The sequence below is a fragment of the Trichocoleus sp. FACHB-262 genome, assembly GCF_014696035.1.
GTDB lineage: Bacteria > Cyanobacteriota > Cyanobacteriia > FACHB-46 > FACHB-46 > Trichocoleus.
Map to the genome: position 1 here is coordinate 115,019 of NZ_JACJPK010000017.1, position 115,343 is coordinate 230,361.

General features: G+C 49.3%; 101 protein-coding genes and 1 other RNA gene (1 of these 102 cut by a window edge). 50 read left to right on the plus strand and 52 right to left on the minus strand.

Annotated features, from left to right (window positions below):
- Positions 1-423: 423 nt before the first annotated feature.
- The gene (locus tag H6F68_RS01680; protein WP_190556013.1) at positions 424-2,481 is read left to right on the plus strand and encodes a GAF domain-containing protein; all 2,058 of its coding nucleotides are present in this window, start codon (positions 424-426) and stop codon (positions 2,479-2,481) included.
- 17 nt (positions 2,482-2,498) lie between these two features.
- On the opposite strand, the gene H6F68_RS01685 is transcribed toward H6F68_RS01680, so the two are convergent.
- A complete protein-coding gene (locus H6F68_RS01685) occupies positions 2,499-3,050 on the minus strand; it encodes a hypothetical protein (protein WP_190556015.1) in 552 nt (183 codons plus the stop codon).
- Positions 3,051-3,691: 641 nt separating this feature from the next.
- Here H6F68_RS01685 and H6F68_RS01690 point away from each other — a divergent pair.
- Positions 3,692-4,723, plus strand: a complete 1,032-nt coding sequence (locus H6F68_RS01690) for a permease (protein WP_190556017.1) — start codon at positions 3,692-3,694, stop codon at positions 4,721-4,723.
- A complete protein-coding gene (locus H6F68_RS01695; protein WP_190556019.1) occupies positions 4,713-5,519 on the plus strand; it encodes a TIGR03943 family putative permease subunit in 807 nt (268 codons plus the stop codon). Before H6F68_RS01690 ends, H6F68_RS01695 begins: the two co-directional genes overlap by 11 nt.
- A gap of 34 nt (positions 5,520-5,553) precedes the next feature.
- Here H6F68_RS01695 and H6F68_RS01700 read toward each other — a convergent pair whose 3' ends face one another.
- Entirely contained in the window at positions 5,554-6,138 is a 585-nt protein-coding gene (locus H6F68_RS01700; RefSeq protein WP_190556021.1) for a 2OG-Fe(II) oxygenase, read from the minus strand.
- Positions 6,139-6,190: 52 nt separating this feature from the next.
- Between H6F68_RS01700 and H6F68_RS01705 the strand changes: the two genes are divergently transcribed.
- From H6F68_RS01705 to H6F68_RS01715, 3 genes are all read left to right on the plus strand, one after another.
- Complete coding sequence (locus H6F68_RS01705) at positions 6,191-7,702, plus strand: Ig-like domain-containing protein (protein WP_190556023.1); 1,512 nt, start codon at positions 6,191-6,193, stop codon at positions 7,700-7,702.
- 71 nt (positions 7,703-7,773) lie between these two features.
- Positions 7,774-9,510 carry a pentapeptide repeat-containing protein gene (locus H6F68_RS01710; RefSeq protein ID WP_190556025.1) on the plus strand — a complete coding sequence of 579 codons (1,737 nt, stop codon included), beginning with the start codon at positions 7,774-7,776 and terminating at the stop codon, positions 9,508-9,510.
- Positions 9,511-9,966: 456 nt separating this feature from the next.
- Positions 9,967-11,841: an iron uptake porin gene (locus tag H6F68_RS01715; RefSeq protein WP_190556027.1), complete on the plus strand. Its 1,875-nt coding sequence runs from the start codon at positions 9,967-9,969 to the stop codon at positions 11,839-11,841.
- A gap of 108 nt (positions 11,842-11,949) precedes the next feature.
- Here H6F68_RS01715 and H6F68_RS01720 read toward each other — a convergent pair whose 3' ends face one another.
- From H6F68_RS01720 to H6F68_RS01755, 8 genes are all read right to left on the minus strand, one after another.
- Positions 11,950-12,495, minus strand: coding sequence for a tetratricopeptide repeat protein (locus H6F68_RS01720; RefSeq protein ID WP_190431671.1), 546 nt, complete (start codon positions 12,493-12,495; stop codon positions 11,950-11,952).
- Positions 12,496-12,549: 54 nt separating this feature from the next.
- Positions 12,550-13,389: a transporter substrate-binding domain-containing protein gene (locus H6F68_RS01725; RefSeq protein WP_313929996.1), complete on the minus strand. Its 840-nt coding sequence runs from the start codon at positions 13,387-13,389 to the stop codon at positions 12,550-12,552.
- 29 nt (positions 13,390-13,418) lie between these two features.
- Complete coding sequence (gene rplT / locus H6F68_RS01730; RefSeq protein WP_190556029.1) at positions 13,419-13,778, minus strand: 50S ribosomal protein L20; 360 nt, start codon at positions 13,776-13,778, stop codon at positions 13,419-13,421.
- A 22-nt stretch (positions 13,779-13,800) separates the two neighbouring features.
- Positions 13,801-13,998, minus strand: a complete 198-nt coding sequence (rpmI, locus tag H6F68_RS01735) for a 50S ribosomal protein L35 (protein WP_190431667.1) — start codon at positions 13,996-13,998, stop codon at positions 13,801-13,803.
- An 86-nt stretch (positions 13,999-14,084) separates the two neighbouring features.
- Complete coding sequence (gene pgsA, locus H6F68_RS01740; RefSeq protein ID WP_190556031.1) at positions 14,085-14,615, minus strand: CDP-diacylglycerol--glycerol-3-phosphate 3-phosphatidyltransferase; 531 nt, start codon at positions 14,613-14,615, stop codon at positions 14,085-14,087.
- Positions 14,616-14,762: 147 nt separating this feature from the next.
- Positions 14,763-15,446, minus strand: coding sequence for a sugar transferase (locus H6F68_RS01745; RefSeq protein WP_190556033.1), 684 nt, complete (start codon positions 15,444-15,446; stop codon positions 14,763-14,765).
- A gap of 437 nt (positions 15,447-15,883) precedes the next feature.
- Positions 15,884-18,004 carry a hypothetical protein gene (locus tag H6F68_RS01750; RefSeq protein WP_190556035.1) on the minus strand — a complete coding sequence of 707 codons (2,121 nt, stop codon included), beginning with the start codon at positions 18,002-18,004 and terminating at the stop codon, positions 15,884-15,886.
- Positions 18,005-18,057: 53 nt separating this feature from the next.
- A complete protein-coding gene (locus tag H6F68_RS01755; protein ID WP_190556037.1) occupies positions 18,058-21,114 on the minus strand; it encodes a hypothetical protein in 3,057 nt (1,018 codons plus the stop codon).
- Between the two features lie 337 nt (positions 21,115-21,451).
- Between H6F68_RS01755 and H6F68_RS01760 the strand changes: the two genes are divergently transcribed.
- The 4 genes from H6F68_RS01760 to cobT all read left to right on the plus strand — a co-directional run bounded on the left by H6F68_RS01760 (position 21,452) and on the right by cobT (position 24,771).
- Positions 21,452-21,613 carry a hypothetical protein gene (locus H6F68_RS01760; RefSeq protein WP_190556040.1) on the plus strand — a complete coding sequence of 54 codons (162 nt, stop codon included), beginning with the start codon at positions 21,452-21,454 and terminating at the stop codon, positions 21,611-21,613.
- 429 nt (positions 21,614-22,042) lie between these two features.
- Positions 22,043-22,747: a Crp/Fnr family transcriptional regulator gene (locus tag H6F68_RS01765; protein WP_190431657.1), complete on the plus strand. Its 705-nt coding sequence runs from the start codon at positions 22,043-22,045 to the stop codon at positions 22,745-22,747.
- Positions 22,748-22,858: 111 nt separating this feature from the next.
- Positions 22,859-23,626, plus strand: coding sequence for a DUF2232 domain-containing protein (locus H6F68_RS01770; RefSeq protein ID WP_190556042.1), 768 nt, complete (start codon positions 22,859-22,861; stop codon positions 23,624-23,626).
- Positions 23,626-24,771 (plus strand): nicotinate mononucleotide-dependent phosphoribosyltransferase CobT, encoded by a 1,146-nt coding sequence (cobT, locus tag H6F68_RS01775; RefSeq protein WP_399312494.1) that lies wholly within the window; start codon positions 23,626-23,628, stop codon positions 24,769-24,771. Before H6F68_RS01770 ends, cobT begins: the two co-directional genes overlap by 1 nt.
- 45 nt (positions 24,772-24,816) lie before the next feature.
- Here cobT and H6F68_RS01780 read toward each other — a convergent pair whose 3' ends face one another.
- Entirely contained in the window at positions 24,817-25,194 is a 378-nt protein-coding gene (locus H6F68_RS01780; protein ID WP_190556044.1) for a hypothetical protein, read from the minus strand.
- Between the two features lie 626 nt (positions 25,195-25,820).
- On the opposite strand from H6F68_RS01780, the gene H6F68_RS29715 reads away from it, so the two are divergent.
- The 3 genes from H6F68_RS29715 to H6F68_RS01790 are packed head-to-tail and all read left to right on the plus strand — an operon-like array spanning position 25,821 to position 27,702.
- A complete protein-coding gene (locus H6F68_RS29715) occupies positions 25,821-26,207 on the plus strand; it encodes a phycobiliprotein lyase (RefSeq protein ID WP_399312496.1) in 387 nt (128 codons plus the stop codon).
- Between the two features lie 15 nt (positions 26,208-26,222).
- Complete coding sequence (locus H6F68_RS29720; protein WP_399312817.1) at positions 26,223-26,480, plus strand: phycobiliprotein lyase; 258 nt, start codon at positions 26,223-26,225, stop codon at positions 26,478-26,480.
- A gap of 16 nt (positions 26,481-26,496) precedes the next feature.
- Positions 26,497-27,702: an extracellular solute-binding protein gene (locus H6F68_RS01790; protein WP_190556046.1), complete on the plus strand. Its 1,206-nt coding sequence runs from the start codon at positions 26,497-26,499 to the stop codon at positions 27,700-27,702.
- Here the strand turns inward: H6F68_RS01790 and H6F68_RS01795 are convergent.
- The 3 genes from H6F68_RS01795 to H6F68_RS01805 form a co-directional block, all read right to left on the minus strand.
- Positions 27,691-28,383, minus strand: coding sequence for a hypothetical protein (locus H6F68_RS01795; RefSeq protein WP_199299853.1), 693 nt, complete (start codon positions 28,381-28,383; stop codon positions 27,691-27,693). The genes H6F68_RS01790 and H6F68_RS01795 overlap by 12 nt on opposite strands.
- A gap of 90 nt (positions 28,384-28,473) precedes the next feature.
- A complete protein-coding gene (locus tag H6F68_RS01800; RefSeq protein ID WP_190556048.1) occupies positions 28,474-29,601 on the minus strand; it encodes an aldo/keto reductase in 1,128 nt (375 codons plus the stop codon).
- A 16-nt stretch (positions 29,602-29,617) separates the two neighbouring features.
- Positions 29,618-30,118 (minus strand): bifunctional nuclease family protein, encoded by a 501-nt coding sequence (locus H6F68_RS01805; protein WP_190431645.1) that lies wholly within the window; start codon positions 30,116-30,118, stop codon positions 29,618-29,620.
- Positions 30,119-30,525: 407 nt separating this feature from the next.
- Between H6F68_RS01805 and ribE the strand changes: the two genes are divergently transcribed.
- On the plus strand, positions 30,526-31,254 hold the full coding sequence (gene ribE, locus H6F68_RS01810) for a riboflavin synthase (protein ID WP_190556753.1): 729 nt from the start codon (positions 30,526-30,528) through the stop codon (positions 31,252-31,254).
- A gap of 101 nt (positions 31,255-31,355) precedes the next feature.
- Here the strand turns inward: ribE and H6F68_RS29260 are convergent, their stop codons facing one another.
- Both H6F68_RS29260 and H6F68_RS01820 read right to left on the minus strand, forming a co-directional pair.
- A complete protein-coding gene (locus H6F68_RS29260) occupies positions 31,356-32,654 on the minus strand; it encodes a peptidoglycan DD-metalloendopeptidase family protein (protein ID WP_277875993.1) in 1,299 nt (432 codons plus the stop codon).
- Positions 32,655-32,791: 137 nt separating this feature from the next.
- Positions 32,792-33,619: a biotin--[acetyl-CoA-carboxylase] ligase gene (locus tag H6F68_RS01820; RefSeq protein WP_190556050.1), complete on the minus strand. Its 828-nt coding sequence runs from the start codon at positions 33,617-33,619 to the stop codon at positions 32,792-32,794.
- Between the two features lie 89 nt (positions 33,620-33,708).
- Between H6F68_RS01820 and pgeF the strand changes: the two genes are divergently transcribed.
- Positions 33,709-34,515, plus strand: a complete 807-nt coding sequence (gene pgeF, locus H6F68_RS01825; RefSeq protein ID WP_190556052.1) for a peptidoglycan editing factor PgeF — start codon at positions 33,709-33,711, stop codon at positions 34,513-34,515.
- 170 nt (positions 34,516-34,685) lie between these two features.
- On the opposite strand, the gene H6F68_RS01830 is transcribed toward pgeF, so the two are convergent.
- From H6F68_RS01830 to H6F68_RS01840, 3 genes are all read right to left on the minus strand, one after another.
- On the minus strand, positions 34,686-36,842 hold the full coding sequence (locus H6F68_RS01830) for a hypothetical protein (RefSeq protein WP_190556054.1): 2,157 nt from the start codon (positions 36,840-36,842) through the stop codon (positions 34,686-34,688).
- A 1,047-nt stretch (positions 36,843-37,889) separates the two neighbouring features.
- Positions 37,890-39,170, minus strand: coding sequence for an MFS transporter (locus H6F68_RS01835; protein ID WP_190556056.1), 1,281 nt, complete (start codon positions 39,168-39,170; stop codon positions 37,890-37,892).
- Between the two features lie 261 nt (positions 39,171-39,431).
- Positions 39,432-39,899: a MarR family winged helix-turn-helix transcriptional regulator gene (locus H6F68_RS01840; RefSeq protein ID WP_190556058.1), complete on the minus strand. Its 468-nt coding sequence runs from the start codon at positions 39,897-39,899 to the stop codon at positions 39,432-39,434.
- A 541-nt stretch (positions 39,900-40,440) separates the two neighbouring features.
- Between H6F68_RS01840 and H6F68_RS01845 the strand changes: the two genes are divergently transcribed.
- From H6F68_RS01845 to H6F68_RS01860, 4 genes are all read left to right on the plus strand, one after another.
- Positions 40,441-41,997, plus strand: a complete 1,557-nt coding sequence (locus H6F68_RS01845; protein ID WP_190556060.1) for an ammonium transporter — start codon at positions 40,441-40,443, stop codon at positions 41,995-41,997.
- A 312-nt stretch (positions 41,998-42,309) separates the two neighbouring features.
- Positions 42,310-43,713 (plus strand): ammonium transporter, encoded by a 1,404-nt coding sequence (locus H6F68_RS01850; protein ID WP_313929997.1) that lies wholly within the window; start codon positions 42,310-42,312, stop codon positions 43,711-43,713.
- Positions 43,714-43,782: 69 nt separating this feature from the next.
- Positions 43,783-44,625: a GDSL-type esterase/lipase family protein gene (locus H6F68_RS29565; RefSeq protein WP_190556064.1), complete on the plus strand. Its 843-nt coding sequence runs from the start codon at positions 43,783-43,785 to the stop codon at positions 44,623-44,625.
- Between the two features lie 146 nt (positions 44,626-44,771).
- Positions 44,772-45,980: a 4-hydroxy-3-methylbut-2-enyl diphosphate reductase gene (locus H6F68_RS01860; RefSeq protein WP_190556066.1), complete on the plus strand. Its 1,209-nt coding sequence runs from the start codon at positions 44,772-44,774 to the stop codon at positions 45,978-45,980.
- A 223-nt stretch (positions 45,981-46,203) separates the two neighbouring features.
- On the opposite strand, the gene H6F68_RS01865 is transcribed toward H6F68_RS01860, so the two are convergent.
- Both H6F68_RS01865 and H6F68_RS29265 read right to left on the minus strand, forming a co-directional pair.
- Positions 46,204-46,962: an amino acid ABC transporter ATP-binding protein gene (locus H6F68_RS01865; protein WP_190556068.1), complete on the minus strand. Its 759-nt coding sequence runs from the start codon at positions 46,960-46,962 to the stop codon at positions 46,204-46,206.
- A 21-nt stretch (positions 46,963-46,983) separates the two neighbouring features.
- Positions 46,984-47,118 (minus strand): hypothetical protein, encoded by a 135-nt coding sequence (locus H6F68_RS29265; protein ID WP_255524962.1) that lies wholly within the window; start codon positions 47,116-47,118, stop codon positions 46,984-46,986.
- Between H6F68_RS29265 and H6F68_RS01870 the strand changes: the two genes are divergently transcribed.
- A complete protein-coding gene (locus tag H6F68_RS01870) occupies positions 47,119-48,648 on the plus strand; it encodes an ABC transporter permease subunit (RefSeq protein ID WP_190556070.1) in 1,530 nt (509 codons plus the stop codon).
- A gap of 12 nt (positions 48,649-48,660) precedes the next feature.
- Here H6F68_RS01870 and H6F68_RS01875 read toward each other — a convergent pair whose 3' ends face one another.
- Complete coding sequence (locus tag H6F68_RS01875; RefSeq protein ID WP_190556072.1) at positions 48,661-49,578, minus strand: mechanosensitive ion channel family protein; 918 nt, start codon at positions 49,576-49,578, stop codon at positions 48,661-48,663.
- A gap of 163 nt (positions 49,579-49,741) precedes the next feature.
- Between H6F68_RS01875 and H6F68_RS01880 the strand changes: the two genes are divergently transcribed.
- Complete coding sequence (locus H6F68_RS01880; RefSeq protein WP_190556074.1) at positions 49,742-51,934, plus strand: NACHT domain-containing NTPase; 2,193 nt, start codon at positions 49,742-49,744, stop codon at positions 51,932-51,934.
- Positions 51,935-51,940: 6 nt separating this feature from the next.
- On the opposite strand, the gene H6F68_RS01885 is transcribed toward H6F68_RS01880, so the two are convergent.
- Positions 51,941-53,386, minus strand: coding sequence for a glycosyltransferase family 39 protein (locus H6F68_RS01885; RefSeq protein WP_190556076.1), 1,446 nt, complete (start codon positions 53,384-53,386; stop codon positions 51,941-51,943).
- 635 nt (positions 53,387-54,021) lie between these two features.
- Here H6F68_RS01885 and miaB point away from each other — a divergent pair.
- From miaB to H6F68_RS01900, 3 genes are all read left to right on the plus strand, one after another.
- Positions 54,022-55,380: a tRNA (N6-isopentenyl adenosine(37)-C2)-methylthiotransferase MiaB gene (gene miaB, locus H6F68_RS01890; RefSeq protein WP_190556078.1), complete on the plus strand. Its 1,359-nt coding sequence runs from the start codon at positions 54,022-54,024 to the stop codon at positions 55,378-55,380.
- A 164-nt stretch (positions 55,381-55,544) separates the two neighbouring features.
- The gene (locus H6F68_RS01895) at positions 55,545-56,612 is read left to right on the plus strand and encodes a D-alanine--D-alanine ligase family protein (protein WP_190556080.1); all 1,068 of its coding nucleotides are present in this window, start codon (positions 55,545-55,547) and stop codon (positions 56,610-56,612) included.
- Positions 56,613-56,735: 123 nt separating this feature from the next.
- Positions 56,736-57,407, plus strand: a complete 672-nt coding sequence (locus H6F68_RS01900) for a hypothetical protein (protein WP_190556082.1) — start codon at positions 56,736-56,738, stop codon at positions 57,405-57,407.
- A gap of 55 nt (positions 57,408-57,462) precedes the next feature.
- Here the strand turns inward: H6F68_RS01900 and H6F68_RS01905 are convergent, their stop codons facing one another.
- Positions 57,463-60,552: a CHAT domain-containing protein gene (locus H6F68_RS01905; protein WP_206755492.1), complete on the minus strand. Its 3,090-nt coding sequence runs from the start codon at positions 60,550-60,552 to the stop codon at positions 57,463-57,465.
- A gap of 485 nt (positions 60,553-61,037) precedes the next feature.
- On the opposite strand from H6F68_RS01905, the gene H6F68_RS01910 reads away from it, so the two are divergent.
- Together H6F68_RS01910 and H6F68_RS01915 are read left to right on the plus strand one after the other, a co-directional pair.
- Positions 61,038-61,742, plus strand: coding sequence for a hypothetical protein (locus H6F68_RS01910; RefSeq protein WP_190554212.1), 705 nt, complete (start codon positions 61,038-61,040; stop codon positions 61,740-61,742).
- Positions 61,743-61,840: 98 nt separating this feature from the next.
- On the plus strand, positions 61,841-62,167 hold the full coding sequence (locus H6F68_RS01915; RefSeq protein ID WP_190556086.1) for a thioredoxin family protein: 327 nt from the start codon (positions 61,841-61,843) through the stop codon (positions 62,165-62,167).
- Here the strand turns inward: H6F68_RS01915 and H6F68_RS01920 are convergent.
- Both H6F68_RS01920 and H6F68_RS01925 read right to left on the minus strand, forming a co-directional pair.
- Complete coding sequence (locus H6F68_RS01920; protein WP_190556088.1) at positions 62,164-62,388, minus strand: hypothetical protein; 225 nt, start codon at positions 62,386-62,388, stop codon at positions 62,164-62,166. The two genes, H6F68_RS01915 and H6F68_RS01920, sit on opposite strands and share 4 nt — an antisense overlap.
- On the minus strand, positions 62,385-64,166 hold the full coding sequence (locus tag H6F68_RS01925) for a S8 family peptidase (RefSeq protein ID WP_190556090.1): 1,782 nt from the start codon (positions 64,164-64,166) through the stop codon (positions 62,385-62,387). The genes H6F68_RS01920 and H6F68_RS01925 overlap by 4 nt, the downstream gene beginning before the upstream one ends.
- A 118-nt stretch (positions 64,167-64,284) precedes the next feature.
- On the opposite strand from H6F68_RS01925, the gene H6F68_RS01930 reads away from it, so the two are divergent.
- The 4 genes from H6F68_RS01930 (at position 64,285) to thiD (ending at position 68,313) form a co-directional block, all read left to right on the plus strand.
- Positions 64,285-64,704 carry a hypothetical protein gene (locus H6F68_RS01930; RefSeq protein WP_190556092.1) on the plus strand — a complete coding sequence of 140 codons (420 nt, stop codon included), beginning with the start codon at positions 64,285-64,287 and terminating at the stop codon, positions 64,702-64,704.
- A gap of 367 nt (positions 64,705-65,071) precedes the next feature.
- Positions 65,072-65,941: a cell division protein FtsQ/DivIB gene (locus tag H6F68_RS01935; protein WP_190556094.1), complete on the plus strand. Its 870-nt coding sequence runs from the start codon at positions 65,072-65,074 to the stop codon at positions 65,939-65,941.
- Positions 65,942-66,307: 366 nt separating this feature from the next.
- Positions 66,308-67,426: a cell division protein FtsZ gene (gene ftsZ / locus H6F68_RS01940; protein ID WP_199296090.1), complete on the plus strand. Its 1,119-nt coding sequence runs from the start codon at positions 66,308-66,310 to the stop codon at positions 67,424-67,426.
- A gap of 68 nt (positions 67,427-67,494) precedes the next feature.
- Positions 67,495-68,313: a bifunctional hydroxymethylpyrimidine kinase/phosphomethylpyrimidine kinase gene (gene thiD / locus H6F68_RS01945; RefSeq protein WP_190556096.1), complete on the plus strand. Its 819-nt coding sequence runs from the start codon at positions 67,495-67,497 to the stop codon at positions 68,311-68,313.
- Between the two features lie 28 nt (positions 68,314-68,341).
- Here the strand turns inward: thiD and H6F68_RS01950 are convergent, their stop codons facing one another.
- The 7 genes from H6F68_RS01950 to H6F68_RS01980 form a co-directional block, all read right to left on the minus strand.
- The gene (locus tag H6F68_RS01950; RefSeq protein ID WP_190554205.1) at positions 68,342-68,749 is read right to left on the minus strand and encodes a hypothetical protein; all 408 of its coding nucleotides are present in this window, start codon (positions 68,747-68,749) and stop codon (positions 68,342-68,344) included.
- 180 nt (positions 68,750-68,929) lie between these two features.
- A complete protein-coding gene (locus tag H6F68_RS01955) occupies positions 68,930-69,298 on the minus strand; it encodes a phasin family protein (RefSeq protein ID WP_190556098.1) in 369 nt (122 codons plus the stop codon).
- Positions 69,299-69,552: 254 nt separating this feature from the next.
- An RNA gene (gene ffs, locus H6F68_RS01960) (signal recognition particle sRNA small type) lies at positions 69,553-69,649 on the minus strand.
- A 54-nt stretch (positions 69,650-69,703) separates the two neighbouring features.
- Positions 69,704-71,029: a ribulose bisphosphate carboxylase small subunit gene (locus H6F68_RS01965; RefSeq protein WP_190556100.1), complete on the minus strand. Its 1,326-nt coding sequence runs from the start codon at positions 71,027-71,029 to the stop codon at positions 69,704-69,706.
- A gap of 215 nt (positions 71,030-71,244) precedes the next feature.
- Positions 71,245-71,580: a ribulose bisphosphate carboxylase small subunit gene (locus H6F68_RS01970; RefSeq protein WP_190431591.1), complete on the minus strand. Its 336-nt coding sequence runs from the start codon at positions 71,578-71,580 to the stop codon at positions 71,245-71,247.
- Between the two features lie 46 nt (positions 71,581-71,626).
- Positions 71,627-72,037, minus strand: coding sequence for a RuBisCO chaperone RbcX (gene rcbX, locus H6F68_RS01975; RefSeq protein WP_190431590.1), 411 nt, complete (start codon positions 72,035-72,037; stop codon positions 71,627-71,629).
- Between the two features lie 84 nt (positions 72,038-72,121).
- Entirely contained in the window at positions 72,122-73,552 is a 1,431-nt protein-coding gene (locus tag H6F68_RS01980; RefSeq protein ID WP_190431588.1) for a form I ribulose bisphosphate carboxylase large subunit, read from the minus strand.
- 852 nt (positions 73,553-74,404) lie between these two features.
- Here H6F68_RS01980 and H6F68_RS01985 point away from each other — a divergent pair.
- Entirely contained in the window at positions 74,405-75,523 is a 1,119-nt protein-coding gene (locus H6F68_RS01985; RefSeq protein WP_190556102.1) for a two-component regulator propeller domain-containing protein, read from the plus strand.
- A 129-nt stretch (positions 75,524-75,652) separates the two neighbouring features.
- The gene (locus H6F68_RS01990; RefSeq protein WP_190556104.1) at positions 75,653-77,629 is read left to right on the plus strand and encodes an alpha/beta hydrolase; all 1,977 of its coding nucleotides are present in this window, start codon (positions 75,653-75,655) and stop codon (positions 77,627-77,629) included.
- A gap of 197 nt (positions 77,630-77,826) precedes the next feature.
- On the opposite strand, the gene H6F68_RS01995 is transcribed toward H6F68_RS01990, so the two are convergent.
- The gene (locus H6F68_RS01995; protein WP_190556106.1) at positions 77,827-78,573 is read right to left on the minus strand and encodes an SDR family NAD(P)-dependent oxidoreductase; all 747 of its coding nucleotides are present in this window, start codon (positions 78,571-78,573) and stop codon (positions 77,827-77,829) included.
- Positions 78,574-78,646: 73 nt separating this feature from the next.
- Positions 78,647-79,348 carry a 2-C-methyl-D-erythritol 4-phosphate cytidylyltransferase gene (ispD, locus tag H6F68_RS02000; protein WP_190556108.1) on the minus strand — a complete coding sequence of 234 codons (702 nt, stop codon included), beginning with the start codon at positions 79,346-79,348 and terminating at the stop codon, positions 78,647-78,649.
- 86 nt (positions 79,349-79,434) lie between these two features.
- On the opposite strand from ispD, the gene H6F68_RS02005 reads away from it, so the two are divergent.
- The gene (locus H6F68_RS02005) at positions 79,435-80,409 is read left to right on the plus strand and encodes a glycosyltransferase family 9 protein (RefSeq protein ID WP_190556110.1); all 975 of its coding nucleotides are present in this window, start codon (positions 79,435-79,437) and stop codon (positions 80,407-80,409) included.
- A 7-nt stretch (positions 80,410-80,416) separates the two neighbouring features.
- Entirely contained in the window at positions 80,417-81,058 is a 642-nt protein-coding gene (locus H6F68_RS02010; protein WP_190556112.1) for an HAD-IIIA family hydrolase, read from the plus strand.
- Here the strand turns inward: H6F68_RS02010 and H6F68_RS02015 are convergent.
- A complete protein-coding gene (locus H6F68_RS02015) occupies positions 81,039-81,518 on the minus strand; it encodes a CRR6 family NdhI maturation factor (RefSeq protein ID WP_190556114.1) in 480 nt (159 codons plus the stop codon). The genes H6F68_RS02010 and H6F68_RS02015 overlap by 20 nt on opposite strands.
- 176 nt (positions 81,519-81,694) lie before the next feature.
- Here H6F68_RS02015 and thyX point away from each other — a divergent pair, with 176 nt between their 5' ends.
- Positions 81,695-82,417, plus strand: a complete 723-nt coding sequence (gene thyX / locus H6F68_RS02020; RefSeq protein ID WP_190556116.1) for an FAD-dependent thymidylate synthase — start codon at positions 81,695-81,697, stop codon at positions 82,415-82,417.
- Positions 82,418-82,595: 178 nt separating this feature from the next.
- Positions 82,596-83,642: a hypothetical protein gene (locus H6F68_RS02025; protein ID WP_190556118.1), complete on the plus strand. Its 1,047-nt coding sequence runs from the start codon at positions 82,596-82,598 to the stop codon at positions 83,640-83,642.
- Positions 83,643-83,739: 97 nt separating this feature from the next.
- Here H6F68_RS02025 and H6F68_RS02030 read toward each other — a convergent pair whose 3' ends face one another.
- Positions 83,740-84,264, minus strand: a complete 525-nt coding sequence (locus tag H6F68_RS02030; RefSeq protein ID WP_199299855.1) for a hypothetical protein — start codon at positions 84,262-84,264, stop codon at positions 83,740-83,742.
- A gap of 728 nt (positions 84,265-84,992) precedes the next feature.
- On the opposite strand from H6F68_RS02030, the gene H6F68_RS02035 reads away from it, so the two are divergent.
- The 4 genes from H6F68_RS02035 to rpoD all read left to right on the plus strand — a co-directional run bounded on the left by H6F68_RS02035 (position 84,993) and on the right by rpoD (position 88,861).
- Complete coding sequence (locus H6F68_RS02035) at positions 84,993-85,388, plus strand: two-component system response regulator (protein WP_190556120.1); 396 nt, start codon at positions 84,993-84,995, stop codon at positions 85,386-85,388.
- A gap of 49 nt (positions 85,389-85,437) precedes the next feature.
- Positions 85,438-86,136: a polysaccharide deacetylase family protein gene (locus H6F68_RS02040; RefSeq protein ID WP_190554191.1), complete on the plus strand. Its 699-nt coding sequence runs from the start codon at positions 85,438-85,440 to the stop codon at positions 86,134-86,136.
- A gap of 258 nt (positions 86,137-86,394) precedes the next feature.
- Positions 86,395-86,742, plus strand: coding sequence for a hypothetical protein (locus H6F68_RS02045; protein WP_190431564.1), 348 nt, complete (start codon positions 86,395-86,397; stop codon positions 86,740-86,742).
- A 976-nt stretch (positions 86,743-87,718) separates the two neighbouring features.
- Complete coding sequence (gene rpoD, locus H6F68_RS02050; RefSeq protein ID WP_190431563.1) at positions 87,719-88,861, plus strand: RNA polymerase sigma factor RpoD; 1,143 nt, start codon at positions 87,719-87,721, stop codon at positions 88,859-88,861.
- Positions 88,862-89,022: 161 nt separating this feature from the next.
- Here the strand turns inward: rpoD and H6F68_RS02055 are convergent, their stop codons facing one another.
- The 4 genes from H6F68_RS02055 to gyrA all read right to left on the minus strand — a co-directional run bounded on the left by H6F68_RS02055 (position 89,023) and on the right by gyrA (position 93,741).
- Positions 89,023-89,205 (minus strand): chlorophyll a/b-binding protein, encoded by a 183-nt coding sequence (locus H6F68_RS02055; RefSeq protein WP_370527427.1) that lies wholly within the window; start codon positions 89,203-89,205, stop codon positions 89,023-89,025.
- A 192-nt stretch (positions 89,206-89,397) separates the two neighbouring features.
- Complete coding sequence (locus H6F68_RS02060) at positions 89,398-89,577, minus strand: chlorophyll a/b-binding protein (RefSeq protein WP_190431562.1); 180 nt, start codon at positions 89,575-89,577, stop codon at positions 89,398-89,400.
- 181 nt (positions 89,578-89,758) lie between these two features.
- Positions 89,759-90,901: an ATP-binding cassette domain-containing protein gene (locus tag H6F68_RS02065; protein ID WP_199299882.1), complete on the minus strand. Its 1,143-nt coding sequence runs from the start codon at positions 90,899-90,901 to the stop codon at positions 89,759-89,761.
- 317 nt (positions 90,902-91,218) lie between these two features.
- Positions 91,219-93,741 carry a DNA gyrase subunit A gene (gene gyrA, locus H6F68_RS02070; RefSeq protein WP_190556125.1) on the minus strand — a complete coding sequence of 841 codons (2,523 nt, stop codon included), beginning with the start codon at positions 93,739-93,741 and terminating at the stop codon, positions 91,219-91,221.
- Between the two features lie 186 nt (positions 93,742-93,927).
- Between gyrA and H6F68_RS02075 the strand changes: the two genes are divergently transcribed.
- Positions 93,928-94,326 carry a response regulator gene (locus H6F68_RS02075; RefSeq protein WP_190431559.1) on the plus strand — a complete coding sequence of 133 codons (399 nt, stop codon included), beginning with the start codon at positions 93,928-93,930 and terminating at the stop codon, positions 94,324-94,326.
- 299 nt (positions 94,327-94,625) lie between these two features.
- Here H6F68_RS02075 and H6F68_RS02080 read toward each other — a convergent pair whose 3' ends face one another.
- Positions 94,626-95,507, minus strand: a complete 882-nt coding sequence (locus tag H6F68_RS02080; protein WP_190431558.1) for a tetratricopeptide repeat protein — start codon at positions 95,505-95,507, stop codon at positions 94,626-94,628.
- 246 nt (positions 95,508-95,753) lie between these two features.
- Here H6F68_RS02080 and tgt point away from each other — a divergent pair, with 246 nt between their 5' ends.
- Together tgt and H6F68_RS02090 are read left to right on the plus strand one after the other, a co-directional pair.
- Positions 95,754-96,884 carry a tRNA guanosine(34) transglycosylase Tgt gene (tgt, locus tag H6F68_RS02085; protein ID WP_190556127.1) on the plus strand — a complete coding sequence of 377 codons (1,131 nt, stop codon included), beginning with the start codon at positions 95,754-95,756 and terminating at the stop codon, positions 96,882-96,884.
- 99 nt (positions 96,885-96,983) lie between these two features.
- A complete protein-coding gene (locus H6F68_RS02090; protein ID WP_015172773.1) occupies positions 96,984-97,121 on the plus strand; it encodes a photosystem II reaction center protein K in 138 nt (45 codons plus the stop codon).
- A gap of 140 nt (positions 97,122-97,261) precedes the next feature.
- Here the strand turns inward: H6F68_RS02090 and H6F68_RS02095 are convergent, their stop codons facing one another.
- Together H6F68_RS02095 and H6F68_RS02100 are read right to left on the minus strand one after the other, a co-directional pair.
- Entirely contained in the window at positions 97,262-97,822 is a 561-nt protein-coding gene (locus H6F68_RS02095) for a glutathione S-transferase family protein (protein WP_190556129.1), read from the minus strand.
- Positions 97,823-97,846: 24 nt separating this feature from the next.
- Positions 97,847-99,454, minus strand: coding sequence for a serine/threonine-protein kinase (locus H6F68_RS02100; RefSeq protein ID WP_190554184.1), 1,608 nt, complete (start codon positions 99,452-99,454; stop codon positions 97,847-97,849).
- Positions 99,455-99,957: 503 nt separating this feature from the next.
- On the opposite strand from H6F68_RS02100, the gene pheT reads away from it, so the two are divergent.
- A complete protein-coding gene (pheT, locus tag H6F68_RS02105; RefSeq protein ID WP_190556131.1) occupies positions 99,958-102,390 on the plus strand; it encodes a phenylalanine--tRNA ligase subunit beta in 2,433 nt (810 codons plus the stop codon).
- Between the two features lie 6 nt (positions 102,391-102,396).
- The gene (locus H6F68_RS02110; RefSeq protein WP_190556133.1) at positions 102,397-102,666 is read left to right on the plus strand and encodes a YciI family protein; all 270 of its coding nucleotides are present in this window, start codon (positions 102,397-102,399) and stop codon (positions 102,664-102,666) included.
- Between the two features lie 147 nt (positions 102,667-102,813).
- Here H6F68_RS02110 and H6F68_RS02115 read toward each other — a convergent pair whose 3' ends face one another.
- The 3 genes from H6F68_RS02115 to H6F68_RS02125 are packed head-to-tail and all read right to left on the minus strand — an operon-like array spanning position 102,814 to position 104,691.
- Positions 102,814-103,674, minus strand: a complete 861-nt coding sequence (locus tag H6F68_RS02115) for a cobalt-precorrin-6A reductase (protein WP_190556135.1) — start codon at positions 103,672-103,674, stop codon at positions 102,814-102,816.
- A 36-nt stretch (positions 103,675-103,710) separates the two neighbouring features.
- Positions 103,711-104,460, minus strand: a complete 750-nt coding sequence (locus H6F68_RS02120) for a class I SAM-dependent methyltransferase (RefSeq protein WP_190556137.1) — start codon at positions 104,458-104,460, stop codon at positions 103,711-103,713.
- Positions 104,461-104,511: 51 nt separating this feature from the next.
- Positions 104,512-104,691, minus strand: a complete 180-nt coding sequence (locus tag H6F68_RS02125) for a hypothetical protein (RefSeq protein ID WP_190431540.1) — start codon at positions 104,689-104,691, stop codon at positions 104,512-104,514.
- A 504-nt stretch (positions 104,692-105,195) separates the two neighbouring features.
- On the opposite strand from H6F68_RS02125, the gene H6F68_RS02130 reads away from it, so the two are divergent.
- Together H6F68_RS02130 and H6F68_RS02135 are read left to right on the plus strand one after the other, a co-directional pair.
- Positions 105,196-107,733, plus strand: coding sequence for a sugar phosphate nucleotidyltransferase (locus H6F68_RS02130; protein ID WP_399312822.1), 2,538 nt, complete (start codon positions 105,196-105,198; stop codon positions 107,731-107,733).
- 320 nt (positions 107,734-108,053) lie between these two features.
- Positions 108,054-108,563, plus strand: coding sequence for a single-stranded DNA-binding protein (locus H6F68_RS02135; RefSeq protein ID WP_190556141.1), 510 nt, complete (start codon positions 108,054-108,056; stop codon positions 108,561-108,563).
- Between the two features lie 87 nt (positions 108,564-108,650).
- Here H6F68_RS02135 and H6F68_RS02140 read toward each other — a convergent pair whose 3' ends face one another.
- The 3 genes from H6F68_RS02140 to lipB all read right to left on the minus strand — a co-directional run bounded on the left by H6F68_RS02140 (position 108,651) and on the right by lipB (position 111,220).
- Positions 108,651-109,088, minus strand: coding sequence for a hypothetical protein (locus H6F68_RS02140; protein ID WP_190556827.1), 438 nt, complete (start codon positions 109,086-109,088; stop codon positions 108,651-108,653).
- Positions 109,089-109,531: 443 nt separating this feature from the next.
- Complete coding sequence (locus tag H6F68_RS02145; protein WP_242065300.1) at positions 109,532-110,437, minus strand: lysophospholipid acyltransferase family protein; 906 nt, start codon at positions 110,435-110,437, stop codon at positions 109,532-109,534.
- Positions 110,438-110,479: 42 nt separating this feature from the next.
- Positions 110,480-111,220 (minus strand): lipoyl(octanoyl) transferase LipB, encoded by a 741-nt coding sequence (gene lipB, locus H6F68_RS02150; RefSeq protein WP_190556143.1) that lies wholly within the window; start codon positions 111,218-111,220, stop codon positions 110,480-110,482.
- A gap of 159 nt (positions 111,221-111,379) precedes the next feature.
- On the opposite strand from lipB, the gene hpf reads away from it, so the two are divergent.
- Positions 111,380-112,039, plus strand: a complete 660-nt coding sequence (hpf, locus tag H6F68_RS02155; protein ID WP_190431530.1) for a ribosome hibernation-promoting factor, HPF/YfiA family — start codon at positions 111,380-111,382, stop codon at positions 112,037-112,039.
- A gap of 204 nt (positions 112,040-112,243) precedes the next feature.
- On the opposite strand, the gene H6F68_RS02160 is transcribed toward hpf, so the two are convergent.
- On the minus strand, positions 112,244-113,140 hold the full coding sequence (locus tag H6F68_RS02160; protein WP_190556145.1) for a metal ABC transporter permease: 897 nt from the start codon (positions 113,138-113,140) through the stop codon (positions 112,244-112,246).
- The gene (locus tag H6F68_RS02165; protein ID WP_399312535.1) at positions 113,140-113,949 is read right to left on the minus strand and encodes a metal ABC transporter ATP-binding protein; all 810 of its coding nucleotides are present in this window, start codon (positions 113,947-113,949) and stop codon (positions 113,140-113,142) included. Before H6F68_RS02165 ends, H6F68_RS02160 begins: the two co-directional genes overlap by 1 nt.
- 100 nt (positions 113,950-114,049) lie before the next feature.
- Here H6F68_RS02165 and H6F68_RS02170 point away from each other — a divergent pair, with 100 nt between their 5' ends.
- Positions 114,050-115,093, plus strand: coding sequence for a metal ABC transporter substrate-binding protein (locus tag H6F68_RS02170; protein ID WP_190556148.1), 1,044 nt, complete (start codon positions 114,050-114,052; stop codon positions 115,091-115,093).
- A gap of 116 nt (positions 115,094-115,209) precedes the next feature.
- Positions 115,210-115,343, plus strand: the start of a protein-coding gene (gene deoC / locus H6F68_RS02175; protein ID WP_190554174.1) for a deoxyribose-phosphate aldolase. Its footprint extends 571 nt past the window's final position; the window shows 134 of its 705 coding nt (coding positions 1-134); its start codon is at positions 115,210-115,212; its stop codon lies off the right edge, out of view.

Sequence of the window (115,343 nt, forward strand, 5' to 3'; positions counted from 1 at the left end):
CCATTTAGCGATTGGTTTTAGATCTCGGGTGCGTCTAATTTGCCGATGAACTAGCTAGACTGGATAAAGGCAAGCTCTTTGTAAGAGTGAATCTGTTCTTTATGCATCTCCACCAGCATCTCCACTAGACATCGCTTCAATTTACTTAAGTAAAAATACAGAGATCTAGCACAAGCAGCGATCGCCTCTTGTGATTTTGAACACCACAGACCTCTTCTGTCCTAAGACAGATGTAGGACGAAAATTTATTTTGATTAGATTGATCTAATTTTAATAATTTGAGCAACCAATACGCTATTTCAGCGTCTATTGCTTTGTTTAGAAAAACTAGTAAAACATTTAATTCCTTAAAAGCCTGCTTTTAGTCAAATTTATTCATTCGTTATTTACAAGACCTAAAGCCGCAAAAGCAGTTGAGAATTTATGTCCTCTGAAGTCAATAGCTCTCCTCTTCATTCACATTGTCAAGCATTTTCTCTGGAGAATAATGGGACACATCCGGCTGAAGGTGAGCTATTGGAGCTAGAACTATATAAACGTCAGCGCCATCAAAACTTAACGCAACAACTACAGCAGCAAGTTCAACTCTCTAAGCTGATTAATCAAATTAGTAATGAAATTCGCAGCACTTTAGATTTAGAAGAAATCTTAAATTCTGCTTGTCGTTTACTAGGCCAAGCCCTGAAATGTAGCAGAGCTAGTATTTTAGTCGTGGAGCCAGATGAGGAAGATAGTCTGACAACGATGGGGGAGTATAACCAAGGCGACTATCCCTCTCAACTCGGCAGCAAAATCCCCTTCAGAGATAATCCTCACTTACAAGCCTTGATTGCTCAGCCTAGAGCTTTAGCAGTCACTCGCTTTTTAGAGTTTCCGGGCTTAACCGAGCAAATTAGGGAAGTGGCTCAGGGCTTACAAATTCGCTCCATGATGGCTTTGGCAACTCGTTACCAAGGCAAGGTCAATGGCATTATTGGGCTGCATCAGTGCGATCGCGAACGGGAATGGACGCCTTGGGAAATGGAACTGCTAGAGGGCGTTGGCAGTCAGTTGGCGATCGCCATCAATCAAGCTTGGCTATATAGTGAAACCCGGCGACAGGTGGAGCAGGAATCTCTCCTGCGCTTAGTCACGAATCAAATTCGCAGCACTTTGGACTTACAGACCATCTTGCAGACAGTAGTGCGAGAAGTGCGGCACTTACTCGACACCGATCGGGTGGTAATCTACCAGTTTTTGGATGCCAACTGGCAAGGCGAAGTCGTTGTAGAGGAAGTCATTAGCCCTTGGATATCGGCATTGGGCCAACTGAGCCAAGACAACTGCTTCTCGGCCAAGTATGCCCAGCAATATCAGGGAGGCCGCGTTCGTGCTATCCACAACATTTTTCAAGCTGGTTTAGACCCTTGCCATGTCAGATTTTTGGAGCGATTACAGGTCAAGGCCAATTTGATTGTTCCCATTGTTATTCGCTCAAAGTTATGGGGGCTCTTAATCGCGCAGGAATGTGGCGCACCTAGGGTTTGGCAAGCCTGGGAAACCGAATTATTACAGAAATTAGCTGACCAAGTCGCGATCGCGATTCAGCAAGCTCAACTGTATACTCAAGTACAAACAGCCGCAGCTCAGTCGCAAGCTCAGGCCGAAACGCTCAAAGCGACGCTAGAAGAACTGCAAACCACACAAATGCAGTTGCTTCAGAGTGAAAAGCTATCTAGCTTAGGACAAATGGTGGCGGGAGTTGCTCATGAAATTAACAACGCTATCACCTTTATTCATGCCAATCTGCCCTATGCCCAACGGTATACCACTGCCTTAAATCAAGCGATCGCCCTTTACGAAGACTGTTGCCCCAATCCTCCAGAGGCGATCGCAGAGTTAATTGCTGAGCAAGAGCTTGGCTATGTGCGGGAGGACTTCCCCAAGCTCATTAGTTCTATGGAGGAAGGTACCAAGCGCATTCGAGAGATTGTTTTAACTCTGCGTAATTTTTCCAGATTAGATGAAGCAGAGCGTAAGTCTGTTGACCTGCATGAAGGCATTGAAAGCACTCTCCTAATCTTGCAGCATCGGGTTAAAACAGGCGTCAAAATTGACAAGCTCTATGGCGAGCTTCCCTCGGTAGAGTGCCATGCAGGACAAATTAATCAGGTCTTTCTCAATCTCTTGGCCAATGCTTTAGATGCGGCTGGGGAAAAAGCAAATATCACCATTCAGACTTGGCATGAAGGCGAGCGCGTGGTTGTCTCAATTCGAGATGACGGACCAGGAATTCCTCTAGAGTTACAGGAGCGCATCTTTGACCCCTTCTTCACGACTAAAGAAGTGGGTAAAGGAACAGGATTAGGACTATCAATTTGCTATCAAATTGTGGTTAAAGGGCACAAGGGCCGTCTGCAATGTTGCAGTCAACCTGGAGCGGGTGCCGAATTTCGAATAGTATTACCTGTTTCTGCTTGCCAGCCTACGGCTACTGACTAGCCTTAACTACCTTGGAGTTAAAGCTGGCTAAAGAAAAAATTGTCCAACGTGAAAGGGGCATCAGATTCAAACAGGATGCTCGCAATTCCTGGGGTTTGTAATTGCAGCGGCTGTTGGGGGAGGGGCGCTAGTTCCGCTTGGCCATCAGCCCACAAGTATCGGTAAGAGCCAATACTCACACGCTCCAAGACGACACCGTTACTATCTAGAGCCGTAAGGGTAACTGGCCGAGTGCCGCTGACCAAAGCTTGCACGATTGCGACAGGTCGGCAAAACTGAGCCTGAATGCCAGCTTGAAACGTGGAAGGCATCAAAACTAAGCAGCCTGAACTGGGTACAAAAATCGGATTAGAGGGCCGAATCGCGATCGCCCCCCAGAACTGAACTCCTAAAGTAGAGTACTGATTTTCTACGCGCTCAAACTCCACTAAATCTTCAAAATCAAGTTGCGTTGGTCCTAATCTTAAAGGGGTAACTTCAGCAGCGGTAGCCCGAACTAAATGATGTCTGCTTGTAGGTGGTGCAAGGGGCTGAGACAGCTCGGTGTGTGACTTCAGGAAGGAGAACATAAGTATTTTAAATTTTTGATGCACTACCTGGGCTCTACAGTTAACTTACGGAGAATTCCGTAAGCAGGCTAGGCAAGCTGTGTCAGTTCCTTGATTGGTCTGACAAAGACAGGCTCTCCGTGACGGCTCAACGGTAGCAAGGTAGTTTTGGAATTAGTTAGATCGCTACTGGAATCGCTTGATTCAATAAATATTTAACTCAACTAAGTTAAATTCGTTACTCTAATACACCCTGAAAATAAGTATTATCTCTGATCAAAATTCAAGTAGCTATTTCTCTGACTTATTACTACCACATGCTTCTTACTAGCTTTTCTTTTTTCATAAACTTTGACAATCTTTCACAAGTGGTAAAGTAGCTACTTCGGTCTTACTTAGGACATAGCTTTTGGCAATCGTTAGCGATACCGGATCTAAGCAAGACATTTTTGTGCTTACTTCTCTTACTATTCCCAGCCTGCTGCCTTTTCTAGTGTGACAATTGACAGATTGTCTAAATGGCTGCTTTAAAGCTCGTTTCTTCCCGATCCTCTTTTAGCACCTGTGCATTTACTGATCGTGAGATACTCAACTCAATTCCTAAACGATTCCGATAAAATGACTGGGATCACGCTCTTCAATCTGAGGAGTGAACGAGGCGCATGGATCTAAACCAATTGAACAGTGCTTTTACGCTGTTCTTAAGCTTGTTAGTCGAGGCGATTCCCTTCTTGATATTGGGAGTACTATTCTCTGGCTTGCTGTTGTTCTTTGTAGATGAGCGCAAACTGATCAAGGTTTTGCCTAAAAATCCTCTATTGGGAGCTTTTGCAGGCAGTTGTGTAGGTTTCTTGTTTCCAGTTTGCGAGTGCGGCAACGTCCCAGTCGCTCGGCGCTTACTCATGCAGGGCGCTCCTGCTCCCGTGGCAATCGGTTTTTTGCTCGCAGCTCCGACCATTAACCCCATCGTGTTTTGGTCAACTTGGATTGCTTTTCGCGATCAACCAGAGATTGTGTTTTTGCGAGTAGGTTTATCCTTGGCGATCGCGACCATCATTGGCTGGGTTTTTAGCGCTCAAGCCGATCTGCGACCTTTATTACAGCCTGCGGTAGCTAGGGCTATGCCAGTGCCGCGCGAGCCCAAAGAAAGCCAGGCGGAGAGTGGGGTTTCGCCTTTGTTACAATCCGGGACTTTTCTGTTGGGTCAAATCGGTCAACCGATTCGCATGGACACCACCGAGTTGCAGGCATCAATGGTCGCAGCAGCCACCATGCGTAAGCCTTTACCAGATCGCTTGTATTTGTTGTTGGAAAATACGGTGCAAGAACTGCGAGAGTTAGGCGGAGTCTTAATTCTAGGCAGTGCGATCGCAGCTCTTATCCAAGTGTTTGTGCCCCGAGAGGTGGTCTTGGGATTAGGCCAAGGTCCAGTTACCTCGATTATTGCCATGATGCTGATGGCGGGTTTGGTCTCCATTTGCTCTACAGTGGATTCGTTCTTCGCTCTGTCCTTTGCTTCTGCCTTTACTAGTGGCTCTTTGCTAGCCTTTCTGGTTTTTGGACCCATGATTGACCTGAAAGGTTTGGGTCTGATGCTGTCTATTTTTCAGGCTAGAGCTGTCATCTATCTATTTGCTTTAGCCGCGCAGTTAACCTTTTTGTTTACCCTCTTCATTAACTTGCATGTCAGTTGAGTCTGCTTCTGGCCGCCGTCCCCGCAGTGGTGAGCAACGTCGCCGCTTATTTTTACCCTGGCTCGACGTAGTGGCGATTAGTGCTTGGGGCATTTTGCTGCTCAAGTACTGGCTCACCGAAAAACTCAGTCTGCTAATTCATCCCAACTACACTTGGCTAGCGATCGCTGGTGGCATTGGTTTGCTGTTGATTGGCGGCGGCAAAGCCCTGACGCTCTTACCCCAATCATTTCAGCGGCGCAATGCAGCGATTCCAGTCCAAACCACTCAGCACCTGTCGCTCTTTCCACCGGGTTGGAGTAGTACCTTGTTGTTGTTCACCGCTATCTTGGGTTTTGTGGTCACGCCCCGCGCTTTTGCTAGCCAGACGGCTATCCAACGCGGAGTTGGGGATGCAATTACTTTAACCAGGGCTCAACCTCAAGCTTTTCGAGCCTCTAGTAACTCCGAATCGCGATCGCTGATCGAGTGGGTGCGCACACTCAATGTGTATCCAGAACCAGATGCTTACACGGGCCAAAAGGTGAAAGTCCAAGGCTTTGTCATCCATGCACCGGAACTGCCAGAGCAGTATTTTCTGCTATCTCGCTTTGTCATTACCTGCTGTGCCGCTGATGCGTATCCAGTCAGTTTGCCAGTGAAGCTAAAAGAAAGCCGCAAAGATTACCCAGTGGACACCTGGCTAGAGATCGAAGGACAGATGATCACAGAAGATCTCGCTGGAAAACGCCAACTGACGATTCAGCCTAAATCGATTAAGAAAATCCCAGAACCTAAGAATCCGTACGACTATTAAACAAAAATCCGTACAAGCTGGATTCCAGCCTGAGCTAGTGGAAAAGCCAAGTCGTAAAGGAATATTTTTCTCCATGTGTGACTGGCAATGACTGATGGGGATGCGTGTAGTAAGACGGAAATACCAAAACGTTGCCAGTTTCGGGCTTTACTTTTAAGTTTTGGCGATCGAAAAACGTTTCTCCGCCTTCAAAGTCCTCATTGAGATAGCCCACAATACTGATATCGCGAGTTGGCACGCCTTGAGCCACTTCCTCAAAGCGATCGCTCAACAATAAGTTATCGACATGGCGCTTGTAGTACTGACCCGGTTGATAGCGCAAAATTGAGCAAGCTTCCGCGTGAGGGAAGGCAACATCATAATGTTGCAGTAATAGTTGTTGAACTACAGCGATTCGAGCCAGCAAAAGTTGATGAGTAGAGTGCAACAACGAATCAGGGCTATCTAGGGACAGCAGGTCATTGCTGCGAATTTGGGCATTCACTGTTGCCACTTCAATACCTGCCGCTTGAAACTGATGGCAGTTCACCACCTCTAAAATGTGTTTGCAGATGCTGGCATCCAGCAAGCCCCGGACCACAAAGATGTCGGCTCCTAAGGGTGTTAAAGTGTAATCCACGAATCACTATCCCCCAATCGACGCGATCGCTACATTTTAGCAACGAGCTTTTATGCAGAAGGCGAACTCCACCGCACCTCTCAAGCCATTTACCCAACCCCTCGATCGCGTGGCCATCGCGCTGATGCTCGTGCTGGCGGTCCTGATCGGCTTACTCCTGTGGAGTGGCGATCGCTCCGCCCCCAAAATTCGGGAGTTTAACTGGCAAAACAAGCAAATTGGGGCAGAGGATACAGCTTTTATTCTCACCTTCAGCCGCCCCATGGAGCAGGCTAGCGTAGAAAAGAATTTGAAACTAGAGCCACCCCTCCCTGGCAAAATTAGTTGGGCAGGTCGCCGCATGGCCTACACCTTAACCATGCCCGCCCCTTACGGCACCAAGTACCAAGTTCAGTTGCAGGATGCTCAAGACCGTTTTACCGCAGAAGGTACAAATCGAGCGTCAATTCAACCATTTTTAGGCCAGTTTCGGACTCGCGATCGCGCCTTTGCTTACATCGGCGTGGAAGGAGAAGAGGAAGGACGGTTGATTCTCTACAACCTATCGCAACAGCAAAAGCGAGTCCTGACCTCAAAAAATCTGGTAGTGATGGACTTCAAAGCTTATCCAGAAGGCGATCGGATTTTATTTGCAGCGACTGAGCGGCAGGCAAATCGTCAAGGAACCCTCGATCAAAAACTGTATACCGTCACGACGGGGATGCATTTCGCCTCTCCTGGTAAACCGATCCGAGAACCCGCCAAGGCAGGTCAGCTCCAGCTCGTCCTCGATAGCAAGGAGTACCAGAACCTTAAGTTTGACCTCTCCCCAGACGGCCAAACCATCGTGATTCAGCGAGTCAACCAACGCAATCCTGGTGACTTTGGGCTCTGGCTTCTCAAGGAAGGAGCAGCCCCTCAACCGCTCAAAACTCAGCCCGGCGGCGATTTCTTAATCACACCGGATAGTAGTGCTTTAGCTTTTGCGCAAGGACAAGGATTAGCAATTCTGCCGTTACAACCTCAAGCCGATCCTTTAGATTTTCTACCCAAATTCGGCATGGTCCTGAGCTTTACTCAGGACGGTTCGGCGGCGGCAATGGTGAAATTCAACACTAACTACACCAAATCACTCTTTTTAGTCACTAACCAAGGCATTCAAAAAGAGGTGCTAAAAACTGAAGGGTCTATTTTGAGCGCTCAGTTTGATCCCACCAAGCAAGTCCTCTACAGCCTGATTACGGAACTAATCCCAGGTAACGAATACCGAGAACGGCCTTTTTTGGTGGCGATAAACCTAAAAACTGCTGAGGCAAAACCCTTGTTGCGATTGCCCGATGACCAACGAGACATCCAAATGAACTTATCTCCTGATGGCTTGGGCTTCCTATTCGACCAAACCATTGCAGCCGCTAAGGAAACCAACGCTGAAACCAATTCTCTCCGCACTGACGACGGCAAAGCGATCGCGACGAGTCGGCTCTGGCTACTGCCTGTCACCCCTCCTAGTCCAACTGAAGCTCCAGCGCAAATGCAACCGGAACAACTCCCCCTGGCTGGACTTCACCCCCGTTGGCTGCCATAACTAAACATGCCAAAGTTACTTTGGCTCCGCTTCCCAATCTGTAATGATGGAGTGAAAGTCAGCGCAGGTACATGCAAGTACAGGAGCTCATCAGTCGATATCAACAAGGAGAGCGTGACTTCGCCCACGTTGACCTTAGTGGTGCCACGCTGAGTGGTATTAACCTCCAAGACGTAGATTTAACTGGAGCCAATCTTGCAGGCGCAAACCTGAGTTGGGCCTTGTTAAGCCGAGCAAATCTGACTGGAGCCTGTTTACGACGCGCAGACCTTAGGAGTGCAGCCCTAAGCAGCAGTACTTTAGCTGAGGCAGTTTTGAGCGGAGCTAACCTAAGCAAGGTTGACTTACGGCTGGCCCAGCTTCAAGCCGCTGATTTGAATTGGGCAAGTTTGCAAGAAGGTGATTTGAGCGGGGCTGATCTGAGTCGGGCCAAGCTCGATCAAATTAATCTTGAAAAAGCTAAATTAAATGGCACTCAGTTTGTGGCAGCCGAATTAATGGAAGCCAACCTGCGGCGGGCTAGCTTAATTAGTGCCAACCTCAGCCAAGCCAATCTCCGAGAAGCCCATTTAGAGGAAGCCAATCTGCGGGAGGCCAAATTAGTTGGCACCAACTTAATTGAAGCTAACCTGAGTGGTGCTTGTTTGCGGCAGGCAGATTTGAGTCAGGCAGATATGCACCGCGTTACCCTCGTTGGCGCTGACTTGAGCGAAGCGGTACTGAACAGTGCGGATCTCAGCCGAGCTAACCTCAGCGGTGCTTATCTCCTCAAAACCAGTTGCAAGAAAACCTATTTGCTGCGGGCTAGCTTACAAGATGTCTATCTTTTACAAGCTGATTTAACCGAGGCAAACTTACGAGGTGCTGACCTGCGTCGTGCTGATCTCAGTGGAGCCTACTTGAATGAGGCGACTCTGAGTGAAGCAGACTTAAGCGATGCCTACTTACTAGAAAGCCATCTAATTCGAGCTAACTTGGACGGAGCTCAACTCACAGGGTGCTGCATCTATAACTGGCACATTGCAGAGTCAGATCTAGCCAAGGTGGAGTGCCGCTACATTTTTACCCAGTTTAACTACACCACCAAAAGCCCAACCGAGCGTTATCCTACTAACCGCGACTTTGAACCCGGAGAATTAGCTCGTCAGTATCAAGGAGGCGACGCCATTGTCGAAGTGGTTTGGCAGGAACTACCGCATTGGGAAGCCTTAATTTTCACCCTGGCTCAGGTAGAACTAGAGTGCCTTGATTTGCGCTTAACGATTAAGTCCTACGACTTAACAGACAACGGCTATTTACTGAAGCTCACAACCGATCGCTCGGTAAACGGCAAAATCTTAGCTCAACGAATTTTGCAACTTTATCCTGAGCTTTTGCCACGTGTACTGTCTCGGCGCTCGGAAATTTTAGGGTTGTTGGGTATAACTGCTCGACCTAGCAATTTAGAGGCTGCCGTCATCACCCCTCAGCCTCAAGCACAGCCACCCACAGTTGCCGCAACGGACAAAGACAAACGCTTGCGGCTCTACCAAGAGGTGGTGCGCCAGATTCAACATATTTTAGTTTCACAGGCTCCCAGTCAGTTCGTGAGCAGTGTCGAGCACCTGTTGGATTACCTCAGGCATCAAGGCATTTCTACAGAAGAAATTCAAAAGAAACTGATTAGTCAGGTCATCGTCAAGCGGGCTCAGCAAGATAAAGCTTTTCTAGAGCACTTAAAGCGCTGGGAACAAACAGCTAACGAATCAACCCGATTGTCATCTGTAGGAGAAGCGGTACGGTTGGCGATCGCCTTGCTTTGGACCTAACGCCATGCAATTATTGCTTGCATAAATAAAATTTGTCTTAAATTTGACTCAGTTTAAGCATCCTTTTTTGTCAAGATTGCCTGACTGTCAACATCATGACTGATAATTACTAAGAGATAGAAAAGACTTAGGGTGCTAAAAGCAACAGAGGGTTGCAGATTGTTCAATCTATATCAACCCAAACTGAGCTTATGCCGTTTTGGCTCAGTTTTTTCAAAGAAGTGTTTGCGGATTATCTCATCTCTGTTTAATGTTTGATTCTTTTTGCGAGATGGGAATGCTCCAAATGGTTAGTGATCAACTTCCTGAAAAACTGAGTCGTCACTGAGTGCAGCCTTTTAATTATTGGCTCTAGCGGCAAAAAATTTATGCAGAGGTGTGTCTAAGTCTCTACCGGCAATAACGATGAAGTATAGAGCTTGGTCACTTATGGTGTTCGAAGGAGTGAATAAAACAATGAAATCCCCAGTGGGCTTAGAAAAGAACGTCTCTTTAGCCCTGTTGTGTACAGTTTTAGGCTTGTTTACAGCAAATGTCTCTCCAGCTGTAGCCGCCACTAACGATAGTACAGATGCGGCTGCGGCCAACCGCTTATCGGCTCTTGAGGTCTTGGCTCCTGAGGCGTCTGTCAAGGAGAGTGAGCCTAGCGATCGCACCACTCAAATAACTGCTTTAGCAGCTGATGCAGCCACTACGACCTCCGCTACCCCAGCGATCGCAGACGCGACCCTGCAAGCTCAAGCTTTGAGCCCGTCTGACGACAGCCCAGGCATGATTGATGTTGCCACTTTAGACCCGGAAAACCCAGAAGCTGCCAGTGATGGCATGGCTCAAGTCACCTCGGTTTCCCAACTCTCTGATGTGCAACCAACCGATTGGGCTTTTCAATCGCTACAGTCTTTAGTAGAACGGTATGGCTGTATCGCGGGTTATCCAGATGGCACCTACCGAGGCAACAGAGCGTTAACTCGCTATGAATTCGCGGCTGGGGTTAATTCGTGCCTAGACCGGATCAATGAGTTGATTCAGGCAGGCACCGATGAGCTGGTGCAGAAAGAAGACTTAGCAACATTACAACGGTTGCAGGAAGAATTCTCTGCTGAACTCGCTACCATCAGAGGCCGAGTCGATTCGCTAGAAGCTCGCACGGCTGAACTGGAAGCAAATCAGTTTTCCACCACAACCAAATTGTTTGGCCAAGCTATCTTTGGCATCCAAGGCCGTACTGACAATACTGCTGACTTTTTCCCAGTCGATGGCGTTAAAGATACAGAAGACCCAGCAACAAACATTAACTTCATCAACAACGTGCAGCTGAGCTTGTTCACACAACTGAGCAATCGCAGCATCTTGCTAACTGGGCTAGCCGCTGGCAATGGCAGCACAGCTCCCCGCCTCAGTAACGATACTAGGCTGGGCTATGAGCTAGACAGCGATAACCAATTCCTCATCAGTGACTTGAGTTTTCGGCATTTAATTGGCAATAACCTTGCCGTGGTTGCGGGTCCTGTTGGCGTTAACGCAGTCAACGTTTTCCGCGGAGCTAACCGAGTTGAAAGTTCTGGTCAAGGCCCAATTTCGGCTTTTGCCCAGCGGAACCCCATCATTAGTATTGGTAATGGCACCGGTGGTGCTGGCTTCGACTGGCAAGTCAGCCCCCGCATTAGCTTGCAGGGTGTTTATTCGGCTAGTGACCCTGCTGACCCCAATGATGCTGGCTTATTTGGCAGCCGCCGCAGCGCCACTACTGCTGGAGCTCAATTGACGGTTTCTCCCACTGACACGATTGACCTAGCGCTCCATTACCTCAACTCCTATAACCCTTCTGGGTCTAACTTTGCTGGCAGTCTAGGTTTAGGGATTGGTGATGACCAAGTCACCATTGGTTCTGGCCTCAAAACGGATGCCTTTGGTGCCACTGTAGCTTGGCGCGCTACCCCAGGGATTACGGTAGGCGGTTGGGGTGGCTTTACTAATTCGCGGATTCCTAATCGCGATGGCAATGTAGAAACCACCAACTGGATGGCGTTCCTCAACTTCCCCGACTTGTTCGGTGAAGGCAATTTGGGCGGAATTTATGTAGGCCAGCCACCTAAAATTACCGAAAGCGACTTACCAGCAGGTCAGAATATTCCTAACTTGCTAGCAGGCGGAGCAGGAACTGAAGGAGATCAACCCGGTACAACAACTCACTTAGAAGTGTTCTACCGTTATCGCGTCTCTGACAACATCACGATTACACCTGGTGTGATTGTGCTCTTCAACCCAGGTAATGCACCTGAAAGCGACACCGTAGGAATTGGTGCCCTGCGAACCACATTTACTTTCTAACCCCTAGCTTGTTCAATAAGCCTAGGCAAAAAGCGATCGCCCCAGCTAATCTTTCAAGCCAGGGCGATCGCTTTGATATTGCATGTCAGAGCAAGCTCTTGTCAATCTTTATTTTTCAGCACTTGCTGTGGTTGAAACCAAGCGCTTCTTCAAAGACTCAGCTCGACGCTTAGCCGTTAAGCTTTGGGGGTCCAGCTTAAGGGCTTCTTCATAGGATTCTAGAGCTTGAGACATGAGCTGCTTGCGCTCATAAGCGTGCCCAATATTATTGAGAGCCGTCACATAATTAGGGCTTAGTTTTAGAGCTTCTTTGTAATGACGAATGGACAAATCATACTGCTCTTGAGCAAAGTAGGCATAACCAAGCGCGTTGTAGATTAGCGCTGTGTTCTCCTCTCCTTCTAAATCAGGTGATTTAAGGGCTTTTTGCAGTTGTATGACTGCCTGAGAAAACAAATTTTTCTCTAAGTAGATACTGCCAAGTTCATAGTATTCTTCGGCTGTACCTTTTTCTTTATTCAGCTTATTCTGCAAGCGCGAAATCGAAGTTTCAATCTTGCGAGTTTTCAACACTTGGCGAAGAATCGCCCAGCCTGCGCTTGCCAACAAAGTTAGCAAGATTGACAAATAGACGATGGGAAGCAAGCTATCCATATTTGTTATGCGTGAGCACCGCTAAGCAATCTGGTTTAAATAGAATTTACCTGATTAGGGACGCAACATCTCTGTAGGTTTCGTATCCCTATCCTTCAATAAGTTAGCCCACGGTAGACCCCAATAGACAGCTCGTTGTTGCAGCCAACCATCCGAATGCCAACGAGCGATCGCACTATTAACTTGACGTCGCAAGTCGTCGTACTGCACGCCCTTAGGCAGCACTACACACAAAGGCTCCGCAGATAACAAAGTCGGCAGCACATGATATTGAGGATATTCCTGCACCCACCCGCTCAAAACACTGACATCCGCCGCAAAAGCAACGACTTTACCTGACTCTAGGAGGGAGTATGCCGCTGCGTAGGAGTCTACCCCTACCAATTTAGCGCCAGGAACCAGATAACGCACTGTAGCGATCGTACTAGAACCATTCAGCGCGGCCACTGGACGCTGGTTTAAATCAGCTAGTCGCTTGACTGTTGCCGCTTTAGTTACTAAGGCAGTGCCATCTAGATAATAGGGAAGGCTAAAGCTCACTAAACGAGAGCGAGGCTCAGTTGCAGTCACTCTTGCGATCGCGAAGTCTGCTCGACCTGCCAAAACAGATGGAAGGCGATCTTGGTTAGCAACAGGCTGAAGTTGGATGGCATCTGCCTGACCTAGCAGCTCTTGAGCTAAGCGACGAGCCACATCAATTTCAAATCCTTGTAACTGCTGCGCTGAATTTTTGAACGCTAGCGGATATAGGTTTTCTTTAACAGCAACAACCAGGTAGCCCCGTTGTTGAATCGACTTCAACGTTTCAGCACTACCTGATTGACCTGCTAAACTCAGCCCAATTACCAAACAAAGACTAGATACTTTGCTGAAGAAATTCAGCGGCTCAAACACCTTTGATGCTGCCTTACCTAGTTTTTCACTTAGGCTGACTTTGCTTGACTCACCAATTCTAGAACTCTACCGAAGGCCGCTGGATCTAGAACCGCCAGTTGCGCCAACATTTTACGGTTGAGTTGAATGTCAGCTTTCTTGAGGTTGCCAATTAACTGACTGTAGCTCATGCCATGCTGACGAGATGCTGCGTTAATGCGAGCAATCCACAGGCGACGAAAGTCTCTCTTCCGTTTACGGCGATCGCGGTAGGCGTTCCGCAATGCCTTCATCACTTGTTGGTTAGCAGTACGGAAGAGGCGAGAGTGAGACCCCCGGAAACCCTTCGCCAGCTTTAGAATCTTTTTGCGGCGCTTACGAGCGACATTGCCGCGTTTTACTCGTGTCATTGATTTATTGTCCTAGTAACTTTTATAGATAAGGAAGCATCAACCGCACGTTTTCTTCGTCTCTTTCGTGCACAACCGCTACATGAGAGAGCTGGTTTCTGCGCTTAGCGCTTTTGTGCTCTAGCAAGTGGTTCTTGAAAGCTTTACGGCGCAGGATTTTACCGCTGCCGCTGGCTCTAAAACGCTTAGCAGCAGCCTTACGAGTCTTCAGTTTTGGCATGGACTGGCTTTAATTCGACACGGTCTCCAATTTTATCGCTAGTTGTGTCTTGATAGCAAGCGATGGTGAAGAATTGCTGCCTGTCATCAAGAAACAGATTGAGACTGCTGGGGCCACAAATAGATTGCACCCGAGACCCAAGTGAGGCCGACCGCAACCCAAAATGCTATCAGACTAGGCGTGCTCCAGATAGCAGGCAAAGGTGCAATTAAAAGGGCGATCGCTAAAATTTGACTCACTGTTTTGAGCTTGCCCCAGATATTAGCTCCTGTAATGGTGCCGCCTGTCATGGATGGGTTTACCCGCCAGCCTGCGATCGCCAACTCCCGTCCCAGAATCAAAAACACTCCCCAAGCAGGCACTTGACCTAGCTCAATTAAAGACAGCAACGGCGCTAGCACTAGCAGTTTATCAACTAGGGGGTCTAGAAACTTGCCTAAATCTGTGACTTGATTGAGCTTACGGGCTAAATAACCATCTAACCAATCTGTTCCTGCGGCAATGAGGAAGATGGCCACACAAAACCAGCGAGCTTCTGGAGTAGGCTCGTGCAGACCGTAAAGCAGCAAAGGCACGCCTAGTAAACGAGATAGGGTAATCCAGGTAGGAACAGTCATAAAGTATAAAGTCGGTAATATGAGCCAAGCTAGCTATCTGCCATCGTACCGACTGATGTTCCTTGCTGGAGTGAATAAACAGGTTTAAGGTGAAGACGCCGCACAGCAGATCTTCACCTTAGGTTATGGAAATGTTGAGGAATTAATCTAGCAAGCTCCGTCCTTATTAAGAACAACTCCAATCGTTTTAATGATCAGGTAGAGGTCGTAAGCAATAGACCAGCGGCGTTGGTAGCGGAGGTCTAAGCTAATAATCTGTTCAAAATCTTTTACAGTGGACCGACCATGTACTTGCCACTCACCCGTCATACCAGGCTTCACATTGAGTCGTTGCCAGTGACGCTTGTTGTAGCGTTTGACTTCGTCTATGGTAGGCGGACGAGTTCCAACCAGGCTCATGTCTCCTATTAAGACATTCCAAAACTGGGGTAATTCATCTAAACTGGTTCGCCGCAGAAAGCGACCCACGCGAGTCACGCGAGGATCGGCTTGGTTTTTGAAGATATGACCTTTAGCTTCATTGGTGACCAAATGCTTCAGTTGCTCCGCATTTGCCACCATCGAACGAAACTTCCAAATGCGAAAGGGATGACCTTGGCAGCCGCAGCGCATCTGGCTGTAGAGAATAGGGCCTGGATTATCTAGCTGGATTGCGATCGCAACTGGAATAGCGATCACGGCAGTCATGACCAATCCTACTAATGCACCGAGAATATCTAGGAAGCGCTTGATTTTATGATTGACTGATGGGTGTACATCAGCAGCACAACCAAATTTGGTGAAACCACTGGTGGTGAAGTTAGTAGAAGAGAAATCAGAAGTTGTAATCACAGCTGATAGGTGAGTTGCTCTAAGGGTCCTCACTTGCAACTATACGAAGGCACCTTTACAAACCGAAAGGAAAACAAGGGAGGTTCGTCCAATCTTTGAACTTATGACTGGTTATATAAAATTCCGATGTGGTTGTTGCAGTAAAAAACTCAGTTAAAGTGCGACTCTGAAGAGTTCCAAGAACTTCACCTCGTGCTACCGCTGTGGTAATGCGGTAGCACGAGTATGAAAGCCCCTGCTCCAGAGTAAGCGGCTTCAGCAAAAGCCCTGAAACAACATAGCTTGTATAGGAATACTGAAGGCCCTTATGCAAATCAACGGTTAAGCTCAACTGCACATAACAGCAAACACTGATACTAAACAGGTCAGTAGCAGCCTAAAGGAACCGGAAAGAGGCAGAGCATCTAGGCAGAGACCCGGTAGAAGCGATCGCCTGCCTATTCAACAGCCAAGCTCAAATTAACTGCAAATGGCTCTTCCAAAGTTTGTTTGGTATTGGCCATCACTTGAGACAGGTACTCTTGTAAACGCCGACATTGCTCTAGATTCGGGCGATAGACTTGATTACCCTCCTTCAAAAAGAGGGGAGCGGCAGTTAGAGCATGTCCGTCCAGATATTGTTTCGACGATTCTGTGAGACAATTTCTATCTTGCTCTAAGGGCACTAGACCTGGTGGTAAATGACCCTCTAGCAGCGCCAGAATATGTAACTGACAAGCATGAGTGTTAATGCCTCGGCGCTCCAAAAGCTGCATAATTCCAGCAATCGAAACAGGCTGAGAGGGAAAAGCTCGCAATAACTCTAAAAGCAAAAAATAATCGCCATACTGCTGGCGAGGCAAGTCTAGCACTTGAGGATACAACGGCAGCGCTGCTAATCCGTAAGCAACACGGCTACAAGAAACCAAGCGATCGCCCAGAATGGCGGTTTTAGGTTCGGTGGCTTTAGAAGTTGTGACATCGTCAATGTCTTCTGAATGGGCAGTTTTATCGCCTATATTCAAGCTGCGATCGCCTTGATAGGTATCTTGAATAATCGTGGCATTAGGCAACTTCTGGCGTAGCCAACGCGCGATCGCAGGCAAAGAAGCAGTGCCTCCAGTACAAATTGCCTGATTAATTGCTTGCATCGGCAGACCTGTCTGGCTTAGCAAAACATTTAATTCTCGGTTCAGCCGCTGGATAAAGGGGAGAAATACTTGGCTTTCTAATTGCCGTCGCATAATCATCCAACGCTGATCACCCAACTCAAACGTGAATTGCTCTTCGTGTTGCAAGATCAGCTTCAGATGCCTAGCGGCTTCCAACAACCCTTGGCCTAAGGGTGAGCTTTCTAAGCGTTGTTGTAGGCGATGACGAGTTTCCAGGTCGGGTTCGCCGGGAATGGGCAGTGGTATAGTATCTAACCCTAAGCTATCCCAAGATAGACCATCCAACGCTGAGTTTTCTGCCTGCCAGTGCCATTGAGTTTCTACAACATTGCTCCGGGTGGCTGTGCGAGATTGCCGAAACCACTGGGGATGCAGTAGTTGGCAAATAATATCTTGATCAATCACATTGCCTGCATAGGGTAGGCTACGCAGACTGAAGTCACTATAGGTCAAGTCAGGGAGATGGTCGGGTAGATTCACTAGGACCATTTCACTGGTGGTTGCTCCTGCATTGATCACTAGGGTGCCACCTTTCCACTGGGAGCGGTTAGGATTACGCAGCTCCGACAAGACAGCGGCGATCGCATCTTCGACAAAGAAAATTTGCTCGGGGCGAGAGACTAATTTGGCTTCTAGAACTGCTTCTCGCAAATTAAAGTTATAGGTATCTGGCCAATTAGCTGGGTAGCCAAGAATTACCCCTTCTAACTGAGCCAAAGCGGACTTGAGAGCGGGGGCATCTAGACCATTGGCAGCACAGATGACATCGGAGTTGCTAGTAACTGGATTCAGGGTTTGCAACAATGATTGCAAGGCCTGCTGTAACCAACTGAGAGGAATTTGGCGGTAGTCAGACCATTGAATTACAGGTTCCCAGCTATCGGTGGCTGTAGCGTAATGGGGAATACCAACTTTCAGATACGGTTTAATGTTCTGGATGAATAACTCTGGTGTGAGTTCAGTTGCTCCTGGCAAGGCTAGGGTATCAACGGCTATGGCGTCGCGATCGCGTAAAGCCAGCGCTATTGCTTGCGAACCCACCGCAACCCTAGTCTCCGACAATCCATTAGACGTCAATGGCTGAGCTGGCAAATAGACAGCGGTTGGCAGACGATAAGATTTAGTTTCGGCTTCAAGGGCTGCTCGCTCTCGCCAGTAAATCGGATGCAGCTTTTGACTAACGCGATCGAGCAAGACAGCCGAGAAACCAGTGGTACCGCAATCAATCCCCAAATACCAACTCTGCTTCACCCCTCCTATCGCTTCTGAGACTGAAGGCTGGGCTGGCAAAGTTTTATCGTCAGATCCGGTAGGCGGCTCAGCGACGGGTGGCGTAGCAGATTGGACGGTTTCAGGGACAACTTCTGCTGCGGTATTAAAACCCGCAGGTTGAGATACTTGGTTCAACAGCTCATCTGAATAGTTGTGATCCTCCAGCACCCTATCAGATGCGGGTGTCTCTACTGGATCTTTTTTTTTTCGTCGGACTGGAGATTCGACGTTTCAGGAGGCGTTAGAGTGCGATCGCTACTTTCTGCTGTGGGAGAATTCGTAGCTTCCAGAAAATCCATAAACGCATCATCTATGGTTAAGTTCTGCGTATCCAGTTCTGTAAGTGGGTGGTCGATAGGCTGGGCAGAAGCCATTGGCTTAACTGAGACATCTGACGAGCTAGGAGGAGCGATCGCAGGAGAGTCTGCTAACAAATCAAACCCATCCAAGGTTAAATCAGTCGTTGGATCAGTAGGTAGTTCTAAATCTGCGTCCTCCCAAAGAGCTAAGAGGTCATTCGACAGAGCTTCCGTCTCTTCCGTCTCTACAGATGCTTCAGGCTCCACGGGAGGCAATGTTTCCGGTAGGGTTTCTGCAAAGTCTTCCAAGGTGAGACGATCCCAATCCTGAGGCTCAGGAAACTGAGCAGTATCCCACGTAGGCGACTGGTTTGGGTTCTTTGCTGTCAATGAGTCGCTGGATGGCAGGGGTTGATCACTCACGTTGCTAGTCTCTATCTCCATAGCCTCCGTCCCTGAATAGTCAGGAAAAAGGTTGGAATCCTCTAAGCTAAACAAGTCTTCATTCAACTGCTGAACCACATTCTCATCCAGCCACAAGCCATCAGCTGTTTCATCGCCTAAGTCATCATCAATTGCGATGAGCGATTCTTCCGGCGCTGCTGGTATGTAGGTATCATCCAGAGCATAAGCATCAGGTCCACTCAGCGATGGGACATCCTGTAGCGATCGCTCTGACAGCAGTAGCTCATCTTCAGCCTCAAATGTTACTGAGCTAGGCGGAGCCATAGGGGTAGTAGAACCCATAGGAGGCGTAGGAGTCGGTTGCTCGTCCACGACCTCAGCCCCACCTAGCAACTCCGCCAATTCAGCTAACGGATCAGCGTCATCCAACTCGTCTGCAAAGCTGGAGCCAAATTCCTCTAAATTTAGGGCTTCCGAATCGAGTGCTCCAGAGCCTATAGCCGCTGAACTTGTAGCTGCTGAACTTGCCACTGAGCTTGCTACTGCACTGGGAGCGATCGCCTGCGTGGGCGGCAGATCAAAGCTGAGCAGATCTGGATTCTCGTCACTAGGGACTGGTTCAGCTGCATCCGCAAACAAGAAATCTTCTAGGGTGGTCACTGTTTCATCAGGCTCAGGGGCAGCAGAAAATAAGTCTGCTGGGAGATCCTCTACGATCGCAGCCTGAGGAGTTGGACTTGGCCCTGATGCCACCTCTTCAAGCCCATCAAACAAATCGTTAGTTGCCGGGGAGGACAGAGAGCTGGCTGGTGACGTTCGCGCTTGCAATTCTGCCGTAGATTCAGCTAAGGCAACGTTTGGATCAGCGGTCCCAGGAGTATCTGACAGAGCCGCCGCAGGTGTTGATGCAGCAGAAGTCAAGCCTGGTATTTCCGCCTGTGGTTCCAAGCCAGAAACTAAATCATCAGAACCAAACAAACTGTCATAAAGGTCATCATCTGCCAGGCTGGACTCCGTCGTTTCAAGACTAAAGGCTTCTGCGTTAGAAGTTGCTACAACTAAATCTTCTAACCCTGTGGTTGGCTCCAAGGCATCCGCTACATCCGCTTCAGCATCTTGGTCGTGCAAAGCAATATCGAGCTGCGCCAAAAACTCTAGCTCCGAAGCGGTAGGGGCTACGTTTGTAAGACTCGATGAAGCAGCCGCAGAACTTTGGAGAGTAGGCTGAGGAGTTGATGGCGTTAAGTTATCAGGCAAATCATTGGTTGGAGTAGCAGCTTGATCCAGTCCTATGCTACCGAGGTCTACATCCAGCAGCTTGTCTAGATCGTCCTCCAACTCAATATCCGCTAGATTAAGGCCCTCTAGGTTTAAGTCTTCCAGAGAATCCTCATCCTCCAGCTCTGGCAACAATGGTGGCTCTAACGGCTGCTGGTTTTCGCGTCGTAGCTCAGCGCCGGCATAAGGCAGCTCTAAAGCGGCTGGATCAAGTTTAATTCCCTGCGGAACTTGAGTGCGTGACTCATTAGGGGATACAGCAGCGGGTGTAGCGCTAGACTCAGCAGCCGGGGAAATCGAGGTTAATGGAGCTGTCGTTTCAGGACTAGTAGCATCACCCGACTCCAACTCTGAAGTTGGCATAGTGTACAGGAACGAAGATGCTTCTCGACCTAATTGTTGAGCTAAGTGACTGACCAAAGCGGTGAACATGACTTCCCCTTGTTGGCCTAGGTCATGCATGCGCTCTAACCCCGTGGAAAGCGACTCCTCATAGCTTTGGACATTCCTTTGTAATGCTTCAAACACCACACTCAGAGTTGAATCCAGGTTCATCAATAACTGATCGGAGCGGGCTTGCAACACTTGCAGTTGTTCTACTCGTTGGCCTGGGTTTAGCAGAGGCTGATTAGCAGCCGTGCGGCCACCTAAAGCGATCGCCTCAGTAGACTGACCTTCATAAACTGATTGAGACTGTAGACTCGATAAAGTTTGGGCAACCTGCTGAGTCAAGCTATCTTGCAGACGCCCCATCAGCACTTGTAGAAACTCGCCGATGATTTTCTGCTGATTTGCTTGCTGCTGCGCTAGAGAGTAGTGATGCCGTTGTGACTCTAGCTGTCTAATTTCCTGAACTAAAGCCTCGCGCTGTTGCCGTAATGCCTCCAAATCTGCCTGTAGGGGCTGCGTTAGGCTGGAGCGCAGATGATCCATTTCTTGAGCTACAACCTGGAGAATCTGCCTTGCTGCTTCGTCTTGGCTGTTGCCAACTGGCGCGATCGGGGCTCTAACGTAGTCAGGATTTTGAGTGGGTTGATACTGGATATCGTAGGTCGATAAATTAGATTTGGTTCTAGTCTGAGAGAGTTCATCGGCAACCATCCGCTGTTGTACAGAGACAAGATAGCTGCGAACTCGCTCTAACACTCGGCGCTGCTGAGTCGTCTCTCCAGACATGACCCAAGGTAAGCGGGTACTAGGTTTCTGGAGAACTTTATCGATTTCAGCAATTAGTGTTTGGATTTGGTCCTTCTGAGAAGTCACGATGGAACCCCTGACTAGAACTTGACAGGTATAAAGCGATCACGACTCTGGATGCTTCAAAGATTAGTTTGCCCAGCCAGAGGGCTAATTTTCCTCTAGTCTAAAGTGAGCTTTTCGATCATTTGCCCCCTTCATCTAGGACTTAGACTAAAAGTGGGGGTTAAGCAATTCCCAGAGGTGGGTAAGGCTACAGTGTAGAAGCTAGTTTGAAGCTAATCAAAAATCAACGAAGCTCTGGTTATTAATCTTCATATTAGTCGTCGTTTTGCGATCGCCAGAATTAATTTAACTCCAAGCACTATCAGGCACTGCTAGATTTTTGCCAACTGAAATAATTTTGAAGATTTCAGATGACCAGCAGGCCAACAGTTGGACAAAGTTTACGCCAGAACAGGCTAAAAGTTCTACGACTTGGCGAAATTTATCTCGCTTTAAAGAACCTGCTGAGCTGCCCACCAGTCAAATTGGGTTATATCTCACCATTGGGAGTCACACTTAGTGTCAATGAAAGATTGTTCTCCTCTCGTCCCTGAATCCAAGCGGTAGATCAGGCCAGTCTAACTAATCTGGTAGCTCGGCAAACACTTCTGTCTAAAAGTGGGAAAACTTTAAGCTATTATTGCTGTGGATTTCCTTGCTACTAGGGCGGATTGGTGGCAATGATATTTCTCATATCAGCTTAAGTATCTTAGACTTTCAAATGTGTCCTATTTTTAGATGCTTCATCTGAGTTGAGTCAGATGGGTCAAGTTGGTGGGCTAGGGAGTTGTGGGGCTAGCTTCAAGATTGAGAGTCAACTTCAGCCATAGGAGTAATGCCACTTTGCCTGGCTGACCACCCTTAGGGTAAGCATTATCGACATTAAGGCTCTAGATTGCTAGGCCACTTAATCTGACTGATTTTATAGAAATTACAATGCAATGGCCCCATGGAAGATCGGTATAGCCCTCGTGAACCTCAGTCTAGCCCTGCACTAATTCGCTCTGCTCCTTTCTTTGAAGGCTTACCAGAGGCTACGGTCGAAAAGGCTACGGCCCATGTTGTCATGCGTAGCCATCCTTCTGGCCAAGTAATTTTATTAGAAAATGACTGGGGTAGTTCTGTCTATTTTATTTTGGACGGTTGGGTCAAGATTCGGACTTATAACTTAGATGGCAAAGAGGTCACCCTCAACATTCTTGGTAAGGGTGAATTATTTGGAGAAATGGCTCCGCTAGATGAAGTACCTAGATCTACAGATGTCATTACCTTGGCTCCTACTGTGATTGGCAATATGCCAGCCCAAGATTTTGTCCAGTTAATTCATACAGAGCCAACGGCAGGCATTCGTCTAGCTCAGCTGATGGCACGACGGCTACGCCAAGTGAATCGACGGTTGCGGTTGCGAGAGTCTGACAGTACCTCTCGCGTGGCGGATATTTTGTTGTTTCTAGCTGAGGGGCAGGGAAAACGGAGCCAAAAGGGAGTTGAGATTCCTAACTTGCCGCACCGGGAACTGAGCAGCTTGAGTGGTTTAGCGCGTGAAACTGTGACGCGGGTCTTGAATAAGCTGGAAAAAAAGGAATTGATTGTTCGCGATCGCGACATTCTCTGCATTCCGGATATGCACGCTCTGGAGCGCCTGTTGGTTTAAGTGAGACAGGGGCGATCGCGGCAATTTAGCTCCTGCCGAGACTGACCCGAACTAGCGGATGGGGTCTAGAGTTTAGGTATAGAGTAGATCTGCTAGCTTACCTAATTGTGCATGAGTGATTCTTCCGAAGACCGCCACTCAGAGAGACCGCCTGATTCTCAGCCGGGTCCTACTCAATCTGCATCTCCTGAATCAAGCTCCACTAGGCCCACTGACCTCCATACTTCAACGGCTCTAGCTGAACCGCAAGTCACGAGTGCAGCTCCTCTAGCTATGGTGGAGACTGCTTTCTTAGCCAGTACAGCGAGCCTGATTTGGCTGGTCAACTATTACTTCCCGATGGGGCCTTTATTACGGATTTTTTTCCCAGTCCCCATTGCCCTGACCTACTTGCGCTGGGGACACCGCGCTGCTTGGATGTCAGCCCTAGTGTCTGGGTTGCTGCTATCAGTCCTCATGGGGCCAACCCGCAGCATTCTGTTTTTAATGCCTTTTGGGCTGTTGGGAGTTCAATTAGGAGCGCTTTGGCGGCGGCGAGCAAACTGGTTTGTTTCCATCAGTATCGGCACGATTATTGGCACTTTTGGCTTCTTTTTTCGGATTTGGCTAGTTTCGCTTTTGCTGGGTGACGATCTGTGGGCTTATATCACCACTCAAATTACAGAATTGGTGGAATGGGGTTTTGTGAAGCTAGGGCTATTGATCCAGCCTGAACTAGCGTTGGTTCAAGCGATCGCGGCGATCATGATTGTGATCAACAATATTGTTTATCTTTTTGTTGTCCATCTAGCAGCTTGGTTGCTTTTAGAGCGTTTAGGCAACCCGATCCCAGCGCCTCCTAAGTGGGTACAGGTGATTCTGGATTACGAGGCTGATTAATGTCTCTAGCCGAGATGATTCGGGTTTATACGCAAGCGCAGTTGGGACAGCAATGGCTCCAGCGCTACCAACGGCATCGCCCTTTATTCGCCTGTGTACTTGGGTTTACAGCCACGGGTCTAATTCCAGGCATTTCTGCAGCGGGTGCTACCCCACAAGATCGGCGGTATACCGCGATCGCTGATGCCGAATTCCTCTACCAGGGACCTCGGGCGGCTCCTCAATATGCTTTGCCACCCCTCCAGGCTGGTGCATCCCCGGTTCTGATTTCACGGGCTGTCTTGGAGGCCCAAGCAATTCCACTTTACTTATTTAATGCTGGTTTACCCGTTCCACCCCCAGTCCCTTGCGTTGATTTGGGGGGGGCTGCTGCGGCTTGCTTGAGCCAAGGACGAGCTTTAAGCCGGCCAGTCGTCCAGCATCTGCTAGAGCAAGGATTGGCTTGGGGGCAGCAACTCGCGGCTCAAGTTCCCCAGGGCTACTTAATTTTGGGAGAATGCGTTGTGGGTGGCACAACCACAGCTTTAGCCATTTTGACAGGTCTCGGCCTTGCAGCGGTTGGCAAAGTCAATAGCAGTCACCCTACCTGCAACCATAGCCAAAAGTGGGAAGTTGTCCAGGCAGGTTTACGGCAAGCGGGTTTGGTTAACTCCGAGGTTGACCCGCTTCAGTTGGTAGCCGCAGTAGGCGATCCGATGCAAATTGTGGTTGTGGGCATGGCGATCGCGGCTAGTCGAAGTTGTGGCGTCATGCTAGCCGGAGGCACCCAGATGTTGGCGGTCTATGCTTTGTTACGAGCGATCGCGACTACTTACACTTTGTCATGGCAACCAGAGCAGATTGTCGTAGGCACAACTCGCTGGGTTGCTGAAGATGCGACAGGAGACACAGTAGGCTTAGCCAATCTGATTGGCACGGTCCCGCTTTTGGCTACCCAGCTGCAATTTACAGCGGCTCGCTACTCACAGCTCCAAGCTTATGAGCAAGGATATGTGAAAGAAGGCGTAGGGGCTGGCGGTTGTGCGATCGCAGCTTCTCTTTATCAAAACTGGAGTCAAGCGCAACTGCTGCAAGTGATCGAGGCGTTGGCAGAACGCTACTGTCAAGCTGACTCAAGGCAAAATTTGCTTCTCAATCACTCTTAAGCTAGTTATGAACTCAATTGCACTCGAATTGCAGGATTGCGTTCACTAGTGAACTCTTTGAGATAGCAGTTGCTCTTCTAGAGCCGCAATGCGATTGTAAGCCGCAGTCAATTGCACTGTCAGCCGACGAATTTGAATCTCGGGTGCTAGATCGCGCTCGCTACTTTGATCTTCCATGCTGGGGTAGCTGGTATCAGTCAACACATCTTTGTGATCCATCCCCATCTCACGGCTGCTATGAGTTGAGTAGAGATAGCGTCTGCCGTGAGGTTCTGGCTGAGTCGATGGTGCTCCCTGCATTACCAATAGCTTCATTTCAGCTACAGCTTCTGAAAGTCGATGGTTGAAATGCTCAATCATCTGCTTCTGAAGTCCATCAACTTTTGTATTTAAGGCAATGACTTGTTCTTGAATTGGATCCATGGGGTGCCCTAGTAGCCTAATGAATTCTCTTTATCCTAAGAAAGGATTCCCAAATATGACGACTAGTGCTGAATAATTTAACCTTTCGACAAACTAGCAATTCATCAGCTTTTTGATAAATTTGAGCCAGCAATTAAACGATTTAATCTCTCCAAAAATTAATCAAACTCAATACAAAATCTCATTATTGAATTTATCTAAATCCTGCCTAATTCTAGACTGTACTCCTAGAACAGCAAGAGTTTTGGTAGTTGCCATCACAATCATTCAAACTGTAACAACCTCGATTCTTAAGCTTAGGTTTAGGAAGGTATCTCAGCTTCAAAAAAACAGCTGCTAGCCAGCTTCCTGGTAGTCTCAGCTTCTAGAACAGCTACAGCAGGCCTAATCTGAGCAGCTTTTTCAAGTTTTCAGGCGATCGCGCCCAGCAAAACTAGTTGTAGCTCTGTGGCCTGCTTAATCTCTCTACTCAGCTCAGGATGTATACTCATGCTGCTATCTAGATGAAATAAGCGCCAGTCCTAACAACTAATTAAACTTCTGTACTACTTATTGCTAATTAAAGCTAACTGTCTAATTGGCTAAAGAGTTACTCAAAAGAAATCCAACCGTCATTGTGGAAAGAAATGCTGAGCTTTAAGTCTTTTTTCATTGCCTGTGCTGGGACATGGACAACTGAGAGAACTTACCATTTTGTTACTGAAAGTAGGATCGAGCGTTCTTACACGGAATACCAAGTTCAACCGCTGACTGCGGCAGACAAAAAGCAGATTTTGCTTCTCTCTAAGACCGCAACATTACAATTGCAAGCGGCAAAAAATGACTTTTCAGCTCTGATCGAGGATCAAGACAGTTTGCCAGGATTTGCGATCGCTTTTAATACTCGCTCCGAGACTGGAGAAACCGTGGCAATGAGCCTGCAAGCCTTATTTGTTGCGGATAGCTTAGTTGTAGCTTCCACTACCACTGGCAACGCGCCGTTGTTGCCGATCGCAGCCCAGATCTCGACCTAACCAGCAGGAGAAACTATTCAGGGGTTTTACCTACCTAATGCAGGTTATTCAGAAGCGGGTGCGATCGCGGGTCGCTTTACCTATCAGCCCACTCGTCAAACGTTGGAAATGACAACGTTCTACAATCGTTCTGTAGCGGTTGATCAAATGCGTTTAATTGCACCAAACGTACGCCTCCGCACCATCGTGACGTATCAGCGGCCTCAACCCCACGAAATTCCGAGCGTGATTGATCTAATTGGCTTTGGGGTTGAGCACAAACAGTCGGCGTAGGAGTCGCAGCAGTTCAATGGATCGACGGTCTTTTCTTCAAGGAGTTGGCGTCTTAGGGCTGAGCCAAGCGCTAGCAGGGTGTAACGGTTCAGCCCGCGAAGCTTTGAGGGTTCGCTTACTCAAAAGCTCGATTCCACCACAGATTTTGGACAAATTTCGTCGGAGTCTTCAGCGGCCCGCTCGACTTGACTTTGCCCCAGAGCCTCAACTCGGTCAGTTGTTTCAGCTTCTACAGAATTGGAAGCGTCCAGCAGCCTCCACGCAGCCCCAACCCCAGACCTCTTGGCCATTCGTTTCTCGGAATCGGCAAGGTGCTGCTACAGGAGTACCTGATTTGGTAACTCTGGGAGATTATTGGTTGGCTCAGGCAATTCAACAAAATTTGATTCAACCCCTCAACCCTCAACAGGTGACCGCTTGGTCCCAAGTACCCCCTGCTTGGCAAAAGCTCGTGACTCGCGATCGCCAAGGGCAAGTGGCGGAGCAGGGTCAAGTTTGGGGCATGCCGTATCGTTGGGGTACGACTGTGATTGCTTACCGTGCTGACAAGTTTGCTGAGCAAGGCTGGGCTGTGCCTACCGATTGGAGCGACCTGTGGCGACCTGAACTGCGCGATCGCATCTCGCTATTAGATCAACCCAGGGAAGTCATTGGCCTAACGCTAAAGAAATTAAATCATTCTTACAACACAGAAGATTTGACCAAGGTAGCTGCTCTCAAGTCAGAATTGCAGGCGCTACACCAACAAGTTAAGTTCTATAGCTCCACCAGTTATCTGCAACCCTTGATTTTAGGGGACACTTGGCTGGCGGTGGGTTGGTCCACTGATGTTCTAAGCTTGATGAAAAATAATCGCCAAGTTGCTGCTGTTGTTCCACGCTCAGGCACAAAGCTTTGGTCAGAGCTTTGGGTACGTCCTGCAGTAGCCCCCCCAACCGCAGCCAGCGACAGCGGCCAACCAAGTTTGTCAGAACAGTGGCTCGATTTCTGTTTACAACCCCAAACCGCGATTCAGCTTTCAATTTTGAGCCAAGCTGCTTCGCCCACATTAGTAGGCCGCGATCGTGCCACTTTACCCAACGCTTTACAGAAGCAACCCGTCTTGCTACCGGAGCCATCGGTGATTGAGAAGAGTGAGTTTCTCTACCCCCTATCGGCAAAGGCGAGCGAGCAATATCAAGCTTTATGGCTTGCAGTGCGCCCAACTTCCTCAAGGGGATGACTGAATCGGTCTACCCAAGCCGTTTTTCCCTAAAGCATCTACAAAGAGGCGGCAGGTCGGTGTTGCCTGAGCAGATGGGCTAGCAGGCGAAAAAGCGCAGGTATAAGCTGCTAACAAACGGCCCTGACTATTAAAAACTCTGGTGCTAAAGCCGTAATCTCTAGCGGTTGTGCCAAACCAGTCCGTAAATTTGTAGCGCTCTAGATAATCGAGCAAGCTCCAGACTTGTTGATTTACCACTAAATCCACTCGTCGAGAACTGCCACTAGCCTCTGGGTAAGCTAACCAAGTGTTGACAAGCTTGCCATTCAGTTGCCGATATTGCTCCTCTAGCCACCACAAACTCGGAATTGTAATATTGCTCTGGCAAATGGTATTGGAAGTGATCACCGCATTGCCTACGTTACAAGCGCCAGGAGTCAGCAATGGCGCACTTTCTTGCTGTTGCTCAACCAACTCAGTGTCTAGAGGGTCAGGAATAGGCTCTAAAGGCACTTGAGCGAGGAGCGGTTGGCTCAAACCTACTACGATCGCCCCCGCAAAACCCAGCAGTTCCAGCGATCGCGCTATTCTCGCCGTGCCAGATGATAATTTTGCTCCTCGCTGCCCTTTGATCTGCACAATTCTTGCTTGCACAGTTTTGGCTTGCACAATTCTTGCTTGCACAGCTCTTGCTTGCACAGCTCTAGCCTCCCAGCCCAGCACTTCACGAAATTAATGACGAACTTGGATAGAGTTAGTATCCCACTCACCGCAAACTCTGGGATTGGATTAGCTCCAAAGCCGCCGACCCGCTGGGCCATTTAAGCGCTCATGGGCATCTTGGAGCAAAGCGGGGATATCTAGTTGTTCTGGACATTTTGGTAAGCAGTCGCCACAGTCCGTACAGCGATTTGCTTTCATCCCCGGAAACCAGTGACCTGCATTTTCAAACATGCGGTAGCGATATTGGCCGAAATTGGTCATGTCGTAGGCGATCGCTAAGTTCCGTAGCCGTAATACTTCTGGAATCTGAATCGCTTCTGGACAAGGCAAGCAAGCATAGCACTGGCTGCACTGATCTGGCCCTAGTACGGAGGCTTGATGAGCTTGTAGACGTTGCAGAATCTCTATTTCTGTAGGGTTCAAGGTGCCATCAGAGTCCGCTATGCTCAAAGGCCAGTCTAGCTCAGTTGGGTTGGCTGCTCCGACACTCAGCGTGGTAATGCGGGAGTCACTAAGCAGAAACCGATAGTTGAAATGTAAAGGGGATAATGGCGCACACAACTCTTGCAGTTTCTGCGGCGGGGTATAAAGCTGCCCTCCCTTATCAGCAGGCGAGATAATAAACACACCCATGTCTTTTGCGGCTGCTAATGCTACCGCAGGCGCATTGCGCTGAAAAAAGTAATAGTAGTGCAGACTCACGAACTGAAATAAATCAGTCGCGATCGCGGCCAGAATCAGCTCCAGCGGCCCGTGGGTGGAGAAACCTACATGTCGGACTCTGCCATCCGCAACAGCCTGTTGCACCGCCTGCATACAGCCGTTTTTCGCCTCCATCCAACTTAGGTGCTCCTCGGTGTTGAGTCCATGTACCGCTAAGCAATCCACATAATCTGTGCCTAGGCGAGCCAAAGACTCATCAATCTGCCGAGCCATAGAGGCAGAATCAGGCGTGGGAGAAATTTTAGTGGTGATGTAAAGCTGAGAGCGAGGAATCGCCAATTGCGCCAAGGCATAGCCCAAGTACTGCTCGCTCTTACCGTAGCCCTTGGCTGTTTCTAGATGATTAATCCCTAAAGCGAGCGCTCGGCTGACCGTTTGGGCTGCCGTCTCCTCAGAAGCCAAATAGCGCATCGTTCCGAGAGAAAAGACAGACAGCAACAGGTTAGTTTTACCAAACCGACGATAGCGCATGCTTGCAGGTAGGCTCTTAGGAGTCGTTGCCAAATTCCCGTCGCTGAGTAAAGTCTTCTGGGCGGAGATTTTCTAAAAAGCTCCGGAAGGCCTGCCGCTCGGCTTCATCAGCATCCCGATCGACTGGAATTGAAGCATCTGCTACCACTTCCTCCATCACCCAAATTGAGCAGTTAGTACGCAGAGCTAGGGCGATCGCATCACTGGGGCGAGCGTCAATCTCTTTTTTGACCTCCCCTTGCCGAACCGTTAAGATTGCGTAAAAAGTGTTGTCCTGCAAAGAGTGAATAATGATTCGCTCCAAAACCATATCCCACTCTTCCAGAATATTAATCATCAAGTCGTGGGTAAGGGGCCGAGGTGGCGCTTGGTTTTCGAGTGCATTAATGATGGCCCTGGCCTGGTCCTGACCAATATAGATTGGCAAAGCCCGACGCTCAGAAGCATCCCTCAAGAGTACGATTGGGTGGCGGGTTGCTGCATCCAGCGCAATTCCAGCAACTTTCATCTCAATCATTGGTTTGGCCTCAATCCTTGGCAAAGAGAGTTGTGAGTCGAGAATACACTTGGACTGGTTGGACCTGGAAGCAAACTCGCATTACCTCTATATACACCTAGTTCTCTATACACTCTTAGTTAACGAAATTCAGACGGGTGAAAGTATGACCGGGATAAATAAAACTACAGTAATCCAACCAGGCTATCTCTACCATAGAAGGTGGAGCACAAAATCACAGTTCCGCTTGGTTGTCATTAAGCTTAATTGATTGGTTGACCTTCAGTATGCCCTGATCCCTGACCTGAATCCATGAGTATATTTCTAAAGTCTAGCGAAGCAGTGGGTCACTCAGGCACAGAGCCAGCCAAAGTCAGAGCTTCCTTTGATCAGAGTTTAGTTCAGCAGTTTTGAGTGATTTAAAAACCGTGTTTACAGGACTTGTGCAAGCACTCGGAACCATCAGACGCTTGGGAGAAGATGAACTCCAAGTCACCTGTACCTCTGGTACCTACCATTTTATTTTGCAAGATTTAGCCCTGGGTGACAGTGTGGCGGTGGATGGAGTCTGTCTCACAGTTACACAAATCTTGCCTCAAGGGTTTCTAGCCGCCGTTTCCCCCGAAACCATCCGTCGCACCACGCTAGAAAAACAACTAGAAGCAGGTTACGTCAACCTGGAGGCATCGCTGCGGGTGGGCAGTAAGCTTGGAGGTCACTTTGTTACGGGTCACGTAGATGGGATTGGGTGCCTCCAGGCAGCAGAGGAAACGGGTAATTCTTGGGAAATGAGTTTTACGGTGGCTGATCCAGCAATCGCCCGCTATATCGTGCCGAAAGGCAGTATTGCTGTCAACGGTGTCAGCTTGACTGTAGCGGAGTGCAACACCACTGGCACTTGGTTTAAGGTGGCCGTGATTCCTCACACCTACGCTGAAACCAATCTGCATTATTTGCAGCCAGACAGTTGGGTAAACCTGGAGGGCGATGTTCTGGGCAAGTATGTAGAAAAGCTTCTCCGTTTCGGCTCTGGGCAGGCGCTAGAACACACCCTCAACTCAGCCAGCTATAACGAGCTATCCAATGATTCTGAGCCAGTCCACTCAAACTCTGAGGTGATTACTCCCACCTTCTTGACCGAACACGGCTATTTATAAGCGGACTCACCGCCTAAAACTGCCTAAAACTGTTAAGGGAGAGTTGTGATTGCTCTCCCTTACTTTAGCGATCGCTGTATAGCTGTGTGGCTGTGTGGCTCCTAACCTTGAGGTTGAGGAACTGGCTTAGCGGCTGTCTGGGCAGTTTGTAGGGACTTAATGAGGTCAGCGGCGGCTAGTTCTAGCTGTGCACCAGGATCTAGCGTCACCCAACCATTCGCCGTTTGCTGGCGCAACTCAAAGTGTAAGTGGGGGCCAGTGGAGTTACCTGTGCTGCCAACCCGACCAATTACAGCGCCTTGCTTCACCACCTCGCCTGGTTTGACGAAGATTTCCGAAAGGTGAGCATATAAGGTTTCTTGCTTGCCTTTGTTGTGATCGATCGTCACGGTTAGGCCATAGCCACCCAGGAAATCTGCGATCGCGACTTTACCTGCATAAGCTGCCACAACTGGTGTTCCCATCGGGGCACCCAGGTCGGTTCCAGAGTGGAAACGGCTATCTCCGCTAATCGGGTGAATGCGCCAACCAAAAATGGAAGTAATGGGAGCAGGAAGTGACAGAGGAAAGATCAATCTGAGGTTGCCATTCCCCAAGCGGCCTGTGGGTCGAGCTGTCTGGTAGTAAAATGAGCGGCCAGAAGCAGTCGTTTGACCAATGCCAATCCCTCTAGCACTGATGTTGATTGGGCCTAACTGCACTGCTGGTGAGTTTGAGGCGGCAACCCATTGACTGTCGCCTTGACTGCCACCTGATGTGCTTGCCCAAGTATTCTCTACAGAGCCAGGACGCCAAGGCGCAGATTGAGCCGAAGCAGGCTCTGAGGCAGTGCCACAAATGCCACCGGATAAGCCTTGGCCTCCCGATAGAACCGCTTGACACCCTGTTGAGCGTTCCGATAAGACTACCGAGCTAGGCTGCTCGTAAGGGTCGGTGGCTCCAAGGTTGTAACGGGTCGGGTCAATATAAGCGTTATTGTAGTTCGGCGGTTCAGACCCTGCTGCTACCGCGTCAGGTGAATTGGCTGCTGGCGGGGCTGCAATCGGCTCCTCTTGAGTTGGGACAGCCAAACTAGGAACAGGCTCTTCCTGCGCTGCGATCGCGGGCTCTGGAGCGAGTTCTGGCGCAAATTCTGCTGATGCTTCTGGCGCAAATTGTTCTGGCTCAGCGACTACAGCAGGAGCATCAACGGGAGCGGCTTCTATAGGAGTGGCTTCCAGCGCTGATTGAGGCTCAGAAATTGCAGGTACTACAACAGAATCCACCGGAGCGGTTTGGGCTCCTAGCGTCCCTGCACTCAAAAGTCCAATCCCACCCAAGCAGGCAAGGCTTTGCATCCAAAGCGGACGCTGACGGGAGGTTTTGAGCGTAGGTTGGGCAGAACGAGTCTGCTGGTTCATTTCAGTCCCCTTATTACGCATTTAAGTCGCTCAAGCTAGCAGTATCAGTCGTTTTATTTACTTAATTTGTTCCTCGGCTGTCATCCCACGGGGGGATGAGCTTCAGATTAAGGGCGCTTTTTTGATTGTTTTTGGAACTAGACATCATAACCCAGACTGATTGTACCGGGCTTTAGCAGAATTTCCCTAGAAGACGGGTCATTGGATGCTGAACGGATCTGTAATTCACCATTTGCCGAGACTCCTACAATAGTCCCCTCGACACCGTCAAGCACAATCGAGCGGCCTAAACTCGTCAACAAGCTTAGGTAAGCAGGCAAGAGGTTTTCTATCCCTTCTTGTCGCCAAGCTGCATATCCGGACGCAATTCCTTGTAGCGCGATCGCAGCCAACATTTCTAAGGAATCAATCGCAGGTTGCGTCTGTTCTGCTAAGGCCGCTGCCAAGTTGATTCCCGTAGGAGGAACTGGATTCGTCCAGTTAATACCGACGCCCACTACGGCTTTGGTCACTTGACCTTGACGAATTCGAGTTTCAGTCAAGATGCCTCCCAACTTGCGTCCGTTGAGCACTAAATCATTTGGCCACTTCAACTGCACAGGTAAGTTATAGCTGCGTAGCGCTGTCGCGATTCCCCAAGCACTACACAAAGTCAGTTGAGCACTATTGGCAACTGGTAAAGCGGGACTGAGCGCGACCGAGAGGTACAAGCCCCCTAAAGGAGACTGCCACTGGCGGCCCCACTGCCCGCGCCCTGACTCTTGCTGCAAAGCTAAAACAGCAGTACCCGCGATCGCGCCCTGACTGACCAATTCCCACAGGGTTTGATTCGTAGAAGCTAAAGCCTCGAATACCTGCAACGACAGGGGCAAGACATTGGAGACATGGGGTGGTTGAAAGATGGTAGACAGATATTGTCGTACTTGCTGTAGCGCTAGCTCAAACCGTTGATGCTCAAATCCCACGGGCAAAGTCTGGAGAGATCGTCGCTTAGGCTAGCATGGACTCATTGCTTTTTGACTGATTTCGTTTTGTAAAGCTCTGAACCTTCTTCATGCACACTTGGCATTGGCAAACTTGGGACGGACGGCCTTATCTTACCTGTAGCCTTTTAGAGAGATGGTCTCATGGCTTTTTTACGCAACATTTTTGGCCCCAAACGCCAAGTCATTTAGTTAGCGCCTTACAGTCAGAGGCTCAGGTTTATAGAGTCAGGCAGGTACACGGCAACGTAGTTTTGGCCCCTTCAGAAATTGAACTCAGTCGTACTTCTGGCAATGACACGAGTGCTCCCGAACCAGATTTGCCACCTGCTGATGGTTTACTAACCGAGCAAGCGGAGCAAGCAGTTTGGGTCTGTAGTGCTGACTGCACACCCGTACTAATTGCGGATGCGACAACAGGTCAGGTTGCAGCTGTACACGCGGGATGGCGTGGGACTGCCGCTAAAATTGTGCCGCAAGCGATCGCTCGTCTACAAGCCCAAGGCAGCCAACTACACAATCTCCGAGTGGCAATGGGACCCGCGATCGCCGGAGATGTATATCAAGTCTCGCTGGATGTAGCGGCAGTTCTGGGAGCAACCATTACTCCAGTGGCTGATACTGCTACCAAGGTTGTCATTGAGCAACTTCACGCGCTGCCTGAGCCACCTGTATTTGCTGATCCAGAACCCGATCGCATCCGAGTTGATGTGCGGCGGGTCAATGCTTTGCAGTTAGAACAGCTTGGTCTCAGTCCCGAACAAGTCGCGATCGCTCCCCACTGCACCTATCAACAGCCAGAGCACTTTTTCTCCTACCGTCGTGATGGCTTAAAACGAGTGCAATGGTCTGGTATCGTCAGCCAAGCAGTTGCTTGATTGATGCAAGCGATCGCCGTTGGGGTGCATCTTAAAACTTTGTAGATGAATCTTGAATAAAAATCGCCCCAGGAATTAACCTAGGGCGATCACCTCACAACTTTTTAGAACTTTCCTAGTCTGTCCTTAGTTACACGGCTAACCAAGGTCATAAACTGGGGAGTTGTCAACTATGGGTTGGTGCTGGGAGCAGGAGTGAACTGAACCGTTCCAGTACCCGCTGGGCTAGAGAAGTTGATGGTTGTGGAGTCATCACTCGTGCCAGTGGTAGGGCTGGTCGTTGGGGTGGTAGAGCCAGACTCAGTCGGGGTGGCCTCGGTTGTGGTATCAGTCGTACCTGTGCTGGACTCAGTCGTGGTGGATTCAGTTACACCGGATTCAGTCGTGGTGGCCTCAGTTGCACCAGACTCAGTTGTGGTAGCCTCAGTCGCACCGGACTCAGTCGTAGTGGTGGATTCAGTTGCACCAGACTCAGTTGTAGTGGCCTCAGTCGTGGTGGTCGACTCTTCAGTAGTACCAGTGGTAGATTCAGACTCAGTTGTTGGAGTAGCCGAGTCAGTGGTACCAGTGGTGGACTCAGTGGTAGTCGATTCTTCAGTGGTACTGGTAGAGGTGCTGGATGCGGGTGGTAGTTGTCTCAAACCAACCAAACCGGGGAAGACACGGCTGGAAGGACCAACGAGGACATAAGTTGTCTGTCCTTGGCGACCACGCGCTACCCGACGACCACGACCACGGCCTTCATTACGTTCACTACGGCGTACCTCAAGCTCGTTATCATCATCGTCATCATCACCGTCGTCATCACTGTTAGACGGAGAGACAACGTATGCAACTTGGCTAGTTGAGAGCGAGTCAACGGTGAAGAGTTGAATGTAAGTGGTTTGGGCTGTGAAGCTGCCGCTAGCTGTACCGCTGGATGCACCACCCGTTGTTGTAGTTGTGCTGCCAGTCGTACTGCCTGTGGTTGTACCACCTGTAGCACCACCCGTTGTACCGCCTGTGGTTGTACCCCCCGTTGTGCCACCAGTGGTTGTGGTGCTACCAGTAGAACTGATGCCAATACCACCTACATTGATTTCTGCTTCACCAACACTGCTGCCTTCTAACTTGTTGGCACCTACTTCAATCTTGAACTTGGTGTTGCTGTTGGTGCTCTTGTAACCAACTTCACCTGTTGCAGTATCAAGCTGAGTGTTACCAATCCCCTGACCTTCAATCTTGAACTGGGTATCACCCTTGAAAGCAATGTTGCCAGTTACGCCGGTGCTAGTGATACCACCAAGTTTGAAATCTGTGGGACCATCACTCCGACCATCGATCTTGAAGTTTGTGCCCTCAATTTTGAAGTCTGTCTTGCTGCTAGCACTATCGAAGTCAACAGTGCTGTTGGTGCCAGTAGTGCTTACAAAGGTAGTTGTACCGTTGCCTTTACCTTCAAACTTAAATTTGGTGTCGCCACTGCCAATGGGATTGCTAGGAGGCAAATTTGGCTGAGTACTAGCGGTAGTGAAGCGATAGTCAGAGGGTAGAGCGATCGCGCCACCAGGGAGATTGGCCTCGAACTTACCCACGTAGAGCTGACCATCTTGCGATTGGAATGAACTAGCGGACTCTTGAGACAGAGTTACCCCAGTGATAGGCAAGAAGATTGGGGGTGCAGAACTGTCTGTTGAGCTATTGCTGGAGGTGTTGGTCGAAGTGTTGGTCGAAGTATTGGTCGAAGTATTGGTTGAGGTATTGGTCGAAGTGTTGTCAGAGGTATTACTGGAGGTATTACTGGAGGTATTGCTAGAGCTACCCGCACTTGTTAGCGGGGTAATCAATGTACCGCCGATCAAACTGTCAGGTGCAAAAGAGTTGAGTTTGAAATCCAGAGTTGTTTTTACATTCTGGAAGAATACTGGGTTGCCTGTGGCTGTAAAAGCACGACCAGAGAGCAAACCTTGAAGTTGTCCAGTTTCACCGCCCTTGGGAACACCCGTAGTGGCATCTAGACGACCAGCAGTGGGGGTAAAGCGAGAGTTAACCGTTACACCTGCTGACGTTTCTAATCTCAGTTGACGAGTTCTAGCATCGAATAGAACTGTGTCGCCACCGGGAGCAGGAGTAGAGGTCGCGGAAGTAGTGCTGGTCTGGTCACAACCACAGCCGCTTGTTGTGGTTGTAGTTGTGGTTGTAGTTGCGGCATCAGGCACAAAGAACGCTGCATCGCCACTTGTCCGACCGCCAGTTACTGAAATTTCAGCCCGAGCGGTCGTTGAGATCGCCAAGCTTCCAGCTAAAAGACCCAAACAAACAACATACCGGGTTGATTGATTAATCACAGAAGAATCCTCACTGAACGGTGAACAAACAATGGACAGAAAACGCGACTCCAGCAGCAGGGAATTCAACTAAGTCCAAAAATTTTTAGTCCATTCATCCTGAGCTGAGTCTTGCTAGAGAGTAAGTAATAGAATCAGTAGATGTCTAAAAAGAAACAAAGTTTAGAGGGTATTAGCAACCGCAGTTTTCTACAAACGCTTCGCTCAAGCGGACCACAAAAGTTAAGCGTCTTCAGTCTTACTGGTCTATCTGGATACCCGTATACATTTAGAACGCTACTTGAGAGTAGAAGTTCCCGACTGGGCTGTTTTATTTTTGAGTAACAAAATTGTATTAGATGACGAGAGTACAGACCTAGCTCCGCAATCATCAACAGCCCTGTCAATGTTTGCCATTAACTCCACAGTCGTAGTAGATGCCTGACCTTAAAAGCGCGATCGCTTGTACCTTTGCTACCTCGAACTAAGAGTAACGCTAGAGAATTGGTTCTACCACTCATCTTTGCGACATACAAAGCTTAACTTCCAGTTCTAGACTACTCATAGACTAGACGGGTGCAATCATAGTTTTTAGATCTTTACTAAAACTTTGCACCTACTAAGAGTTTTTAAGTTCACCATTTACCCATCTGAGCTGACTTAGAAAAATTGCTCTAATCGTTAGCTGGTGTACTGTCAGTATCAACTGCTGGATTAATTCAAATATTGCTGCATTGCTGATTGAGCAACATTTTGAAACAAAATACTGCAATCAGATTATGCAGACTACTAACCAGTTTTCTATCGATTCAGGTTGCTAGAAGTGGCTTGAAGATCATCTATCTTGATGCAGCAGAAGCAAGAAACTTAATAGTAAATACGGTACTGACGTATGTTCTCAGTAGTGGTGTAACCCATGAGTACCAGCGTTAAGAAAATACGTAAGTAGCGATCGCTCAAGTTTATGTTTTTAATCAATGCAATCCACTAATTTATTGAGCGTTTCAGTACAGGTACTTAATTTTTAAGGATTCTAGCTACCAAAATCCTCCGAGAAATCCGCGATCGTTAATGAGCTTTAGAAAGCACACCCATGCGTAGGTAAATGGGTCGAACTAATTTTCGTAACGCGGGTAGCTGTCTGGTAAATAACAAAGACCCCAAAATACAGAACAACCCACCAATTACTAATGTATTGGCCGCTCCAATCTGACTAGCCAAGCTACCTGCTGCTAAGTTGCCAAACGTCACCATGCTAATGAAGGCAACGGTATAGAAACCCATCACACGACCTCGCTTATCTTCATCCACAATCGTTTGCAGAATCGTATTGCTAGAGGTCGCTTGTAAAATTAAGCTTGCGCCTACAAACAGCAGCGCCAGCAAGGACAACCACAGTACGTGAGACAGGGCAAAAACAATCAGCGCTAAGCCAAACACAGCGGGGGCAGTAGCAATAATTTTGCCAAGACCAATGATGGTTTGCCGCGAACTTAGATAAATAGCTCCCATCAACGCCCCCAATCCAGAAGCGGCCATGAGAAATCCTAACGTTTGAGGGCCACCCTGTAGAATTTCAGTTGCAAAAATAGGGGCTAGAACAGTGTAGGGCATGCCCATGAAGCTGACTAAAGCAATAAGCAACAACAGGGAGCGGATAGGTGGAAATCCAAAGGCGTAGGTGAAGCCTTCGGTTAGCTTTTGCCAGATAGGTTCTTTGCTTGCCTTCAGCTTGACTGACCTAGCTGGTAATCGCATCGCTAACAATCCTGTGATCACAGCGATATAGCTAATGCCATCAATTAGAAAGCAAGCCCCAGTGCCTACGGCGGCAATCACAAAGCCAGCGATCGCAGGGCCAATCAACCGCGCCCCACTAAACACAGAAGAATTCAAGGCGATCGCGTTACCCAGGTTTTCTTTCTTCTCGACAATCTCTACTACAAACGCTTGGCGAGTTGGCATATCAAAGGCATTGATAAATCCTTGAAATACACTCAAGGCAATAATCTGCCAAATTTGAATGGTGCCAGTCAGGGCTAAAGTTGCTAACGCCAGCGACTGGATCATTGCCAAAACTTGAGTAATCAACAGCGTGCGATGCCGATTCCAGCGATCGACAAATACACCAGCAAAGGGAGTCAGCAAAAAGTTAGGAATTTGTTGAGCAAAACCCACGACCCCCAATAGCAAAGCAGAATTAGTCAGGTCGTACACCAGCCAAATCGTCGCGGTCTGGGTCATCCAGGTGCCAATTAAAGACAAACCCTGACCTGCAAAAAATAGACGGTAGTTTCTTGACTCTAAAGCTCGAAAGATCGAGTTGAGTCTTCGGGTGTCCAGCCTCATGCTTGATTGTCCTAGTCTCTAACGCTGACTGCTTTACTCAAGCTACTAACTGGTTGTTCGCCAGAACTCTACCTACAGCCCAGTTCACAGCAAACTCAAGTGGAAATCAACCGTCGCTCCAGCAGACTTCCAATCACAAACAAGACTCATATCCTGAAATGCTGCGTGGATTGAATCTAACTTTGACCAGAATCTGTCGGACCCATTTGGTAGAGGTCCTGGTACTCAGCGCATTGTTTTTATCTAAAAAATATTCTTTACCTAGGAAATATTAGTAATCATCTGGTCTAGTAAGTTTGAGAACTGCTGGCGCTCTGATGACGAAATTCCAACCAAGGCACTGTCTCGGATTTCCACTGCGATCGGAGGCAACACTTCATGTAACTGTTTGCCTGCATCTGTCAACCAAATGCGCCAGATGCGCCGATCCTGAGAGTCTCGTTCTCGCCGGATTAGCCCTCGCTCTTCCATGCGGTCTAGAACGCCAGTTAAAGTTCCACCCACTTGTTGCAGTTTCTCGCTGATGCTGGAAGTTGCCAAGCCATCTTCTTCCCAAAGACAACACAGCACCACCCAGTGAAAGGGAGTCAGTCCCAGAGGTTCTAGGCGTTCTTGAAACTTACGGCTCAAGAGCTGAGAGAGTAATTTGATGCGATAGCCCAGGCCGTGGGGAGCCAATACTTCCTGCCATTCCTTAGGTAACTTTTGCTTGGCAGGGGAAGAGGTCATTGCAGCTCCAAGTGGCATTACTTAGCACGCTTACTATTTTAATGGAGTGAGTTCTATTTTGAGTATTCAGCAGCACATATCTCTAAAAAAATAGCCCCCAGAGGTCGTTGGGGGCCAGCTCCTAAAGGAGTGATGAGGTAACACTTAGTACAAATGTATTAACAATCTGGTATTTTGTCAACTGTCTCAGCGAATCCCAGGATTTATAGTTTTGGCCTAGGTGAAACAAGCAGTCTGAATCAGTGCGATCGCCTGTAGAGAGCTTAACTGCAAAATTAACCACCCCAAAAGGTGAACCAAGTACGAAATTGTTACAAGGGATACAGAACGAACTGCCCTGAAATTGGTGCAATCATTTTTACTTGCTAACCAAGATCTTTAAGTCTTTCTAGTTAGGCGTTCGGCTCTCGGAGCGGCGCAATTGTCGATTATTTCTAGCAGTCTGCTCGTAGCAAAGTTGAGGGTGGCTTTGCTTGCAGTCAGGCTGTAGTTTTCTGTGCGAGTTCACTGCCTTAGTTCACAAAGGAATCATTCACTGGCAATGTCAAAACTAATGCTCACCAAGAAGTCGCGGGGCAGACATAGACAGCTGTCCTTACCAAAAGCGGCCAAGTGGTTTTCTCCCAACTGGTACGCCAAAATGCTCTCACCAAGCTGGCAAGCCTGCATTCCTTTAGCCCTCGTCATCGTGCTGGCTTGGGGCTACGCGGGTGTCGCTCAAACCGCTCCTAACTTGACAGATGTAGCGAAGGCGACGTCTGACTTAAAAGTGGGCTTAGACACCATGTGGGTGATGGTAGCCGCAATGCTGGTGTTCTTTATGAATGCTGGCTTCTGCATGCTAGAAACTGGCTTCTGTCGCCAGAAAAATGCGGTTAACGTTTTGGCTAAAAACTTAATCGTTTTCGCTATGTCTACCATTGCTTTTTGGGTCGCGGGCTTCGGTTTGATGTTTGGCGGTGGTAGCGAGTTTATTGGTACTGATGGGGTCTTTTTCCTCTCTGGTGTTGACAACAGCCCAGCGACCCTGGATGCCTACCAAGGAGCCTATGGTTCACTGAACTGGGCAGGTGTCCCGCTGTTGGCAAAGTTCTTCTTCCAACTTGCCTTTGCGGGTACTGCTGCGACCATCGTTTCCGGTGCGGTGGCAGAACGAATCAAGTTTGTTGATTTTCTAATCTTCAGCTTGTTGCTCGTTGGAGTTGCCTATCCCCTAACGGGACACTGGATTTGGGGCGGTGGCTGGCTTGCAGACCTGGGTTTCTGGGACTTCGCAGGCTCAACGGTAGTTCATGCTGTGGGTGGTTGGGCTGCACTGCTGGGTGCGGCGATCTTGGGACCCCGCATTGGCAAGTACAACGAAGATGGCAGTTCCAATGCCATGCCAGGACACAATATTGCGATCGCCACTCTGGGTTGTTTAATTCTCTGGCTAGGCTGGTTTGGCTTCAACCCTGGCTCCACCATGAGCATCACTTGGCAAATCGGTCACATTGCCATGACCACCAATCTTGCTGCTGCCTTTGGTGGTTTGGCTGCGACCATCACCGCCTGGATCATCTTAGGCAAGCCTGATCTCTCAATGGTGATCAACGGCATCCTAGCAGGATTAGTGGCGGTCACAGCCTCTTGCGCCTTTATTCCAGTTTGGGCCTCTGCCATCATCGGCACGATCGGTGGAGTGATGGTTGTATTTGCCGTTCTCTGGATCGACCGTCTAAAAATTGATGACCCTGTAGGCGCAATCTCGGTTCACTTAGTTAATGGCGTTTGGGGCACGATCGCCGTCGGTCTGTTTGCCGTTGGTCCCAACGTCAAAGTGGGTCAAGATATCCTCTACACTGCTGGTCCTAGCACAGGTTTCTTACTGGGCGGTGGGCTGAATCAACTAGGCCTGCAACTCTTAGGCACCGCGGCTATTGCTTTGACTATCGGAATTCTCTCCGCTATCTTCTGGTTCGCTCTCAAGGCAACCTTAGGCATTCGCGTCTCGCCAGAAGAAGAACTCAAGGGTCTGGATATTGGTGAGCACGGTATGGAAGCGTACAGTGGATTCCTCAAAGATGCGGGTGGCATGACTGGTAGCACCATTCGCTGAGATTGAGTTTTCTAAATTTAGCTAACCTATCGGTTGCTAAATCAGCTTAGTTATACCTTCTGTCAAGAGCTTAGAGCTGCTAAAGGTGAGCCTTAGCAGCTCTTTTCTATGGAGTTCTCTTGATGAAAAGTACCGCGATCGCGATCTTCAAGAAACAGAGGTGGACAGCTTTTGGCGGTCAGGAGTAAATTGTCACCACGATATAAATTGCTACTGACTCTTCACTAATTATTTGCCACAGAAGATTTTTGTATACCTTGATACAGAACTGACTCATCAAAAATTGGTGCAATCAAATTCATTTCTCTTGACGTGGAAGGGCTAACACAAGTGTTGAAGAAAGGTTTGATGATCGGATCGATCGCTCTATGGCTTCTGAGTGGTCCCTTAATGGGAACGGCTCTAGCCCAGGAAGCGGACGCAAATCCTATTGATACAGGCGACACAGCCTTCGTGCTCGTTTCGTCAGCATTAGTATTATTGATGACTCCAGGCTTAGCCTTCTTCTACGGAGGATTGGTGCGATCACGCAACGTGCTCAATACCATGATGATGAGCTTGATCCTCATGGGCGTTGTCGGCGTCACCTGGGTCCTTTGGGGCTACAGCCTTGCCTTTGCTCCTACCTCCATCACCCCTGGAGCTGAGCCTGCATTTACAGCAAATCCCATCATTGGTAGCCTGAATTGGCTATTTTTGAACGGCGTTGGCACAGACCCCGACCCTGTGGGCTATGCCACAACCATTCCGCACCAACTCTTCATGGCCTATCAGATGATGTTTGCCATCATCACGCCCGCTCTAATTTCTGGTGCGATCGTGGAGCGGATGAGCTTCAAAGCTTACTTCTGGTTCGTGACGCTGTGGTCTACCCTGATCTACTCGCCCCTCGCTCACTGGGTCTGGGGTAAGGGTTGGATTGGTGCGATGGGAGCACTTGACTTCGCTGGTGGCACGGTCGTCCACATCAGCTCTGGTGTCTCTGCGCTTGTCGCGGTTTGGGTGCTCGGTCCTCGGAAAACTTACCCTGTCCAACCCGCTGCCCCCCACAACGTCCCCTACGTGCTACTCGGCATTGGTTTGCTTTGGTTCGGTTGGTTTGGGTTCAATGCGGGTAGCGCCCTAGGTGCTGGTGCTTTAGCAACGGTCGCTTTTGTGGCAACGATGGTGTCTAGCGCCGCTGGTGGACTGACTTGGGTGATTATCGAATGGCTACTCCGTGGCAAACCGACTGCCATTGGTATCGCTAGTGGTTTCTTGGCAGGTTTAGTCGGTGTAACTCCAGCAGCAGGGTTTGTTACTCCCATTGGCGCACTTTTGATTGGTTCCATTACTGCTGTTTGCTGCTTCTTCGCGGTTAGCCTCCGCGCCAAGCTTCAGTTCGACGATTCTTTAGACACTTTCCCCATCCACGGTTTAGGTGGCACCATTGGAGCAATTCTGACAGGCTTCTTTGCCACTAAAGCCGTTAACGAACTGGGTGACAATGGCTTGTTCTTCGGCAATCCTGTTCAGTTATGGGAGCAGATTGTGGGAGTGGTCGTCACCTACATCTTTGCGGGAGTTGGTACCTTTGTAATCTTGAAACTCCTCAGCTTGGTCATGGATCTACGGGTTAAGCCTGTAGTGGAAGACCAAGGTTTGGACGTCAACGAACATGGGGAAGAAGGCTACGGCCAAGAATTTGCCTCTGGACTCAGCTACAACAGGGAGTAGTCCCAATTTTTTGGACGAATACCAGATTGCGACTACAATCTGATTCAAAACGACGTTGAGTTTGCTTCAGTGCCTACTCGCTCTCGAAAAATTGTTCCTGCTTGGGCCTTGTTGTCACTCGCAGCGAATAGCCTTCTGCTATTGACTGTGCTGCTGCTGCTTCGAGGCCACCGCTTGCCGTCACTGGCGAAAGCTAGTGCTGCTGCAACCCAAAGCCAGCCACCGCGTCCCACGGCTTCTGCACCGCCAGAGTTAGGAGCGCGTCATCAACTCACCTATGAGCAATGGCTGGCTCTCTTGCAACAAGAAGCTAATGCGGCAGCAGCAGACCACCCCAAGCACCTAAATATTCTGGCTGGAGATTCTTTGAGCCTCTGGTTTCCACCCGATTTGTTGCCAACCCAGCAAAACTGGCTCAACCAAGGTATTTCTGGAGAGACCTCCGCGGGGCTACTCCGCCGTCTAGAGCTATTTGATGAAGCCCAACCAGAAACTATTTTTGTTCTCATTGGGATTAATGACCTGATTCGAGGGGTTGGCGATGCCGAATTACTCGAAAATCAGCGGCAGATTATTTACGACTTACAACAGGTGCATCCCCAAGCCCAAATCGTCTTACAGTCTATATTGCCGCACGCAAGCGATCGCGCCACCTGGCAAGGCAAAGAACGACTCAAAGCCATTTCCAACGATCGCATTCGAGAGCTAAATCAGGAACTAAAGGCGATCGCGGAGGAATATGGGGTGCATTTTCTCGACTTACATCCACTATTTACAGACGCTCAAGGCAATTTACGGTCTGAATTCACGACCGATGGTTTGCACTTAAGTTCTCAAGGTTACTTAGTCTGGCGATCGGCGCTCCAACTCTTCCGCCAAATGGAACTAGAACCCCTAGCCGCCCAACCCTAACTCTATATTCTGACTCCCAACTCCCCTTTTCATCCCTCCTCCTTCCGAAGAACTTCCCCTCAACACCCCTGCATCCTTCCCACCGCGTTCTATGATCAAGGGGAATTAAAAACGGTGTAGCGCCATCACTTCAGGGATAAAGCTGAATGGATACTAAAGCCTTCAAACGATCACTCAACAGTTCTGAGAATTATCATCGCAAGGGGTTCGGGCATGAAGTCGAAGTCGCAAACCTCTTGGAGTCGGAATATCAGAGCAGTTTGATTCAGCAAATCCGAGACAACGACTACACGCTACAACGCGGCGATGTGAAGATTCGGCTGGCAGAGGCTTTTGGCTTTTGCTGGGGCGTGGAGCGAGCCGTAGCGATGGCTTACGAAACCCGCCAGCACTTTCCCACCGAGCGCATTTGGATTACGAATGAAATTATTCATAACCCTTCAGTGAACCAACGTCTGCGGGAAATGCAGGTGGAGTTTATTGAAGTCAACCAGGGGCAAAAAGATTTTTCTGGGGTAGCGCAAGGCGATGTGGTAATTCTGCCTGCGTTTGGGGCCAGTGTGCAGGAAATGCAGTTGTTAAACGATCGCGGTTGCACCATTGTAGACACGACTTGCCCTTGGGTGTCGAAGGTGTGGAACACAGTGGAGAAGCACAAGAAGGGCACCTACACCTCAATTATTCATGGCAAATACAACCATGAGGAGACGATCGCGACGAGTTCGTTTGCAGGAATTTACTTGGTCGTGCTGAATTTGGCTGAGGCTGAGTATGTCTGCAATTACATTTTGCAGGGTGGCGATCGCGAGGAGTTTTTAGCGAAGTTCCGCAAGGCTTGTTCGGAGGGTTTTGATCCAGACAAGGATTTGGAGCGGATTGGTATTGCCAACCAAACGACGATGCTCAAGGGCGAAACTGAGCAGATCGGCAAGCTGTTTGAGCATACGATGCTGAAGAAGTATGGCCCGGCGGAATTAAATCAGCATTTCCTCAGCTTCAATACCATCTGTGACGCGACTCAGGAGCGTCAAGATGCCATGTTTAAGCTGGTGGATGAGCAGGTAGACCTGATGATGGTCATCGGTGGCTACAACTCATCGAATACAACTCATTTGCAAGAAATTGCGGTGGAGCGGGGCATTCCTTCTTATCACATTGATTGTGTAGAGCGGATTTTGTCGCGCGATCGCATTGAGCACAAGCCTTTACACCGGGAGATTGAGGTGGCGGAGGGTTGGCTACCGGATGGGCCGTTGGTGATTGGGGTGACTTCGGGGGCTTCTACGCCGGATAAGGTGGTGGAGGATGTGATTGAGCGGATTTTTTCGCTGAAGGCATCTGTTGCGGTTGGTTAGTTATTGCAAAATCAAGACTTGAGGGCACCTGCCCTCAAACTCCCGCTGAGGGACGGTTGCGTCCCCCAGACCCCCTCCAAACGAATCTGACTGTGGGCATTTCGATTCTTCTGTTTTTCTTCTGACTCCTGACTTCTTTTTCATCCTTCATCCCTACCCCCTCATCCCTCACTTTTCCCTTTCATCCCTCACTTTTCCCTTTCATCCCTCATCCCTCATCCTTTCACTCCCCCCTGCCCATTCGGCTCAAGAAGGCTCGCAACCGATCGCTCTGAGGCTGCGTTAATACTTGGCGGGCGGGTCCGGTTTCTTCGATTTGGCCTTGGTGGAGGAAGAGGACGCGGTGAGCGACTTCGCGGGCGAATTGCATTTCGTGGGTGACGACGATCATGGTCATGCCGTCTTCGGCGAGTTGTTGCATAACTTGGAGAACTTCGCCGACAAGCTCGGGGTCAAGGGCGCTGGTGGGTTCGTCGAAGAGCATGATCTTGGGGTTCATGCAGAGGCTACGGGCGATCGCGACTCGCTGTTTTTGGCCGCCGGAGAGTTGGTCAGGGTAGGCGGTGGCTTTGTGGGCAAGACCCACTTTGGCTAAATAGGTCTGGGCGAGTTCTACGCTCTCGGTGCGGGATTTGCCGAGGGCTTTTTGAGGGGCGAGGGTGAGGTTTTCGAGGACGCTGAGGTGAGGGAACAAGTTGAATTGTTGAAAGACCATGCCGACTTGCGATCGCAGGTGGCGTAACTGGTTCATTTTCAGTCGGGGTGCTGATAGATCCATGCCGTTGACGAGTAAGCGCCCACTATTGATGGTTTCGAGACGGTTGAAGCAGCGGAGTAGAGTGCTTTTGCCACACCCAGAGGGGCCAATCACGGCAACGACTTCTCCTGGCTGGACGGCACCGCTGACTCCCTGTAGAACTCTCAAGTCACCAAAGCTTTTTTCTACCTGCTCGAACAAGATAGCTGGGGTTGTGCTGTCCATAGGGCCAGAAGAAGGAACAGATCATTTAATGCTGATTCTAGCGACACTCTGCGGTTCAGCTTGTAAGATTGACGCAATCTCTTGATTGGCGCAGCCTTGGCGATCGCCATCATCCTGCTTTTCAACTGCGGCGGAGGGAGTGGAAGCTCTAAACATATGCCGAATTTTTTAAGGTCACGTTGGCTGCAACGGTGGTTTTTGGGTTGCAGTTGTTTGCTGATGATTCTGCTGGGTCACTCAGCTTCTATTGCTCAGAGCCAAAATGTCTTGAGAGTTGGGACGGAACCTGCTTTTCCACCGTTTGAGTTTCAAGCACCGGGGGGTGGGCTGCAAGGGTTTGATATTGATTTGATGCAGGCGACCGCGCAGGCGGAAGGGTTGCGGGTGGAGTTCCAGAGTTTGCCGTTTGATGGCTTGATTCCTGCCTTGCAAGCCAGAACCGTCGATGCGGCGATTAGTTCGATGACGATCACGGCTGAGCGGCAGCAAACGGTGGATTTCTCGCGGCCATATTTCAAGGCGGGTTTGGCGATCGCGGTTCGGGCCAACAATACCAGCACAACTGATCTGGCTAGTTTGCAAAACCAGACCATCGGTGTCCAGATTGGCACAACAGGCGCAGAAACCGCCCGCAAAGTTCCTGGTGCAACCATTCGCACGTTTGATTCGGCTCCCTTGGCGTTGCAAGCACTACTCAACGGCAACGTGAGTGCGGTGATCAATGATGCACCTGTGACGTTGTATGCGATTAAAACCAACAACCTCACCGGGATTAAGGTCACGAGACAATTGCTAACAGAGGAGTTTTACGGCATTGCGACACCCAAAAATTCTCCTAATTTGGCCAGAATCAATGCTGGCTTGACCCGCATCCTCAGCAATGGCACCTATGACCAAATCTACCGTAAATGGTTTAACGCCCAGGCTCCTTCTCTCGCTACAGCTACGGTTCCTGGTTCAACCCTTCAATCTGAAACCGCTCCCTCGGCTACTTCCGGTGCAGTCATCACGCGAGCCCTACCCATTCTGCTACAAGGCGCTTTAATTACGTTGCAATTGACTGCACTCTCAGTTTTGCTGGGATTAATCGGTGGCACGCTGATGGGGTTGGCGCGGCTCTCTGCTTCTCGGCCTTTACGTTGGTTCGCGAGAGCCTACATTGACTTTTTTCGCGGTACGCCGTTGTTGGTGCAGATCTTGATGATCTACTTTGGCATTCCAGCTTTGGTTCAGGGGCTAGGTTTTACCTTTACATTTAACCGTTTGGGTGCAGCGGTGTTGGCTCTGAGCCTCAATAGCACAGCGTATCTAGCTGAAATTGTGCGAGCGGGGATTCAGTCGATTGAGGTGGGGCAAGTAGAAGCGGCGCAATCTCTCGGTTTAGGGCCAGGACAAACGCTGCGTTATGTGGTTTTTCCGCAGGCATTTCGGCGCATGTTGCCACCTTTAGGCAACGAGTTCATCACCCTACTAAAGGATACGAGTTTGGTTTCTGTGATTGGGTTTGAGGAACTGCTCCGCCGAGGGCAATTGATTGTGGCCGACAACTACCGCGCCTTTGAAATCTATGCCGCTGTTGCCTTAGTCTACTTAGTCCTAAATTTACTTTCCTCTCAAGCCTTTAGCTTTCTAGAAGCCCAGATGAACCCAAATAAGCGATCGCGACAATCCAGTAGTTCCGACTAAATTTCTATCTGATTAGCTGCGCCGAGCATCGCTGCGTTTAGCCTCTATCGCTGAGTTAGATACACCATCAACTGACGCTGCTTTAGACTGCTGCTGATCGTAAAAGTAAACGGTACGAATCGGATAAGGAATAGAGATACCGTCGCGATCGCAAGCTGCTTTCAATGCGATCATCACATTGGTTTGAATCCGACGAACTGTGGCTTTCGGCGGCAGCGTCCAATAACGCACCATCAAGTCAATAGAACTTTCACCAAAGCCCACAATATCTACTTCTGCCGCTGGCTTGACTAATACTCCGTCTATTTGGTTCACCGTCTGTAGCAGAGTTTGAATAGTCTGGGGCAGAGGTGTAGTGTAATCAACCCCAATGGCTAGATCAGTGCGGCGGTGGGGCATTGCAGTCAAAACTTGGATCGGGCTGGTAAAGACAATCGAGTTGGGAATTACGACCCGCTCGCCTTGATAAGTACGAATTTGAGTGGAGCGAATGGTGATTTCTTCCACCGTGCCCTCGAAATCATTCACAATGATCTGGTCATGCAGGCGAAACGGTTCATTTAGCAACAGCAAGACGCCCGCCAAGAAATTCTTGAAGATGTCTTGAAAGGCAAAGCCGATCGCAACTGAGCTTAACCCCAACAAGCCAATAATGTCGCCCACGCCTAAATCGGGAAACGCCATCACACTGGCGACCACCACTCCCACCACCCAAGTGGCGACATAGCTCATTTGCATCAGCAGCGATCGCAGAGATGGACTCCGGACCATGCGCCCCATTGTGGCAGCTGTGAGGTTTTGCAACACGTTGGCAGCATAGCGAGTTAACAACAGCACAATCAGAGCCAGAACCAGCCCTGGAAATGCCTCCACTGCTTGACCAATGAGATTCAATAAACTGGAGCGAACTTCTTGGACTAGTGCACTCATAAGCAAGACCGACTCACATTTCTCCGCTAGCACCCTCTCACGCTCAGCGATCGCTCAACAACTACGAAAAGATAGAAAGTGTGGGGTTGCACTAACACGATTGAGTTAGTGCAACCGCTCATCTATATGACAAACTTGTTCTAAACTCTCCTCCCACCTTCCTATGATTGGACTGGAAAAAATCGCCCTTCAAGCAGCCAGTATGGGTTTGGCTAGCATTTTCAGCCGTGTGGTTTGGGAGGGAGGCGGCAAGCTGCTCGGTTGGATGGGCAAAAAAAGCCTAGATGAAAAAACCAAACAGGCGATCGCGGAAGCTTCCGTTCAGTACATCCAAAACTATGGCGAGCGTCACGGCATCCTCAAGGTTTTGGGCATGCGTGAGCCTGCGCCTTTAGAGTCGGTCTATACGACGGTGCAATTGCTCGACAAGTGGGATCTGCGTCGGTTTGAGTCGATTGAAACCTTAGAAAAAGCCTATCGTCAAACGCGATCGCGCAGCTTTCAACCACGCGAATCTAGCCGTCAAGATGGCCTGAGAGTTGCCAATGAAAAACAATATTTGATGGTGCTGGGTGGTCCGGGGGCTGGTAAATCTACATTTCTCCGCAAGTTGGGTTTGGAAGCACTCAAGGGAACCCAAGGTGGCTATGAGCATGAATGTATCCCGGTTCTGATTGAGCTAAAGAGTTTTACCAGCAGCAAGATCAACATCGAGAAAGCGATCGCTCAGGAGTTCAAAATTTGTGGCTTTCCGCACTCCGAAGAAGCCACGACTCAACTGTTAGAGCAAGGCAAACTCTTAATTTTATTAGATGGTTTAGATGAAGTTCCTGGCAGAAATCTGAATGAAGCGATTTGCCAAATTCAAAACTTTGTCGATCAGTACGACCAAAACCGTTTTATCGCCTCTTGCCGTCTCGCCGCCTATCGCCATAACTTCCGGCGCTTTACTGATGTGGCAATGGCTGACTTTGATGCTTCTCAGATTAAGCAGTTCATTCACAACTGGTTTCGCTCCGACGCAGATCAGCAGGCAGGCACCGGGCAGAAGTGTTGGGAGTTGCTGTTAAAACCAGAAAACGCCGCTGCCAAGGAATTAGCTCACTCGCCGCTATTACTGACGCTACTTTGTTTGGTCTACGATCGCTCCCAAAATTTCCCCAACAATCGCAGCGTACTTTATCGCAAAGCCCTCCGAGTCTTGCTAGAAGAATGGGCTTCAGAAAAGCGCATTTTACGCGATGAAATCTACCAAGGTTTAAGTACAGAATTAGAAGAGATTTTATTGTCAGAAATTGCCTATAGCGCGTTCAAATCAGACCGACTTTTCTTCTCTCAAGGTGAAATTGTCAGCCAAATCAAGACTTTTTTAACTGACAACTTAAACGCGCCTAAGCACTTAAATGGAGAGGCAGTGTTGGATGCGATCGCCATTCAGCAAGGCATTTTGGTCGAACGGGCAGAAGATGTATTTTCCTTCTCCCATTTGACATTGCAAGAATATCTCACCGCCCAGTACATTGCTGACAATCATCAAGTCGCTCGCTTAGTCGCCGATCACCTCACGGACCCCCGCTGGCAAGAAGTATTTCTGCTGGTAGCAGGGCTAATGCGGCATGGCGCTGATGAACTGCTAGTTCGCATGGCACGCAAAACTCGTCGCTACATCACCACTCCCAAGTTGCAAGCTTTGTTGCAGTGGGCGCATCAGATTACAGAGGGGCCAGGCACGACCGTAAAACCTGTAGTCAAACGGGCTTCAGCCTTGTTTCTCGCTTTAGCCCGCGATCGCGCCTTGGATCTCGTCCGGGTACTCCATCCCAACACCGCTCGCGTTTTAGATCTGGTGCGAACTCTGGATCTGGTTTGTGCCCCAGCCCCAGTGCAAGCGATCGATTTAGCTCGCGCTATGGAGTTAGCCCGCAACTTGGAGCTAGATTGTGTCCCCGCTCGTGCCCGTGCTCGTACTCGCAGCCTCAACCGAATTCCTGCCCGAACTTTAGCGCGCGCTGTTACTAACTCTTTGGCCCAAGAGTTCAGCAAGAGCCAACTGTTTAACAGCGTCAACTTTCACCCATTAATTGCTCGTCTGGATGCCCTCAAAACAAAAGCCCCAGATACCAGCCAACCCTACGAAGTGCAGCAAGCCTTTCGCGATCGCCTCTCTCAAGTCTGGCTGCATGCCCTGAAGCTGGATGCGGCCCTAGTCGATTTGTCCGCGGCAGAGGTACAGGCCCTAGAACACTATCTTTACGCCAACTGCCTACTGGTCCGTTGCAAGCAAGCAGCCGTGAGGGTTTCCGCCAAAACTTGGGAAGAAATTGAAACGCAAATGCTATTTGTAGCAGGCTGCTGAGCCTTCCTAACTAGCCTTCGCTTGTTTTACCATCAACGCGCTACAAGCACCCTTCGTATCAATCGTACTCAGTTGGTATCGCGCCACCAGTTGGGTTTTGATCGCCGGAATACAAGTCACAACGACTTGATTGTTCGGCACAGTTTGCTCAGGAGTCACCAACGCGATCGCATATTTAGGATCTAAATCAGCCGCTTTCACATAAAAAAGCGTATGGGCTCTGCGTCCTCCCACCGTTCCTTTAGCCACATCCATCACCTGAAATGTAGTTAATTCTGGTTGAGTTTTTTGCAAGCGACGCAAGTAATATCCCAACTGTACTTCTGGTGGGTCGTGAGGGCGAGAATGAACATAGGTGCCACTCACTTTACGAGCCATTCTGAGCGAAGGTAAAAACAGCAAAGCGCATACAAACAAACCTGCAATTAGCTGTTGTTTAGAACGTGGGTTTACCCGTAAATATTTGATTAACCAGTGACAAGCTTCAGCAACTCCTAGCCCAATTAGCAATGCCGCGATCGGATATTGTGGGACGTTGTACCAAGCCAGTTTAGTTTGAGAACTAGAAACAACTAGAAAGTGACAAATTAAGTAAAAACCACAGAAAGCCCCCAAAGCTTTAATTAACCGCTTTTGACTGATTTGAGTAACGACCAAACCAGGCAAAAGCAGATACAGCCAAGGGATAAAGGTACGCTGCATCTGTTGCAGATAAAACCAAAAGTTACCTGTATGTCCCTCTACCGACTCTGAGTAGCGCCCCACCTCATTACTTAACATTGCTTCTAGGTAGCCTGGGTTGTAATACTCCCGCAGCAGGTAGTAGCTTAACCCAGCTCCGATCACGAAAATTGCCGAGCCATAGAATGATGGCGATCGCAATAATTGACCCAACCGTTTTTGATAAATTGTGTAAACAAAAAGACCTAACAATGGAATCAAGGCGGCGATCCCTTTTGTCCACATTGCCAATACAATCGCGATCGCGGTTAGCCATAGATACCAAGGCTTTTTGGAACTGCTGGCATGGATATAGACAAAATAAGCGAGGGAATAAACGGTAATCCATAAAGTTAGCAGGGCATCATAATCTCCCGTTCTCGCCACATGCTCTGCTACATACCCATAGCTAGTCATTAAGACAAAGGCACTGGTAATTCCGACCACCAAGCTTTGCAAGTAAAAGGTAGAAAATAGAAACAAAGTTAGGACAGTTGTGGTGGCGGCGATCGCAGAAGGCAGGCGCACCGCAAATTCGTTGTAGCCAAACACTTTCATGCAGGCAACAATCAACCAAAGCAACAATGGTGGTTTGGTTCCCCACAAATCGGGCTGCCCATCAAAATAGCTGACAATAAAATTGCCATTGAGTGACATCTCTAAAGCATTCACTGCCCGCCTAGCCTCGTCATAGGTGCGCAGAGAGAGAGCATCAAGATGCCAAAAAAACACAAAATAGCAAGCTAATAAAAGAACAAAAAAACTACCAGCAACCCAGTAGTTTAACAACAGATTAAAATTAGCTAATAAACTTCGCCAAACTTCAACTTGGCCCTGACCTTTTCTCAGCGAGGTAGAAGTTAGGCTTGAAGCAGCTTCCTTGATAGGCATGGGGCAACCTATTCCTCTAAAGAGATGATTTTGAAAGCAACTTCTAGCAGATTAATTAGTAAACTCGTAAATCACAGTATCTACCATTACTTAAACACCTTTAAATACGAGGGTTTCATCACAAAAGCTCCAGCTAGAATTACATCTTAAATATTTTCAACTGTGTTATTTTTTACAATTCAATCAGACAAAAATTCTTGACTTTTGCAAGCTTAAAGCTGTTGTTCTACCAACCATGATTACAAAGATGAACTGCTCCGATTCTCCTCAAACAGCCAAAATTCAGGCACTATCAGCAAGGCTATGGTCTCGAACCCAATACCATTTCCTCGAATCACTGTGGGTAAATTTAGATGAGTAGAAATGCTGAGAGTAGCCCAGCGATCGCACCGAATTAATTTCTATCTCCGGGCAGAGTGCCGACAAAAATTTATAATGAAGGTTTGACACTTGTTCTCCTTGGCCTGTAGCTCACCATGACCACTTCTTCTCGCCGCTATCACATCACCACTTTTGGCTGTCAGATGAACAAAGCTGACTCCGAGCGCATGGCTGGCATCCTAGAAGACATGGGTTTTCAATGGTCAGAAGACCCGAATCAGGCCAACGTCATTCTCTACAACACCTGCACCATTCGGGACAACGCAGAGCAAAAAGTTTATTCCTACCTTGGTCGGCAAGCCAAGCGGAAGCACGAAGAACCGGACCTAACTTTGGTAGTGGCAGGCTGTGTGGCTCAGCAGGAAGGCGAAGCTCTGTTACGGCGAGTGCCAGAATTGGATTTGGTGATGGGACCGCAGCATGCCAATCGCCTTCAGGATCTCCTAGAGCAAGTCTTCAGTGGCAACCAAGTAGTCGCGACAGAAGCAGTCCACATTTTTGAAGACATCACCAAACCCCGTCGGGATAGCAAAGTCACCGCTTGGGTCAATGTCATCTACGGCTGCAACGAGCGCTGTACCTACTGTGTGGTTCCTGGAGTCCGTGGCGTAGAACAGTCGCGCACCCCAGAAGCGATCCGGGCTGAAATTGAGGAACTGGGACGGCAAGGGTACAGAGAAATTACGTTGTTGGGCCAAAACATTGACGCTTACGGGCGCGATCTCCCAGGTGTCACTCCCGAAGGTCGGCATCAACATACCCTCACCGATCTCCTCTACTATGTGCATGATGTTCCTAGCATCGAGCGAATTCGCTTTGCCACTAGCCATCCCCGCTACTTCACCGAGCGCTTAATCAGAGCTTGTGCTGACTTGCCGAAGGTTTGCGAGCACTTTCATATTCCCTTCCAATCCGGGGATAACGAAGTTCTCAAAGCCATGTCTCGCGGCTACACCCAAGAAAAATACCGCCGCATCATCGACACAATTCGTAGCTACATGCCCGATGCCTCAATCAGTGCCGATGCGATCGTTGGCTTCCCTGGTGAAACCGAAGCCCAATTCGAGAACACCCTGAAGCTTGTCGATGAAATTGGTTTTGACTTACTCAACACAGCCGCTTACTCTCCTCGTCCTGGCACTCCCGCTGCCCTGTGGGAAAATCAACTCAGTGAGGAAGTGAAGAGCGATCGCCTACAACGCCTCAATCATCTAGTGAATACCAAAGCCGCCGAGCGATCGCAGCGTTATCTAGGTCGCATCGAGGAAGTCTTAGTGGAAGACCAAAACAGCAAAGACCCCAGCCAAGTCATGGGTCGCACTCGTGGCAACCGCCTTACCTTCTTTCCCGGCGACATCAACGAACTTAAAGGCCAAGTGGTTCGGGTCAAAATTACGGAAGTGCGAGCCTTTAGCTTGACAGGTCAACCCGTCGTTCCAGCGATTTGCGTTTAGGGACTTCCCTGCCAGAGCCTTAGCACCGTTGGTTATCCAGCTAGCGATCGCTGATCTAAACAATTCCAGAAATTACAATCCCAGAAATTGTTCTAGATTGGCTCTGGCAAGATCAGGTGGGTGTGATACGCTAGCTGCGATAGATTGTGCCAGAAGGATCAGTCATGACGAAGCTGCGGGTGGGGTTGCTGTTCGGCGGTTGCTCAGGAGAACACGAAGTTTCAATTCGCTCTGCCAGGGCGATCGCCAACGCCTTAAACACAGACCCAAATCCTAGCAAGTACGAAGTGCTGCCTTTCTACATCCAAAAAGATGGCCGTTGGCAAGCTCCAGACATTGCTCAGTCAGTTCTAGAGTCTGGCGTACCATTGCCTTCTGAAGAAACAGGCTCACCCACTACTCGCACTCACCTTTGGCAATTCCCACCTCTAGCCGCCGAAGTTGATGTGTGGTTTCCTACTCTGCATGGACCCAACGGCGAAGATGGCACGATTCAGGGTTTGTTGCAGTTAATGCAAGTACCTTATGTCGGGTCAGGCGTGCTAGCTTCCTCGGTAGGGATGGACAAGATCGCCATGAAGAGCGCTTTTGCTCAGGCAGGTTTGGCACAAGTCAAATATATGACGGTCAATCGCTCCCAAGTTTGGTCTAACCCCTGCGTGTATCCCAAACTCTGTGACGAAATCGAAGCGACCTTGGGCTATCCCTGCTTTGTTAAGCCTGCCAACTTGGGTTCTTCAGTCGGTATTGCTAAGGTGCGATCGCGCGCTCAACTGGAAGCAGCTTTAGACAGTGCCGCGAGTTATGATCGCCGCTTGATTGTGGAAGCTGGAGTCGTCGCTAGAGAAGTGGAATGCGCAGTTTTAGGGAATGACCAAGCGCAAGCTTCTATCGTTGGAGAGATCACTTATACCAGTGATTTCTACGACTATGAAACGAAGTACATGGAAGGGCGAGCCGATTTACATATTCCTGCTCCTCTACCAGAAGCGATCGCCGCTCAAGTGCAAACACTGGCCTTGCAGGCATTTGCTGCGGTCGATGCAGCGGGATTAGCACGAATTGACTTCTTTTATGTGGAGTCTACGGGGGAAGTGTTGATTAACGAAATCAATACATTACCTGGCTTTACCGCGACTAGCATGTATCCTCAACTGTGGGCCGCTAGTGGGGTTGCCTTCCCAACCTTGGTTGATCAACTCATTCAGTTTGCTCTGGAGCGACATTCCTAAAACCAAATCACAATTTTTGGCGAGAAGGCGATCGCTTCAGTACAATCTAGAGACAATAGGGAATTCTAGCTAAAATCCCCATTTCTAAACCCTTTGGACTCCCCAGCCAAGATGAAAGTAGCTATGGTTAACCAGACTCATCCCCATCGGCAGCCACAGCTTTTGGGTACGACTTCACAACTGATACAAAAGCATCCTTTTATCCTTTGGGGAGCGTCTTTAGTCTTGGTCCTACTGCTGGGAGGATTTGCCCTTAAAGGGTTAATTTATCCTGGTCCTGTTGACCCTGTCGAGCCTGGTGAGCCAAAAGTAGCCACAGCGCCCGCCAAAGTTCCTTCTCCTGAGCTTCAGGAGCAAAACCTCAATTTATGGTTATTTAGTGCTGTTGCTTTGGGATGTGCAGCCGGTTCTATTTTCATTTCTCGGCGAATTGAACGAATGGAGCCGAAGCCCCAGCAAGCACAGCCAAAGTCAAAGCAACGAGCCATGCCCTTTCAAATGAAAGCGGCTCAAAAACGTCAGCCTGCTACAGCGACTCGTCGGCCCAGCTCACCTATGCGCCGCAAAAAAGCAGCAGCGGTTTCAGCCAAACGAGCCAATGCTTCAGCGGCCACTGTTCTCCACGCTGAGCCTGTGCGCATGAGTCAAAGGGGCTACTCACCAAGCCCTGTGATCATAGAACCAGTCGTCACTGTGGTTCCAGAGAACGAAAGCCATCCTTTAGACTGGGGTGAGGCGAGCTTAGCAGAGATGATGGACCTGCGCAAACAGAAACCCCTTTCCTCTTTGCTTTAGCTCTACGGCCAGAAACTTTCCATTGAGCTGAGTGCAGCCCAAGAAAAATTTCATCTTAGGTTTGCGGCTGAAGTTTAGCGATCGCTCCCCAGTCCTTGATCGTAGATTCGGTCCACATCCAGTTCTTGCTTAAGGCATCAGGCTGGAAGGCCACTGGATTCTCAGTCATCACTTTTTGATAAAGCTTGAGCGCTTCATTTTGCAGGTTAGCGCGTTGCTCGGCAGGTTGACTTTGGGCAGACTTGGCTAGCACTAGGGCTAGGCCAGCATAAGCCATCAGATTCTCTTGGTTTCCTGGCCTTGCAGTTGCGGCTGGTGCTGTTGCTGCCGTTGGAGTGGTAGCAATGACACCTGGCTCAGATGGCGTGGTCGTTTGTGCTTCTTCTTGCAAGTAGAGCGCTTGGAACCAAGCTCGATTAGCTCGGTCCCAATTCTGTTCAGCGTAGTAAGCGAAGCCTAAAGCATTCTGATACAGCGCTAGGGAGGCTGCATCCGTCTGTTCAGCTTCAGCTTGTTGGCGAACCGCAGTTTCCCAGTAACGACGGGCATCATCAACGCTATAGTCTTGGTTGCCCGTTTGCATGGACTGCCAAGCCAAGCGACCCCGTAGAAAACTCACGGCTGGATCATCAATCACAGTATTAGGAACGGCAGCCAAGGCAGCACTGGCTTGAGGCAAGGCTCCACGATCCAGCAGTTCCGAGATCGCTTGTTGCCCTGCGACCAGTTGTTTCCGACTCAGGTAGTCAATAGCAGCGGCTGTGACTGTAGCCGTATTAGTTGCTTTCAGGTCTAATGTAGTTTGGTTGGTTTGCGGATCAATGGCAAAAGAATTGTTGGAGTTGTTAGAGATAGATTCGGGCAAGGCTGGAATCGAAACTTGAGGACTCCGGTTTCGCTGGAACCACCAAAAACCTAGCAAAGCGATCGCCGTAACTCCTGCTGCCGCTAAAATCAGCCACAACTTAGAACGTCTGCGAGGCTGCTGCAACCAAACACCCCAGCCGCTAGAACTTCGACGAGGATATTCAGGCTGTAAAGCTGAGTTTCTACCTGTGGTTGAGTTCGTGCCATCAGGCAGTGCCGCCAGGCTCACCGCTTGTTGATATGCTGTTTTAGCTTCTGCGATCTTGCCTTGCTTGTATAGCGCTAAAGCCAAGTTACTGTACACCTCAGCCAAGCTGGGGTTAATTTTTAGGGCTGCTTGGTAGGCAGCGATCGCATCCGCAAAGTTACCTTGTTGATAGAGGGCTAATCCTAGCTGGTTGTAGGCATCAACATCATTGGGATTTGCTTGAATTGCTCTTCGAGCCGTGGCGATCGCGGTACTAGCATTGGTAGGGGCAGCTAATCCTTGCTCTAAATCCGAGAAGACTTGGCTTAAGCGTGGATCGATCGCTGGGTTGGTAGGCGGCGTTTGGGGTGGCGAGTTGCGAGAAGGCGTGGACTTAAGCGAGGTAGGTTGGGGTTTGGGTGAGCCTGGCAAATCCAGATAAGGGGGGCGCTGAGGTTCTGATCGGAGATTTTCAGCCCCAGGAGCAGACAAAAACGGTTCTTCTGCGGCCAGTTGGGGATCGGCAGGATTTTTTGACAACTGCTCAATCAACTCAGCCACTAAAGCCGAGTCGGCTTCGGACCCGAACTCATCATCAAACTCCAGATCATCTAACTCACCCAGGTCTTCGTCACCATAGTCGTAGGGCTCGTCCTCTAAATCTGCTGCTATGCCATTTAAAGACTGAGCGGAGGCTAGGAAGGCTTCCTCGTCAGTCAAACCAGAATGATGAACCTCTCCTAAGGGAGTTAAGTGATTGGTAGGGCGATCGCTAGGACTCCGCCAACGTGCAGTCGCCATTTCTTGAGCCGCACTGTACAGGTCTGGAACGTTCCCAGTGATCAACTGCCCATCAAATTCGGGATGCAGATAGAGAATGGGCAAAGCCCAGTACAACTGGTGAGAGCCATAGGCCGAGATCAACCCCTGACGCGCCCGACTCAAGCTGAGATCCACTGGATACCCTTGCTTCAGATTGCGATAAAACAAGCGGGTTAAGGTCAGTGCCACATCATCTGGAATCCGCTCAGCCATTGCCAATACGCCAGGAATGCCCCGCTGCACCAAAGCTTCAGCGAGATTCTGTTCGCCAATCTCATGCTCCAAATCTGAAGTGGCGGTATAGGCACTACGGCAGGAGTTAAACACCACCATGCGGATGCCATTGTTGACCAAAAGCCCAGCCAAGTCATCTCCACTCAGCACCTCGGTTAGCCCAGTTTTGCCGTTCACCAAGTAGAGGTTGCCTCCTGCAGCCCCTAAGTTGCTGTGGCCCGCATAGTGCAAAACTTGAAACTGGCCTTGCTCTAGAGCTTGAGTCAACTGCTCGCGATCGGGTTGGTCTAAGATCGTCAACTGAATTTCTGCTGTGCCGCCACCTGCTTCTGAGGCAGCTCCATGACGGCCACGCAATTCTTCTTGTAGGTGTAGGGCTTCACGTTTCAGCTCCAGTTGCTCTTGATCCGTTGGAGCTGCGATCGCCATCAAAATCTTGAGTGGTTGTTGCGACTCACGCATCAACTCTCTCAGAGCTGTCGTTGCCCCGACTAAACCTGGGCTGGGTTGATAGCGAGAAAATAAAACATCTGTGCCCGTCGCTAAAGGCCGAGAAGCGCCACCTACGCGATGCCGCTCTCCGGTGTGCAATACCTCCCACGGCAAGCGAACTAAGCGGGCTCCTTTTAAGCCTAAACGTAAACGCAAAACTTCTCGCCGATGCTGGGCAATTCCTTGTGCGGTCATCCAGCTATCGCGGATCGTACCCTGGAACAAAGCATTATAAAGCTGCTGTCCTAACGCTACCAAATGCCGTGGCGGTAGATTTTGGTTCGGCTCGCTGCCTCCGAGCACCAAGTCCAGTTCGCGATCGCCTGGGTTATGCAGTTTATCTATCCCAGGATCAAAAGCATCTTCCTGCAACAATCCCAGCAGCGGGTCATTCATCAATTGGCGCGCCTGATTTAGCCACTCTTCAACGGGCCAAACCACTTGTTCTTCGGCTAGAGGTACCCCTGGGGCAACTCGCTCCGTCCGTATTAAATACTCATCTTCCCCAACTGGGGTAACAGAAAGATGAAATTCCTGCGTCACAGCTACACTCCGCAAGACCATTAACCTACAAATGCACTCCTGCTCTCAAGCTCTTTTTTGAGAGCTTCCATCCACCACTGATGCCAAATCGGCTCTCACTCTACTCTAATGACAATCCTGCCCAAAAGCTTGAAATGAGCTAGAGCGAGCGGAGGAGTTACAGAGAGCACAACATCCTTCGCTCTTTAAGGAATGACGATGAAGTTAGGCAAAAAGTTACCAGTCATTTGCCACTTAATCAGAGAAATTGTCCATTTGTACAGACAAACTTCCGGATCTCAAGGCAGGGCGCTAGAAAAGTAGTTTGGTAGATGCACCCTGATTTTAATCCTCTGGCTCCTTCGGGCAGTCGGGGGATTTCCTTTTGTGGGCTGGCTCAAGGCCTGGATCTTCACTAGAGCTTGATGCGATCGCTCAATTGCCTTGATTGCGGCTTCATAAGCTCGATGCTATGGTCGGAAAGCAGCTAGCCCCTGGTTTCGCAGATGGCATCCGCTTTATCCACGATTACGAAAAATATTCGTCAACAGCTTTTGGGCAATCGTTCTGTGCTGTGGATCAATGGCTTAACCTTGGTGCTTTTCCTGGTTTTGCTCACGCATGCCAAAGTTTGGGGTAGTCCCCAGGAAATTGAGTTCTTATTTCATAAAGCAGACCCCACCAAACAGCCTCACCTAGGCTTTCTCACCCTGATCTCCAATGTGCTGTGGGGCTTACCAGTGGCCTATTGTGCCTTTAGCTTAGGCTTGATGAAGCAGATTCACCCTCAGGGTAGATTGGACCGTTTTCTCCTGCTCTCTGCCACTGGAATTTCGATCATTTTGATTGATGAAGTTTACCGAATTACGATTAGTTTGGTAACTTGGTTTGGCGTTTCCAAAGTGCTAATTGCCAGCCTTTATGGCGTAGCTGCCTTGGGCTATATCTTCAGCTTTCGGAAACGGATTCACTCCACACCCTACGCCTTGCTCTTAGCAGCGATTAGTCTAGTTGTCATTTCCAGGGTGGTCGATTTGCTCAGAATTGCGGCTCCAGGGGCACCTGCCAGAATGCTGCTAGAAGATGGCACAAAGCTTTTGGGACTGGTGAATTTGACTTTGTACTGGTGGCTGGTCTGTCAGCAAGAAGTTTTGCGATCGCTTCAGCGATATCGTCAACCCACCTCTGTAAACGCGCATCAGCACCTATGATCGAAATTAAACCCTAGCGTCAGCTTGTGAGCCGCGATCGCAGGGTTGCTTCTAGTTTCGCTCATTCTAGTTTTGCTCAACGAAGGCAAGGGAATTTTATGGATCGAGCTGTTATCAAGTTTTCTTCAGAAGACTGTGGGACTTGCCACAAAATGTCCTTCTACGACCAAAAAGTGGCTGAAGAACTCGGTCTCCGCTTCATCAACTGCATGATGCAAGATACGGCTACTTACCGCCAGTATCGCAAGATTTTGCTGGCCCAATATCCTGACAAAGAAGGGATGGGGTGGCCCACTTATATTGTTTGTGACTCTCCTGATGCAGAATTTAAGATTCTTGGAGAAGTCAAAGGCGGCCACCCCAAAGGTGAGTTTAGAAGTCGGTTACAGGCGGTTCTAGAAACAGTTCCGGCTGGCGAAGGTTAATCTTTCACTTCAAATTTGGTGACTTCTAAAACGGGGCCAATCATAGCGAATGTCATCACATCCTCCCGGATTTGGCCCTCTACAGTCACTTGGATGCCAGACTTTTTCAAGTCATCGGGAGCTTTGTGCAGTTCGTAAGATTGGCCGTCTTCGCCAACTAACGCCCAGGTACCAGGTCCGATGCCTTTGCGCTCGATTTTGCCCGTGACTTTCACACTCATGCGGCTTCTCCTTCTCCTCTCGTTACCAGATAGGCTAACCCGAAACACAACAGGGCGTTTACGGCTAAGTAAGCTTGGGCGATCGCGCCTGTACCGAGCCAAAGCAGGTGTGGAGACATAAACGCACTAACAGCTAAGCAAGAGGCGACTCCCAAAGTTGTGCCAACGGCAAACCACTTCCATTCCGCATGGCCGAGAAGCAAGGCCAGCAAGAGGAAGGGAATCAAAACGCTGGCAAAGATAGGATTCAGTGCATTTGTCCCTTGAAGCGCTGTGCCTAATTCGGGAATTGAACTACCCATCACCCGGAAGGGCCACTGGGGCAAATCCATAATATAAAAGCCGCGAAAGACAAATAGCCCTGCGCTTCCAGCAACTAACCCACTAGTGAGCGACCAACTCCAGAAAGGTAAGTAGTTGCGGAGGAACCAAGCCAGTAAGTAGGACCCCAGCACCATTGCGACCTTAGGTAGTAGGGCCACGGCACCGCCATCAATCCAAAAACGGGGGTTGAGATAGCCATTATCCCGCAGCCAGCGGAAGAAATCGCGGAAGGTGATTTGCCCTCGCATTGCCAGTTTCACAGCATTGGCGGCATCTAAGTGACCTGCCCCATAGTAGTTGAGACCGTCATCTGTGACGGCGCGGGCCGACTCCAAAAGTACATTCCGAATCGCATCGGGTTCTTGTACCCCAGACGCTTTGATCAGCGCTGCTACACCAGCCACATGAGGAGCAGCCATGCTAGTGCCTTGGAAAGCCGCAAAGATCGGTTCGCCCGTTTCTGCATTAATGGTATTTTGCAGAATGCCGCCTGTGCTGTCTTCACCTTGGGTTTGGCCACCGGGGGCTGCGATATCTACACCTGCCCCATAGTTGGAGTAGATAGCTTTTTCACCTGTCGGGCCTAAAGCGGAAACTCCAATCACATGTGGGTAGCGAGCGGGGTAAGAAGCTGAGTTTTGATTGGCGTTGCCTGCGGCAGCGATGATCACCACGCCTTTGTCATGCGCATAGGCGATCGCTTCTTGCATGATTTCACTTTCGCCGCCACCCCCCAAGCTCATATTGATCACATCAGCATCGTGGTCTGCGGCAAACTTAATTGCTTCGGCAATATCGGCCACTGTGCCGCCACCCGCTGCACTCAAAACCTTCAAAGGCATCAGGTTTGCTTCATAAGCAACTCCCGCTACACCATAACCATTGTTAGTGGATTGAGCGATCGTGCCTGCGACGTGAGTACCATGACCGTTGTCATCACTAGCATCACTGCGATCGCTGACAAAGTCGTAGCCTTCCACAAACTGGGTGTCTTTGAGGTCAGGTACCCGGCTAACTCCCGTATCGATTACGGCGACGGTGACCCCACTGCCCTTAGTTTCATCCCAAGCAGCTTCCGCATTAATGCTTCTGAGGTTCCATTGCTTGCTGTATTCGGGATCGTTAGGGGCGAAAAAGGCTCGATAAATATAGTTCGGCTCGATCGCTTCGGTAGACTTAGCCAGTTTAGATTTTTGTAGCGCTTGTAGAAGTCGAGAATTTCCTTCCACAATGTAAAGATGATCGCCCTCGGAAAACTCGCTATTTAACCGAGGCTTCACTTGATACTGCTGCGCGATCGCATCCAACTGTTGTTGAATTTGCACCGCTGGAATATCCTCGCGAAAATCCAGCACAATCGATTCGTAGGTTCCGTTCGCTGCCAATCCTTTAAAGCTGGCGATCGCTAACATTAACCCCGCCAGAAACAAGCCCACCAGCCCCAACCTTCTCATAGAAAATCATTACTACAGCTCGTTGCCTTCAACCATAGCTCACGCACTAGGGGGTAGCGGTAATATTGCAGGATAGTTACGGACTGATAATTTTTCTGGATTATCTCTAAACTCGATTATGGAAAGAGGTCTTTTGTGGCTACCCTTGCTAAGTGTCTTTATTTGGCTTGCTTGGGCAGGTTGGAACGAGTATCAAAAAGTAGAAGCTTACCGCCGCTGGGCCGAACAATTTGAGCGAGCTAAATACGATATTTACGCCGTTCTGGGGCAGCAGGGCAGTGACCTTACTTGGGGGCAACCCACCCGTCGCGGCCCAATTAATTTAGCTGCTTTTTCACTCAAGGAAGTTCAAGCCATTCGCCTACTAGTGGACGACCAAGCAGTAGACTTAAACGCATTGCCACAAAAAGGTCGTAGTATTTTTCTGGAATTTTCTTTACCTAACCCAGCCCAGCCCATTCGCATCCCTTTCACGGATGTCACATTAGCAGCGAATTGGGGTAGACATCTGCAACAAGAACTTGCTAGCTACTCCTAGCTGTTTAGCGCCTCGCGACTTTGGCGATCGCCCCAACGTATTTTATAAAAGCTAGTAAAATTCTTGGAATTTGCCACGTTGCATGCTAAATCTGGCAACCTAGGGCAACGAGCGGCCAATTCCTCCTCTACTAGGAGCGATCCCCTCTTATATTTAGCTTTAGCGATCGCAAATTAAGCCAGTAGCGATTAAACTTCTACAGGGTTGGTTGCAAACACAGTCAATTCCTCGTTAATTCAGTTGATGGTTTGGTAACCAGTCTGCTCTTCACCCAATTGCCCAATTGCCCATTCCTCGCTGCACTCGCAAACTTATGCATCTTCCCCCGTCCCTACATACTCTTCATTTTGCGAATTGAGAGGTGCCGATGACTAGTATTTCAGCAGTCTCTCAAAACGAACTCGCGCAAAGACGCCAGAAGCTCCGCCAAGAACGACGCTTGAAAGCCTTGCAAACCAGTTGGCGCACTATAGCAGTCAGCGGTCTAGCGGGAGGACTCGCTTGGGTGATCACCTTGCCAGGTTGGGTGATTCGCCAACCCGAACAAGTTGCGATCGCAGGTAATCGGTTTCTCTCGTCTCAAGCCATTCAGTCTTTATTGCCAATGGCTTATCCTCAATCGTTGCTGCAACTTGAACCTCAAGCGATCGCAGCCCAGCTAGAATCAAAAGCGCCGATCGAGGATGCCACTGTAGCACGTCAGCTATTCCCCCCCAGGCTGATTGTGCAGGTCAAAGAACGCTATCCCGTCGCCATGATCTCCGATCTCCCTAACGCTGAAGCTATTAAAGACAAAGAGACAAAACCAGCAGCAGGTCTCTCAAATGTGGGATTTCTGGATGCGAATGGTGTCTGGATTCCCATTGAGAGCTATACTTCCTTTGACCAATCGTTCCAGTTGCCAACTCTCAAAATTGTTGGCTATCAAGAACAGAAGCGATCGCATTGGGCTGAGCTGTATCAAGCAGTTAGCCAAAGCCCTGTTAAAGTCACAGAAATTGACTGGCGTGACCCAAGCAATATAGTCCTTAAAACTGAGTTAGGAATCTTTCATTTCGGCTCTTATAGTTCTAGATTTGCTGAGCAAATCCAAGCGATGGATCAGCTACGAAAACTCTCAGACAAGCTGAATCCCAAGCAAGTTGCTTATGTCGATCTACAAAATCCAGATGCTCCCTCAATTCAAATGCAGAAGACCAATAACTCGGTAAAATCTAATACGGATAGCACTGATTGAGCTTGCCACCTGTAGGTAATAAGTCAGCGATAACTGTCTTTAGGAATGCTGCTGATCAGTCAGATCAAATCAGATTAAAGATGGGTGGGAGCCTAATGCTATCATTGGTTTTTCAATCGACTTACCCTATAGTTAACTAGAGTTGCCCAGCGCTGCCCAGAATTAAAAAGTTGTTTATAAGTCATCCCCGATCCAATGACATCTAATAGTACATCTAATAGTAAATTGGGCTCTATCACCGAAGGCTCCCACGCAGAAGAGCAATCCTCTTTCTCAGTGGCAGATACTGCCAAAAACCCGTTCAGCAACTCTACAGTTCGGTTTAATCAATCTCGCGACGCAAAAGTTGTGCTAGAAGAATCTCGGATGGAGGGGATTGTCCCCAGTAGTGTTGCCAAAATCAAAGTAATTGGCGTTGGTGGTGGGGGTGGCAACGCAGTCAATCGCATGATTGCCAGCGACGTATCAGGAGTTGAGTTTTGGTCCGTTAATACGGATGCTCAAGCTTTGGCTCAAGCGATGGCCCCCAAGCATTTACAAGTTGGCCAAAAATTGACTCGCGGTCTAGGTGCAGGTGGTAATCCGGCGATCGGGCAGAAAGCAGCAGAAGAGTCCCGCGATGAAATTGCAGCAGCCCTAGAAAACTCTGACTTAGTGTTCATCACCGCTGGCATGGGTGGTGGCACCGGAACTGGCGCAGCTCCGATTGTGGCTGAGATTGCTAAGGAAGTAGGTGCTTTAACGGTAGGAGTCGTAACTCGTCCGTTTACCTTTGAAGGCAGACGACGCACCAGCCAAGCCGATGAGGGCATCGCAGCGCTACAGAGCCGAGTCGATACCTTAATTGTTATTCCCAACGACAAACTACTGTCGGTGATCTCCGAGCAGACTCCGGTTCAGGAAGCATTCCGAGTCGCTGATGATATTCTGCGCCAAGGGGTGCAAGGCATTTCTGACATCATTACCATCCCTGGTTTGGTCAACGTAGACTTTGCTGACGTACGAGCCGTGATGGCTGATGCAGGCTCTGCCTTAATGGGCATTGGCATTGGTTCTGGCAAGTCACGGGCAAGAGAAGCCGCGATGGCTGCTATTTCATCACCCCTTCTGGAATCCTCCATTGATGGAGCTAAAGGGGTAGTCTTCAATATCACGGGCGGCACTGACTTAACGCTCCATGAAGTCAATGCTGCTGCCGAAATCATCTATGAAGTCGTTGATCCCAATGCCAATATCATCTTTGGGGCAGTCATCGACGAGCGTATGCAGGGAGAAATTCGGATCACGGTCATTGCCACAGGTTTTACGGGTGAGGCTCAACCCGCAGCTCAACCCGCTAGAGTCGCGCCACTGCGCCGAGGTGTCACCCCTCCGATTACGCCTCAGGCCCCTCAAACGCCAGTCAACGAACCGAGAAATAGACCTGGTGAACCAGACATTCCTGAGTTTCTTCAAAGAAGAAGAGAGAGACCCCCAACTCGTTAAAGACTCGCTCAAGAGTTGAGTGCCCTTAGGCAGTGATATTTCAGTTCGTCACTTTGGATTGATTTAATATGACCCTGACAGGGAATTCACGGATTCCTGTGGCACTGACGATCGCGGGTTCTGATAGCGGTGGTGGGGCAGGAATTCAGGCTGACTTACGCACTTTTGCCTTTCATCAAGTGCATGGCACTAGTGCGCTCACTTGTATCACGGCCCAAAATACTTTAGGAGTCAATCGCGTTGATGCGTTGCCTGCTGCGGCTGTCGTGGCTCAGATAGAAGCGGTGGTGCAAGACATCAGGGTGCAAGCGACTAAGACGGGGATGCTGCTGAACCAAGAAATTATCGCAGCGGTGGCACAGCAGGTGCAGCTTTTGCGACTGCAGAATTTGGTCGTCGATCCAGTCATGGTGTCTCGGACTGGAGCACAGTTGATCGATGACTCGGCGATCGCCACATTAAGAGATGCCTTAATTCCCCAAGCTGCGATCGTCACCCCCAATCGCTACGAGGCTCAACTTTTAAGCGGTCTGACAATCGTCACACTCGATGACATGCAAGCAGCGGCTCAACGGATTTATCAGCTAGGAGCTAAAGCAGTATTGGTCAAAGGCGGGGGCATGGCTGGCGAACTGCGAGGGGTTGATGTCTGGTTTGATGGCCAGCATCTAGAAACTTTGACCACTTCTAGTGTTGACACAAAAAACACCCACGGCACTGGCTGCACTCTCTCAGCCGCGATCGCCGCCAATTTAGCAGACGGCAAAGATTTACTGTCTGCTACCAAGATGGCTAAAGACTACGTCACTACAGCCTTGACTCACGCTCTGGATATTGGGAAAGGACAAGGCCCTGTAGGTCACTTTTTCCCTTTATTGTCCCGCTGAGAGTTTAGCTGTAGGTATAAGCGAACCCCTAGAACGATTCCCAGTCAGAGCACTTCTCTGTCTCTACTCCGTAGGGGTGCATGCCACAGACTAGAGGATTACCACCGTAAATTTGCCCGTGATAGTGGCTACATCCCATGCAAGCAGGATGTTTAGTGACAATTGGCTCTACGTTGTAGAACAAAGGTTCCATCGATTCTATGTCGGAACTCTCCAACCCAAAATATAGCTCTAGGAACGAGCTGGTCAGCTCATCAAGTCGCTGGTCAACTTCAGTAAAAATCGTGCCTTGTACTTGTTCTACGATTTCCTCTGAGAGCTTGGCAAAGATATCAATCGCATCATCAATATCTCGCTTTACCTCTAAAAAAAACAGCTCTACTTCATCAGCTACTAATTCGAAGCTAGTAAAGAAATCTTTTGACCAATCTTCCATAAATTTGTTGCTTGTCTGCAAGCGAGAGCGGGGACTGCGCCGAGCTTGTCTCTAGTCAGCGCCAACACACTGGATGAAACCCCCATCTACCAACTTCAGCTTTAACAATTGGTGAGGGAGACTGATCAAAAATCATAACTTAGATAGATGACTCCGTAGCATTCTGTTTACACACAGCAACTACTCTCGCTCTAGGCGCCGTAGTTCCTCTTGCAAATCCATCACTTGCTGGCGCAAATTGTCTACATTTTGCGTTTCAGCCTTAGTTGGCTCTTCATCATCTGAGAGAATTTCGATCCGTCGCGGTTCGGAGCTTGTTGGTTCTGGAGCGGGAGCTGCCCCAGGTTGCTGGGCTCGATTCACCATATCATCAACAAATCGACGGGCTTCTTCCGTACTCATTTCTCCCTTAGCCACGAGTTCATCTGCTAGTTTTTGGGCTTGTACCCGCAGTTCCCCTAACTTGCCGCCAGCTTTCTCGCCTGCATAGGAGGCCAGTCCGACTCCTAGGTAAAACGCTTTTTGGACAAGATCTCCAAATCCAGCCATATCAACCACAGCTCCTTAGCAGCTTAAAAGTTTAATTGTATTGAGCCATGCTGGAAGTTTTGCCATATTTGCACTTCTAGCATCCAGACTCTTGAAGCAGATGCTTCTAGGATAAGCAGAAATCGAAATCACTGCCCATAGCTATAATGCTTGGCTTGCTAGCTTAGCTTGTTAAATGAAAAACTCTATAAGCTCAGGTAAGCGTGAAATGCAGCGATCGCCCCTGGCAGTTTCCAAGTACCCTTTAAAACAAAGGAGACCCGGAGACCACGCCTGCTATAAGCATCCCGTATTGCTGCTACCTTCCGGTCCTGACAAGATTTGGGCGTTATGGCCGCGTGGGTCCGAGTCGATCCTTATTATAGCCCGAGTTACGTCAATTTTTCTATCTAGCAACTCAAATTATTAACTCGCTTTGCCATTTGGGCGTTGAACTACCGTTTCCATCATGCGGCGCTTGGCTTTGGGATCAATGCCCACCACCCGAACGTAGTCATTACTATGCTCTGCTAAGCAGGCTTCTAACGCTGCGATCGCCTCTGACTCATGGCCTTGAATCGCAGCGTAGGATTGCCAGGAGTTAGTACGGAAGCGACGCTCATCCACAAATTCAATGCCCAAGCGGTAGCCTTGAGCCAAAATTTGCTGGACTTGGTCCGCCGCCTCAACATTTAACTTGGTGCTAGTAGAGTGGGTCTGCTGAGCTGTAGGCTGGGGACGCTGGTTAGATTCCTGGTTCACGCTTTTGGAACGGTTGCCATTGGCAGGCTGAGGAGGAGCGATTGGCTGTTCAGGTCGAGGTTGGGGAGCCGGGCGAGATTCCTCTTCATTGGTCCGATGGAATCCTAGCCGCAAGTTGCGATTGTATTCTTCTGACAAGCGCATTTGCTGCACCCGTTGCTGCTCTTGCACCATAAATTCACCGACTTCAATTAGATGCGGCAAGCTAAAGTCAGGTCTGTGGAATTCGGGGGGGCGATCGCCACTATTAACCACCCTGAGGGAGACGCGATCGTACCCGACATCTTTAATGAAGTTCAGCACCTGTTCATCGTAGAGCCGAGACCGGAGCGCTCCAAAGAAATCGACAGACTGATTGATAAAGTGATCGACAAGCTGTTCAATGTTTTGCTGCTGAATCGCATCCGCTTCAAAAATGCCACCAACAATGCCAATTTTGTCGTCCCGATTCGGCTCCCAATAGAACTTATCCATCCGCCCGTCCCGGATCAGGGGGGCGTATAAAGTTGACAAGTCATTTCCTGTGATAATGATCGGCACACGGTGCAATGGGGTCGAGTCGTAACTGCCAGGGAGTTGGACGTTGGTAGGGTTGTCGGCAATATTCATTAAGGTGCCGTTCACCAACTGGGTGTTTACGGTGTACTGCGTCCCTTGATCAAGTCGCCCAGCTCCAGCGTCTAAGTCGTTGATCATCAGCACGGTCATTTTGCCTCGTGTCCGCACCAACTCGGCAGCTTCTCGGTATCTCAGGCGGATTAGGCGAGCCGGATCTCCCGCATCTGGGCTTTCTAACTCGCCCGCCGACATATGGACAACTTCGACTCCCAGGCGCTCGAACACTAACTCGCACTGAAAAGATTTCCCTTCGCCTTTACGACCGTGGATGCCCAAAAGCAGAGGAACTCGGACGTTGGGTAAATCGAGAAAGTTTTTCGTGATATGAACAGCTAGTTTATCCAGGAAGCGAGGCGAGATGTAGTAGCTCATGACGTTGGGGGAGGTAAACTGCTGGGCCTAAAACTAATGTTAAGTTTTTCTGACAAACGCGATCGCTAAACGGGGCAAAGAATCTTAAATAATCCAAAAAATAAGGAGAGGTAGAGTCTTCTACCCCTCCAGACTTTCACCTAGGAGAGTGATTGCACTAGGTTGATATTAAGCACAGGTAAACAAATGCCCTGGCTTACTTGGTAGATACAAGCTTAGTAGCGGTTGGTGTTGGGCTTGTGAACGATAAAGCTCAACACTTGGCACTGCTTGATGTTGTCGAAACCCACAACACGGATGTAGGAATTAGAGTACTCAGAGCGGCAAGCGCGTACTTCACTGAGAACTTCTTGAGTGCTAGATGCACCAAACAGAGGCAACTTCCACAAGGTCCAGTAGTGCTGCTCAGGATCGGAATCTTCGCTGAACTCTACAGCAGGAATGTAGCCTTGGTCGAGGATGTACTGGAGCTGTCTGGTGATTTGAGCGTCAGACAGAGGGGGAAGATAGGATAAGGTTTCGTAACGACGCTCTTTGGGTAGAGTTCTCATGGGTCCTGTTGCTATTTCTTACGTTTATGTGGACTAAATCTCACTGCTAACCCGGTAGGTTATCCAGATTAGATTCAGAATCTTGGACAGGTTCAGGCTGGGGGGGAGCATCAGTCGTGGTGAGCTGGCTCATTCGCTCCAGCTGTTGACGCCGGTGCTCAACGTTGGCCTGCTTAATGTCAGCACGCGCCATTTCGGGTAGAAATTCGGTTACTGACTCCGCTAGATGCTCTCTTACGGTCATGATGCGAAATGCCAGTTCCTGATTTTCTTTCAGGAGCGCTTTGAGGTATAGTTCTCCGTCTTGGATGGTGCCTTGACCAGAGAAGCGATGCAACCAAAGGGCTAATGGCGGATTCGTTTCACTTAATTGAGCTAGGACTGTTCGCATTGCCTGGTAAGTCAGGTAGCTAACTAGCACCTTCGTTGTATCTTTGGCAATTCTTTTGATATCCATGCAACGACCCCAGCCAATGGAAACAGATGAAGGATGAGGGATGAAGGATGAAGGCAAACTTCATCCTTTGTATTTCCTTCAGCCTTAGAGAGTGTCCATTGCCTCGAATTCGAACTTGATTTCTTTCCAGAGTTCGCAGGCGGTAGCCAATTCAGGGCTCCACTTGCAAGCTTCACGGATGACGTCGCCGCCTTCACGCATCAAGTTGCGACCTTCGTTACGAGCTTGGATACAAGCTTCCAAAGCCACGCGGTTAGCGGTTGCACCAGGTGCGTTACCCCAGGGGTGACCGAGGGTACCACCACCGAACTGCAAGCAGGAGTCATCACCAAAGATTTCTACCAGCGCTGGCATGTGCCAAATATGGATACCACCGGAAGCAACAGGCATTACACCAGGCATGGAAGCCCAGTCTTGGGTGAAGAAAATACCACGAGAGCGGTCTTGCTCCACGTAGTTCTCACGCATCAGGTCAACGAAGCCCATGGTGATCGCTTTTTCACCTTCGAGCTTACCTACAACGGTACCGGAGTGCAGGTGGTCACCACCGGACATCCGTAAGCACTTCGCCAAAACGCGGAAGTGAATACCGTGGTTCTTCTGACGGTCGATAACCGCGTGCATAGCCCGGTGAATATGGAGCAGGACTCCATTATCACGGCACCAGCGAGCCAGGGTGGTGTTTGCAGTGAAACCACCGGTGAGGTAGTCGTGCATGATGATGGGGGTGCCGATTTCTTTGGCGAATTCAGCCCGCTGCATCATTTGCTCACAGGTAGGAGCAGTCACGTTGAGGTAGTGACCCTTGATCTCGCCAGTTTCAGCTTGAGCTTTTTCAATTGCTTCTTGAACGAACAGGAAGCGATCGCGCCAGCGCATGAAAGGCTGAGAGTTGATGTTTTCGTCGTCTTTGGTGAAGTCGAGACCACCACGCAGACATTCGTAAACGGCACGACCATAGTTCTTAGCAGACAAACCAAGCTTAGGCTTGATGGTGCAACCCAACAGAGGACGACCGTACTTGTTCAGTTTGTCGCGCTCAACTTGAATCCCGTGGGGAGGACCTTGGAAGGTCTTCAAGTAAGCAACAGGAATCCGCATGTCTTCAAGACGCAGAGCCCGGAGTGCTTTGAAACCAAACACGTTACCTACAATCGAGGTCAACATGTTGGTCACAGAACCTTCTTCGAACAGGTCGAGAGGGTAAGCGACGTAGCAGAAGTACTGGTTGTCTTCACCAGGAACGGGCTCGATATCGTAGCAACGACCCTTGTAGCGATCGAGGTCGGTCAGCAAGTCGGTCCATACAGTGGTCCAAGTACCTGTGGAAGACTCAGCAGCTACAGCAGCGCCAGCTTCTTCGGGAGGAACGCCAGGCTGAGGAGTTACCCGGAAAGCAGCCAACACGTCTGTATCTTTGGGTGTGTAGTCTGGGGTGTAATAGGTCAGGCGATAATCTTTAACACCAGCCTGATACCCAGTTTTTGTCTGAGTCTTACTTTGCGAATATGACATACTTTCCCTTCCTAGGAATCACTCAACTTACATCGATTAACTGAGTGCATCCAGACCAAATTGAGACTATAAAGATACTTCTCTAACCGAGTCTGAATACTGTGCGTAGGTACCTTTGCCTATGAACTTGACATTGCCAAAGCTTCACTAAGCTGGTGCGACCCCACCTTTTACCTGGTTCACTCTGTGCCCATCGGTAAGCTCAAACAAAATATATCAGGAATTCAATAAGCTAAACCTTAAACATTCTTTACTCACTTATATTTTTTACTTATAGAAAGATCTTAAAAGTAAAAGTTACATATTTTTCTTGATGGATCTCAATTCAAACGGGAGTAGAACCGCATAAATTCGTCGTTTTCTTAAATTAAGTTCATTTGAAAAATTGCCATCTTATGCATGTAGAGTTCAATCGAAAATAAATTAGGGATCAAGAATCTCAGGGAAATATTAGATAAATTCATCAAGTCGTATTCAAAGTAGGGGGACTTACGATCGCCCACTGATCAAGCCTATGTTTTTTTCACGGCCAAGCAATTTTTAACTCTGAATTTATTTGCATCTAGTAGCTGACGATCGCTCTAAATTCGGAACATTTTTTGCCGAATTCCTGACTGATTCAGGAACTAGCGGGGTATGCTGATGCACAAGATGCTATTCAGCCTCAACTGTTCTAGCTCTAGGGACTCAACTCGGCTGTCCCTAAGGCTTATAGTAGGGTGGGTCGAAATTCTCTATTCCTAGATAATTAAGGCGCGATCGCGCTCTAAAACTCATACACTTACTGGGTTAAGAGCCTCTCATTTAACGTCTATTATTTCACTGCTTACTTCCCACGGTAGGAGCTTTGTCATGGCAGCTTTGCGAACTCATATTGGTGTGATTTTTGGTGCCACATTGCTATGGCTAGGTTTGCCGGGGGTAATTGGTCAATTTAACGGGCTAGCTAGCCGTACCTTGGCTCAATCAGCAGTTGGAGGTAGCGCGCCCGTTTACCCCAGAGAAGCGCCACCCCTCCGCGTGAGGCCGCTACCTAGCGATCGTCAATCCCAAGAAACTGAAACCCTGGGAGCAGATTTCCGGGTGACTGCCTTACAGGCAGGCTCTACAGGCAGTTTGTGGGTGGGGTCTTGGCAGGGTTTAGCCCGGATTAACCCCAACACAGGCAACATTTTGGCGCGAATTAAACTGCCAAACTACACCATTGGAGCCTTGGCCCAAGACAAAGTGGGACGGATTTGGGTAGGAACTTATACAGGTCTGTTGCGCGTTGACCCCCGGAGCAATGAAACGACCGCCCAAAATTTCTCCCTACCTTCTAACCGGGTCTTGTCGCTGCTAACCGATCGTCGGGGTTATCTGTGGGTAGGCACCGATCGCGGTTTGGCACTGATTAGCCCAGACCAAGGGTTGCTGATGACCACCGTGAAAGATTTGCCAGGGGTGAGTGCCAATGCTTTAAGCCTCGACCCGCAAGGGCAACTGTGGGTGGGCACTTTAGAAGGGTTGGTGCAGATCAATACTGCCAATGGCTTTATCCTCAGACAACAGCCGGATGTGCCCGGAACCACGGTTCAAGCCTTGACGCTTGGTCCTAGAGGGACTTTGTGGGCTGGCACGCCCAATGCGCTGCTCGAAGTTGACCCTAGGACTGGCCAAGTACTGCGATCGGTGACTCAGCTCCGGGGTCGCAATGTCATATCGGTACAGTTCGACAAAGTGGGGAGTCTTTGGGTTGGCACCACTAAGGGCTTGGTGCGGGTCAATCCTTACAACGGAGCGATCGCGGGTCAAATTCCCAACTTGCCTTCTGATGAAATTTTGGCCCTCTCTCCTGACACGGGCAACAAAGTGTGGGTAGGCACCAGTGAAGGCTTGGGCTGGGTCAGCTTGACAACCGGCGAATCTAAATCACATTTAGCTTTTACTCGTCAAGATGCTGAATCTCAAAATCAAGCTCAACAGCCCTAACCGGAATTGAGAACTGTGAAGGATTAGTTATTTTCAGGCGTTAAGTCAAGTCCGAAGTTTAGAATTTGCCAATTCACTCGGATTTATTGACCTTCGACCTGTTTACTGATCCTCAGTTTGAAATTGCTTATGGTTACTCGGCGCTTTTTCGACAGTCTACCGTTCTCGTGGGAAGGAAAATCTGCTGAAACCATTCAGAATGATTGTCGTTGGCTAGAATCCATTACGCGCAATGCGGCCCCATTTTCTGACTGGTGGACTAAAGCGCGGATTGTTCAGCTGGCTTATCCTACGCCTCCCCATCCGCTAGTCACGACAGCAGAGCCCTTACCAACTTATGCGGGGTTAGGCTCGGAAGCAGCGATCGCCGAAGTTTTGCAGAGCTTATGCAGCCCAGAGAAGTATCCTGACTTTCATCGCAAAGTGAATGTTGAGTTTGTGATTGAAACGCTCAACTGTTGGAAGTTGCGCCAGTTTTCTCAAGCAATTAGCCGCAACTTTGAGGTTTACGCCGATCTTGAGCATCCTAATACTTTTTTGGTGACTAGCACGGCTCCGGTTTCGCTAGAGGTCGATCGCCAACTGCCGCCTCTACATCGATTTCGGCCTCTATTCAACGTCGATGAATTCGCTCGGATCATTCAGGAGCGTGATGCCAAGCGGCTCAGCCTCAGAACTCATGGCTATTCCAGCCCTGCTTCAGGTTTTTACGAATCGTTTACGAATGAGGCCGACGAGCTAAACCATCCTGACCCCACTACCCACGCTCGGACGCTACAAGACGACCACTTTTACATCGGCTACCAATGGCCGAGTGAGCAGCCTGTGACTAGTCCTGGTTTGTGGGCTGACTACCGCAGCCATCTCGGCATTGTTTTCAAGTTTTTATTTGTGGTGAGCGGGATAGCGGGAATTTTCGGTACGTTGCTCTATGTTTTTCTGAAGCTGTTTGGCATTCCAGTACTGAAGTTGTTGGGGCTGCTTCCTGGCATTGCTCAAGTCTGGGAGTGGAGCGATTTTGTGGACACCGTCGATTTGGCGGTGCAGTGGTACTGGATTGTGCCCACCATATTTCTGCTGTGGACGATTGTGTTTCTGCTGCTGCGGGTTGTGGTCTATCTGCGCGATCGCTACCGAGCAATTCATTACGGCGCTCCAGATTTAGCTGAGTTTTTCTGGCGGTTGGACCGAGCCTTAAGCAATCTCGCTAAGCGTTCAACCTCTGATTCGCCTCAGGCAATAGAGACAAATGCACCAACCACAAGCGATCGCCAGCTCAGCCTCAATCTCATCGGTCACAGCATGGGTGGGCTTTTGGTGGTCACTGTGCTGCGGATTTTGTCCGATCGCTTTGGCAAGGATGACCAAGGTAGCTTACTGCCTGACCCCAGCAGTCCAGTGGGTGAGGAAGCTGACAGCATTGGCGAGCATCTGCGCTTAGACACGTTGATTTTGGCCTCACCAGATATTCCCTTGGAATTTATGCGAGAGGGCCGCAACAACTATGTGCGATCGGCGATGCGGCGCTGTCGGCGAATTTATTTGATGTCGAGCGATCGCGATATTGTGCTGCGTTATCTGTCTACGGTGAGCAATTGGTTTAGTGAGCCGAGCATTCAAATGGCTGGGATGCGGCTGGGCAATCTTTATCTCAAGCCGATTCGGGTCAGCGGTAGTATCCAGTACCGTCCTTACATCCGCATCATGGTTCATTCGGAGCGAGCGGTGCAACCAACTTCGTCTTATGAGCTGTTCCGCAAGTTCAACTATCTGGATTGCTCGGAGATGCGGGGTGATCAAGAAACAGGTGGCGTGAATGCGGTAGCTTTTTCGCTCAATCGGTTTAATGGTCTACTGATTGACCTGATCAACACAACGCTATTTTTGTTTGGTATCAAAAAACTGGATGTGCATGGCGGCTATTTTCAAACCAACACGCGATCGTTTCAAATTCTCAAGTTCTTACTCACGGCTAATTTTTTGGCGGATGAGGTGATTAAGGGTGAAATCGAAGCGATGATTGCGGAGACTCCGATTAAGTTTTTGCCGAGTGAGTCTTGGGTGATGCCTACTTCTACTGCTGACTCAACTGTGACTGGAGCTTGAGGGGAGCGATCGCTTGGATTTTGAGTAAAGCTCAATTTGGTAAATCCGAGCCCTTGAGGGCACCTGCCCTCAAACTCCCGCTGAGGGACGGTTGCGTCCCCCAGACCCCTCCAAACGAAGCTGACGGTAAGTGTTTCGAGTCTTTTTCTCTGACTCCTCACTCCTCTCCTCTCACTCCTCACCTTTCATCCTTAAATTCACAACCGCACTAAGCCACCATCGATCGCTAGGGTTTGTCCGGTGATCAAGGCAGCATCCTGGCAGGCGAGAAATGAGACAGCACCAACGATCTCGTCGGGGACAGCAGTTCGTTTGATGGCTTGCATCTGGGCGATCGCGTCAAACATGTGCACTTGTGGTCCTGCTTCTGTGGTGCCTGTGCGAACTAAACCAGGGGCGACTGCATTCACGGTAATGCCAAATTCTCCCATTTCGGTGGCTAGGGCTCTGGTTAAGCCGATTACACCCATTTTGGCGGTGTTGTAGTGCGCCAGGTTAGGAATCACGAGCCAATTGGCGGTGGAGGTGAGGTTAATAATGCGGCCAAACTGACGTTCTTTCATGCCTGGAATAAAGGCTTTACACATGAGGAAGGTGCCATCCAAGCTCACGGCTAAGACTTTGCGCCAATCTTCAAAGCTCATCTCATCAAAAGCGTGAAAGGGATAAATGCCTGCGTTATTGACTAGAATGTCGCATTTTCCCAGTTGCGCTTGCACCACCGCTGCAAACTCAGCCACAGAGTCAGGATCAGTAACGTCACAAATTTGCGCGATCGCCCGTTGTCCTGTTGCTTTAACTATTTCTTCGGTCTCGGTGGCTAGTGAGGTGGCGGCGATCGCGACATCAGCTCCATCTTCGGCCAGTCGCTTGGCGAAGGCTTGCCCCAAACCTTTAGAGCCACCCGTCACCACAGCCACTTTACCTGCCAATCTTTTACTCATAACAGCGTCCCTATTCCTTAAGCTGGCGTTATTTTAGGGACTTGGCTTTCTGGAAGTAAAGCAGCAATAAATTTTAAGTCGGAGTTGAGGAGCTTAAGCGTTGGCGCAGAATGAACTCTGCGATCGCCAAATCTACTGGAGTAGTCACTTTCAAGTTGGTTTCTTCTCCGGGCACAATCTGCACAGGCAGGTTGCACTTTTCAAACAAGGCGGCATCATCCGTGACTTCCCAACCTTGCGATCGCCCTGTTTCGTGACATTGCTTCAGTTGCGCTACGTCAAAGCCTTGGGGCGTTTGAGCGGCCCACAAAAATTGGCGATCGGGAGTGCTGTTGATCCAATGGGTTTGTGGTTCCACCACTTTGATTGTGTCTTTGACGGGGATGGCGGCAATCAGCCCGGAACACTTGAACAAGGCTTCAGCACAGCGATCGAGTAGTTCTGGAGTTGCTAAACAGCGGGCACCATCATGAATCAGCACGCGATCGGCTTCTGGTGGGAGTGCATGCAGGCCGTTGTAAACCGATTCCTGACGAGTCGATCCACCTTGAATCAGCTCTACAGGCTTGGTGAGGGAGACGCTAGCAATAATTTCTTTGAAGTCAGGCCAATCTTCTGGCTGGCCCACAATACCGATCCATTGGATGTGACGAGACGCTTCCGCCGCCAGCAAGGTCCAAGCGAGCAAAGGTTTTTCTAGGAGGGTCAGAAGCAATTTATTGCGATCGCTACCCATGCGACGACCCATTCCGGCGGCTGGAATTAATAAGTACACAAGACTGACTAGTTAGGAATGATTGTTTTGCTAGGTATATCTTCACCTAAAATAGGGAGCGTCAGTCAACTTAAACTCTTCTAATAATGCGAGTACTGGCCCTTGTCCCTGGCGGGATCGGCGATCAACTTCTGTTCTTCCCGACCCTTGATGACCTAAAACGGGCATACCCCGATGCCCAGATTGATATTGTCGTGGAACCCCGCGCCAAAGATGCTTACAGAGTCTGTAAGTCTGTTCACGACATCATTCCTTTTGACTTCAAACAAAACAATAGTTTGGCAGACTGGGGCAACCTGCTCGGTATCATTCGCGATCGCGAGTACGATATTGCCTTGTCACTCGGTCAGCGTTGGGCGATCGGGCTGTTACTTTGGCTTACTGGCATTCCCACGCGGGTTGGTTACGCAGCGGGTGGGGCTCGTTTCTTAACTAACCCAGTGCCGCTGAAGCAAGAGCAGTATGCCGCTCAGATGTATCGTGACCTCTTGCAAGGTCTTAACATCGCTGGGGCATCTTCCGAAATCACCATTAATGTTCCTAAGAAAGATATTGAGTGGGCCGAAGCGGAGCAAAAACGCTTAGGTATTCAAGAAAGTGGTTATGTCTTGATTCACGGTGGATCCAGCAAACTGTCTAAAGCTAAAGGTATTGATAAAATTTACCCGGTGCAAAACTGGCAAAAAATTATTCAAGATTTCCGAAAACGGCAACCCGATCTCCCTATCGTGGTGGTGCAAGGGCCAGATGATGCGGAGTTTGTCACTGAGCTACAGGCAGCAGCCTCAGATGTAAAAGTGACCAAACCGAGTGATATTGGCAAACTGGCAGCCATGATTGCGGCGGCTAACTTGATGCTCTGCACCGATAGCGCCCCGATGCATCTCGCGGTTGCGGTCAAAACCTTTACGCTAGCGCTGTTTGGACCTACCAACCCTGACAAACTCCTCCCTCAAACCAACGGTTCGGGAGAAACTCGCTTCGTGGGCATCAAATCTCCTACTGGCAAGATGGCAGACATCACACCAGAAACGGTCCTCAAAAAAGTTTGGGGCAGTTAGAGGCAGGATGTACGCCTTTGGCGTTCCCGCAGGGTGGGATGAAGGGACAGGAGGCAGGGTTGCGGTTTTTTTGGACCGTGATGGTGTCCTCAATGTTGAGGCTGGCTACATTCACAATGTGGAAGATTTGCATCTGGTCCCAGGTGCGGCTGAAGCAGTGCGGCGGTTGAATGACCAAGGCTTATTTTGCTGCTTGGTGTCCAATCAATCGGGGCCAGCCCGCAACTACTATCCCATTAGCCATGTCGAGGCTTTGCACCAGCGGCTCTGCGCTCTCTTGCAGCAGGAAGCACAGGCCCATTTAGATGCGCTATATTTTTGCCCTACCTTAAGCCCCCCAGAAGGTGGGATAAATCCAGATTTAGCGAGCTGGAGCACCTGGCGTAAGCCCAATACAGGCATGCTGATTGCGGCAGCATGGGAGCATAACCTCGACATCAGCCGTAGTTTCATGGTCGGAGATAAAGCGACAGACATTGATATGGCCCATAATGCTGGCTGTACGGGCATTCTCGTCCAGACTGGGTTTGGCGATCGCGTCTTAGGTGGCGACTACCAACATCACACCCATCCCGATTACATTGCCGCCGATCTCCCTGCTGCTGCTGAATGGATTCTCAAACAGCTAACTACACAGCCACTAAATTAAAAAATTCGTCATCCAGCTCATAACCAAACATCTGAGCCATTGATTTGACGCGGGCTTTGCTGGGGATGCCATACTGCTTCAGCCAATCCGCCAAGGTAAACACCTTTTTCATCACAAACAACTCCAAAGCCTCTGGGTTGTACTGGATGCCCTCGGCGCGATGAAATTGGTGAGGCACTAGCATGGCGGTATAGCGAGCCAGTTCTCCCGCCTTCCAGTCGAGCAAAAAGGGCAACCAAGGATAAGCGGCATCAAGTCGCACAAACCACAAGCGAATCTCAGGGATTTCGGGCAACTCTCTAGGATCTTCAGGCTCACGTGGATATTCAATGTCAAAGGTGATTTGCTGTTCTGTAGCCGCGATCGCCCCCTCTCGAATGAGCTTCTCAATCACAGTTTGCACGGGCGATACATCTAGGCTGTTGAAATGTTCAGGCTTGAGCGAAATTGTGATTGTCATTGACCTTCCAGGCTTAAGAAATTGTTTCGGCAGCCAGTCTGCCAGGAATGATTCAATTTTCGCTGAATTCAACCGCAATATTGCATTCTTGCCAACTTCTTGACGCAGTCAGGAAGCGATCAGGCAGTCAGAAAAGAAGTATGATCAGTTCCCGTGATTTTTAGAGATGGGCGGACATGCAGAGATTCCAGGTTGAAGTCCTGAGGGCAACCTCAAATCCTCAACAGGCGATTTATTTAGCCATGCACCAGGACTACAGCGAAGCCTGGGTTTACGCAGAGCGCGATCGCTGGCCTGATGAAGCCAAATGTGGCGAACTAATCACCAAAAACTTACTAGCGGGAAATCGGGGCCACTACGGCCCGCTAGAGCATCCCCAGATTATCCTCAACTGCGGCTGGTTCCCTCACTCCACCATGCAGCAAATTCGTACTCATCGCGTGGGCGTCTCTTTTGATGTTCAATCCTTCCGTTATACAGGCCAGCGAATTATCGATGTTGTAGAGGGCAAACGAGATGTTGAGGATGTTTTCTATCTACGTCCCCTAGGCTTTTACACCGATCGCCAAGGCAAGCGCTACGAATACACAGAAGAACTGAGAAAGCAAGATTTGGAGTGGTGCTTTGCAGGTTGCGAACGCTACAAACTGCGGATCGACCAAGGTTTCTCTGAGGAACATGCCCGCAGCCTAATTCCCTTTGATGTGCGGCAACATTGGGTGATGTCGGCCAACGTGCGATCGCTGATGCATCTGATCGACCTCCGTTGGAAAGCAGATGCCCAACTAGAAGCTCAAAAGCTCTGTGAGCTCATTTGGCCTCACTTCCAGGCTTGGGTTCCGGCGATCGCGGAGTGGTATGAAACCAACCGATTGAAGAAAGCTCGCTTAGCGCCATAGCTCTTTGTGAGTGCCAGAGTCAAGCGGTAAAAGAATTTTTTACCGTTAAAACATATTTCTCGAGTTTAGGAACCTCCGAATTTGCTCAGCAGTCAAGTGGGTGGAAATACGAGCGACTTTTAAGAGTCAAGCGTAAAACTTTACGAGTCCGTGCTCTTTCACCTACTTTCATCGACCTATGAAGAATACTGTGCATGGTACTTCCAAGCCGAGTCGTCCACTCTGGCAGCGAGCTTCAGTTGTAGCGATCGCTTCAACCATGATTTTGGGCAACTACAGCGCTCAACAAGCCACCGCTTTTACCCAAACCAGCACTGACAACACAGAAACGGCTGTAGCATCTGATATGCAGCTTAGCCAAACCGTGCAGATTGCCAAGAAGTTGGATGCTCACCGGGGTCACTTTGGTTTAACGATTTTGCAACCGCAAGGTACGCTTTCCTACGTCACCGCTCGCGTCTCGCTCAAGGCCAAGCGTTCTAATACCTACTTAGCAGAGCGCTTGATCGGAGATTTTCGCTACAAGTTGAAAGGCAAGATTAAAGAAAAAGACGGCAAGTACAAGCTGAAATCTAAGGCGAAATTCATCCGAGGCTTGAACGAAGGCGATCGCGTTGTGATCCGCTTGTTCAACCAACAAAATCAGCTCATCGGTTATACCGAGTGCGATTTGCTGTCGGATAACGCTGCCATTACCTTAATTCTGCCCGACCAACCCAGCCAATACGGTGTGGTGCGGACTGTTTATGGAATTGATGCCAACCAGGATGGCCTAATTGACGCTAGAACCAACACCTACGATTACTTTACGCGAGTCACAGGCTCTAGCTATAGTGAGCAGCGAGCTACTTTCCTCAGCAGTTCCCAGACAGTTAACACCAGCAGCTTCCAAATTGCGGGTCTACCTACCCCTCCTCAAAACTGCTTTTACACTAACTCCCTCAATAGCGGAGCCTTCGCCGTTGCTAGCCGCACGGTACAGGTGTTCAGCTCCAGTCTGGCTTCTGCAATCACTGCGCCCCCTAGTCAAGTCGTACAAGTGATTGATGTTAGCGACACCAATGTCTCAACTTACGAAGCCAGCAACCTCATCCTCAACTACAAAGAGGTAGGGGTGAGCGAAGGCAGCATTACTAGCACCAGCGACTACGAATACAAGTCAAGCTCCAAAGTAAAGGTGAAGGAAGAAAAAGGCAAAAAGGTGAAAAAAGGCCACAGCAAGTAAGCCTACAATCATCACTCACTTAACCTCTGAATTGCGTGTCAGTAGGAACCTTGGTAGGGAGTTGACTTCACAACTCTCTACTTTTTTTTATTGGCATCTACCGAGGTTCTGCTTTGGTGACAGATCGCTCATCTACTCCCAAGGTCAGCTCTAGGGACGTGTTGTTCGGTAGGGCTTTCACCACGGTTCGGTACACGTCATGGTTAGTTGAGGCGGTGGTTGCGCGATCGCCACTCTGATAAGTAATTTCATACTCCACAGTTTTGAGGATCTGGGGAGTACTAATTTTTTCGTAGGTTCTTTGCCGCTGCTCCATTTTATCTACAGTTGGCCGAGGCGGTAAAGCAGGCCACCATAGTCCCCGATCGTCTGGTCCTGTAACCGCACCTTCAGGCCGATTGCCGTTGCGATTCAGCAGAGAAGTCGCCGCGAAGGCTTCGGTACGAGTTGCTTGATCACGGCCTGGATTGGTGGAGTATTCTACCCGCCAGGTATAGGTAGTGCGGGCAGTCGCTTCATATTGACTGGTGGTTAGAGTTTCGCACCCTGCTAGCGCGATCGCCAAACTAGCTCCCATGCAAAGCCTCAAAAGCCTCACAGAAGCACCCACACTGTAAGTCATAAAACCCTCCCCATCAAAATTTTAATTTTTTGTCTATTCCTTAACAAAAAGCTGGTTCCTTAGAGAACAAATATAAAAACAACTAATTTTTAAGCCGATCGCTAATTTAGCTTTGCTCTTAGGCAGGGTAACAGAAGATAGATTGGCATTTCTCAACAAAATCTTTACTTTTTAGCCAAGATTTTTCTTGCGCCAGAATTAGAAGCTTATAAATCTATATCTACCTTTCCACATTAAAACTATTTCTTAATGATTCACTAGCATCAAAAAAACTAAGACTCAGCGCAACAACTGTTCAAACCAACTCTCACCTTCTTCCAAAGTCTTCAACTTTATTGCTTTCGCTTAAGATGTCCTTTCTTCGACTTGAGCCTTAATTGAGAAGTGCCATCTGTAAAGAGTTTTACCGATCATGAAGACAAGTATGAAAAGGCTTGGAGGCACAGTAGACATATTAAAAGATAGGTCGATATGAACCTTAATATTCTTTACTTAAACTGATTTTCATCAATGATCATGCTGCAAAAAATATATTTATTTAAGCAGGCATTAATCTTCGGTAATATAAATAGTTCCTGTCTGACACCTCAAAGCTAAAGAAAATAAAAAACTAGATTTAGCTTCTACACAACCAGAAGATAATTAAGGCAAGAGATTTCAGCAGTTTAAAGACCATACAAGGAACAGTTTTTTGTAGATATATTGTTTTGTAGCGTGCTGGGTTATTTATGCAATCAATTTCGAGTTATGTGTTGGTTCTGAGCCAACAATCAGATGATTTAGATGTCTTAAAGTCGCTACTAGGCCGACTGTGTTGTGCTGTCAGTGTGGCTAGCTCAGAAGCACAGGCCGTAGCTCAAGCCAATCGAGAACCACCTTATTTAGTAATTTTGTCAGGCGATCGCCACAGATGGTCACGAGGCTTAGTTCATCATTTGCGTAGCATGACTCGGACTTGTAACACGACAATTGTGGCCCTTACAGATTGTCATGCTCCTAGCTGGCTACCACAGGAAGAAAATCCAGGATTTGATGGCTTCTTAGTCAAACCGATCAGTGGCGATATCCTTTCCTCGTTAGTGCAATCGGCTAAAGTTCGACGCAGTTGTTTGGTAAAGAGTTGAACTTCGTTAGGATCGAGGCAATTTGCTTCTAACTTAAGCCACATCACTCATGCAGCTTGCTCCTCTCTATCCAGTCTTATATCAGCTCCTCAAGCCTGCTTTTCCGGGTTGTCTCTGGAGTGGTCATTGTAGCTCGCCCGCGATCGCCCTTACATTTGATGATGGACCTCACCCAGAGTACACCCCTCAGCTTTTAGAAGTCCTCAATACCTACAATATTCCAGCGAGTTTTTTCTGGCTCGGTGCTTGTGTCGACCAAGCGCCTGCTGTAGCTCAAACTGTTTATGAACAAGGCTACTGGATTGGCTTACACGGGTACAATCATCGAGCTTTTCCCAAACTGACCCCAGCAGCCCTCAAGCAAAGCTTGGAGCAAACTCAAAACGCGATCGCCCAAGCTTGTCATTTGGATCTAGCTTATGTACAGCAGCATGTGACCGATGTGCGGCCACCTAATGGCTTTTTTACCCCTCAAACCTTAAACCTGCTAAAAAATTGGGGTTATCGCCCTGTGATGTGGAGTGTAGTTCCAGAAGATTGGGAACGACCTGGCATTTCCATCGTGACGCAGCGAGTACTTAAACAAGTGCAACAGGGTTCTCTGATTGTTCTGCACGATGGCTATTTTGGGGGAGTTGACGTGGCAGCCACAGTAGCTGAGCTGATTCCTCTACTTCTACAACTCGGTTATCACTTTGTTACGGTCGATCAACTTTGGCAGATGCAAAGCCAACACTACAATAAATAATCATTAGGGTTGCATGATTTGACTGGTTGTAAACCTTTTGGGTTTAATTTTCATTCCTAAGCTAGGTTCTAGGGTGCAATAGTAAGCTGCACAATTTCAATTCAGCTCAAAATTAAATAACTTAACAATCTACTGATTTTTCACCCTCTCCGTTGAGAGGCTGGGGAGCAAGACTCTTATGCAGTCCTAGCAATTCCCTCATTTATAACGGAAGGCTACTGAATCTAAAATCAAGCAACTCTCTGGCAGGTACATCAAGTGTTACCTTTTGTTGTAGATGAGAGAAAAATTCTTATTTTTAAGTTTTGGTTTGGTGATAGCGTTCAAGACGGCTTGTCCTATCAAGGAGAATTATTTTGCCGACTGCAAACTTTAGAGCTACAGTACCGTCCTCAGCTCTATCACTTCGGTTGCAAGCTTGCCCAACAAGGCACCTCAGTCGTCATTAGTTCCAGCCTCAACACTTGCAGTCTCTGGATTAGCTTGCGCGATCCTGCGCTTAAAACGATGTTGGCGGATTCAGGAACTTTAGACTTACCTAAGGTGCCGCCGTTCTCCTTAGTAGAAGCTTCTGACCCGCCTCAAGCTGAAGAAACCAGCTATTAGCTGCCTAGGCTTTAATGGAAAAACTTAATTATCCGAGTGGAGCAATTTAGATCTCTTAATCTCTTCTCCAAAATAATCATGCTTTAACTGTAAGTTCACGGAGCTAGGGTGGGTAAGTTGAATCAACCGCTGGCGACTTTTGAGCTAACCTACGGCAAGGGCGATTGCCTTTCCAACTAAACTCAATGCTGCCGTTGGCGGTCCTAAAGCCGCACGCTTTAAGGCTCTCCGAAAATCGCCCAGTTTTGTGACTTCCCTTGATGAAAACCTCATCGTTCTAGTTTAGAAAGCTAAATTAACCTGTCAAAATTACTGACTTTTACAGCTTTGCTGGACTGGAAATCACATTTTTAGCTTGCTACGGTTATTGGCAACCCGTTATTGCATGAAATGTTTGCCTGAGTTCTACTTCTTCGTGATGTTTACGCTATCATCAGAAGCTCACGGATTTCTCACGAGTGTAGTTGATGAAAATCAAACTCCCTCTTGGCTGCATCATGCTGAGTGTGCATATCCTGTCAACCTTCCTTTGGAAGTTACTGCAGGCAAAAGGATGCAACTTTTGTGAGAAAAGCTACAATCGGAGAGACATTCAAAATTTCAGTATTCACCTATACCTTGGCAAAGCCTCAACCAAGCGTTGTATGTTTGGGAATGTGGTCGATTTTTGCGTTGCTAACAATTAGCGGTTGGAGTATTTCGCAAAGTTTATAACCAAATTCTCTAACTTCAGGGGGTTATCTTCTGAAAAAGCATGCTACCAATGATGGATAGGGATCTTTAAATCTCTGTTAGCTTGTTGAGGTGAATGCTGTTGTAGGGATAGCGATACTAAAGCTAGATGAGCGTCGCGTGCTCGACGGCATGATCACCTAAACAACTTGTTTGAGATTTCGCCAAACAAGTTTTTCAATTTAGATCTTTATGGTCTTAACTTTTTTGACTCTCTACATATAAGGAGCATGAGGAACGCGGCATGACCCAGGCCCATAACGTACTCGAAACCATCGAATCGCTTCGCGACGCTTCTGACGAACAGCCGGATGGTGAGCTGGATGACTTCTTAGTTGAAGAAGAAGATGATGACTCTCTAGATGTGCAGCCGGATGAAGAAGATGGTAAGCCTGGCAAGGGTCGCACTACCCGACGACGGGCTCAAGCTAAAAAGAAGCATTACACCGAAGACTCAATTCGGCTTTATCTTCAAGAAATTGGCCGAATTCGTCTCCTCCGGGCAGATGAAGAAATTGAGCTAGCGCGAAAGATTGCTGACCTGTTGGAGCTAGAGCGAATTCGCGAAAGGCTCTCCGATAAGCTAGAGCGTGAACCCCATGACGGTGAGTGGGCAAGCGAAGTTAATATGGGGCTGCAAGCTTTCCGCTCTCGCCTCCACCTCGGTCGGCGGGCTAAAGAGAAAATGGTGCAGTCTAACCTGCGTCTAGTTGTCTCCATCGCCAAAAAATACATGAATCGGGGTCTATCGTTCCAAGACTTGATTCAGGAAGGTAGCCTTGGTTTGATTCGGGCTGCTGAAAAGTTTGACCACGAAAAGGGTTACAAGTTCTCTACCTACGCAACTTGGTGGATTCGTCAGGCCATTACGCGAGCGATCGCAGATCAATCTCGGACGATTCGTCTGCCAGTTCACCTGTACGAAACCATTTCTCGGATCAAGAAAACTACAAAGCTGCTCTCTCAAGAAATGGGCCGCAAACCCACGGAAGAAGAGATTGCCACTCGCATGGAAATGACCATCGAGAAGCTACGGTTTATTGCCAAGTCTGCTCAATTACCAATTTCTCTGGAAACCCCCATTGGTAAAGAAGAAGACTCCCGCTTGGGCGACTTTATTGAATCCGATGGCGAAACACCTGAAGATCAAGTCTCCAAGAACTTGCTGCGGGAAGATTTGGAAAGTGTTTTGGGTACCCTCAGTCCTCGTGAGCGCGATGTTCTCCGGTTGCGCTACGGCCTAGACGATGGACGGATGAAGACTCTGGAAGAAATTGGCCAAATCTTCAACGTCACCCGCGAACGGATTCGTCAGATTGAAGCGAAAGCGTTGCGTAAACTGCGTCACCCCAACCGCAACAGCGTACTCAAAGAGTATATTCGCTAAGCGATTTTTGATTTAGTACAGTTTTCAGAAGAGGCTCGTAGCATGCTGCTATTGAGCCTTTTTTGTTATTTAGAAAAGCAGAAATGAAAAACTGGAAGCTTATTATGAAACTTCCAGTGTCCTAGTAATTTGAGGTTGACAAGACGTTTTAACTAGAGCGATTACACTAAGCCCCAAAAGTGCAAAAACCCTTCATTGGAAAACAGCTCAATTAAAGTAGCGGCTAGGAAGCCTAACATTGCCAGACGACCATTCCAGATCTCGGCTTGGGGAGTAAAACCAAAACGCCAAGCGTTGCGATCGTCCATGACAGGAGTGTTGGTCTTGTTGATGTCTTGCATCATTTTCTCTCCGAAGGTGTGAGATAAATAGAGATCACTCACCAAACAACTTAGGTTTGGCTAAGCAAGAAAGTTGGTACGAAGTTTTTATAAACTTATATTAACTAATGTAACCAATAATCTTGCTACATGCAATGTGACTTTTCGCGATCGCTCTACCTGTTGTTAGGGGAATTTATGATAGCCTTGTTCAGGCTACATCAAGCCCCAGAAATGTAGAAATCCTTGCCCCGAAGCCAATTCAATTAAAGCGGCTGCTACAAATCCCAACATGGCGAGACGACCATTCCAAATCTCAGCTTGAGGCGTAAAACCGACCCGCCAAGCATTGCGATCATCCATTGTGGGAGGAGTTACTTTCGTAGAGTTTTGCATCAGTTTCTCTTCCTGGGGTCGTTGGTTTTTTAGGCAGCCTGTTAAGCTTTGCAAACAAATGTAAATTTAACTGAGATTAGAGCGCCTCTCTCATAAGGATGAGATATTAGTTTCACAAAAGTCAGAAACTATATCTCTCCTAGCTTCTGGACCTTGGCTCCAACTCACTCTGTATACATCTCTACCTAGAAAAAACAGCATGACCTGTTTCAGGTTCAAACAGGTGAATTTTGTCAGTGGCGATCGCGAGCCACATCTCCTCACCCAACTGCACCGCTTGGTCAGGGCTAATCCGGGCTTGTAAGGTTGATTCTGAGGTCTCAGCGCCTACTAGACGCACGAGCACTTGGGTTTCATTGCCCAGGGCTTCAACTCGCTCAACTCGGACGGGTAGATTCTTGGGTGCTGGCACGCTGACGCTTACATGCTCTGGCCGAATTCCGAGCAGGAGCGATCGCCCATCATATTTTTGCAAGGTTGCAGCCCAGGCTTCGGGTAAGGTGAGGCGAAATTGGGGATGGGTAATTAGTAGGGGAGCTTTGACCTGAACTGGCAGGAAGTTCATGGTAGGGGAGCCGATGAACTCTGCCACAAAGCGGTTTACAGGTCGGTTATACAGCTCTAGCGGTGAGGCGATCTGTTGAATCTGGCCCGCATTCATCACAGCAATGCGATCGCCCATCGTCATCGCTTCCACTTGGTCGTGGGTAACGTAAATGGTGGTGGTGCCCAGTTGTCGTTGTAGTTTCACAATTTGGGCACGAGTTTCGGTGCGGAGCTTAGCATCTAGGTTAGATAGTGGCTCATCCATCAAGAAAACTTGAGGATTGCGAGCCATCGCCCGTCCCAATGCGACTCGCTGCTTTTGCCCACCGGACAGTTGTTTAGGTAGGCGGTGCAAGAGTGGCTCAATCTGGAGCATCTGGGCTACAGTTCGCACCCGTTCGTCTACGGCACGTTCTCGCTCCGACCAGTAGCGTAATCCTTTGGGTAGCGATCGCGTGAAACTAACCAACAAATTCTCAGCCCAAACGGGTAATCCTTGCTGTCTGCTATTTCTCCGGGTCCTGGTTGATTCTGGATTGCCTAATTCTGGGTTGCCTAGTTTAGTACGCCTGAGGCCAAAGGCAAGATTGTCGTGGACGCTCATGTGCGGATAGAGTGCATAGCTCTGAAACACCATCGCGATATCCCGCGCCTTGGGGGGTAACTCATTGACTAAGCGATCGCCCACCCAAATATTGCCTCCAGTTAACTCCTCTAGCCCAGCAATCAACCGAAGTAAGGTGCTTTTTCCGCAACCCGATGGCCCCACCAGTACCATAAACTCGCCGTCATTCACGGTCAGGTTGATGCGCCGCAACACGCTCACATTAGGCGTTGGCGATGTTGTAGGCTCGGCTGGCGTAGCTTCCACCTCACTCACAGGCGCAATGCCATTAGCGAGTAAAGGCTCCGCTGGAGCAGGAACACTCGTCCCTTCCCCTCGCCGACTGGCAAAGCTTTTATAGATATTTTCTAGAACAACCTGCGCCACGATAGTTGCGATCCAAAGCGTTGAAATTTAGCTTACTGGACTTTATCGCCAGATTGCACTGTCGCTAGCCCTCGTAGCTGGATGAATCTGTCGCTAATCTGTTGTCAATCCGTCTCTAAGGAACTAGTTGAAGTTTCTAGCACTGTAATCGTGGCAATTTTCTCCCCGGAATTGAGAGGGAAGAGGCGATCGCCTGGACTATCTTTACCCCGAATCGTCACTGTCTCAACTCCCAAGCGAGCTAAACGGTTTTGATTGGTCCACAACAGCACTTCAGTCTTAGGCAGAGCGGCGCTCATAGCTGCCAAGTTATCGGTTTTGGCAGTAAATTGAATCGCTTGGATACCAATTTCACCCCGGTTAGTCAGCCGCAAAGCTGTGACAGGCATCCGTTTCGCATAGCCTCGTTCTGATACCAGCAGTAGATGGTTGTCCGCTTCCAAGACGGCACAACCCACCAGTCTTTCTTGCTTGCGGAGACGTAAAGCTTGGTTGCCTTGGGCAGCGCGTCCCATCAACGGGAGTTGGTCTTCGTCTACCTCAAAGCGTAGCAATCGCCCGCCAGAAGTTGCTAGAACAATTTGCTGACCAATAAAAGCTGGGCAAGCATACACTAGTTCATCATCATCTTTCAGCTTTAAAGCGGTCAACCCGCGACTCGTGAGGTTGGTAAATTCTGAGAGCGGTACGCGCTTGGCTCGGCCTTGTTGGGTCAGCATGACCAAACTCAACTCTTCAACATGTTCTGGAATTAAAAGTTGGGCACTAATCGTTTCCGGATCACCTTGAGCTGCGTTGGGCAATAGCGTGACGAGAGGAGTTCCCTTGGCATTGCGCCCTGCACTAATCGGAATATCTCCGACCTTAATCGTGTACGCTTTGCCGCTCCGGGTAACAACCAGCAGTTCTTGGGCGGTGTTAGTCCAGAGGGTCTGGTTAACGGCATCGCTGCTTTCCTCCGGTTTCGTAGATACCGATGAATCAGGTTTGCCGCGATTCTGCCGCTGAAAGGCTTTCACTGATAGTCGCCGGACATAACCGCGTTGCGTCAGCTCTAGGACTGTTTCCTCTTCGGTGCTGGGTGCCTCAGCTAGCAGTTCTTCTTCCGGGGCAGTTCTCACTGAGTCATTGCCAGCGATCCGAGTCCGGCGAACATCTCCATGCTTTTTCTTCAAAGCCCGGAAATCTTTTTTCAAAGCTTTTAGGAGTTCATGGCGATCGCCCAACAACCGTTGCAAGTTTTGCATCCGGCTGGTCAGTTCGTCATATTCTGTCTGCAAGTTTTGTCGCTCTAGCCCCGTTAAACGCCGCATGGGCATGGACAAAATAGCATCGGCTTGGCGATCGCTCAGGTTCAACTCGTTTTGCAAGCTGATTTTGGCAGTAGTGCCATCAGGAGCGTGGCGCAGAATCTCGATTACTGGGTCTAGGTGAGATAATGCGGTTAATAGCCCTTCTACCAAATGGGCGCGGCTCTGGGCTTGACTCAGCTCGTTGGTATATTGCCGCGTCAAAGTGACTTCGCGGAAGTCGAGAAAATGTTGTAGCAGTTGCTTGAGGGTGAGCTGACGAGGTTGACCATCCACTAAGGCCAGTAGAATGGCTCCAAAGTTGGTCTGCAGTGGGGTTTGCTTGTAGAGATGGTGCAGCACCAGTTGCGGATTTACATCTCGTTTCAGTTCAATCACGATCCGCATGCCATCGCGATCGCTCTCGTCCCGGATGTCGGCGATTCCTTCAATGCGGCCTTGGTTGACCAAGTCAGCCATCTTCTCAATCAAGCCCGCTTTATTGACTTGATAGGGCAACTCCGTAATCACAATTGCCGTGCGGCGCTGTCGTCCCTTGCCCACAGGCACTTCTTCTACTTGAGCAATCCCCCGCATGGGAATGCTGCCTCGCCCTGTGGTGTAGGCATCCCGAATTCCCTCTTTGCCCACAATCTCTCCTCCGGTCGGGAAATCGGGGCCAGGAATAATTTCTAGCAGTTGCTCATCAGATAGTTGCGGGCGATCGATTAAAGCGATCAAGCCATCGACGACTTCGCCTAAATTGTGCGGAGGAATATTGGTCGCCATCCCCACAGCAATGCCAGAACTGCCGTTGAGGATCAAGAATGGCAATTGAGCAGGTAGAACGGTAGGTTCTTGCTGGGAGTTGTCAAAGTTACCAATAAAGTTAACCGTGGCTTCGCCAATTTCACTCAGCAAGCCTTCATTGCCAATCTGCGCTAGCCGAGTTTCGGTGTAACGCATGGCGGCGGGAGGGTCGTCATCCACCGAGCCAAAGTTGCCATGCCCTGCCAAGAGCGGATAGCGACTGGAAAAGTCTTGCACCAGCCTGACTAAAGCGTCGTAAACCGCTTGGTCGCCGTGGGGGTGATATTTACCCAACACATCTCCCACCACACGGGCACATTTGCGATAGGGACGATCGGGAGTGAGACCGAGTTCATGCATGGCATACACAATGCGCCGATGCACTGGCTTGAGACCATCCCGGACATCTGGCAACGCCCGCCCCACAATCACACTCATGGCGTATTCCAGGTAGGACTGTTGCATCTCGGTGTGCAGGGCAGTGGGGATGACCTGTCCGTTTTGGATCAGGTTCAACTGTTTCGCCATGAGCTTTATTCCTTAATTCCTGACTTCAAACCAATCTCTTGATAACTTGCAAACAGTGAGGCACAGCATACCTCAAATGACCCTGTTTACAGCATTCCTCACAGTAGGATCAAACGGGAGGGATGTGGCATAGGCATACCGAAGGGTAAACTACTGCATTGTGGGGCCATGAGTAAGGAAATCAAGATGAAAACCGTTTTAATTGTGGAGGATGATTTGGTAAACGCTCGCGTTTTTGGCAAAATTCTGACAAAACGTGGAGGTCTAGCCGTGAAGCACACAGAAAATGTCGAAGAGGTGATACAGATTGCCCGCTCTGGTGAAGCCGATATTATTCTGATGGATGTTTCTTTGGCTCGAAGTGTTTATCAAGGCAAGTCGGTTGATGGCATCAAAATTACGCAAATGCTGAAAGCAGATCCGCAGACAGCTCAACTTCCCATCATCCTAGTTACAGCCCATGCCATGCAGGGCGATCGCGAGACTTTCCTGAAGCAGAGCGGAGCCGACGGCTATATTTCCAAGCCTGTCGTTGATCATCAGCAGTTTGTTGATCAAATTACCGCTCTATTGCCTCAAGACTAGATCCAATTCAAATATCCTTCCAGATTTCTGAATTGATGGAAGCTGTTTAGCTTGGACCATACAGCAGGTTTTTCTAGTCTTATACAAATGTACTACTAGAGAAATTGTAGCAAGTCTTACTGACAATAGTTTTAGGCTGGCTGGGAGTCTCTACTTGGCTGATCGATTCCTGATTTATATGTTTATAGCAAGGTAAGCCTAACTTAGGTAAGCAACGAATGAGACCAAGGAGCTATCTGAAGCTGAGTTCTCCTAGCTCCTATTGATAGCGGCACCCTAGGCTTTGCTCCTGCTTGTAGCTACTGAGGAGGTTGCTGAGGGGTTGGTTGCGGCTGGCTCCGAGCTAGGGTCGCTTGGATTCTCGGTGTATTTAGCAGCTTCTTGGCATCTGTGAGTAAGCGATCGCCCCAGAGATTCTCCTTGAGGAACTTCAGATCGCCATATCGACTATCTAACTCAACCGCTTTTTCGCCCAAGACTAATCCTTGGTTGCGATCGCCTTTGTTATAAAGTGCCACCGCCAGCGCTAATTGAGGCTCAGCTGCTTTGGCATCCATTGAGACCGCAGTCCGCCATTGCTTAATCGCTGCATCTACCGAGCCTTGCTCATATCGAATCAAGCCAATGTTGTTGACCGCAGGCCAAAACTTGGGGTCTTGTTTTACCGCAGTTTCGTACTGGGCGATCGCTTCTTGATAGCGCTCCAGCATGTAGTAGGCATTGCCCAGATCAAATAAAGCTCCAGCTGTATCTGGCTTTAGCTTCAAGCCTGCTTGCAGATAATCAGCCGCTTTGGCGTACTGGGCTTTTTGAAAATGCGCTGAACCCAAGGCAAACAAGATGGCAGTATTTTTGGAGTCTAGCGATCGCGCCCGCTCCAAGGCCCTAATGCCCTTATCTAGCTCAGTCTCTTGCAAATATAAGCTGCCAAGCAATGACCAAACTTGGGAATTATTAGGAGCCAACTGAGATGCTAATTGCGCTCTGGACAGTGCTAATTCGTACTGCTGGAACTGAGCCAGCTGAGCTGCTTCCTGTGCTAAACTGAGGCCCTGCTGCTCTAATTGATTCGAGTTCAATTGCAGCGTGTGGGGAATCATTGCTTGCGCCGAGGCGGGTTGAGCCACACTCCACAAACCGAGGGCGATTAGGAGAGGAAGCAGAGGAGAGCGGTTAGGCACAGTACAGTCCTAAAGATAAAGAACACGAGTTTTCAGTTAGCTTAGACCATCTCACCCCAATCATGGCAACACCCTGAAGCAAAAGTCAGCCGAGATAAAGATAGCTGATTTATGAGGGAGATTGGCATCTGTAGCCTTTCCAGTGTAGTTCATCGTCCAGGCTGTAAAGTTTCTCGCCTTTATCTGTTATTAGCCTCTATTTTGCTTGCCAGAGAGCAGTTGTTCACTTTCTAGGTTGAATTTGTCTTGAGCGCTCAGTTTACTTTTCAATGTCAGGCCCAGTGTTGTCGTACTCAAGCTAGAGCAGGTCTGTTTACAACACCGCATGGTGTGGTCGAAACGCCCCGATTCATGCCAGTGGGCACTTTGGCGAATGTTAAGACCGTTACACCAGACCAACTCCAAGCCACTGGTGCCCAAATGGTACTCGCCAATACCTACCATCTACACCTCCAACCAGGCGAGGAGATTGTGGCCCAGGCAGGCGGGCTGCATCAATTTATGGGTTGGTCTGGTCCCATGCTGACTGATTCTGGTGGCTTTCAGGTGTTTAGCCTGAGTGAAATGCGACAAATCGACGAGACAGGCGTGAAGTTTCGCTCTCCCAAAGACGGTCAAATCATTCACCTGACCCCAGAGCGATCGATTCAGATTCAAAATCAACTGGGTGCTGACGTGATTATGGCGTTCGACGAATGCCCTCCCTACCCCGCTACGAAGGAAGCGATCGCCGAAGCTACAGCCCGGACCTACCGCTGGTTAGAGCGTTGCATTGCAGCTCATCAGCGACCGGATCAAGCCTTGTTTGGCATTGTGCAAGGTGGGGTTCACTTAGACTTACGAGCCGAAGCCGCTCGCTCTCTGGCAGCGCTTGACCTGCCTGGATACGCAATTGGCGGTGTGAGTGTGGGCGAGCCACCCGAGCTGATTGAACAAATTGTTAAAGCTACTACGCCTTTGCTGCCTGTAGACAAACCCCGCTATCTCATGGGTGTAGGCACTTACCGCGAAATGGCTCAAGCGATCGCGGCTGGCATGGATCTGTTTGATTGTGTCATTCCCACTCGGCTGGCGCGGCATGGCAACGCTTTAGTTCGAGGCGATCGCTGGAACCTTAAGAATGCGCGGTTTCGGGAAGACTTTACGCCACTGGATGCCACTTGCCCCTGCTATACCTGCCAGAAATTTACTCGTGCCTACGTCAGTCACTTGTTGCGATCGCGGGAAATTCTGGCTTACACCCTGCTATCCATTCACAACATCACTGAACTAGTTCGATTTACTCAAGAGATTCGAGCGTCTATCTTACAAGGCTCGTTCGCAGAAGATTTTGCTCAGTGGTTAGTGCCTGCTCCCACCTCTGCTTCAGCCCCTTAGAAGCGACAGCCAAAATCATTGTGACCTCAACGCCGCCCAGCAAAGCGTGTTAAGATACGTACCAATTCTGAAATCTGTGTTGGAGAGGTAGAGTCATTCATGGAAGCAGCACTGCTGTTGGCAAAACTGCCTGAAGCTTACGCAATCTTCGATCCCTTAGTGGACGTTTTACCCATCATTCCAGTCTTTTTCTTGCTGCTCGCCTTTGTTTGGCAAGCTGCTGTGGGCTTTAGATAAGCTGATAAACCTGTCTAAATCACCGATAAGATACCTGATTAAAAAAGGATGGCTATTCTGTTTATGAGTAGCCATCCTTTTTTAATTTGTTTTTGGCTCTTAATGAGAACAGCTTGGGTCGCAAGTAGTATCAGCAGAGATTAGGTCGCACGGGCAGACATTACCTTTTGATAAGCTGGCCGTTCTGTGACTCGCTGCAAGTAAGCTAGGATGCCAGGATAAGCACTAAAATCTAATTTCAGCATCAAGGGCATATAGGCTAGCATTGACCCCACTGCCACATCTGCAACACTAAATTCAGGGCCGAGCAAATAAGGTTGTTGCTCAAAAATTTGGTTCAGCGCAGGAAATAGGCGGGCGGATTCCCGTTCTCGACTCGCCTCAACAAAAATTCCTGGCCCCAGCGTCGCATTAGCAAACGAAACCCACTGAGCAATCTCACCTCGCTGCTCAGGTGAAGTAGGGGTCTGGCTGTATTTCTCAGCCAAGTACAGCAAGATCGCGCCCGATTCCCAAAGATGATAGTTTCCATCCGCGATCGCAGGCACTTTCCCCATTGGGTTGATCGCCAGAAACTCAGGCTGTAAGTGCGCCCCCGCCTGCATATCTAGCAAGACAAACTCGTAGGGAAGGCCAATTTCTTCTAGATACCACTGCACAATAGATGCTCGACTACGGGCTCCACCATAGAGCTTGAGCATGAATGGACTCCTCGGCTAAATAACTTACCAAAGTCCTTTTTTACCACCCGGACGCACCGTTGCCCAGTTGGTGCGAGCCGCAGACAACTGCTCGTCGGTTACTTTAGCACCTGTCAAATTAGCGCCACAGAGATTCGCACCCCGCAAGTTGGCATTCGCGAGGTAAGCATGGCTCAGATCCGCGCCGCGTAAGTCAGCCCCTTCCAAGTCCGCATGGCTTAAATAAGCTCTAGACAAGTTGGCATCTCGAAGATTAATGCCGTTTAAGCTGGCCCGCCCAAAATCAGCATTGAAGAGATTCGCACCTTGGAGGTTGGCGTTGTTCAGTTTGGATTGGTGAAAAATTGCTCCGGATAGACTGGCGCGTTGCAGACTCAAGAGACTCAAGTCATAGGCTGCAAAATCACGTCGGCCTTTAGAGTAAGCCAGTTGTAAAGCTTGGGCATCAATTTTTGGTGGTACTTTTGGCTGCCCAGTGGTAGACCCTTTACTGCGTAGGGCAGTCAGCGAGGAGGGTTTCGCAGCTAACACTCGGTTACGAGACATGCCTGACTGCAAACTCGTGGAGTCTGATTTTGCCTGTCGAGCTCGAATTGCCATTGCTACTCGTGCCGCCGGAGAAGCGGTGACAGGGCTACCGGTCTCATCTGTGCGATCGCCTGACTGACGACGAGTCGGGTTCTGAGGATTACCCTGGTTCTGAGTTGACATACTCTTAGCCAGACTGTCTAGATAAGGCTCTAGATCTAAGGCTCGGAGAATTTCAGCCGCAGACTGAAAGCGGTGACGTACCGAAACTTCTAGCATTTTCCGCAGCACAGTCGCAAAGTGCTCCGTAACATGCACATGCTTCTCCCACATGAGTTCCCCTGTGGCTGGGTCGTAATCTAAATCTTTAGGAGATTTTCCGGTTAGGAGATAAATGCAAGTCACGCCGACGGCATAAATATCACTGGCATATACAGGACGCATCGCCATCTGCTCTGGTGGCGCATAGCCAGGTGTCCCAATCGCGTAGGCAGTTAATGCCGTTTGCTCCGACACGCTCATGGAGGTTTGGCTGACCTGATCTTTCACGGCACCGAAGTCAATCAGCACCAGCTTGGCATCTTGAGTCCGGCGAATAATGTTGGCAGGCTTAATGTCGCGGTGAATGACTTGTTGGCTGTGGACGTATTGCAAAACAGGCAGAATTTCGCTGAGGAATTGCTTAATTCCTGCTTCGCTTAAGGGGCCACCTCGCTTGATCTCTTGCTGTAGAGTGGCACCGCCAACGTATTCCTGAACTAGATAGAATTCTTGGTTTGCTTCAAAATAATCGAGCAAGCGCGGCACTTGGGGATGGCTACCAATTTTGCCCAAAGTTTTTGCTTCTCGACGAAACAAATCCCGCGCCATTTGCAGGACGTGGGGCGCGGTTGAGGTAGGCCGCAACTGCTTAAGGACACAGTTGGGTTCCCCTGGCAACGATTCATCAATTGCCAGAAAGGTGGCTCCAAATCCACCTTGTCCTAGTGCTTGGCTAATTCGATAGCGATCGCGAAGCAATAGCTTAGAGCCACAGGCCTGACATAATTCAGTGTGGGTTATGTTCTCAGGATTAGGACAGGCTGGATTTATGCAGTAGCTCATTCAGCATCACCCACTACAACTTCGCTCACTTGGGAATATTCCTATTCCACCTTAATTATCTGGCTAGAAACGACGAAGCGTAGTGTAGGTCATGCGGGAAAACCCTTGAAGACTTGCTAAAGTTACGTGGAGATTCCTTAAAGCATCTGTAAATCCCCAAGTATCTACGGTCATCGTCGTTACTTCAACCATACATTCTGTAGAAAGAATGCCCTGAATTTGTCTGCAAACCACTAATAACTCACGCAATTAGCTGATTTTGCAGTGGTTTAACCTTTTGGTGTTAGTTATCTGGCGCAGCTCTGCCTAGAAAGTGCGATCGCTTCTAGCCGTATCAGCCAATGAATAACTTAATTTTGACCGAACTCTTCAGGCTTGAGTCAGTTCTAACAGATTTTGTCACGATTTCTTCTAAACTGACAATCGCAACTCCAGGCATTGGGATCCTTGAGCGCTACAATAATTTGGCTGACATCGGTTGACATAAGTATTTAAGCAGGGCAATGCGTATTTCTCTGAACTGGCTGCGGGAACTGGTGGACATTACAATGACCCCAGAGGAACTGGCTGAAGCCCTGACGATGGCTGGGTTTGAGGTTGAAGATATTGAAGACCGCCGGACTTGGGCGAATGGGGTGGTGGTCGGAAAAGTTTTAGAGTGCCAACCTCACCCCAACGCTGACAAGTTGCGGGTTTGCCAAGTTGATATTGGTGCAGATGAACCTGCCAATATTGTCTGTGGAGCGGCGAATGTCCGAGCCGACGCTTATGTACCCGTAGCAACCTTAGGCACCTATCTACCAAACATTGACCTAAAAATTCGTCCAGCCAAATTGCGAGGCGTGCCCTCAGCAGGGATGATTTGTTCGCTGACGGAATTGGGTCTAGCCAAAGAATCGGAAGGCATTCACATCTTTACCCAAGCAGACTTAAAGCCTGGCAGTGATGTACGGCCTCTACTAGGTTTAGAAGATGTGATTTTGGATGTCACTTCCACGGCCAATCGAGCCGATGCCCTCAGCCTGGTTGGAATTGCGCGGGAAGTTGCTGCCTTTACGGGAGCCACACTGCGCCTACCTGAGCCTGCCGATGTTGCAGTTCAGACGAGTTCCGCTAGCTTGACCTTAAAAATCTCTGAACCACAAGCTTGTCCGACCTACATTGGTACGGTGATTGAGCAGGTCAAGATTGCTCCATCTCCCGCTTGGTTGCAGCAGCGACTCCAATCATCTGGTGTGCGACCGATTAACAATGTGGTCGATATCACTAACTACGTCTTGTTGGAGTGGGGTCAACCTCTGCATGCCTTCGATCGCGATCGCCTACAAGCTGTAGCTGGAGGTTCTAACCTCACTCTTGGGGTGCGATTCGCGCAAACAGGAGAATCGCTCAAGACCCTAGATGGTCAGCCCCGCACGCTCCAAGAACAAACACTGTTAATTACAGCCAACGATCGCCCCGTTGCTTTAGCAGGGGTAATGGGCGGAGAGGAAACTGAAGTCCATGAAGGCACCCAAAACTTAGTGCTAGAAGCAGCGCTATTTGATCCAGGGGCTATCCGGCGATCGGCTCGGAGCCAGGGTTTACGCACCGAAGCTTCGGCTCGCTATGAGCGGGGAGTTAATCAAGCCGAGCTAACAGTTGCTTGCCGTCGCGCCTTGCAATTACTCACAGAGTTAGCCCAAGGTACAGTTGTTGCTCAAGAAACAGAAACCCGCGCGGATCAATCTTGGACCCGTTCGATTGAGCTGCGTTTGGATCGCGTCAACCAAATCTTAGGTCCGATTGAGGTCGGGGATGATGTGGGTGACTTGCCTGCTGCTGAGGTAGAGCGGACTTTAACGAGCTTGGGATGCAGCTTGGCCCCCACTTCTCAGCCAGGAGTTTGGACGGTTACAGTGCCACCCTATCGCTATCGCGACTTAGAGCGAGAAATTGACCTGATTGAAGAAATTGCGCGGCTCTACGGTTACAACAAGTTCTGCGATACGCTACCCAACAAAACGGAACCTGGATATCTCTCCGTTGACCAAGTTTTGACTCGCAGAATCCGCGAATGCTTACGGGCTGCTGGTTTAACTGAACTCATTCAATATTCTCTGGTGAAGCCCGGTGAGGATCGGCAGGTTGCGATCGCCAACCCTTTATTTGTCGAGTATTCAGCTCTCCGCACCGATTTGATCGCTGGTTTAATTGATGCGTTTCAATACAACTTGGAACAAGGCAACGGTCCCCTGAATGGTTTTGAAATTGGCCGCATCTTCTGGAAAGAGGAGGATGGGTTAGCGGAGGCCGATGCGCTGGGCGGTATCCTGGGCGGCGATTCTAAAGAAGGCAAGTGGATCCAAAGTGGTCGGGATGTTCCGCTGTCCTGGTTTGAAGCCAAAGGAATTCTGGACAGCGTTTTTCAGCGCCTAGATATTGCGGTGGAATATCAGCCAGATCGGCGTGACTCTCGTCTCCATCCTGGCCGTACTGCTTCTCTATGGATCAAGGGCAACCGTTTAGGAACATTTGGTCAACTGCATCCGCAACTGCGGCAAGAACGAGGCTTACCTGAGTCTGTGTATGTGTTTGAGTTGGTGCTAGATGTACTCTTAAATGAGTTAGACCAAGACGAAAATATTACCCCTGCCTTCCGTCCTTTCTCAACTTATCCACCGTCTGATCGCGATATTGCTTTCTTTGCCTCCGTACAAGTCTCTGTAGCTGAATTGCAACGCACGATTATTAAGGCAGCGGGAGATCTCCTGGATCGGGTTGAGTTATTCGATGAGTACCGGGGTGAGAGTGTACCGACTGGGCAACGCAGCTTGGCTTTCCGTTTGGTGTATCGAGCTAGCGATCGCACGTTGACGGATGCAGATATTGAGCCTGTACACCAGAAGGTGCGCGAGGCTTTAGTCGAAAAGTTCCGTGTTGAGCTGAGAAGTTAATCATTTATGCCTAAATATGTGATGCAGGGACGTTACTGTGAGAATGTCCTGGAGAAACGCGCTCCTTTTCGCCAAGCTCATTTAGATGGTCTGGCGGCTCAAAAAGCGGCTGGAACTTTGATGACAATTGGGCCAACGAAGGATTTGACTCAGTGCTTCGGCATTTACGAAGCAGAGGATGAACAGACGGTTCGGCAGTTGGTTGAGGCTGATCCTTATTGGCAAAATGGGGTTTGGACGGAGTACAACGTTTATGAGTGGATTCAGGCGGTTTAAGGTTTAGCGCTAACTGTTTGGATCGCTGGTCTTGAATCGCTGGTCATAGTGTTTCTCTTGAAATCCGAACCTTGGGGGATATCCCCCAAACCCCCTTGTTGGAGGACGGTTGCGTCCTCCAAGCCTCCTCCAAAAGGGCGCTGGGGTCTAAAAATCGCCCTTTTCAAAGCTTGAGGAACTACAACTGAGGTGCTGATGACAGAATCTTAAAGCTGTTGTTAGGTCGCTGGTTTGTTGTGGGTAGGTGATTGGGGGACGGGCGATCGCAACTAAGGGTATCTCTAATTCCATCGCGACTTTTCGCTTTACGTCTTCTCCACCAGCAATGCCGGAGGATTTGGTGATGACTACAGAGATTTGCCAATGTTGCCACAATGCTTTCTCGAGGTCGGGGGAGATGGGAGGGCGCATGGCGAATAGGCGATCAGGGGTAAAGCCTGCGGCGATCGCGGCTTCAATGGCGGTGACGGAGGGTAAGAGTCGAGCAAATAAGGTGGCGCGATCTTGCCAAGGCTGAAAGAGGGTTAGAGGTCGATACCCCACAATCAACAACACCCGCTGCCCCTGAAGAATATCCGTCGCCACAAGTTCAGCAAAACTCTGAAAAACTAATCCCTTCTCCTGTCCCTTTTCCCTTTCATCCTTCATCCCTCCTCCTTCATCCTTCCAATCTGGTCGCTCAAACCGGAGATAGGGAATGCCAAGTTGGGTTGTGATGGCGATCGCGAGTTGGGAAATCTCTATCGCATAGGGATGGGAGGCATCCAACACTGCCACAATTTGTTGCTGTTGCAGGAAGGATGCGGCTGTCTCTACGGTTAATCGTCCGACCCAAACTCGCAAGAGTGTATGGTTCTCTGCTTTCTCTACAGAGGACGCATATAGCTGTTTGGCGGTTTCTGTGGTGACTGAGACGGTACAAGCAAGTTGAGCTTCAGCGATCGCAGCAGCTAATTGAGCACTTTCTTGGGTGCCACCGATCAACCAAATTCGTCCTTTTGCCTTCACTCAATTGCTTATCTTTTCGAGGGTCCAATTGAGGGTTTAAAACTGCACTTTATAGAGTTGAAATAACTCGCCAGCTTGGGTTTTGACAATTTTCCCGCCTGCCGCTTGAACTGTTTTTTTCCAATCCTCTAACGATTCTAAAAACACTTCTGCACCCAAGTAAGTTTCTAGAATGGCCCAGTTTTCCGCTAGAGGTGTGTCTGGATTCAATACGTCGAAGACAAAGGAGGCTCCGGGCTTCAGGACTCGCTTGACTGCGGTCATGACGGCTTGCCAGTACTCTAACGGGTAGTAGCAACTAAAGCCAGTGGCGATCGCCAGGTCAAAGAAAGCAGGCTCGTATTTGAGTTGATGAGCGGGAGCCAGTTCTACCCCTTTGAACAGTTTGGAGTTGAGTTGCGGGCCACGGGCAATGAGCGTATCACGGGCAAAACTGCTCATCTCTTGCCCATAAAATAAAGCGCCCCAGTCACGCCAGGGATAAATCAAAAAGCTCACACCACAGCCTAAATCTAAGCAGCGCTGATTTTTTTGGGGCTGAGCCATCTTCCAAAACGGAGAGGCAGTTTTCGTTTGTAGCGTTCCTGCGGTCCATTCTTGAAAGATGGGCATTGCTTCCACAGCTTCTGGCAGCTCAAAGGCTTCCCGGCGATACTCGCGATCGAAACGCTGGGCAACTGCAGAAATCTGGGCTTGCCAGTTGCCGCTAGAGGGACTTAACACATTAGAGAGCAGGTCGCCTGATGAAAACGCTTTCGAGGAACGGCTACTACGTTTCTCAGACATCGCCTAATTCCTCTAACGAAACTAAATTTCTGTAAAACACTACGCTTGTTTTTAACCCTTTAGGGCTTTGGTAAAGTTTTGGCGATAGGACTTATTGACGATCAGCACTGGCCAAAGCAGCCCTAAGTAGATTCGTCCTTGGCTAAAGTTCGTCCGCCGAAAACCGCTCCAGAACTTCCAGGCTCCACCTGCATAAGCACCTAGTAACAACAGGCTAAGCAGTGTAGTCATGTATCTATCTCTCCCATTCACACATCAACTTTAGCTGAGCGCCTACTCTACACTCAATGTAGCTTCGATTTGCTGGAAACGTATGTTTGGTCTTGACCTGACTTGGCGATCGCCAGAAAACTTAATGAATTAAGAACTTTATGCAGCAAATCGGAGATTTCAGTATTCTGTAAGAGCATGGATACGGTCTAAAAATTTCACTTCAATCGTAAGCAGAATCTAGATTACTTTTTTCTCTGCTATTCGTTAGTTTCTAGCGCTTGAGATAGTCAACCATTGCAATCTACAAGATGGTTGACCAGAGGGAGTGACTCCGCGATCCGGTTGGTTTGATTTGTCAAGGAAGATGGCGCTAACCCCCATGAAGCTTACCTTCTGGAGGATACCCACAGTCTTACTGCCATAGGAGACTAGAGAACACGAGTCATTTGACGACTGAGTACAGCACGCGAATAAAAACTAGGAAGTAAAAACTAGGAAGGAGGATTTATGCGAGCAGTGCTGATGGCCGGAGGCTCAGGGACGCGGCTCAGACCGCTAACCTGTGATCTTCCTAAACCCATGGTCCCGATTCTAAATCGACCGATCGCCGAGCACATTGTTAATTTATTAAAGCGGCATCGTATCACTGAGATTATTGCGACGCTGCATTATTTACCTGATGTAATGCGGGATTACTTCCAGGATGGGAGTGATTTTGGCGTACAAATGACTTATGCCGTAGAGGAAGACCAGCCTTTAGGAACGGCAGGTTGCGTTAAAAATATTTCTGAATTACTTGATCAAACATTTTTAGTAATTAGTGGTGATAGTATCACCGACTTTGATTTAACTGCCGCCATTGAATTTCATAAACAAAAGCGATCAAAAGCAACTTTAGTATTGACCCGCGTGCCCAACCCAATCGAGTTTGGAGTTGTCATTACTGATGAAAAAGATCGTATTCGACGCTTTTTAGAAAAACCTTCAACTAGCGAAATTTTCTCGGACACTGTTAATACTGGCATCTACATTTTGGAGCCAGAAGTTTTAGGCTACCTACCCAACAATCAGGAGTCTGACTTCTCTAAAGATCTCTTTCCTTTGCTCCTCGAAAAAGACGAGCCAATGTATGGCTATATCGCTGAGGGATATTGGTGTGATGTAGGCCATTTGGAAGCTTATCGAGACGCTCAATACGATGGGTTGCAACAACGGGTCAAGCTGGATTACGCCTATGAAGAGCGATCGCCCGGTATCTGGATTGGTCAAAATACCCACGTTGACTCCACTGCCAAAATTGAAGCGCCTGTTCTAATTGGGCATAACTGCCGAATTGGGTCGAGAGTCCAGATCAGTGCTGGCTCTGTCATTGGCGACAATGTCACGGTAGGAGCCGACGCTGACTTGAAGAGGCCCATTATTTGGAACGGGGCGATCGTTGGAGAAGAAGCTCATCTACGGGCTTGCTGTATCGGCCGTGGCACCAGAGTAGATCGTCGCGCCCATGTGCTGGAAGGAGCCGTGATTGGTTCACTCTCCATCATTGGGGAAGAAGCTCAAGTTAGCCCCAATGTTCGCATTTGGCCCAGCAAGAAGGTTGAGTCCGGAGCGACGCTCAACATCAACTTAATTTGGGGTCATGCGGCTCAGCGCAATTTATTTGGACAGCGGGGTGTCTCTGGGTTAGCCAACGTCGATATTACGCCAGAGTTTGCAGTGAAGCTGGGTGCGGCCTATGGTTCGACCTTGAAACCAGGCGCACAAGTCACGGTTTCTCGCGACCAGCGCAGTATTTCTCGGATGGTGTCGCGATCGCTCATTGCTGGCTTGATGTCAGTCGGCGTGAATGTCCAAAACTTAGAAGCCACGGCGATTCCCGTAGCTCGGACGGCAGTACCCACGTTATCGGTGCGGGGCGGCATTCACGTGCGAGTGCATCCAGAGCGAGCCGACCACATTTTGATTGAGTTCTTTGATCAAAAAGGCATCAACATTTCTAAGGCGCAGGAGAAGAAAATTGAAGGGGCTTATTTTAAAGAAGATTTTCGGCGTGCCTTAATTCACGAAATTGGCAATGTCGTCTACCCCAGCCAAATTATTGACATTTACAGCACTGCCTTTGAGAAGCACATTAACATTGAGGCCGTGCGGCACAGCAGCTCCAAAGTCGTGATCGATTACGTATACGCAGTTTCTGGCGCAGTCCTACCACAGTTGTTGGGCAAGTTTGGTTGCGACGCGGTGGTTTTGAACGCCAGCCTCAGCCAGAATTCTCCCACCACAGCCGATCGCGAGGGCTTGTTAAACCAGTTAGGCCACGTAGTGGAAGCGTTACGGGCCACCTTTGGCGTCCAAGTTTCTGCCAATGGCGAGCAGATGATTTTGGTGGATGAAGCAGGCATTCCGATTCGCGGGGAAATGCTGACTGCCTTGATGGTAGACATGATGCTGACCAGCCATCCACGCAGCACCGTGGTAGTGCCAGTCCATGCCTCTAGCGCTGTTGAGCAAATTGCGCGTCGTCATGATGGCAAAGTCATTCGCACAAAAGCTAACCCGACCGCTCTCATGGAAGCCTGCCATACCAACTCTCATGTCATCCTGGGTGGCAGTGGCGAGATGGGCTTTATCTTCCCGCAACTGCATCCTGGTTTTGACGCCATGTTCTGCATTGCCAAAATGATTGAGCTGTTAACCTTACAGGAGCGCTCTATCAGTCAAATTCGGGCCGACTTACCACGGGTTTGCCATCGCACTTATACCGTTCGTTGCCCCTGGACGGCGAAGGGAGCTTTGATGCGTCACTTGGTAGAAATCCATTCAGCGGAGAACTTAGAGCTGGTCGATGGCGTGAAAATCTTTAACAATCAGCACGAAAGCTGGGTTCTGATTTTACCGGATGCAGGAGAGCCGTTAGTCCATATTTTTGCCAACAGCGATGACCGTGGCTGGGTAGACGAAATTCTGCGCGAATATCGTGGACGAGTCCAAGACTTTGTCGATCGTGAGGAAGGGAGGGAAGATTCCAAAACTGAATCTTACAGCCTTTTGCAGATGTAGGAGGTGGACGTTATCAGATGGCAAAAGCTTTGTCTAGCCTGAGTTTGCTACCTGTTGAGACGCTAACTTACCTCAAGACCTGCGATCGCTGTCCTAATGGGTACTGCAATTTCCTAATTCAACCTCCAATCTAAGTACGAATGTACTAAAATTAAGATCAGAGAACTGGTAGCTGAGATTGAGGAAAAGCTGTTTTCAAGCCCCAAAAAATCACTTAACTCTTAGGATGTGATCTATTAGGGTAAAGCATGAGTCACGATTGATATAACAGTTCCTGTCGCCCTAAACTGAACTCCCTGGGATTAGGAGAATTTTGATCTATGAATAGCTGTATCTTGATGGCAGAGATTATCCAAGACCCGCAGCTGCGCTACACATCTGACACTCAAACTCCGATCACGGAAATGATAGTGCAGTTTTCCGGGTTGCGGGCAGATGACCCCCCATCCACCCTTAAAGTCGTAGGATGGGGCAACCTGGCTCAGGAAATTCAAGAGCGTTATCACCAAGGCGATCGCGTGGTGATTGAGGGTCGGTTGAACATGAATACAATCGAGCGGCCCGAAGGCTTCAAGGAAAAACGTGCTGAGTTAACGGTGCAGCGCATCCACAGCTTAGATGGTAGTTCTAGTAGTGCTGCCGTTCCTGCCGCAACAACAACCGCTAGAGTCGCACCTGCACCCGCCGCTACTCGTACACCCGCTGCCGCTACGGCTAACCGAGCTGCGCCCGCCGTGAGTACTCCTGACGCTGCCCCTAGAGCGGCAACAAAATCTAAGCCTCCAGCTCCTCCGGTTGCGGAACCAGACTACGACGACATCCCTTTCTAGCTCCAAGCGCTAGCACCATCTAGGTCATCTCTGTCAGAGCATCAGTTGTACTTCTGGTGCTTATTTTGCTTTGCCTATTTTGTTTGCTCAGAGAAAGTCTTGTAGAAACTCAAACGGATCATCATCCCAGCAGGGCTCTGGCCAACGGGTGAGCAGATTGCGGATGATATCTGTCTCAACATCGTGAATATCCTCTCGCTCAAATAGACCACCCAGAGCCGTTAAATCCCGTTCTCGCATGGGTGCTAGAGGAGCCGCGTAGCTATCGAGCAGGCTAGAAAACCCCTCGTATTCTGCTTCAGGCTGAGGCGATCGCCAACTCCCTGCGTCAGAAGTTTGAGTAGGGACAATCCCTAGCGGCCCCATTCGCTCTGGGGTCGAGGATGGAGCTGACTGAGTAGCTCCGTATCTTGATTTAACTGCGTTTAGTCGTCGAGCGGGGGTAGAACGGGCCGCTTGAGTGCGTAAGAGATTCAACTCTGCCGGAAACGAGGTGGCATCGTCCGTGGAGGAAGGATTAAACATGGAGTGCACCAAATAACCGCCTCAATGCAGTCGCGCAGTCGAGCGGAGGAAAATTCACTGAAGCATGGCTTACAAGGTCTAGGCACCAGACTTAGAAGTAGGTGCAGCCATGTTGCGTTTTTTCAGTAGATGCAAAGCCTGATTAGCTCTTACAGCGGCTTGATGAATCTCACACCCAAAATTTGCTCAAGCAGTTCAAGCAGTTATACAGGTTTAGCGCTGTGATGACCTGATTGATTTTGTACTTTCCCTGTCCTCAACCTTACATCCCCCCACCAGGGAATGAGCAACCAAAAGTTACGTTTTTTCACGTATTCTCATTGCTCATATTGTTACTAAACATGTAGTAATCCTACTGGATGAATTTGCTGAGGGTACGGCAAAAGCATCAAGATTAAAGCTTAATAGAGAACCGAGGGCTGCGAACTCTGTCTAAGGTAGAGCTAAAGCTGGGGCGATCGCTTAGCTGCTGCGACTTCTGCCACCAATCGGTCTAACTCAGCCTGCATTTGAGTGCAGACTTGCTGATAGCAAACTTCTACGTAAGTGCGATCGCTAGCAGCCGCTCGACCAGAGCGCTCGAAGACAATCGGGGCACAAACACGAGTATGAATTTGTACCGGAAGCGGAATATTTGGTACAGGCCCAATGCCGAGTCCCCAAGGCAATCCCAAGTACAGGGGAAACACCACTGGGTCGATCCCTAGTAACCAAGGCATGCCCCACTCGTGTAGTTGCCGCGCTTGCTCATAAAAATCTCCTAGGACGAAGAAGGTATCGTGTGCTCCCTCCGAGATCACGGGGACAATCGGTACACCTTCCCGCAATGCTAATTTGATAAAGCCTCGTCGTCCTGCAAATTCTATTTTGTGCCGCTGATTGTGAGGCCGAAACACATCTTCTGGACCTCCGGGATAAACCAATACTGCTGCGTTGCGACGGAAGGCAGCGATCGCCATTTGTGGATGGGCAATCACAGCCCCAATCTGAGCCGCAGCGGGCGCGACTAAAGGAACAGGTGCCCGCCAAACACTCGGATGCATCAAGCCATAAGCTAAGCGCTCTGGGCCAAAGCGCTGCACCCAGTCATACAAAAACATAAACATGTCAGGAGCAGCCAGGCCGCCGTTGTGGGAGCCGACAATCAGCATTGGGCCTTGCTGAGGCACGTGGTGCCAACCATCTGTCTGCACTCGAAAATAATGGTGATACAGCCAACCCCAAATCGGCATCCAGGCTTGAATGGCTTGAGGATCGCGGTCTTCTAAGGACCAACCATCAAAGCGATGAGTAGCATCAGGGCGATCGCTAGAGGAACGGTAAAGAAAGGGGTTTAGATCGGGAAACAATGGCTTCTAACTGCTTTATTCAATCAAATTGCGTTCTTTAGCCTAGTCTAGAGCTTCACCTGTTGCCAAATCCCAAGGGGTGAGGTCATGGGTCACAGATTGCACTAGCTTGACCCCAAACACCTGAGCAAAGGCGATCGCCACTTGTTGTTGCACCTGCGCCAAATTCACGTCAGGCACAAACTCAGCCAAGCTGCCTACAGGCTTATCCGCAATGCCACAAGGCACAATATTTTGAAACCCTGTTAGATCTGGGCAAACGTTGAGCGCAAAGCCATGCATCGTAATCCAACGGCTGACTTTAATCCCGATCGCCGCTACCTTGCGTCCTTCTACCCAAACCCCTGTCAAACCTGCATAGCGCTCTCCCTGCAATCCATACGCTGCTAACACTTGAATCAATACTTCTTCTAGCTGCCGTAAATACCAATGCAGGTCTTTGCGATAGCGGTTCAGGTTCAAAATGGGATAACTCACGACCTGTCCTGGACAGTGATAAGTGACCTCTCCCCCCCGCTCCACTCGGCACAACTGCAACTCAGTTTGAGCAGGATCGAACTTAAGAAAATCTAAGCTGGCACCTTGGCCAAGGGTATAAACGGGGGGATGTTGTAACAGGAGCAACACATCGCTGAGTTCTGGATCTTCACGCCGTTGGGCGACTAGCGATCGCTGCCAAGCCCAAGCCACCTCATAGGGCACCAAACCGGGCGTGTAAAGCCAGCAATCTTGGTAAGGCAAGCTTGGTACGGAGACGCTGGATGGAGATGTACTTAATTCCATTAGCAAAAGCAAGCGAAATTTAACGCAATTTTAGAGTTTGTGTAAAGCGGCGAAATCAAGAATTATCAACAGATGCAAAAGATTTTAAAGGCCCCTGTTCTCCAGAATACAAAGTGCTAGGGTGAGACTAACACCCAAATTCCAAGGGGAGGAAGCTCTATGAAGCTTGTTATCCAGGGCAAAAATATCGAAATCACCGATGCGATTCATGAGTATGTGCATCAGAAGATTGAAAAGGCGGTTAACCACTTTCAGAATCTAATGACCGAAGTTGACGTGCATCTGTCTGTGGCCCGCAACCCCCGGATAAACCCCACCAAGCAAACCGCAGAAGTTACGATTTACGCCAACGGTACAGTCATTCGCGCCGAAGAGAGCAGTGAGAACCTATACGCGAGCATTGACTTAGTTGCCGACAAAATTGCTCGCCAACTCCGCAAGTTCAAAGAGAAGCGGCAAGACAAAAACCACACGCAAATCCGTACAGGTGTAGTGGTCGATCAACTGCCAGTGGAAACTTTGATTGGCGATCGCACCCCAGAACTACCTGAAGACGTAGTTCGGACCAAGTATTTCGCCATGCCGCCGATGACCATCCATGAAGCCTTGGAGCAGCTAGAGCTGGTCGATCACGACTTCTATATGTTTCGGAATGCTGAGACGGGTGAAATCAACGTGGTTTACGAACGGAATCACGGAGGCTACGGTGTGCTTCAGCCTCGCAATACGAACGGCCAGATCTCCACGAATGGCAAAAATGGCAAGACCGCCCATAGTGATCAGGCTGTGACAGAAAAACTCGATTCTGCGAAGCTATAACCAGCTTCTCGCCAACCAGTTCTATACCAGAACCCAGGAGGAAGGATGAAACTAGCATCTTTCCTCCTTTTTATATTTTTGGGTTGCCGCTGATTGAAGCCAGAACGCACAAGACGCACGAGGGGCGATCGCGATGGCTTCGGCAATGTAACTTAACAATTTATAAAACATTTTGTTAGGCGATCGCGACTTAGTCACAGATAGCTAACCCGAGCCGCGCAATAGCCCCTTCAACTCCCGCCATAACAAGGGTTCGCCTCGTTGAGCTGCGGGATATGTAAAAACTCCTTGCGTCGGGCTAAACAAAAGCGCTAACAAAAATAGCCCCGACACCACCAAAACAATGGCAGGGCCAGAGGGCACATTGTAGAAATAACTGAAATACATGCCGCTGACACTCGCCACAATCCCAATGCCTGCTCCTAACCACATGACGTTGTGTAGCCGCTGCACCAGCAAATAAGCTGTAGCGCCTGGGGTAATCAAGAGCGCCAGCACTAAAATTACGCCTACGGTTTTCATGCTGGCTACGATCGTCAAGGCAATCAGCACCATCAAGCCGAAGTTCAACAGGTTCACGGGTAAGCCTGCGGCTTGCGCTCCCAAGGGGTCGAACGTGTAGAAGAGTAATTCTTTATAAAGCAGGACAACTACCAGCAAGACAAAGGCCGAGATCAAGGCTGTATCTAAGACTTCCTGCTGCGTCACACCCAAAATATTGCCAAACAGAAAGTGATTTAGGTCAATCTTGTTGTCCTTTTGGATCAGTGTAATCAGCGTCACACCAAGGGCAAAAAAGGCCGAGAACACAATCCCCATCGCGGCATCTTCTTTAATGGGCGATCGCGCCCGAATCCAGGCGATCGCCATTGTGCTGAGCACGCCCGCAATGAATGCCCCAACAAAAATATTGGCTCCTACCATGAACGCGATCGCTAAACCAGGCAGAACCGAATGGCTAATTGCGTCTCCTAATAAAGCTAAGCGCTGCACCATCAAGTAACTGCCCACAACCGCACAAATCAGCCCCACCAAGACTGCAATCACCAGCGATCGCTGCATAAACTCGTACTGCAACGGCTCTAGCAGTGCTTGCAACATTAGGCTGCTTCTCCCGCATGAAATACCACTTTGCCGCCGTAAGCGCGATAGAGATTTTCAGTGCTCAGCACCTGTTCACGTGGACCACTCGCAATCAATTCTGTGTTGAGCAAAATCAAGTCGTCAAAATGGGTGATCGACTCGCCCAGGTCGTGATTAATCACCACCACCACTTTGCCTGCGGCAGCCAGCTCATGAAAAATCTGGAAAATCACATCCTGGGTTTTTTGGTCAATACCGACGAAGGGTTCATCGAAGCAATAAATATCGGCTTCTTGGGCGAGCGATCGCGCCAAAAATACCCGCTGCTGCTGCCCTCCAGAGAGTTGCCCAATGGGACGATGCCGATAAGCACTCATGCCTACGCGATCCAAAGCGGCTGCGGCTAAATGCCGACTGGTGGTAGAAAAGCGACGGAACCACCCTGTCTTACGCACCCGCCCCAGCATTACTACATCCCAGACGGTCGCAGGGTAAGTCCAGTCAATCTGCGATCGCTGCGGCACATATGCCACTCGCGCTAGTTGCTCGGCTAGCGGCTGATCACCGAGTAAAACCGTACCGTGATTGGCTGGTACCAACCCCAGCATGGCTTGTAGCAGAGTGCTTTTACCCGCACCATTGGGGCCAATAATCCCAACTACCCGCCCAGGGTGAATTACGAAATTAATATCTCTGAGAGCCTGTACCGCTCGGTACTGCACCGCCAACTGGCGCACCGAAATCTTGTGACTGCCATTCATATAGACTATTTGTGCATCTGGACACTGGGTTGAACCTGTATCAAAAGGCGGGGGTTGAGTCTTCATGGCAGCGTTTCCACTCAGCCTAAGCAAAAAATGAAAGGAATATGAAAATAGGGTAACTTAAAAAATGAAAGGAATATGAAAATAAATATTGACTTCTCATATGATTACTGCTCCACATCGCCCCCAAAGCGGTTACCCCCAAAGCGGCTATAAGATTCATAGTTACGGACAGGCGATCGCGGGCCTCTTGCTCAGTGTCTGGTTAAGTGGCTGCAATATCGGTTCCCAGCCTGCCCCTAACCAATCTGCTGCCAACGGGGCGGCTAAGCCTAGCGTAGTTTCTACCAGCACTATCCTGGCCGACTTAACCGCTCAGATTGCCGCAGATGAAGTGCAACTAATCGGCATCCTCGAACCTGGAACCGATCCACATGTTTATGAACCAGTGCCAGCAGACAGCCGAGACTTAGAAAAAGCAGATTTAATTTTTTACAACGGCTACAACCTGGAGCCAGGTCTAATTAAGCTCATGAATGCCGCTGGGGGGCGGGCTCAAAAAGTTGCCGTAGGCGAAGTTGTGCCACCATTGCAGCTTCAGAAAGGCCAGAGAGAAACTGTCCCCGATCCCCACGTTTGGGGCAATGTCAAAAATGTCATGCAGATGGTCACGGCCATTCGCGATGCCTTAATTGAACTCTCACCCGACGATCGCGATCGCTTTACTCAGAATGCCGCTCAGCTCACCGTGCAGCTAGAAGAGTTGGACCAGTGGATTACTCAACAAATCCAAACCATTCCCCCAGAAAAACGGCGCTTAGTCACCACTCATGATGCCTTTCAGTACTATGCCCGCGCTTACAATCTCGATATTATTGGCACCTTGATCGGCATTAGCACCGAAGAACAACCTAGCGCCCAAACTGTACAACGCCTAGTTGAATCAGTGAAGTCGGCTCAAGTACCAGCCATCTTTGCCGAAACCACGATTAATCCAGCTTTAATCAAAACCGTAGCTCAAGAGGCAGGCGTACAACTCGCCCCGCGATCGCTTTACTCAGACTCTATTGGTGCTGCGGGGAGTAATGGCGACTCCTACATCAAAATGATGATGGTTAATACTCAGACTATTGTTGAAGCGTTGGGTGGCAAGGTCACCCCCTTTCAACCAAGCCGCATGTCGCAAAGTACTAATCAAAAGCCGTAACCTGCAATTGTACTTATGGGCGATCGCCAAACTTTTCACGATTGGGCGTTAAACCTGAGCGAATGTCTTAACTTTCTGATACAAGTGGAAGATAAGCTTCTAGTGAAGAACCAGTAATGGCTGCATCTGAGATAGATATTGACCTTGCGCCGTTTATTGACCATACCCTGCTCAGTCCAATCGCTACACCAGAACAGGTCGAGCAGTGGTGTGATGAGGCAATACGCTTCAATTTTGCAGCAGTTTGCGT

Coding starts and splice junctions, on each gene's coding strand:
- H6F68_RS01680 (WP_190556013.1), top strand. CDS start 424: ATGTCCTCTGAAGTCAATAGCTCTCCTCTTCATTCACATTGTCAAGCA.
- H6F68_RS01685 (WP_190556015.1), bottom strand. CDS start 3,050: ATGTTCTCCTTCCTGAAGTCACACACCGAGCTGTCTCAGCCCCTTGCA.
- H6F68_RS01690 (WP_190556017.1), top strand. CDS start 3,692: ATGGATCTAAACCAATTGAACAGTGCTTTTACGCTGTTCTTAAGCTTG.
- H6F68_RS01695 (WP_190556019.1), top strand. CDS start 4,713: ATGTCAGTTGAGTCTGCTTCTGGCCGCCGTCCCCGCAGTGGTGAGCAA.
- H6F68_RS01705 (WP_190556023.1), top strand. CDS start 6,191: ATGCAGAAGGCGAACTCCACCGCACCTCTCAAGCCATTTACCCAACCC.
- H6F68_RS01710 (WP_190556025.1), top strand. CDS start 7,774: ATGCAAGTACAGGAGCTCATCAGTCGATATCAACAAGGAGAGCGTGAC.
- H6F68_RS01715 (WP_190556027.1), top strand. CDS start 9,967: ATGAAATCCCCAGTGGGCTTAGAAAAGAACGTCTCTTTAGCCCTGTTG.
- H6F68_RS01720 (WP_190431671.1), bottom strand. CDS start 12,495: ATGGATAGCTTGCTTCCCATCGTCTATTTGTCAATCTTGCTAACTTTG.
- rplT (WP_190556029.1), bottom strand. CDS start 13,778: ATGACACGAGTAAAACGCGGCAATGTCGCTCGTAAGCGCCGCAAAAAG.
- rpmI (WP_190431667.1), bottom strand. CDS start 13,998: ATGCCAAAACTGAAGACTCGTAAGGCTGCTGCTAAGCGTTTTAGAGCC.
- pgsA (WP_190556031.1), bottom strand. CDS start 14,615: ATGACTGTTCCTACCTGGATTACCCTATCTCGTTTACTAGGCGTGCCT.
- H6F68_RS01765 (WP_190431657.1), top strand. CDS start 22,043: ATGGAAGATCGGTATAGCCCTCGTGAACCTCAGTCTAGCCCTGCACTA.
- H6F68_RS01770 (WP_190556042.1), top strand. CDS start 22,859: ATGAGTGATTCTTCCGAAGACCGCCACTCAGAGAGACCGCCTGATTCT.
- cobT (WP_399312494.1), top strand. CDS start 23,626: ATGTCTCTAGCCGAGATGATTCGGGTTTATACGCAAGCGCAGTTGGGA.
- H6F68_RS01780 (WP_190556044.1), bottom strand. CDS start 25,194: ATGGATCCAATTCAAGAACAAGTCATTGCCTTAAATACAAAAGTTGAT.
- H6F68_RS29715 (WP_399312496.1), top strand. CDS start 25,821: ATGCTGAGCTTTAAGTCTTTTTTCATTGCCTGTGCTGGGACATGGACA.
- H6F68_RS01790 (WP_190556046.1), top strand. CDS start 26,497: ATGGATCGACGGTCTTTTCTTCAAGGAGTTGGCGTCTTAGGGCTGAGC.
- H6F68_RS01800 (WP_190556048.1), bottom strand. CDS start 29,601: ATGCGCTATCGTCGGTTTGGTAAAACTAACCTGTTGCTGTCTGTCTTT.
- H6F68_RS01805 (WP_190431645.1), bottom strand. CDS start 30,118: ATGATTGAGATGAAAGTTGCTGGAATTGCGCTGGATGCAGCAACCCGC.
- H6F68_RS29260 (WP_277875993.1), bottom strand. CDS start 32,654: ATGAACCAGCAGACTCGTTCTGCCCAACCTACGCTCAAAACCTCCCGT.
- pgeF (WP_190556052.1), top strand. CDS start 33,709: ATGCACACTTGGCATTGGCAAACTTGGGACGGACGGCCTTATCTTACC.
- H6F68_RS01835 (WP_190556056.1), bottom strand. CDS start 39,170: ATGAGGCTGGACACCCGAAGACTCAACTCGATCTTTCGAGCTTTAGAG.
- H6F68_RS01840 (WP_190556058.1), bottom strand. CDS start 39,899: ATGACCTCTTCCCCTGCCAAGCAAAAGTTACCTAAGGAATGGCAGGAA.
- H6F68_RS01845 (WP_190556060.1), top strand. CDS start 40,441: ATGTCAAAACTAATGCTCACCAAGAAGTCGCGGGGCAGACATAGACAG.
- H6F68_RS01860 (WP_190556066.1), top strand. CDS start 44,772: ATGGATACTAAAGCCTTCAAACGATCACTCAACAGTTCTGAGAATTAT.
- H6F68_RS01865 (WP_190556068.1), bottom strand. CDS start 46,962: ATGGACAGCACAACCCCAGCTATCTTGTTCGAGCAGGTAGAAAAAAGC.
- H6F68_RS29265 (WP_255524962.1), bottom strand. CDS start 47,118: ATGTTTAGAGCTTCCACTCCCTCCGCCGCAGTTGAAAAGCAGGATGAT.
- H6F68_RS01870 (WP_190556070.1), top strand. CDS start 47,119: ATGCCGAATTTTTTAAGGTCACGTTGGCTGCAACGGTGGTTTTTGGGT.
- H6F68_RS01875 (WP_190556072.1), bottom strand. CDS start 49,578: ATGAGTGCACTAGTCCAAGAAGTTCGCTCCAGTTTATTGAATCTCATT.
- H6F68_RS01880 (WP_190556074.1), top strand. CDS start 49,742: ATGATTGGACTGGAAAAAATCGCCCTTCAAGCAGCCAGTATGGGTTTG.
- miaB (WP_190556078.1), top strand. CDS start 54,022: ATGACCACTTCTTCTCGCCGCTATCACATCACCACTTTTGGCTGTCAG.
- H6F68_RS01895 (WP_190556080.1), top strand. CDS start 55,545: ATGACGAAGCTGCGGGTGGGGTTGCTGTTCGGCGGTTGCTCAGGAGAA.
- H6F68_RS01900 (WP_190556082.1), top strand. CDS start 56,736: ATGGTTAACCAGACTCATCCCCATCGGCAGCCACAGCTTTTGGGTACG.
- H6F68_RS01910 (WP_190554212.1), top strand. CDS start 61,038: ATGGCATCCGCTTTATCCACGATTACGAAAAATATTCGTCAACAGCTT.
- H6F68_RS01915 (WP_190556086.1), top strand. CDS start 61,841: ATGGATCGAGCTGTTATCAAGTTTTCTTCAGAAGACTGTGGGACTTGC.
- H6F68_RS01920 (WP_190556088.1), bottom strand. CDS start 62,388: ATGAGTGTGAAAGTCACGGGCAAAATCGAGCGCAAAGGCATCGGACCT.
- H6F68_RS01925 (WP_190556090.1), bottom strand. CDS start 64,166: ATGAGAAGGTTGGGGCTGGTGGGCTTGTTTCTGGCGGGGTTAATGTTA.
- H6F68_RS01930 (WP_190556092.1), top strand. CDS start 64,285: ATGGAAAGAGGTCTTTTGTGGCTACCCTTGCTAAGTGTCTTTATTTGG.
- H6F68_RS01935 (WP_190556094.1), top strand. CDS start 65,072: ATGACTAGTATTTCAGCAGTCTCTCAAAACGAACTCGCGCAAAGACGC.
- ftsZ (WP_199296090.1), top strand. CDS start 66,308: ATGGAGGGGATTGTCCCCAGTAGTGTTGCCAAAATCAAAGTAATTGGC.
- thiD (WP_190556096.1), top strand. CDS start 67,495: ATGACCCTGACAGGGAATTCACGGATTCCTGTGGCACTGACGATCGCG.
- H6F68_RS01950 (WP_190554205.1), bottom strand. CDS start 68,749: ATGGAAGATTGGTCAAAAGATTTCTTTACTAGCTTCGAATTAGTAGCT.
- H6F68_RS01955 (WP_190556098.1), bottom strand. CDS start 69,298: ATGGCTGGATTTGGAGATCTTGTCCAAAAAGCGTTTTACCTAGGAGTC.
- H6F68_RS01965 (WP_190556100.1), bottom strand. CDS start 71,029: ATGAGCTACTACATCTCGCCTCGCTTCCTGGATAAACTAGCTGTTCAT.
- H6F68_RS01970 (WP_190431591.1), bottom strand. CDS start 71,580: ATGAGAACTCTACCCAAAGAGCGTCGTTACGAAACCTTATCCTATCTT.
- rcbX (WP_190431590.1), bottom strand. CDS start 72,037: ATGGATATCAAAAGAATTGCCAAAGATACAACGAAGGTGCTAGTTAGC.
- H6F68_RS01980 (WP_190431588.1), bottom strand. CDS start 73,552: ATGTCATATTCGCAAAGTAAGACTCAGACAAAAACTGGGTATCAGGCT.
- H6F68_RS01985 (WP_190556102.1), top strand. CDS start 74,405: ATGGCAGCTTTGCGAACTCATATTGGTGTGATTTTTGGTGCCACATTG.
- H6F68_RS01990 (WP_190556104.1), top strand. CDS start 75,653: ATGGTTACTCGGCGCTTTTTCGACAGTCTACCGTTCTCGTGGGAAGGA.
- H6F68_RS01995 (WP_190556106.1), bottom strand. CDS start 78,573: ATGAGTAAAAGATTGGCAGGTAAAGTGGCTGTGGTGACGGGTGGCTCT.
- H6F68_RS02005 (WP_190556110.1), top strand. CDS start 79,435: ATGCGAGTACTGGCCCTTGTCCCTGGCGGGATCGGCGATCAACTTCTG.
- H6F68_RS02010 (WP_190556112.1), top strand. CDS start 80,417: ATGTACGCCTTTGGCGTTCCCGCAGGGTGGGATGAAGGGACAGGAGGC.
- H6F68_RS02015 (WP_190556114.1), bottom strand. CDS start 81,518: ATGACAATCACAATTTCGCTCAAGCCTGAACATTTCAACAGCCTAGAT.
- thyX (WP_190556116.1), top strand. CDS start 81,695: ATGCAGAGATTCCAGGTTGAAGTCCTGAGGGCAACCTCAAATCCTCAA.
- H6F68_RS02025 (WP_190556118.1), top strand. CDS start 82,596: ATGAAGAATACTGTGCATGGTACTTCCAAGCCGAGTCGTCCACTCTGG.
- H6F68_RS02030 (WP_199299855.1), bottom strand. CDS start 84,264: ATGACTTACAGTGTGGGTGCTTCTGTGAGGCTTTTGAGGCTTTGCATG.
- H6F68_RS02035 (WP_190556120.1), top strand. CDS start 84,993: ATGCAATCAATTTCGAGTTATGTGTTGGTTCTGAGCCAACAATCAGAT.
- H6F68_RS02040 (WP_190554191.1), top strand. CDS start 85,438: ATGCAGCTTGCTCCTCTCTATCCAGTCTTATATCAGCTCCTCAAGCCT.
- rpoD (WP_190431563.1), top strand. CDS start 87,719: ATGACCCAGGCCCATAACGTACTCGAAACCATCGAATCGCTTCGCGAC.
- H6F68_RS02055 (WP_370527427.1), bottom strand. CDS start 89,205: ATGATGCAAGACATCAACAAGACCAACACTCCTGTCATGGACGATCGC.
- H6F68_RS02060 (WP_190431562.1), bottom strand. CDS start 89,577: ATGCAAAACTCTACGAAAGTAACTCCTCCCACAATGGATGATCGCAAT.
- H6F68_RS02065 (WP_199299882.1), bottom strand. CDS start 90,901: ATGGTACTGGTGGGGCCATCGGGTTGCGGAAAAAGCACCTTACTTCGG.
- gyrA (WP_190556125.1), bottom strand. CDS start 93,741: ATGGCGAAACAGTTGAACCTGATCCAAAACGGACAGGTCATCCCCACT.
- H6F68_RS02075 (WP_190431559.1), top strand. CDS start 93,928: ATGAAAACCGTTTTAATTGTGGAGGATGATTTGGTAAACGCTCGCGTT.
- H6F68_RS02090 (WP_015172773.1), top strand. CDS start 96,984: ATGGAAGCAGCACTGCTGTTGGCAAAACTGCCTGAAGCTTACGCAATC.
- H6F68_RS02095 (WP_190556129.1), bottom strand. CDS start 97,822: ATGCTCAAGCTCTATGGTGGAGCCCGTAGTCGAGCATCTATTGTGCAG.
- H6F68_RS02100 (WP_190554184.1), bottom strand. CDS start 99,454: ATGAGCTACTGCATAAATCCAGCCTGTCCTAATCCTGAGAACATAACC.
- pheT (WP_190556131.1), top strand. CDS start 99,958: ATGCGTATTTCTCTGAACTGGCTGCGGGAACTGGTGGACATTACAATG.
- H6F68_RS02110 (WP_190556133.1), top strand. CDS start 102,397: ATGCCTAAATATGTGATGCAGGGACGTTACTGTGAGAATGTCCTGGAG.
- H6F68_RS02120 (WP_190556137.1), bottom strand. CDS start 104,460: ATGTCTGAGAAACGTAGTAGCCGTTCCTCGAAAGCGTTTTCATCAGGC.
- H6F68_RS02125 (WP_190431540.1), bottom strand. CDS start 104,691: ATGACTACACTGCTTAGCCTGTTGTTACTAGGTGCTTATGCAGGTGGA.
- H6F68_RS02130 (WP_399312822.1), top strand. CDS start 105,196: ATGGCCGGAGGCTCAGGGACGCGGCTCAGACCGCTAACCTGTGATCTT.
- H6F68_RS02135 (WP_190556141.1), top strand. CDS start 108,054: ATGAATAGCTGTATCTTGATGGCAGAGATTATCCAAGACCCGCAGCTG.
- H6F68_RS02140 (WP_190556827.1), bottom strand. CDS start 109,088: ATGTTTAATCCTTCCTCCACGGACGATGCCACCTCGTTTCCGGCAGAG.
- lipB (WP_190556143.1), bottom strand. CDS start 111,220: ATGGAATTAAGTACATCTCCATCCAGCGTCTCCGTACCAAGCTTGCCT.
- hpf (WP_190431530.1), top strand. CDS start 111,380: ATGAAGCTTGTTATCCAGGGCAAAAATATCGAAATCACCGATGCGATT.
- H6F68_RS02160 (WP_190556145.1), bottom strand. CDS start 113,140: ATGTTGCAAGCACTGCTAGAGCCGTTGCAGTACGAGTTTATGCAGCGA.
- H6F68_RS02165 (WP_399312535.1), bottom strand. CDS start 113,949: ATGAAGACTCAACCCCCGCCTTTTGATACAGGTTCAACCCAGTGTCCA.
- H6F68_RS02170 (WP_190556148.1), top strand. CDS start 114,050: ATGATTACTGCTCCACATCGCCCCCAAAGCGGTTACCCCCAAAGCGGC.